This window comes from Dyella sp. 01N448, from assembly GCF_056399225.1.
The window spans coordinates 1-114,993 of the sequence record NZ_JBFTQX010000007.1 but is presented as its reverse complement, the minus strand read 5'-3'; the positions used below and the strand labels follow the sequence as shown (position 1 = coordinate 114,993).

Here is a 114,993-nt window from a genome sequence, read left to right as displayed (position 1 = left end):
CGGAGCAGGAGCAGCCGGGGCCGGAGCGGTCTGGGCAAAGGTCTGGCCGATCATGGCCGTCATCAAAACGACTGCAAGCAACTTCTTCACGAGAACTCCATTCTGGTGGTCATTCGGGCACATCTAAACACAACCTTACCGGAAAATGAACGGGACGATCCTGATTCCCGATCGGTGACGGCCATCAAACTTGTGGCTATGATTGTAAGCTGAGCGCAAGAGTAGTGTTGCTATTTTGTGATCTGATTCACTTGACGGGTAAGGTGTTGCGCCTCCCGTCCAGATAACAAGATCGGCATACGACGCGTTTTTACAGGGGCCTGCCAGAACGACAAAGCTCGCGCTAGCGCGAGGCTTGCGCTTGGGCAGTGGATGCGTATCGGAAGAGTTGGTGTTTGTGTTCAAACGGATTTTGATCGTCTGCGTGGGGAACATCTGCCGTAGTCCTACGGCCGAGTACTTGTTCCGTCATCACCTTTCCACGGCTGGTGCTTCCATCGAGAGCGCCGGCCTGGGCGCGTTGGTGGGCAAGCCGATGGATGCACAGGCCTTGCAGATTCTTGGCGAACACAGCGTGGATGGCGGCGAGCACCGTGCGCGGCAAATCAGCACATCGATGCTGCGCGATGCTGACCTCGTACTGGCCATGGAGCGCGAACACGTCGCCAGCCTGATGCGCATGGCGCCCGAGGCCAGCGGCAAAGTGATGTTGCTGGATCGCTGGGGGCGAGGCGGCGACATTCCTGATCCGTATCGCCAGAGCCGCGAGGCTTTCGAACACGTCTACCAACTGATCGATCGTGCTGTGCAGAGTTGGTTGCCGTATCTGCGTACGTAGTGACGCGTGGAACCGGTAAGAAAGCGCCTTTAAAGCAGTATCGGAGAGTTCCGATATAAGGCCTCGCGAATTTCATCCATCCTAATCTGACCTTCCTGGACTAGCTCAGCATGACCGCAACACAGACCGCCGCGCCGCAAGACGACGAAATCGACCTGCGCGAACTGCTGGGCACGCTGCTTGATCACAAGTGGCTGATCGGTATCGTTACCGGCGTGTTCTTCGTGCTCAGTGTGGGCTATGCCGTGCTTGGCACCCCGATCTACGAGGCCGACGCCCTGGTGCAGGTGGAGCAGAAGGTGCCGGATCTGCCGGGCCTGAGCGCGATCACGCAGACGCTTGGTGCGTCGAGCTCGGAGGCGACCACTGAGATCGCGCTGATCACCTCGCGCTCTGTGATCGGCAAGGCGGTGAACGAGCTCAACCTGCAGATCGAAGTGGCGCCTTACCACTTTCCGATTTTCGGCGGCTGGGTGGCGCGTCACTTCGTACCGGATCAGCCCGCTGACGTGGCCTCGCCACTCATGGGCTTTAGCCGATACGACTGGGGCGGTTCCAAGCTGGACATCTTTCAGTTGAAAGTGCCGGCGTCGCTGGAAGAGAAAAAGCTCGTGCTCATCGCCGGTGAGCACGGTGGTTACACGCTGTATTACAGCGGCGACGTGATGCTGACCGGTCAGGTGGGCAATGTGGCCACCGGCCATGGCTTCACCATGCAGGTGCGCGAGCTGCGCGCCAATCCAGGTACCCATTTCACGGTCGTGCACCACACCGCGCTTGCCGTGGTCAATCAATTGCAGCTGGATATCAATGCCGCGGAGCAGGGTAAGGACTCGGGCATCATCCAGCTCATGTACGACCACGAAGATCCGGAGTTGGCGGGTGAGCTGCTGGACCATGTGAGCCAGGCCTACGTAAAGCAGAACGTCGAGCGCAACTCCGCTGAGGCTGCCAACAGCCTCAAGTTTGTGCGCGAGCAGCTGCCGCGCATCCGACAGGATCTGGACAAGGCGCAGTCCGCGTTGAATGCCTTCCAGACCAAGGCGCACTCGGTCGACATCACGCTGCAGACCAAGGGTTTGCTCGATCAGGTGGTCGCGATTGAAACCAGCATCCAGCAGCTGCGCATGCAGCAGGCGGACATGGAGCGTCGCTTCACCGCCGAGCATCCGGCGTACAAGGCTTTGCTTGAACAGATCGCCCAGCTCCAGGGACAGAAGAACGGCATCGACAAGCAGGTGGGTGGCTTGCCCGACACACAGCAGGAGCTGCTGCGCCTGACCCGCGACGTCGAAGTGCTCAATGCGACCTACACCGGCCTGCTTAACCAGGCGCAGCAGCTCGACATTGCGCGTGCCGGCACCGTGGGCAATGTACGCGTGATCGATCCTGCTGCCGTGGATATCTCCAAGCCGGCCAAGCCGAAGAAGGCGCTCGTTGCCTTGGGTGGCACCTTCCTCGGTGGTTTCCTGGCAGTGGCTTTCGTACTGGTGCGCCAGATGCTGAGCCGCGGCGTGGAAGATCCGTCGGCCATCGAGCAGTTGGGTCTTTCCGTCTATGCGTCGGTACCCAGCAGCGTGGCCGAGAAGCAGAGCTTCCTGCAGGGGCGACGCGGACGCACGGACGGCAAACAGAAATTGCTCGCGGTCAACGCGCCAGCGGACCTGGCCGTGGAAGCGCTGCGCAGCCTGCGTACCAGCTTGCACTTCGCACGCATCGAGGCCAAGAACAACATCCTCATGATCTCCGGCGCCAGCCCGGGGGCCGGTAAGACGTTCATCTCGTCCAATCTGGCTGCCGTGATCGCGAAGGGTGGCCAGCGCGTGCTGCTGATCGACGGTGACATGCGCAAGGGCGCTTTGCATACCGTGATTGGCGGGCGCCCCGACAAGGGCTTGTCTGAATTGATCGCCGGCCAGCTTTCCGTGGAAGACGCCGTGCGGCCGGTGAGCGATGTCGAAGGCCTGCACTTCATCTCGCGCGGCAAGGCGCCGCCGAATCCATCCGAATTGTTGATGCACGCCCGCTTTGCGGACCTGCTCGAGACGCTGAAGCCGAAGTACGACCTGGTGATCATCGATACGCCGCCGATTCTCGCCGTGACCGATGCCGCGATCATGGGACATCACGTGGGCACCAGCTTGCTGGTGATCCGCTTTGGCCTCAATCAGGCGCGCGAGATCGCGCTGGCCAAGCAGCGTTTCGAACAGAACGGCGTGCAGATCAAGGGCGCTGTATTCAACGCCGTGGAACGCAGGAGTACGGGCTACTACTCGTATGGTTACTACGAGTACAGCAGCAGTCCCGCGTAAGCAGGTTGAAGAAAATTCTTGTGGGAAATTGTGACCGGGCCTGCGGGTCCGGGTAGTACGAACAGTCTATTGGTTGCTTGACGTGCGATCAGAGATGATCTCGCGGCTCTTTCACGGGGGGAGTGAATGAGGGGCAATGAAAGCAAGTGGCGCAGCCCGATGGAAGGGTGGTCTTGCGCAGGTGATCCGCAGCAGCACCCAAGGTGGAGCCGCCGCGGAATTACAACGGTCGCAGACAGCTACATGGATGGAGTGCGGTGATGTTAACTATTCCAGGTCTTCCGCAGCTGAAAAGGGCGGAGTCCCATTTCTTTTCAAAATACGCAGCACTTCTGGACATCACGCTGCGAGTGAGCGACGTGTTCGTGATCACTCTGGTGGCGTTGGCAGTTTATCGACTGGAGTTCGGAAATCTTGAGATGGGCCTTCACTACACCTCCGGCTTGATGCGGACGGTGTTGGTTGCGCTTGTCGTCTTTCCTGCCGCGGGTTTGTATCGCAGCTGGCGCGGCGAAAACCAGCTGCAGGAAATCGTGCGCCTGTGGGCTGCATGGTCCGGCGTCATGGTCATTCTGCTGGCCATGGCGTGGGCGCTTAAGACCACTGATGCCTATTCGCGCATCGCAGCCAGTGCATGGTTCGTCGCCACGGGTGTCGTGCTCACCCTCGACCGCGTATTGCTGCGCTGGACGCTGGGCCATATCCGCATGCGAGGCGTCGACTCGCGCCGCGTGCTGTTGATTGGCAGCACGCAGGCGGGGCAGCGCATTGTTGCTGCATCGCGCGGCAGTGCATGGATGGGTCTCGATGTACTTGGCTACATCAGCACGCCGTACGACCAGGTGGATATTGCCGGCGTTCCCGAGCTCGGTGGTCTGCCTGAACTTGCCGCCAAGATCGCCGAGTACACGCCCGACCAGATTTGGATCGCGCTGCCCATGCGGGCGGAGGAGACGATTCAGAAAGTTCTCCAGTTGACGCTGGATACGCCGACGACCGTGCGTCTGGTGCCCGACTTCTTTGGATACGAGCTCATCAACCATCACACGGTGTCTCTCGCGGGCGTGCCCGTCATTACGCTGCGCTCGAGCCGGGTTGAAGGGCATGCAGGTATTTTGAAAGCGATCGAAGATCGGTCTATCGCGTTCCTCCTGTTGGTGCTGTTAAGCCCGCTGATGTTCCTGCTTGCACTGGGCGTAAGAGTGAGTTCTTCCGGTCCAGTCTTCTTCAAGCAAAAACGTCACGGCTTGGGTGGAAAGGAATTCGAGGTATTGAAATTCCGTTCGATGTGGATGCACTCCGAAGACCAGGGTGCAGTGACGCAAGCCAAGCGGAACGATGCGCGCGTAACTCGCTTCGGCCGCTTTCTGCGCTCAAGCAGCCTTGACGAACTTCCGCAGTTGATCAACGTGCTGCGCGGCGACATGTCCATTGTCGGGCCGCGGCCTCACGCGGTTGAGCACAACCATCACTTCAGCGAAAAGCTCCGCGGCTACATGCAGCGGCACGGAATGAAGCCTGGGATTACCGGCCTGGCGCAGATCAAGGGTTTCCGCGGCGAGACGGATACGTTGGACAAAATGGCCAGTCGTGTCGAGTGCGATATCTCGTACATCAAGCATTGGTCACTGTGGCTGGATCTCAAAATCATCCTGTCTACGCCCTATGTGCTCCTGAGGCGCAATAACGCCTTTTGAGCGTGGCATCGATGAGCACGACTCGTTCATCGATGTTGCCTTTGAACCCGCCTGGCATTGCATAGGATTCCAAGTTTCGATCCATCGTCCATTTGCCCCTATTAGTAGCTAAGTACATTCGCAACTGTGAAACGAGAAGTGGCCAGCCCAAACCGAAAAAGATACCCACACAGGTCAAAGTGGGTGGCCTCGCGTACTCTGCTATCAAGACGCGGCGATACGGGCTTGTCTGCAATTGTCGTTCATGGCATCCCCGCGTCTACTAACAGCCGACGCACCGGCTACACGGTCCATGGACGTGTCTTTCTGGGTTGCGTGGACCGCTCTGATGTCTAAACAGCGGTCATTCACTCACAATGTGGCCTGGAACCTCGTCGGGGCCGGCGTTCCGCTAGCCTTCGCCTTTCTTGCCATCCCCACACTTCTGTCTGGCTACGGCAATGCGCGTTTCGGATTCCTCACCATTGTCTGGTCGCTGATCGGCTACTTCAGCATCTTCGACTTTGGCATCGGTCGTGCGCTTACGAAGCTCGTATCGGATCGCCTAGGCACCAGCAGCACTGACGATATTCCCGATGTCACCGCCACAGGGCTGCGCGTGATGCTGATGCTTGGCGTCTTGGCCACGCTCATCATTTTGCTGGCAGCCCCGTGGCTGGTGGGGTTGCTTAAGATTGATGCGTCGCTGCTGGACGAGGCGATCGCCAGCCTGCGTGTTCTCGCCGTAAGCGTTCCGTTCGTCATTTTGTCTGCGGGCCTAATCGGTATCTTGGAGGCGCACGGGCAATTTCAATCAATCAACGTGATCCGCTTGGCGATGGGCCTTTTGAATTTCGCGGCGCCGTTGTTGATGTTGCACTGGTCGAACCAGTTGGTGCCGGCAACCATCTCGTTGGCTATCTCGCGCGTCATTACGACTATCTTGTACTTCTCACGAGTCAGACGACTCGAGTCCATCCACGCCTCTCGTGGCAGTTTCAAGAGGCACCACATCAGGGAACTGCTCGGCTTTGGCGGCTGGATCACTCTGAGCAACCTCATCAGTCCTTTGATGGCGCAAATGGACAAGATCGTGATCGGCGCCGTAGTCGCTCTGGCGCTGTTGCCCTTCTACTCCGTTCCCGCCGATCTGGTGAACCGCTTCAGCTTTGCGCCCATCTCGATGGTCGGGGTTTTCTTTCCCGCTTTCGCTGCAACATGGGCCTCTGGTAATTGCACCGCGATTCCGGACATGTATGCGGGCGCGAGTAAGGCCATGTGTGCCGCGTTGTTTCCAGCGGCGTTGTGCCTGTATGTCTTTGCGCCGGAAGGCTTGTCTCTATGGATGGGGCATGACTTCTCATCCCAATCCGCGCCATTGCTCCGCTGGCTTGCCCTCGGATTGCTTGTCAACAGTATCGCTCGGGTACCACACGCGCTACTCCAAGCTACAGGTAGGCCTTCGACCACGGCCAAGCTCCACATGATCGAGTTGCCAATCTACGCACTCGGACTTTGGCTGCTGCTTTCGCACTTCGGCATCCTTGGTGCGGCGATAGCTTGGACAGGGCGAATGGCTCTCGATTTCTTGCTGCTCGTGTTATGCGCCAATGCAGCTATTCCTGGGTTGGAGCGTCGCTCGGTGCTCGTTGTTGGTGCAGTGGTTGGGGGTGTATGCGTGATTTTGGGCGTGGGCGTGATGGGTTCAATTGTGCCAAGGGCGATTGCATGCGCTGTCATTTCCGCACTGAGCATCTTCTACGCGCTGCAAACCCTTGGCCGGATACGTCGCCATGATTGACGCAGGTAACATCCATGTCGAAGCAGCCGCCACAACGTTGGTGACGGTCACATATGCAGATCGCATGCACTTTCTCCAAGAGCTGCTACAGCGCGCTCTTGATACAGAGGGCATGGCCAATGCACTGGTCGTCAGTAATGCATCGCGCTCGGACCTCTCGTTGTTGGAGAAGAGGTGGGGCTCACGCATCCGAATCGTGCGGCTGACCGAGAACACCGGTTCGGCCAACGGCTACGCCGTCGGCATCCGGGCAGCTCTGGATGCCGGTGCAAGCTATCTCTGGCTCATGGACGACGACAACGCACCCCGACCCGGGGCGCTCCGCGTTCTGCATCTGAGGCTTGAGAAGCTCACCGCAAAGTTCGGGCGAGATCGGGCTGCCGTACTGGGCTTCCGTCCGGATCATCAGGCCGACATTGCTGCAGGTGTGGCCGCGTCAAAGGCCGTTCCTTTGCGCTCAAGTTTCATTGGATTTCACTATCGCCAGATCCCTTTCAAGATCTGGCGTAGGGTGACCCGTAAGCGCATTGGGTCAAAGGCGCCTGTCGAGAATGTAAGCCTGCCCTATGCGCCGTATGGCGGATTGCTCGCGTCGCGTGACCTTTTTGAACGCATCGGTCTGCCAAAGCGGGAACTGGTGCTCTACGCGGACGATACCGAGTACACCCACCGCATTACTTCCGATGGCGGAGTCATCGAAGTAATGACTGGAGCGGAGCTTGAGGACATGGAAGGCTCATGGAACTTGAAGAACCGGTATCCGAATTCCTTCGTCGGCTGGCTCAAGGGCGAGTCGGATTTTCGGGCGTTCTACGCCTTACGGAACCAAGTTTGGTTCGATCAAAACAAGTGGGTCACCTCAGAGTTCGAATATCGGATTAATCAAGTCATCTTTGTTGTCTTGCTGAAGTTTTACGCCATGTGCACGGGAAGGCAGGCGCGCCTGTGTCTTTTGTTGCGCGCCATTAGCGATGGGCAGGCATCGGTGCTCGGTATCAAACCTGGGCTTCCACTGTCATGAACATGATCTTCGCAGGTTTGTACTGCAGCGCCTGGGGTCGATGCGCTGGAATCGCTTCACTGTTGACACATGTGGACAGCTGGGCCACGCGTCAATTGCGCGAACGAATTGGCGATCAACTTGGGTTTATGGACTATTTGGTGACGCCGATCGCCGCATTGAAACCAGAGATCATCAGCTAAAGGCTTCTCTAGAACATGAAAATTCTATTTGTGCACGCACTTGCTGACCCGCATGCCGGTGGCGGGGCCGAAGTGACCCTGTGGACCCTGATGCGTGCAATGACGCGGCTTGGCCATGAGTGTGTGCTGTTGGCAGCTTCGGATAAGGAAGGATTGAAGAGAGAGGTTATCGACGGCGTCACCGTCTACAGCGCCAAGCTTCGGAATGTCTATCTCCCTAAGCACAACAAACAGCGACCAGCGCTGCAGAAGGTTCTCTGGCATGCACTCGATTCTGCCAATCCCTTTATGCAGGGCGTCTTGAAGGGTGTCATTGCAAGAGAGAAGCCTGATGTCGCCTCGGTCCATTGCTTGAATGGATGGTCGGTTCTGGCAATGCGGACGATCAAGCGTTCAGGAGTTCCTATCGTGCAAGTTCTGCATGGATACGAATACATCTGTGTTAAATCTACGATGTACTGTGGCGGAAAGAATTGCGTGTCGCAGTGCCAATCCTGCCACCTCTTTAGAATTCCGCACCGTGGCCTAAGCCGTTATGCGAATGCTGTCGTCGGGGTAAGTCGATTCACCCTTGAGCGCCATCTCACCGAGGGATACTTTCGCGATGTTGCCATCCAGCGTGTGATCAATAACGCTCGTGACCCTCTCAGTTTGGGTGTGCGCGCGACGAAAGCGGTACGTGCGCCGGATGGACCTTTGCGCCTCGGCTATATCGGGCGGCTCGATCCAAGCAAGGGTATTGAGCTGCTCATTGGGGCATTTCTTGAAGCGGGACTGGGCGAAGCGCAGCTGTGGATCGCGGGCAATGGTCAGCACGATTACGAACAATCGCTGCGAGACAAATGGGGGTCCGAACGCGTGAGGTTCCTAGGCAGGGTGGCACAAAGTGAGTTCTATCCGAATGTAGATGCCACGGTTGTTCCTTCTCTTTGGGAAGAGCCGCTTGGTGGCGTTGTTCGAGAAGGCATGGCATTTGGCAAGCCAGTCATAGGCTCGCGGCGTGGTGGTACCTCCGAGATGATTCAGGACGGGGTGAACGGATTTCTCTTTGAGCCGGATAACAAGGACGAACTCGTCGCGGCAATGAAGCGGCTTGCCAATGATCCAGGCCTGAGGGCGCGCATGGGCGACGCAGCTCGTGAATCTGTGCAAGCTTTCCTTGATCCTCTAAGTTGGGCAAACACATACATCGATCTATACACGGAAGTTTCTGGTGCGGTAAAGGCATGAGCCGTTCAAGGATGCAAGCCACCGGGCCGAGCATGTTTGGGAGCGAAGAAAGGTGATCGCCAAATACCCATCGGCACAGCGAAAGATGAATGCTATGGACCTTCATGGTGGGTCCGGGGGTAGTCAGGCCACGTCAACTCGACGCGGCGATATCTTCATCCTCAGCACACTTTTCTTGTTCTTGATATTCGAGGTGCTTCAGGGGCCGCTGCGCTACTACCTATCTGAGATTGGCGGGGTGGTTCTCGCTTATGCCCCCAAGGGCTTAATGGCGCTTGCCTTCTTCTTTCTCCTTATTAGAACCTTGTGGACGTTGCGGCTCGACAAGACTGTGATGGGAACGCTTGCCGGGTTCTCGGTGTGCGCATTGGTCGGGCTCTATTTCACACATGGCATCGGCCAGCCTGTGATGGGCCTTTTTGCGCTGATGCCCATGCTATTTGGCGTCATAGCCGAGCCCGCATTCTCTCGCCTCGGCGAGCGAAGCCTGCGGTATGCCCTTGTGCTCTGGCTATGCGTGGCCGTGGGCGTGGGCTTAAACTTTTTCCATTCGATGCCATGGACCGGGTTCACCTACCAGTTGGGTGATGCTGAGGTGGAGGTGTCCCGCGACTGGAGTTACTTCGGAGTCGAGCGTATCGCAGGCTTCGCTAGAGCCTCTTTCGAAGCTGCCATGCAGTTGCTTTTCCTCGGCCTGGTTTGCTCGATCTTGGTACGCAGCAAGCTCATCGCACTCATAGTTTGGATATCAACGGGAATCCTCATCGCCGTTACGACGACGAAGACGACACTGGGACTGTATTTCTTCCTCACCATGTTGTTGCCGTTAATGGTCCCGCGCGCCGCGCCGAGCATCGTCAAGCGTGTCGTTGGGCCGATAGTGCCTTGGATCATGGCCCTTATTGGGGTCCTGCTACCGGCAAGCACCCTGGTTTCGAAGATCGGCGCGAGTTTTGCCAACCAAGATTCCGGCACCCTTCTTGTTTCGTTTGGGATGCGGCTGGCGCAGATGTGGCCAGACACCTTCACCCTGATTTTCAAGCACGGCAACGCGATCCTTGGGCGTGGGCTCGGGGGGATTGGCTCTGCACAGAAAATCTTCGAGCCCGACCTCTACTCACCCGCCGACAATCTGTATTTGTACCTGTACGCCGTGTTTGGTGTGTTCGCGCTGCTCCTGATTTGGGTGTTCACCCGCGCGGTGAGTCGCCTGAAGTTCACGGGTAATCGCATGAGCACGCTTTTCTGGTTTCTCGGGGTGTCCATTCTGATGGAGGGTTGGACAGTGAGCTGTATCGAAGGCGGTACCACAGCTCTGGCAACCGGCCTCACTGTCGCCTTCAGCATTCGATTGGGCAAAAGTGCATTTGTTCATCGATCAGTGGATGCGTCCCTGCGCAACCTCGAAAGCGTGCCACAGGCATGAACGGAGATCGGTGGTGGGCTCAAGGCTTGTTGGCGCTACTGGTTGCGATAGCGTCGTGCGCGTGCACGGTGTCTGGCGGGGAGGCGCCATCGTTGTTGCCAAGCGACGTGTCGCAATTCATTGTGCCTGCCGGGTCCGCCGTCACACTGGGGTTTCAGGCGGATCCGATCGCGTGCCAGACAAGTCTTGCTTATGTAGTTCAGGACTATGCCGGGGTAGAAGAGGCCTCGGGCAATGCTAAATGCAGGTCCGGCAACACAGTTGAGCTCTCGGTCAAGCTCCATCGCGGATATCACGAGATCCGTTATCCAGCGCTCAACTCAACTTTCGGGGTCATCGCGCTGGACCAGGTGAACGAGCCGGTTGGTGCCTTCTTTGGCATTGACGCTGCTTTCTCATACTTGGAACTGGCTGCCGACAAGCGTGCGCAATTTGTCGGCCAGTTGAAGCGCCTAGGCATCGTGTCGGTGCGCGATCGCATCAGTTGGAATGAATTGCAGCCTGACCAAGAGGCGTGGAATGGCAGTGGACGTCACCAGTTTGACGATCTTCGTAAACTCTACGCCAGACAGGGAATCAAAGTCCTCGATGTATTGCAGGGACTTCCTGTCGATCCACCTGGCTACTTCCCATCCTCTGACGCGTCCGTGTCGATGATTTCGCAGGTCGCTACGCGTTGGGGAGCAGTCTGGAACGGCGTCGAGGTCGCAAACGAGCCTGATCACAATCGCGTGTACGACAAATTGACGGTGTCCGAGCAGGACGTGTATCAGAGACAGTACGCAGACTATGCATCGCTTGCCTCAAGAGGGATCAAGGATGTCGCGCCAACCGTGCCCATCGTTGGCGGAGCGTTTGCGTTCGCATTGTCGGGTGACAAGATGGACTCGTCCAGGTTTGCCGATGGTGTGGCCGCAGCTGGGCTTACGCGCTCAGTGGATGCCATCAGCTTCCACACGTACGTCGATCCGAGGACGCTACACAGGGATATTGGGTCGTATCGCGAATGGCTCCGGCGTTCAGGGGCGCCGGACATGCCGCTTTGGATTACCGAAGCGGGATGGCCTTGGAAGCGAGGACCGGGGCGCCCCCCGCTCGATCAAGACCAGGCATCCGCACTTCAGATAGCCGGCAAGGCGGTCGTTGCGTATGGAATGGGCATCGAACGCTACTACCCATTCGTCTATCCGTACTACGAAGAGAAAGAGAAGAATTTTGGCATGACCGGCAAGGAAAGGACGCCGTTACGCAGCTTGGCTGCTTACGAACAGGCAGCCAAGACGCTTTCGGGCTCGCGTGCCATATCGTCTGTTGGGCATCTATTTGAAGACGGTGTTGGCGCTCTGTTCAAGACGCCGAATGGTGCGGTGCTGGTGATATACCAGAACGCATCCAGAAGTACTCATCCTTGGCTCAGAGTTCCCTTTCCCGTGACGAAATGTGAGGGCATTGACGGGAGAGATCTGAAGGTGGTCGACGACCGCGTCCCCCTTTCTGACGGATTGGTCTACATCTGGATATCCGATGCGGACATATCTAAGGCGAGCGAAATGCTGGAGAGAACAAGGTGAGCGATCTTATTGTTGCCGCTGACCTTCGGTGGCCAAAGGGGACGGGTATCGGCGTGTGCGCGACCGAGTATCTGGCTCGCATGCCAGTCGACATGTCTTCCTGCGCCTTGCAGCTCAGGAGCGGCATTGGCCACCCGGTTTCTCCCTTCGAATTGGGGGCAAGGCTTGCGCTGCATCGGAAAAAACACCACGTGTTCTGGAATCCTGGCTTTGTTCCCCCCGCTTGGTCGCGTGCTCCAAGCGTGGTGACGGTCCATGACCTGACACACCTGCATTTCTATTCGTCGCTGCACGTACGTTATTACAACACCGTGTTCAGGCCAATGTACCGGCGGTGCTCCGCGGTCGTCTGCGTCTCCGAATACACGCGTAGCGAATTTCTTGATTGGTCAGGCATGGATCCCGGCCAGGTACATGTCGTGCACAACGGCGTTTCGTCGCGATTCAATGTCCAGGTGGAGCCGTATCGTCCCGGCTATCCGTACATCCTCTACCCGGGAAATATGCGCAGCTATAAGAACGTAGAGATGCTCCTGCGTGCCTTTACGCAGTCGTCATTGCGCGCGCTCGGATTGAAAGTCGTTCTGACGGGGACTGGGACGCCAGAGGTGCTGGCTACGATCGCAGCCCTAGGGATTGCCGAAGATGTGGTGTTCCTGGGTTTTGTTCCCGACGACCATCTCCCAGGGTTGTATCGCGGCGCGTCATTTACTTCATTTATCTCACTATACGAAGGATTTGGCCTGCCAATCATCGAGTCGATGGCCGTTGGCACGCCGGTACTAACGTCGAACGTTTCGTCCATGCCAGAGATTGCAGGCGACGCGGCTGTCATCGTGCCACCTCGCGATCTTGGCGAAATAGCCAATGCGATGGAGGGGCTCGTGTCGGACTCCGCATTGCGCGTCAATTTGGTGGCCAAGGGGCTTGAGCGAGCTGCAACGTTTTCATGGGACAGGGCGGCCACGCAGGCCTGGGACATAGTTCGTTCCGCTGCCCGTCAACGTTGAGCATTCAAGGCTGGATAGACGACGATGATTGAGAATAAGAATCCCGCCGGTATCGTGCTGATGGCTACGTACAACGGTCGCGCACATGTGATCGATCAGGTCAATTCCGTGCTGTCCCAGCATCACGTGCATCTGAGACTTATTGTTGGCGACGACAACTCGGCAGACAACACGGTCGATCTGCTTAAGCGCCTTGATGCAAGTGATTGCGTACGCATCGTTCAATACCTGGAGCCTTCGGGAGGCGCGGGGCAGAACTTTCTCCGCTTGATTCGAGACGTGGACTTGGCAGATGTGGACTTCGTGGCGTTCAGCGACCAGGACGATGTTTGGGGACCGAATAAACTGTCACGCGCGATTGCGATGCTCGACAGCCAGTGTGCCGATGGCTATTCCTCAGCTGTCACTGCATTCTGGCCAGATGGTCGCGAACTGGTGCTAAGCCAGAACTCGAACCAGACGGATCTCGACTTCTTGTTCGAAGGAGCCGGCCAGGGCTGCACCTTTGTATTGCGTGGTGAATTTGCCAGGCAAGTACAGCGGTTTGCGCTCGAACATCGAGAGTTGCTCGGTTCAATCCATTACCACGACTGGCTGGTTTACGCAGTGTCACGCACGTTGGGAAAGCGCTGGGCGTTCGACCCAGAACCTTCGATGCGCTATCGCCAGCACGACGGCAATGACACCGGCGCGCGAGGTGCATTCGCGGGTGCCAGGAAGCGCATGGCCCTGATCAGCAACGGATGGTATGCGAACCAAGTACGGCAACTGATCGCGGCGGTTTCAGCGTTGGACGATGCGAATGCCGCGATTCCTTCGGATTTTTGCTCCATCTGGAGACGACCGCGAGGGCTTAGGCGTCGCGCGCAATTGGCGCGTGTGCTTTTCAAGCGTGGGCGCCGACGCTCCTCCGACCGTGCCGTACTTGCCGTCGCGGCCCTGTTGGGCTGGCTCTGAAGGATTGATATGAACTGCGCAGTCATTTTCGGTGGGTCGGGGTTCATCGGCTGTTTTTTTGCCGACTACCTCCTGAAGAACCGGTTGTTTGACAAGGTGTACCTCTACGACCTCGTGTCGTACAAGGACAAACCCTTTCCCTATCGCAGCGATCTATTGGCCCAGCATGCTCAGAAACTAGAGTTTGTATGCGGCGACGTTCGCCAGGCAATAGCTTGGAAGCCTGTTGAGACGGTTGGATTCGCCGCCAATTTCGCCGCTGTACACCGTGAACCGGGCCACGAGGATCGGGAGTACTTCGAAACCAACTTGTATGGCGCCGAAAACGTGGCGGCGTGGGCCAACGAAGTCGACTGTACCAATATCGCCTTTACCTCCTCCATTTCGCCTTACGGCATCAGCGAGGATGTGAAAGACGAAACCACGTTGCCGGTGCCGGTGACAGCCTATGGGGCCTCCAAGCTGGCTGCGGAGAAAATCCACCTCGCATGGCAGGCAGCGGACAGTGCGCGGCGCAAATTGGTGATCGCCCGTCCTGGCGTGGTGTTCGGACCTGGCGAAGGTGGCAATGTCACTCGTCTGGTGAAGGCGGTGCGGAAGGGCTACTTCTTCTACATGGCGAACCGCAATACGCGCAAAGCCGGGATTTACGTAAAAGAGCTCTGCAACGCGATCTGGTGGGTTCACCAGCTGCAGTTAGAGCAGGGCAGGGGTGTGCTGCTTTTCAATGGCTCAATGAATCCGGGGCCGTCGATTTCTGAGTATGTCGAAGCAGTCGGAAAAGTGGGCGGTGTCAAAAGGTTCGTAGCGAACGTGCCCTATTTTCTTCTTCTTTCTGCTGCCTATGGCATTGATCTCGTGGCCAGGCCGCTCCGTGTCAGCCATCCCTTCAGCCCCGTGCGCATCCGGAAGCTGGTGCGCTCAAACAACATTCTCCCGAATTTTTTGGTAGGCAATGGTTACCCGTATCTCTACTCGCTGGAGACGGCGATGCAGGACTGGAAACAGGATTGCCCCCAAGAGTGGAGCTAGTGGCCGCGACATCTGCAAACGTCCCAACGGTCGATGGACGATTGCCCTGGCTCAGTGATACATCAAATTAATCGTCACCAACGTCAACACCAGCACAATCGCAGTGAGCGGCAGTCCTACGCGGAGGAAGTCTTTGCCGCGGTAGCCGCCGGGGCCGGCGATCATCATCAGGGCGGGGTGGCCTGAGCTGAGCAGGAAGGTGTTGGAGGAGGAGACGGCGACGATCAGTGCGTAGGCCGATGGGTTGTTGCCGGTGGCTACGGCGACGCTGATGGCGATGGGGACCATCATCACGGTGGCGCCGACGTTGGACATCACTTGCGAGAACAGCAAGGTGAGGATGGCCAGCGACAGTTGCAGGATCCAGTGGTTGGTGTGGCCCAGTTGATGCAGCACTTCTTGGGCAAGCCACGCAGCGGCGCCGGTGGCGTCCATCGACCAGCCCAGCGGAATCAGGCAGGCGGTGACGAAGATGGTCTTCCAGTTGATTGCCTTGTACGCCTCGTCCATGTTCAGCACGCCGGTGAGCAGCATGCCGATGGCGCCGGTCATCATGGCCACGGAAAGGTCGAGGTGGGTGAACAACGCAAGGCACTTGGCGAGCAGGAAGAAGCCGACCGCCTGCCAGATTTTGCCGGGGCGTTGTTCTTCCTTCGGAATGTCGGTGACGATCACCAGGTCGCGGTCTTCGCTGGCCAGCACGAGGTCGCGCCAGCTCGAGTGCAGCACCAGCGTGTCGCCCGCGCGCAGACTCACCGAGCGCACGTCGTCGCGATACACCTGGTCGCCGCGATTCACGGCGAGCACCGAGATGCCGTAACGCTTGCGCAGTCGCAGGTCGCCCACGGTCTGTTTGAGGAAGCGCGAGCTCGGCGGAATCACCGCTTCTGAAATACCCGCACGCGACGGGTTGAACAGCTCGCCCAACTGCCGCATGCGCGGCGAGAGTTTGCACAGCTGGTTGTTGGCAAATTGGTTGAGCTGGTCGCGCGGGCCCAGGACGCCGAGCACCGAGCCCACCCAGATCACGTGATCCGCCGGCGGCGCCATGCGCGCATCGTTGCCGCTCTTGATGGCGAGGATCAGCGGCGCGCCGTACAGCTGCTCGACTTCGCCGATGCTCATGCCCACCAGCGGACTTTCAGCGGTGACGGTGAGCTCCGCTGTTTCGCCAACGATGCCGTAGGTATCGGCAAAGTAACTCTCGGTGCGGCCCGGCGTCACCTTGAGGCGTTCGTCTTCGCGTTCGGGCAGTAGTTTCTTGCCGAAGAAATAAAAGAACGCGACACCGGTCAGCGCCAGCACCAGGCCCACGGGCGTGACGCTGAAAAGACCGAACTTGGGAATCGTGTGGGCGCCCGCAGGCAGGTTTGCGTTCGAGCTCGCCACCAGGTCGTTCAGCACGATCAGCGGCGAGTTGGCGATCAGCGTGGTATTGGTGGCGGTGAGGATGCAGAACGCCATCGGCAGCAGCAGGCGCGAGATCGGCACGCCGGTGCGCGCGGCAAGGCGGCTGGTGACGGGGATCATCAACGCGGCCAGCGCCTGGCTGGGAATCACAGCGCTGAACAGGCTGGTGACCAGGTTGATGACCAGGCCCAAGCGCGATTCCACGCCACGCGCCATGCGCATCACGAAGCTGGCGGTGAGGGTGAGCACGCCGGCGCGGTCCAGGCCCGCACCCATGATCATGATCGCGATGATCGCGATAACGGCGTTGCCGGCGAAGCCGTTGAACACGCGATCGGAAGGGATGAGCCCGGTGAGGCCGATCACGACCACCACCAGCAGGGCCACCATGTCGGCGCGGATCCACTCCAGCACCAACATCAGCATGGTGAAGCCCACCAGCCCCAGCACCAGGATCATTTCAGGGGTGAGGGCGAGTCCCACTAGGGTGCGCCCCCGAATTGGGCGTCCTGATGACGGCTGGATGTGGGCAGTGGGAGCTTCACGCTACGACGACTCGTCCCTGTTTGAGACGTGAGTATAAGCGCGTGGTGAGGTGGGCTGGTGAACCCAGGCTGCAAAGTGGGCGCGATTTTTGGTTTTGGTTGTGGGCTCGTCATCCCGGCGCGGGCGGGTATCTGGTCTTGCTGGTCATTCCTGCGAATGCAGGAATCCAGTGACTTTGCGCTTCGATTGTCGCGTCGAGGCCAGAGTGCCGCCTACGCGGCGGGCGTTTCGATCGGCTGCCGCCGACCGAGTCACTTTTCTTTTGCTGGCCCAAAAGAAAAGTAACCCAAAGAAAATGGCCTGATAACGCCCGCAGCATTGTGTTGGGATAAGCCCGAACGCTCGAGGTGCGTCGTTGTGGGACAACCTCCGAGGGTACACAGGGGGTACCTCAGAGCGCTGCGCAACGCGCCCGAATCGCTGAGGACTTAAAGCGGGGCCTCGCTGCGCATCGGCTTTGGTCTGCTCTCCTTACCTTTGCCGCGTCTGCTTGTCTGTGGGAGCGCACCCTGTGCGCGACAGCCACGCTGGGTGTACCGCTCCGTAGGCTTGTCGCGCACAGGGTGCGCTCCCACAAAATGGCGGACCGAAACGCTGATCCGATACCCATGACCATGCGCAACCGTTGTAAGAGCGCACCTTGTGCGCGACCGCGGCGCTGCGGCGTTCCGCTTCGTCGGCTGGTCGCGCACAGGGTGCGCTCCCACAGGCACTCTTTGGCTCTAGAGGAACGCGCCTCCGGCAGGGGGGGAGGGGTGCAAAGCGCTGCGTTCAGCGCCTGCGATACAACAAATCCCACACCCCATGACCCAGCTTGAGACCACGCCGCTCGAAGTGGGTCTCGATGCGCCACGCGGGCTTTTCAGCGTATTGGCCAGGTCCGAGGTCATTGCGCCAGTCGGGAGCGGCTTCCATCACCTCGAGCATGTGCTCGGCATAAGGCTGCCAGTCGGTCGCCAGGTGCAGCAGGCCGTTGGGGGCCATGCGGGAGGCGAGCAGGGCGACGAAGTCGGGCTGGATGATGCGGCGCTTGTTGTGGCGCTTCTTGTGCCACGGGTCCGGGAACCAGATGCGTGCTTCGGCGAGGGTGCCGGGCGGAATCTCGTTTTCAAGGACTTCCACCGCATCGTGCTTGTACAGGCGCACATTGCTGGCATCGCGAGCGGCCAGTGCATTCATCAGGCGGCCCACGCCAGGGCCGTGCACTTCCACGCCGAGGAAGTCGCGGGCGAGGTCGTGCTCGCTGGCCCAGGCCAGCGCCTCGCCATTGCCGAAGCCGATTTCCAATACCAGCGGTGCGGTGCGGCCGAAGCGAGAGGCAAAGTCCTGCGGCGTGCCGCTGTAATCGATGCCGAAGCGCGCCCAGTGGTCATCGAAGGCGCGTTGCTGCGCCGGCGTCATGCGGCCTTCGCGCAGCACGAAGCTGCGGATGCGGCGCATGAAGGGCGGCTGTTCGGCGTCTTCGTGCTCGCCGTCGTGGTCGTGCAGGTCGCTCATGGTCAGCCGATGGTGCCGTCGATGGGGCTGGATGCCGAGGCGAAGCGCTTGCGCGGGATGCGTCCAGCCTTGAAGGCAGCGCGCCCGGCCTGGATCGCCAGCTTCATCGCATGCGCCATCAGCACCGGATCCTTGGCGCCGGCGATGGCGGTGTTCATCAGCACGCCGTCGCAGCCCAGCTCCATCGCGATGGCGGCGTCCGAGGCAGTACCCACGCCGGCGTCGACGATGATCGGCACCTTGGCGTTCTCGATGATTTCCAGCAGGTTGTAGCGGTTCTGGATGCCAAGGCCCGAGCCAATCGGCGCGGCCAGCGGCATCACCGCCACGCAGCCGATCTCTTCCAGGCGCTTGGCCAGGATCGGGTCGTCGCTGGTGTAGACCATCACGTCGAAGCCGTCGGCCACCAGCACTTCGGCCGCCTTGAGCGTTTCCACCACATCGGGGAAGAGCGTGCGCTGGTCGCCCAGTACTTCCAGTTTCACCAGCTTGTGGCCGTCGAGCAGCTCGCGTGCGAGCTTGCAGGTGCGCACGGCGTCCACTGCGTTGTAGCAGCCGGCGGTATTCGGCAGCAGGGTGAATTCTTCGGGCGGCAGCGCGTCCAGCAGGTTGGGCTGGCCGGCGTCCTGGCCAACGTTCACGCGGCGGATGGCAACGGTGACGATCTCGGCGCCGGCGGCCTGGCTGGCGCGGCGGGTCTCGTCGAAATCCTTGTACTTGCCGGTGCCGGTGAGCAGGCGCGAGCCATAGCTCTTGCCGGCGATGATCAGCGGGTCGGAAGCATCGAGCGTCTTGATATTCATCGTGAGGTCTTCAGTCTGCGGCGACGACTGGGCGTCGCATGAACGCGCATGCCCGGGCGATCAACCGCCGCCGATGGCATGGACGATTTCCACGCGGTCGCCGTCGGCCAGGCTATGGCTGGCGTGCAGGCTGCGCGGGACGATCTCTTGGTTCACTTCCACGGCGACGCGGCGCTGGCCGTAGCCGGCGTCTTCAAGCAATTGGGCGACGGTGGTGGCGGGGGCGCAGTCGCGCGGACTGCCATTGAGCGTGATGTGCATCCGTCCATTGTAGCGGCTGCCGGCCCGAATGCCGCCCTGGCGTGAAGAGGCCCGGCGGTGCCGGGCCTCCAGAGGGCGTCAAAGGGCGTGTCAATTGCGCTGCTGGTCGTCCCGACGCGGAGCCGCCCGGTGCTCCTCATGGTTGGGCTGCGGCTGACGCTGCTCCGGCCGCGCCTGGGGTTGTTGCGGCTGAGGATTGCCGCGGGGCACCTCGTTGCGCTGCTGCATCTCCTGCCGCTGTTGCATTTGCTGGCGTTGCTGCATGGCGTCGCGCTGTTGCATCTGCTGTTGCATCGCCTGGCGCTGCTGGAATTCTTGCTGCTGCATCTGCTGGCGTTGCTGCATCAGGTCGCGTTGCGGCGACTGTTGCTGCATCTGCATTACCTGGCGCTGTTGGACGTCCTGCTGCTGGGTTTGCTGGCGCTGCTCCAATTGCTGCTGTTGCGCGGCCCGTCGCTGCTGCATCTGCTGTTGCTGTATGTCCTGGCGCTGCTGCGCGGTGTTGTCCTGGCGCGCCTGTTGCGGTTGAGCCGGTTCGATGCGCGGCGGCGTGGGCAGGCTGCCCGGGGGCACCTGCTGGCTGCGCATGCGATCGGATTGCGCGCTGGGGATGAAGCTCACGCCCGGACGCGGCTGGTTGTCCCCGCCGCGCTGGATCTGGGCCTGGCCGTTCGGTCGAACAAAACGCGAGGACGGCAGCTCGCCCGGACGCATGGCGCCCGGTTCGTTGTCGCCGCGGGGTTGCGGGCGCGCCATGGGCGCGGCCGGGTTGCCGCGCATCGACGGGTTGGGCTGGCCAGCGGCAACCTCTTGCGAGCGATTGGGCGCACCGGCGCGCATGGCCGGCCCCTGGCCATTGAGGAGTCGCACATTATCCCGCTCGGGAGTCATGCGCGGATTGCCGGCGACGTTGGCCGGGCGACCGCCAAAATTCGCGGCCGGCGGGGTACGAGCCACCACTTCGCGCTGGAATCCGCCAGCCGGCAGGGGGCGTCCGTTGTTGGCGCGCGGCGGCGCAAAGCTGCTGCGTACAGGCGCGATCCCGGCGACGCCGCGCGGAGCGACCTGGGCATCGGCGAACCGCCGCGGATCCATACCCGCCATATGCTGCCGCGCATTGCGCGCCGCCACGAAATCCTGGCCCGACATGGCGCGGAACGCATGCGGCACGTCGCGGTTGATGTAGCGCTCGTTGGGCGCCGCGCGTCCGTCGCGGTAGTAGTTGTAGCGCTCGTTGATGTGGTTGATCACCAGGTTGCGGTTGTTGCGCACATAGATATTGGTGACATTGACGTTGGTGTAGTAGCCACGGCTGGCGCGATACCACGGGTTGTAGACCTCGCCCGGCCCGAGCGGGAACCAGCCCACCGGGCCACCCACGCCGATGGATACGCCGCCACCCACAAAGGCCACCAGCGCCGGCGCGTAGACCGGGCGCACACCCACCGGCCCCGGCACCCAGCCCCAGCGGTTGTGCACATGGGCCCAGCGGCCATAGTGATAGGGCGCGAAACCCCAGGGCGCGGCATCCACCCAGGTCCAGCCCCACGGGCCGACGTAGGACCAGTGGCCATCGCTATAGGGCGACCAATCGGCGCCCACGCTTGCGGGATACCAGACCTGGCCGTAATCGGGATCGCTCTGCCAGTTGCCGTATTGGTTGAGATCCTGCGCGCCCACGATGTCCGGCGACACATTGGGATCGGCGGGCATCGCGGCGTATTGCTGGTTGCGGCTGTCCACCCAGTTGTCGAACTCGTCGCCGCCCTGGATGTCGTTGATCGTCACCACGCTCAGCGAGGAATCGACAAACTCGTACGAGCGGCCCGCGGCCACCATGCGCTGCGCGCCGCCCTCGCCATAGACCGTGGCGTGCCCGGCGAAGTCGGTGACGCGGGTGGACTTGCCATCCTCGCTGATATCGATGCGATAGCTGCCCGGTTGATCGATCACCAGGGCCACGGTGGGCGTATCGATTTCGTAGCTCTGGCCATCGTCGAGCCCCTGCACCGTCACGTTGGCCGTGCCCTGGGTCAGTTCGACCTGGGTGAGCTGGTCGTTGAGGGTGAGAAAGCCGAAGTTGGAGTCGTCCGCGATGCGCAGTGTGCCGCCGTCCAGCTGCAGCTCGGCGCGCCCGCCGTCGCCGGTGGAAAGGCGGTCGCCGGTGGTCAGCGGGCGGTTGAGGCTGGCATCGCCCCAATCCTTTTCGCCAGCAGGGAGCAGACCCACGTCGCCGGTGCGATAGGACAGGCGTGCCACGCGCGACGGCGGATCGCCGGCGCCGTTGTCATCGGGTGGCGCCTGCGTCTGCGCCTGGCTAAGCCCGCTGGCGCAGATCAACAGGGCCGCTGCCATCCATCGCCAGCTTTGCGGCGATGTCAGGAAAGCAGAAAGCACACGCATCGGGTTCTCCGGAGCTGGACGCGATGGTTATCGCGGAATGGTTTCGTCGCCCGCAAGAACGCATGGGATTGCCGGCGCCGACGGCTGCATTATGCGGATGAGCGATCCATCCCTAGCAAGGACTGGCAAGGCCGCGTCAAAAAGTGGTTCAGCCGGCCGCCATGTCCGGTTCACGCCGGGTTGGGATAGCCAAATCCAGGCATACCGGGAAAACTGCGCCGTAAACCCGCGGCCATTGATGCGCAGTCCTCATCCGGGGCGGCGGTTCCCAAGCCCCGCGGAGGCGGGTTACCATCGTCGAACGATGCGGGTGTAGCTCAATGGTAGAGCTGTAGCTTCCCAAGCTACTGACGAGGGTTCGATTCCCTTCACCCGCTCCATAGTTGGTCTCGACCCCGTTGCTCTCGACTCCATTGCTCTGGACCCCACCGAGCTCCCTACACGTAACCCTTGCGGCGTGCGCTGATCATGGCGGATGTGACTACCCTCGGCTGGCGGGAGCGCTTGGCATTGCCGATGCTCGGCATTCCTCTGCTCAAGGCCAAACTCGATACCGGCGCGCGTAGCAGTTCCTTGCACGTGGACTCGCTGGAAAGCTTCGTGCGCGCCGGCGATACGTGGCTGCGTTTTTCCGTCACCGTGGGTGGGCGCCATCGTGTCGCCGTGACCTGCGAAACCCTCGCGCTGGACCGGCGTGCCGTCACCGATACGGGTGGCCGGCGCACGCTGCGCTGGTTTATCCGCACCGACGTGGTGGTGGGCGGTGAGCGCTTTGCCGTCGACATCAATCTGACCGACAGGCGCCATATGCTGTTTCCCATGCTGCTCGGCCGTAGCGCCTTGCACGGGCGATTTGCGGTGGATCCTGCGCTTTCCTACACACAGCCTCGACCGATCCGGGCGGGCACGACGGGTGTTTCATGAAAATTGCCATACTTTCGCGCAACACTCGTCTGTACTCGACGCAGCGCCTGGTCGATGTCGCGCGCGAGCGGGGACACGTCGTGCGCGTGCTCGATCCGCTGCGCTGCTACGTGCGCATCGCGCCGGGCAATATGTCCATCCGCTACAAGGGCAAGGCGATCAAGGGCATTGACGCAGTCATCCCGCGCATCGGCGTCACCAGCACGTTTTATGGCACTGCCGTGCTGCGCCAGCTGGAAATGATGGGCGTGTACACGCCCAATACCTCCGACTCGGTCTTGAGCGCACGCGACAAGCTGCGCTCGCTGCAGATCCTGGCGGCCAAGGGCCTGGACATGCCGGCCACGGTGTTCGGCGACAACCCCGACGACACCGCCGACGTGCTGGCCATGCTGGGCGAGCCGCCGCACGTGATCAAGCTCAATGAAGGCAGCCAGGGCACCGGCGTGGTACTGGCCGAAAAGCGCAGTGCATCGCAGAGCGTCATCGAGGCCTTCCGCGGCCTCTACGCCAACTTCCTCGTGCAGGAGTTCATCGCTGAGGCCAAGGGCACCGACTTGCGTTGCTTCGTGGTGGGCAAGAAGGTGGTCGCGGCCATGCAGCGGGAGGCCAGCCCGGGTGAATTCCGCGCCAATATCCATCGCGGGGCCACCGCCAAGGCCGCCACGCTGAGCGCCGAGGAGCGCCGGATTGCCGTTCGTGCCGCCGCGGCCCTGGGCCTGGGCGTGGCCGGCGTGGACATGCTGCGCTCCAAACGCGGCCCCTTGATCCTGGAAGTGAACGCCTCGCCTGGCCTGGAGGGCATCGAGGCCGCCACTGGCGTGAATGTGGCGGGCGCGATCATCCAGCTCCTGGAAAACGAGTCGGGCGCCGTTGCGGCCCCCATCAAACGGCGCTCGCAACGGGCCGGTTGAGTTCATTTGTGCAGGACTACCACTTTTGGCCTTTGACCCCACGCCGAAAGCCGGCCTAGCATGGGAGTTCCTGCAGGGCGCGTCCCGAGGGGGGATGCCGCAGGGTGGAGGAAATCAATGAAGCGGAAGTACTGGCTGCCGGTCACGGCGGCGATGATGCTCGTGTTGCAGGTGGCGACGGTTCAAGCAAAGGAAACCAAGCCTGACGTCAAGGCCACTACCAAGGACGAATTCGCTGCGGTAGCCGACCATGTTCGTCAGCAGATGGCTCCCGGCGGTCGGTTCGATTCCGTGAAGGCAGGCGACCAGGCGACGGTTGATCGCGACCTCAGCAGCATGGAATCGCTGTACGACAAGTTCGGCACGGTCGACGCCATGGATCAGTCGGCCAAGGTCGATCTGTACAACAAGCAGTCGGAAGTGAACGCGATCCTGACCCGCAACGACGGCAATCGCGAAGTGTGCGAGCAGGTCAAGCCGATGGGCTCGAACATTCCCAAGACGGTGTGCAAGACCCAGCGTCAGATCAACGAAGAGAATGATCAGTCGCAGCGCATGAAGCAGGACATGATGAAGGTCCAGAATCCGCGGGGCGGCAATTAAGCCCATTAACGGCGTTGTGAGTAGCGGTTAACCGCCGTGTAACTGCACGACACCTATAAAGTCCCCACTGCAATTTGTTGGCACTTCCGTAAGGGCTGGTGACAGCAGATTTCGGTATCGGGGCAGTAGCTTGAGCCCAGGCGAGCGACCACGAGTCGAGCGGCCTGGGCTTTTTTCTTGCCCGATGCCCGGCCTCGTTCAGCTTTCTTCCCCGCGAGGCCCCTTTCCCCACCACAAGCTTGTTAAGCTTGTTGCCTCGGCCGGCCTCATGCCGGCTGCGTATGGAGGACGCATGCGCGTACTGGTGATCGAAGACAACAGCGATATCGCCACCAACATCGGCGATTATCTGGAAGACCGCGGCCATGTGGTCGATTTCGCCGGCGATGGCGTCACGGGGCTGCATCTGGCCGTCGTGCACGACTTTGACGTGATCGTGCTCGACCTGACCCTGCCGGGCATGGACGGCCTGGACGTGGCCCGCAAGCTGCGCCACGAGGCCCACAAGCAAACGCCGATCCTGATGCTGACCGCGCGTGATGCGCTGGAGCAGAAGCTCACCGGCTTTGAGTCTGGCGCCGACGACTACATGACCAAGCCGTTCGCCCTGCAGGAACTGGCAGCGCGCCTGGAAGTGCTGGCCCGTCGCGGCAAGGGTCCGCAGAGCCGCGTCCTCAAGGTGGGTGATCTCACCTACAACCTCGACACGCTCACGGTCACCCGTGAAGGCAAGTCGATCCAGCTCAACCCGATCGGGCTGAAGCTGCTGCAAGCCCTGATGGAGGCGAGCCCCTCGGTGGTCACCCGTCAGGACCTGGAGCAGCGCGTGTGGGGCGAAGAACTGCCCGACAGCGATTCGTTGCGCGTGCATATCCATGGCCTGCGTGCGGCCATCGACAAGCCGTTCGACAAGCCGCTGATCCACACGCGTCACGGTATCGGTTATCGAATGGTCGAACCGGATGCAGTCCAGGCGTAAGCTCAGGTTTCGCCTGGTCGTCTCCTTCGCGCTGTTCGGTTTCGGCCTCAGCGCGTTGTTTGCGTTTGCGGCGTTGAATATTCGCAGTCGGGTGGAGGACCAGTTGGTCAACTCCAGCCTGATTGACGATGCGCGCTGGGCGAACCAGCAGGCGCAGCAACACCCTGGCGCACCCGCCGGGTCGCGCCTGCTCACCGGCAGCATGTATAGCGATCGCACGATCTATAAAGCGCCGCTGACATGGCAGAACCTGGACAACGGCGTTCACGACATTTACGAGAACGACCAGGATGGCCAGCGCCATCACTACAAGTTGGCCGTCTATCGCGAGAACGGCATCATAAGCTTCCTGCGTTACGACGTATCGCGGGAAGAGCTGGGCAAGCAGCAACTGCTGTTCAGCGTGATCGCGGCTGTCTTCCTGTTTGGTTTGCTGTCGTTGGTGCTGGGTCTGTGGCTTTCGCGCAAGGTGCTTAAGCCGGTCAGCGAGCTCGCCCGCCGGCTCCGCGATTTCCGCAAGAACGGCAAGGCCGAATTGCTGGCGCCGCATTTCGCCGACGACGAAGTGGGCGAGCTGGCGCTCGCGCTCGACGAATACTCGCAACGACTCACCGCGATGGTGGAGCGCGACCGCGAATTCAACTCCGACGTGAGCCACGAGCTGCGCACGCCGCTGGCAGTCATTTCCAGCACCACCGAACTGCTGCAGGGCTCGCCTGATCTCACCGACAAGTTGCGCGAGCGCCTCAAGCGCATCGAGCGCTCGTCGCGTCAGGCGACCGAACTGATCGAGGCCTTGCTGCTGCTGTCGCGCGCGGAACGTCGCGGCCCCACGCGCGGCGAAACCACCGACGTGTGCAAGGTGGCCTCGGACGTGATCGAAAGCCAGCGTCCGCAAATGCGCGACAAGCCGCTGGAAGTGGAACTGCGAGTCAAGCATTCGGCAAGCATCAATGCGCCGGCATCGGTGCTCGCCGTGGCGCTCACCAACCTGATCGGCAACGCCATCAAGTACACGCTCGAAGGGCGTGTCACGGTGGAGGTGAGCGCCGATCGCATCGAAGTGATCGACACCGGCCCGGGCATCAAGCCCGAAGATGCCGAGCGTCTTTTCCAGCGTGGCGTGCGCGGCGAAGGTGCCGGTGGCAGTGGCGCGGGGCTGGGCCTGGCGATCGTGCGTCGCTTGTGCGACCTGTACGGCTGGGATGTGTCGATGCGTCCGCGTACCGACACCAATGGGGCTGTCGCGAGCATCGTGTTCGGCTGATCGAATGGCGCGAGGTACGCCTCGCTCTTAGCTCGTCGTTCCGGCGCAGGCCGGAATCCAGTGGCGATGCGCTCGAGTTTTCGCTGTCACTTCCAGAGCAGGCCGCCATGATCCGACAACCGGACACCGGCGCCACCGGATTCCGGCCTGCGCCGGAATGACGGCCAGGAGAAGTGCCTTTCAACTGAAGGCGCGCCGCAACGCTGCATTCAACAAAACAAAAGCGGCGCCATCACGGCGCCGCTTCCATGACTGCCGCTCTCAGTCAAAAACTCAAAGCGGCTCCAGCCAACCCCACTGGTCGTTGGTCTTGCCATTGAACAGGCCAAAGAACAGCTCCTGCAGGCGACGCGTCACGCGGCCGGCCTTGCCGCTGCCGATCTGCTTGCCGTCCACCGCGCGGATCGGCGTGATCTCCGCGGCCGTGCCGCACATCAGCAGTTCGTCGCACAAATAGAGGTATTCACGCGGGATGTCGCGCTCGACCACTTCGATGCCGTCCTCGCGGGCCAGCGTCTTGATCGAGTCGCGCGTGATGCCGGCAAGAATGGATGCGCTGGCCGGGGTGGTGTGCAGCACGCCGTCGAACACCAGGAAGAGGTTCTCGCCCGCGCCTTCGCTGAGCAGGCCGGTGGAAGCCATGGCGATGCCTTCACCGAAGCCCAGGCGGCGCGCTTCACGCGCGATCAGCTGGCCGGAAAGGTAATTGCCGCCGGCCTTGGCGCCGGCCGGAATGGTGTTGGGCGCAAAGCGCTGCCAGCTCGATACGCAGGCATCGATGCCGCTTTCCAACGCCTCCGGACCGAGATACGGGCCCATCGGCCAGGCGGCGACGGCCACATCGATGGGCGTTTCCGCCGACAGGCCGAAACCACCCAGGCCGCGGTAAGCCACCGGGCGCAGGTAGGCGGCCGAGAGGCCGTTCTTGCGCACCACGTCGCGGCAAGCTGCAGCGAGCTCGTCCTGCGAGTAGGGCACGACCATGTCGTAGATCTTGGCCGACTGGTAGAGGCGCTTGAGGTGGTCGGTCAGGCGAAAAATCGCCGCGCCGTCCGGCGTGGCATAACTGCGGATGCCTTCGAACACCGACGAGCCGTAGTGCAGCGCATGCGCCATCACGTGCGTGGTGGCGTCCTGCCAGGGCTTGATGGCACCGTTCTGCCAGATCCAATCGGGGTACTGCTGCGCCATGGGGGATCTCCGGGGAAAAATCGCGCCATGATACCGCGGCGGCGGCATGGGCGATTTTGCGCAGCACCAATGCGGGTCAGCCCGAAGCGCGCAACCACAGGCAGCCGGAGCGCTTGACCACCGTGAAGCGGGTCTCGCGTGCCACGCCGCTGGCGTCCCCCGATGCCGTGCGTACGACCAGTTGCTGGTCGCCGCTCGATGAGGGAGGGGGTCGCGTCGCATCGGCGGCGGGCGAGCTCAACAGTGGATCGTCGCTGGGGGGCGGCGGTGAGTCGTCGATTTCCGACGCCGTGCCGATATCGAGCAAGGGACGCTGCATCAGCGAACCGAGCGAGCGGATGTCTGCAACCACGGCATCACGGCCGTAGCCGTTCCAGATCATCAGCCCGGCCAGTCGATTGGGATCGCGCGCAGCGAACGCGTCGATCATGCCCTGGCGCAGCGCGCCTACCGACGTGGCGCAGCTCACCGGCGGCGGCGTGCTGGCGCCGAGGGTCGAGACGTCCTGCGTCACCGGTGCTTTCGTGGCCGCAGGTGGCGTATTCACCGGCGTCGCCTGCAGGGCGGCACACGGCTGATCGGTGAACAGGGGATTGCCGTCCGCGCCGATGCAGCGATGAATGCCGTCCTGCGCCATCGCGCAGAGCGGCAACAGGAACAGCAGTAGCGCGCAGCCGATTCGCTTCATCCATCGAGCTTACGCCCGATGTCGTTGCCTATCCGTGCAGCCGGTCGAGGATCGCAAGCGTGGGACGTGCGCGGTTCAAGGTATAGAAATGCAACGACGGCGCGCCGCCTTCCAGCAACCGGCGACACATTTGCGCCACCACGTCGGCGCCCAGCTCGCGGATCGAAGCGGCATCGTCACCGTGGGCCAGCATGCGCTTGGCGATCCAGCGCGGGATCTCGGCACCGCAGCCATCGGAGAAACGCTTGAGCTGCGAATAATTGGAGATGGGCATGATGCCGGGCACGATCGGCACCTTCACGCCAAGACGCCGCACGTCGTCGACGAAGCGGAAATAGGCATCGGCGTTGAAGAAGTACTGCGTGATCGCGCCATCGGCGCCGGCGTCCACCTTGGCCTTGAAATGGCGAAGGTCGGCCAGTGCATCGTCGGCCTGCGGATGCATTTCCGGGTACGCGGCCACTTCGATATGAAAGTGATCGCCCGAATGCTCGCGGATGAAACGCACCAGTTCGGACGCGTAACGGAAGTCGCCGGGCGTAGCCATGCCCGAGGGCAGGTCGCCGCGCAGTGCGACGATGCGTCGATAACCGGCCGCGCGATAGTCGTCGAGCAGGGCGCCCAGCTCCGCGCGCGTGCCGCCTACGCAGGAAAGGTGCGGCGCCACGCTAAGCCCGTGGGTCGTGTGCAGCCGGTGCACGGTTTCACCGGTGTAGCTCAGCGTTGACCCGCCTGCACCAAACGTCACCGAGACGTACTCGGGCGCACGGGACTTCAGCAGCGCCGCGGACTGGTCGAGCTGCGTGCGCTGTTCGTCGGTCTTGGGCGGGAAGAACTCAAAGCTGATGCTCGACATCGGGATGGTCCCTGCGGTGGCGTTGGGCGAGAGTATATATCTCTTTCTCGCGATATAGAGATGTCTAGACCAGGGCGGGCGTTCAGCCTCGCTGCCGCGCCCGCCTGCGACAAACCGCGGCAGGCGATGACGGCGTCGCCATTGATCCAGATCAATTGGCCACTTCCGCCCGGCCCCCAGACTCCCATCCGTTCAGTTATGCCTAGGAGTGGGCTTCATGGTGGGCGTCGAGGGGAGTTACAACGACAAGGTCATACGGCAGTTTTCCGTGATGACCGTGGTCTGGGGCGTGGTCGGCATGCTGGTGGGCGTCTTCATCGCTGCCCAGCTGTATTGGCCCGCCCTCAATTTCGATATCCCGTGGCTCAGCTACGGCCGACTGCGCCCACTGCATACCAATGCGGTGATTTTTGCGTTCGGCGGTTGCGCGCTGTTCGCCACCAGCCTGTACACCGTGCAGCGCACCTGCCATGTGCGCCTGATCTCCGACAAGCTCGCCGCCTTCGTGTTCTGGGGCTGGCAGCTGGTGATCGTGGCCGCCGCCATCTCGCTGCCGCTGGGCTATACCCAGGGCAAGGAGTACGCCGAACTCGAGTGGCCGATCGCCATCCTGATCACCATCGTGTGGGTGGCGTATGCGGTGTTGTTCTTCGGCACCATCGTCAAGCGCAAGGTGAAGCACATCTACGTCGCCAACTGGTTCTACGGCGCGTACATCATCACCATTGCGTTGTTGCATGTGGTCAACCATCTGGCCATTCCGGCCGGCCCGATGAAGTCGTACTCGGTGTACTCGGGTGCGGTGGATGCGATGGTGCAGTGGTGGTACGGCCATAACGCGGTGGGTTTCTTCCTGACCACCGCCTTCCTCGGCATGATGTATTACTTCGTGCCCAAGCAGGCCGATCGCCCGATCTATTCGTACCGCCTGTCGATCGTGCACTTCTGGGCGCTGATCGCCATCTACATGTGGGCTGGTCCGCATCACCTGCAGTACACCGCATTGCCCGACTGGGCGCAGAACCTGGGCATGGTGTTTTCGCTGGTGCTGCTGGCGCCCTCGTGGGGCGGTGCGATCAACGGCATCCTCACGCTGTCGGGCGTCTGGTACAAGCTGCGCACCGATCCGATCCTGAAGTTCCTCGTCGTCTCGCTCTCGTTCTACATGATGAGCACGTTCGAGGGACCGATGATGTCGATCAAGACGGTCAACTCGCTCAGCCACTACACCGACTGGACCATCGGCCACGTGCATTCGGGTGCGCTGGGCTGGGTCGCGATGATTTCCATCGGCTCCATCTACGCGATGCTGCCGCGCCTGCTGCGCCTGCCCAGGATGTATTCGACCAGGCTGATCGATCTGCACTTCTGGCTGCATACCGTCGGCGTGGTGGTCTACATCACCGCGATGTGGATTGCCGGCGTGACGCAGGGCCTGATGTGGCGCGCCACCGATCCCGACACCGGCACGCTCACTTACGCCTTTGTCGAAGCGCTCAACGCCACCAAGCCGTATTACCTCGTGCGCATCGGCGGCGGCTTGATCGTGCTGTCCGGCATGCTGGTGATGGGCTGGAACGTGTTCAAGACGTTCCGCCTGGCCGCCGCGAGCACCGAGCCGCAACCGCTGCTCGCGCCCGACGCCGCCGACGCCCGTGCCTGAAGGAACAGACATGAGCCAGACACACGCAAAACTCGAAAAGAACATCGGCCTCATGGCCATCCTGGTGGCAGTTGCCGTTTCCTTTGGCGGTCTCGCCGAAATCGTGCCGCTGATGTTCCAGGCCGAAACGATCAAGCCGTTGCCGGGCGTCAAGCCGTATCCCGCGCTGCAGCTGGCGGGCTTCGACGTCTACGTCCGCGAAGGCTGCTACAACTGCCATTCGCAGATGGTGCGCACGCTGCGCTTTGAAACCGAGCGCTACGGACATTATTCGCTGGCCGGCGAATCGGTTTACGACCATCCGTTCCAGTGGGGCAGCAAGCGCACCGGCCCCGATCTGGCGCGCGTCGGATTGCGCGGCTATTCCGACGACTGGCATCGCGCGCATCTGCACAACCCGCGCGACGTCGTGCCCGAGTCCAACATGCCCGGTTATCCGTGGCTGGCGGACAACAAGCTCGATGGCGAGGGAGTGGCCACGCACATGCGTGCGCTGAAACGCATCGGCGATCCGTATAGCGAAGAAGACATCGCAGGCGCGGCCAAGGCCGTCGAAGGCAAGACCGAACTCGATGCGGTGATCGCCTATCTGCAGGCGCTGGGCACGCATGTGTCGCAGGCCGACATGCAGGCTGCCGAAGGAGCGGAGTGAGATGGTTCCTGGACTGATTACCGCCTTCTTGCTGGTGCTCTTTGTCAGCGCCTGCATATGGATCTGGCGGCCGGCCACCAAGCCGGCGATGGATGCCGCCGCGCTGATGCCGCTGGAAGATGACAAGGAGGAAATCGCATGACTTCCGGATGGACCTGGTACGTCATCGCCATCGTGGTGGCCAACCTGATCGGCTGCGTGTGGCTGTTGCGCGGCAATACGCGCCGTAGCCCGAACGATCCCAAGCCTGATGAAACAGGCCATGTATGGGACGGCAACATCACCGAGTACAACAAGCCGCTGCCGCGTTGGTGGATCAACCTGTTCTACATCACCATCGTGTTCGCCGTGGGCTACCTGATCTGGTTCGGCGTCGGCACGTTGCAGGGCCTGGGACATTGGAGCTCGCACAAGGAATGGGCGTTGGAGTCGGCGGCCGAAGACGCACGCCTGGACGACGCCCTGAAGCTCTATGCCGGCCAGTCCATCGACGTACTGGCGAAGAACCCGCAGGCGGTCGCGATGGGGCGCACGATCTTCATCAATCGCTGTGCGGCCTGCCATGGTTCGACCGGCCACGGCGCCACCGGCTTTCCCGATCTGACCGACGACATCTGGCATTGGGGCGGCACACCGCATCGCATCCTGGAGACGATCCAGGAGGGCAGGCAGGCGGTCATGCCCGCCTGGGCGACCACGCTTACCGCGCAAGGCGGCCCGACGGCCGTCGACGACACCATTGCCTATGTGTTGTCCTTGTCCAAGCCGACGCAAGCCAGGGACGAGGCAAGCGAGCGCGGCGAGAAGCTGTTCCAGACGATCTGCGTGGCCTGCCATGGTCCCCAGGGCAAGGGCAACCAAATCGTGGGCGCCCCCGACCTGAGCGACAGCTATTGGCTCTACGGCAGCAGCAAGGCCTCGTTGCACAAAGCGCTGAACGAAGGCCGGCAGGGCGTCATGCCTGCGTGGAAGCCCGTGCTTGGCGATACGCGCACGCGATTGGTCGGTGCTTATGTATGGACGTTGTCGCCCCACAAGGATGCGCCACCCGCGGGTGCGGTGGTCGCCGAATGATCGACAGGAATACCACCGTCACCCACGGACACCAGCCCGCGCCGGTCGCGCAGAGTCTGGGTGCCTTGCTCTGGCCAAGCTTCTTCGTGGCTGGTGTGGTGACGGTGGTGTTCTTTGCCTTCATCGATCCGATCGCCCTGCGCGACATCACCTTTCCCGCGTTGAAGATCGGACGTGAACTCGGCTACACGCTGGGTTTCTTCCTGATCTGGCTGGCGACGGCCTCGTCCAGCCTGTTCACCTGGATCCTGCTGCGCCCGAGTCGTGCGGTGCGATCACTTCCACGTTCGGGTAAGACACCATGAGTCGCCGCATTCCGCTCCAGGTCATCGATGACGGGAGCGATTCGTACTACGTCAGCGAGCGCAAGGTCTATCCGCGCGATGTCTCGGGCCGTTTCAACCGCCTGCGGGTGGCCGCGGTTATCTGGCTGCTGGGCATGTACTACAGCTTTCCCTGGCTGACATGGCAGGGGCGGCAGGCCGTCCTGCTGGACCTGCCGGCGCGAAAATTCCATGTATTTGGATGGCTGTTCCTGCCCCAGGATCTCCTGTTTCTTTCGGTGTTGTTGATCATCGCGGCGCTGGCGCTGTTCTTCTTCACCGCCTTGGCAGGTCGCTTGTTCTGCGGCTACGCCTGCCCGCAGACGGTATGGACCGAAGTGTCGCTGTGGATCGAACGCTGGTGCGAAGGCGATCGCAACAAGCGCATGAAGCTCGATGCGTCGCCATGGACGCGCGAAAGAATCCTGCGGAAGAGCGCGCGCCACGCGCTATGGGCAGTGTTCTCGCTGTGGACCGGTTTTTCCTTCGTGGGTTACTTCAGTCCGATCGGCGAGCTGGCGCGGCGCACGCCTTTGGGATGGGGCGGTTGGGAAGCGTTCTGGATCCTGTTCTATGCATTCGCCACCTGGGGCAATGCCGGCTTCCTCCGGCAGCAGGTCTGCAAGTACATGTGCCCCTACGCGCGCTTCCAGAGTGCGATGTTCGACCGCAACACCTTGCTCATCGCCTATGACCCGATGCGCGGCGAGCCACGCGGTCCGCGCAAGCGTGGTCTTGCCAGTGTGCTGAGCCGGGCGCGCGGGCTGCTCGACACCGTCACGGCCTACGACTATGTGTTCCGCGCCAGTCAGCATCCTTCCGCTGCGGATCATCGCGCGCAGGCCGGTGGCACGATTACGCTCGCGGCGCTGGGCGAACAGGCTGCGCCGTTGCCCAAGTTTTCTTTGGAAGAGCTGGGCGACTGCGTCGATTGCACGATCTGCGTACAGGTGTGTCCGGTCGGCATCGATATCCGCAACGGTCTGCAGTACGAATGCATTGCCTGTGGCGCGTGTATTGATGCCTGCGACGAGGTGATGGGCAAGGTCGGCTATCCGCAGGGCCTGATTCGCTATACCACCCAGAACCAAATCGATGGCAAGCCGGCCAGACTCGTACGCACACGTGTGCTGGCCTATGGCGCATTGCTGCTGGCTCTGATGAGCGGCTGGTTTTATGGCGTCACCCATCGCAGTCCTGTGATGGCTGAAGTGCTGCGCGATCGCAATGCGATGTACAGCGAGGATGCCGACGGCGACATCCAGAATGCTTACACGCTGAAGCTGGTCAACAAGGCGCAAACGCCACACCACTTCGCGATCGACGTGAGTTCGGCTGATCTGCCCGACCTGCGACTGGGCGGTGGCGTGCAAGCCGTGCGTGCCGAGAGCGGCGAGGTGCTTTCGGTGCCGCTGATCGTCACGACGGCGGCGGACATCACCGGCCGCCATGAGGTGACCTTCCACGTGCGCGACCTCGACGCCAACGTCGGTGTCGACGTCAAAAGCAGTTTCTTTGGACCCTTGCCATGAACCAGACACGCAGTACCTGGCGCGAACCGATGGTGTGGATGCTGGTGGGTCTGCCGCTGGCTTCCGTGGCGATCGGCTTCGCCTTGTTGTTTGCGGCCGTGCGTCCCGGTCGCCAAGACATGGAAACCATCACGCAGGCCACGCGAGTCGGAAAGATGCTGGTCTCCGCGCAGGACGAGCCCTCCACGGAAGTCGCCACCAAGGGTCTGGTGCTTCGCTTGAAGGGCGACATGATCGAAGCCGTACCCATGGACGGCGACTTCCCGCGTGGCGGCAAGCTGCGACTGACGCTGCGGGCTGGCGACTCGCAGGTTGCGGAACGCATGGTTGAGCTATCGCCCAGCGAACTGGGCTGGCGCGGCGTCGGTTCGCTGGACGGCGGGCAAGCCTGGGCGGTGGAATTGAGCCCGGACAATGAGGCCTGGTCGCTGCACGGACATTGGACGGCGCAGGCGCGAGCGATACGCCTGACGCCCTGATCGTGGACCGCGCCGTCGACGCCGACCCGTCCGGTCGGGCACTCCTCTGCTACCACTGCGGCGAAACGCTGCCGCTCGCTCCTGTGCAACAGGAGGTCGACGGCGAGCTGCGCGGCTTCTGTTGCCACGGCTGTGGTGCGGCGGCGGAGTGGATTGGCCAATCCGAGCTGGGCGACTACTACCGTCTGCGCAGCGCGGCAGCAACGCGCGTCGAAGAGATGGCCGATCTGGCCAGCTGGGACCGCGACGACCTGCTCGGCGAACACGCGGTGCCCGTGGCCGGCGGCCTTGAAATCACCCTGTTGACCGATGGCATGCGTTGCGCCGCATGCGCGTGGTTGATCGACCAGGCGCTGCGGCGTGAGCCGGGCGTATTCGACTCGAGTGCGAACGCAGTGACCGGGCGCATCCGCATCGGCTGGCATCCAGCGCAGGTTCGACTGTCGCACTTGCTCGGACGTCTGGCGATGCTCGGCTATCGCCCGTATCTGGCCACCGGCGCCGCGCGCGAACGCGAGCGGGTGGCCGAACAGCGCCGATGGCTGATGCGCCTGGGCATCGCCGGTCTTGGCGCGATGCAGACCATGATGTTTTCCGAGGCGCTGTATCTGGATTTCGGCCATCACATGGCCGGGCCAACACGCGACTTCTTTCGCTGGGTCGCCTTGCTGGTCGCCACGCCCGTGGTGTTTTTCTCCGGTTGGCCATTTCTGCAGGGCTGCTGGCGCGAGCTGCGGCAGCGCCATCCGGGCATGGACACCTTGATCGCCAGCTCGACGCTGTTGGCTTACTTCGCCAGCATGGTGGAAACCGCCCGCGGCGGCGCGCAGATCTGGTACGACGCCGCGACGATGTTCGTGTTTCTGTTGCTCACGGCGCGATTGCTGGAGCAGCGCGCGCGCCGCGTCGCCAGTGCGCAGGTGGATGCGCTTGCGCGAGCACGTCCCACCTTGGCGGTGCGCGAGCGCGCTGACGGCAGCAGGGAGTCCGTGCCCGTGGCGTCACTGCAGGTGGGCGATATCGTCTGCGTAGCCGTGGGCGAAGTGGTGCCTGCCGATGGGTGCCTGCTCGGTGCGGAAGCCTCGTTCGAGGAGGCGCTGCTTACCGGTGAGTCGCGGCCGATGACTCGCGCGCAGGGAGCGACGATTTATGCAGGCACCGTATGTCGCGAGATTCCCGCGCGTATCGAAGTGACCCGGATCGGCGCTGCCACGCGTCTGTCGCAACTGGCCCGATTGGTCGAGCAGGCGCAATCGCAACGACCGCGCCTGGCGCGCGTCGCCGATCGCATCGGCAGCGTGTTCGTATCGGTGTTGATCGTGTTGGCGGTGATTGTCTACAGCGTTTGGCGCATCCACGACCCGGCGCGAGCGTTCGAAGTCACGCTGTCGCTGCTGGTGGTCAGTTGCCCATGTGCGCTGTCACTGGCAGTGCCGACCGCGCTGGCGGCAAGCCACGGCGCCTTGGCGCGACTGGGCGTGCTCTCCATCCGCGAGGGAGGCCTGGAACATCTCGCGCGTGCCAGCGACATGGTGTTCGACAAGACGGGCACGCTGACCAGCGTGCAACTTGCGGTGGGCGACGTGCAGACCTTTGTGGATATCTCGTCCGCTGTTGCTCTGCAGATGGCCGCCGCGCTGGAGCGAGATAGTGGCCATCCCATTGGCCAGGCCTTTGCCGGCACCACCACATCGTTGCAGGCGCATGACCTGCGTACGGTCACAGGACATGGGGTTCAAGGCCAAATCGACGGTAACTCGTGGCGACTCGGCCGAGCCTCGTTTGCGGCCTCTCGTGACGACGACGGCCAGCTCTGGCTGGGTGACGGCAAGCGAGCGGTCGCCAGGTTCTGTCTTCAAGAGAGCGTGCGCGCTGGTGCAGCGGAGACCATCGCGGCGCTGCGCATCTTGGGCGTCGAGATCCATCTTGCCAGCGGCGATGCGACCACTGCGGTGCAGCGCCTGATGCGCGAATTGCGGATCGGCCAGGCGCATTCGCGCCAGTCGTCGGAAGACAAGCTGGCACTGGTGCGTGCGCTGCAGGCGAAGGGACGCATCGTGGCGATGGTGGGAGACGGCCTGAACGATGCGCCGGTGCTCGCCGGTGCCGATGTGTCGATCGCCATGGGCGAGGGTGCCTCGCTGGCGCAGCGCGCGGCCGACATGGTGTTGACCTCGCCATCGTTGCTGCGCATTCCCGCTGCCATCGTGCTGGCGCGGCGGACACAGCGCGTCATCCGCCAGAACTTCACCTGGGCCGTGGGTTACAACTTGCTCGCACTGCCTCTGGCGGTCACTGGGCATGTGACGCCTGCCTTGGCCGCACTCGGCATGGCCACATCCTCCTTGGCCGTGACGTTCAATGCGTTGCGTTTGGTGCGGCCAGCGAAGGCGGGTGTGACGCCGTGATCATCCTGCTCATGCTGGTGCCACTGAGTTTGATGCTGCTTGCGTTTGCGATCGGCGCCTTCGTGTGGGCCGTCCGCAAAGGGCAATTCGACGATATGGATACGCCCGCGCTGGATATCCTGCGCGACGATGCGCGCCCTGATGCGCCGCACGCCTCCAGGGGCGCCGATGTCGATTGACGTGCTCGCCGTTTCGGCGGCGTTATTGACCGGCTTGGTGGGCGGTATGCACTGCGCGGCCATGTGCGGCGGCATCGCAACCGGGTTTTCCGTGTGGTCGCCGCGTCATGGACTGCTCGCGTCGCTGCAGTTGAATGCTGGCCGCGTGCTGGGCTATGTGCTGGCGGGCGCGCTGGTCGGCGGGATCGGCGATGGCGTGTTGCGATTGTTCGAGTGGCATGCGCTGGTGATCGCTACGCGCGTGATGATGGGCGTGGTGCTGGTACTGGCGGCGTTGCGTCTGCTGGACCAGCGAGGGCGCTTGCGGTTGCTGGGACGCCCGGGAGTGCAGCTGTGGCGATGGCTGCAGCCTTTGCAGCGGTGCCTGCTTCCCGCGAACACGGCGCAGCGTCGCATCGTTGCGGGCATGTTGTGGGGATGGATGCCGTGTGGCCTCAGCGCGACGATGCTGGCGGGAGCATGGCTGCAGGCGAATGCGTTGAATGGCGGCGTCACCATGGCTGCCTTCGGCCTGGGTACCTGGTTGGTGATGGTGCCGCTCACGTGGTCGGGAGCGCGAGTGGGGCGGTGGTTGCAGCAGACGGGGGCGCGGCGGAGTGTGGCGGCGTTTGTGATGCTGGCTGGTGTGACGACGATGGTGGGGCCGTGGTTGATGCAGGTGCCTTCGTTGCATGGCCTCATGGGGTGGTTGGGGTGTGAGTCGCTTCGTTGAGTCGCGCACAGGGTGCGCTCCCACAGGTTTGTCGCACGCCCAACTGTGGGAGCGCACCCTGTGCGCGACGCCGTTCGCCTCACCGCCCAAAAAAAGGGGCCGCCTTGCGGCGGCCCCTTTTCGATCTACCCGAAGGCAACGATCAATAGCGGTAATGATCCGGCTTGTACGGACCATCCACCGGCACGCCGATGTACGCAGCCTGGTCCGGGGTCAGCTTGGTGAGCTTCACGCCGATCTGCTCCAGGTGCAGGCGAGCCACTTCTTCGTCCAGCTTCTTGGGCAGGCGGTAGACCGTCTTGTCGTAGAAGTCCTTGTTCGCCCACAGGTCGAGCTGGGCCAGCGTCTGGTTGGAGAAGCTGTTGGACATCACGAAGCTCGGGTGGCCATGGGCGCAGCCCAGGTTCACCAGGCGGCCTTCGGCCAGCATGTAGATGCTGTGGTTGGTCTTCTCGAAGGTGTAGCGATCCACCTGCGGCTTGATGGTTTCGCGCGACACACCCTTGGCGGTGTTCAGGCGATCCATCTGGATCTCGTTGTCGAAGTGACCGATGTTGCACACCAGCGCGTTGTTCTTCATCGCCGCCATGTGCTCGAGCGTGATGATGTCCTTGTTGCCGGTGGTGGTGACGTAGATGTCGCCCAGGCCCAGGGTGTCTTCAATGGTGGTGACCTGGAAGCCTTCCATCGCGGCCTGCAGGGCGTTGATCGGGTCGATCTCGGTCACGATCACGCGAGCGCCGAAACCCTTGAGCGAATGGGCGCAACCCTTGCCCACGTCGCCGTAGCCGCACACCACGGCCACCTTGCCGGCGACCATCAGGTCGGTCGCGCGCTTGATGCCGTCGGCCAGCGATTCGCGGCAGCCGTAGAGGTTGTCGAACTTGCTCTTGGTCACCGAGTCGTTGACGTTGATGGCCGGCACCAGCAGCTTGCCGGCTTCGGCGAGCTGATAGAGGCGATGCACGCCGGTGGTGGTCTCTTCGGAGACGCCCTTCCACTCGGCGGCGATCTTCTTGAACCAGCCCGGACGCGCGGCGGCGGTGCGCTTGACCAGGTCCTTGATGACCTGCTCTTCGTGGTTGCCGCTGGGCGTGTTGACCCAGTCGCTGCCGTCTTCCAGTTCCACACCCTTGTGGATGAACAAGGTGGCGTCGCCGCCGTCGTCCACGATCAGCTGCGGGCCGAGCTCACCCGGGTGGGTCAGCATGTCGAGCGTGCACTCCCAGTACTCCTCCAGCGTCTCGCCCTTCCAGGCGAACACCGGCAGGCCACCGGCGGCCAGCGCTGCGGCAACGTCGTCCTGGGTCGAGAAGATGTTGCACGAGGCCCAGCGCACCGAGGCACCCAGCTCACGCAGGGTTTCGGCGAGCACGGCGGTTTCCTTCGTGCAGTGCAGGGAGCCGGACAGGCGCACGCCCTTGAGCGGCTTTTCCTTGGCGTATCGGGCGCGGATCTGCATCAGGCCCGGCATTTCTTCTTCGGCCATGCGGATGCGGCGGCGGCCGAGATCGGCGAGCGACATATCGCGGACCTTGAAGTCCTGCGAGGCGGAATCCTTGGTAACTGCGTTCATTTGGCTTAGCTCCGGGTGTTGCGACTAAACAAGTCGCATCGTTAACCGGGCGCCGTTACAGGAAAAATCCGTCGAGCCTGGCCGGGTTCGTGGAACACGCTTGGGTGTGCACGGAGCCGCGGTCGCAGCGCCCCTCGACGGGACGCATGAGTATAGCGTCCCTCGATGATGGTTTCGTGGCCGGCGCCCCTCCGGTTCAGCCGAACCATGACTGATGGCCTGGTTCCGCTGGCCGCCCAAGGGTTAATGTCGCAGGAGTCATGACACAGGGGACTGCCTCGTATGGATAGGTCGCTGCGCCGTTTCATTCTCGCCGGCTTGCTGCTGGCCGCCTCACCGCTCGTGCTCGCCGATTCGAAGGCCCCAGCGCCCGTCACGGCGCCGGCGTCGGGCTATCTCGCACCGCCCGCACCCTTGCAGGCACTGGTGGATGCGCCGCGCCCGCCACAGCTGTCGATCAGCCCGCATCGCGATCTGCTGGCCCTGACTCAGACGCCACCGCTGCCGGGCATCGATGTGGTGGCGCAGCCGGAACTGAAACTGGCCGGCCTGCGCATCAACCCCCGCACTTATGCGCAGAGCCGCTTCGTGTTCGGCAGCGACCTGTGGCTGATGGACGTGGCCACCGGCAAGGAAATCCGCCTGCAGGGCCTGCCCAAGCCGCTCTCCATCGCGACGTCCGCGTGGTCGCCGGACCAGCGCTATCTGGCCTTCAACCAGGTCAATGCGCGCGAAGGCACCAATGAGTTGTGGGTGGTTGATATCGGCGCGCGCACCGCACGTCGCCTGATCTCGCTGCAGTTGAACACCGTGGCCGGCCGCGGCTACCGCTGGATGCCGGACAGCTCGCAGCTGCTGGTGCAGTTGCAGTCAGAGGGGCAGGGCGCCGCACCGGTCGGCAACAGCATACCGACCGGTCCCGATACGCAGCAGACACAGGCCGGCGGTGGCGTGAAGGCCATCCGCACCTACGAGGACATGCTGCGCAACGAAGACGATGCGAAGCTGTTCGAGTACTACCTGCGCTCGCAGTCCGCGCTGGTGTCGCTGGACGGCAAGGTCACCAAGCTTGGCGAGCCTGCCCTGACGCTTGGACTCGCGCCGTCGCCTGATGGGCACTATTTGTTGCGCGAACGCGTGGAGCGTCCGTTCTCCTACCTCGTTCCCGTAGATAGCTTCCCGCGTCGCATCGAAGTGCTCGATCGCGATGGCAAGCTGGTGAAGGAGATCGCCCATCTGCCGCTGGTGGAAGGCCTGCCCACCGGCAACGACGCCGTGCCCACCGGCGTGCGCGAGATCACCTGGCGCGCCGATGCACCGGCCACCCTGGTGTGGGCCGAGGCACAGGACGGCGGCGATCCGGCACGCAAGACGGACATCCGCGACCTCGTGCAGATGCAGTCGGCGCCGTTCGATCAGGCACCGGTCACGCTCGCGAAACTCGGCAGTCGTTACGGCGGTGCGTACTGGGCCAACGGCGATCTGGCGCTGATCGACGAGTTCTGGTGGAAAACGCGCCGCGTGAAGCAATGGCGAGTATCGCCCGATCACCCGACGCAAGCGCCGGCCCTCGTACGCGAGGGCTCGTCGGAAGATCGTTATCGCGATCCCGGCACGCCCGCGACCATGCTCGACGAGCACGGTCAATCGCGCCTTATCGTCACCGCCGACGGACAAAACATCTACCGCCTCGGCGAAGGCGCCTCGCCCGAAGGCGATCGTCCCTTCATCGACCGCGTGAACCTGCAGTCGGGCAGCAGCACGCGGCTGTTCCAGTCGCAGGCGCCTTACTACGAGGACCCGCAGGTCTTGCTCGATGCGCAGGGCACGCGTGCGCTGATCTCGCGCGAGTCGCCCACTGAGCCCACCAACTACTACGTGCGTGATCTGGCCGCGAACGGCAAGTTGCACGAGCTCACCCATTTTCCCAATCCGCTGCCGCAGTTGAAGGGCGTGAAGAAGGAGCAGATCCGTTACAAGCGCAAGGATGGCGTGGAGCTCACGGCGACCTTGTACCTGCCGCCCAACTACGATCCGAAGAAGGATGGCCCGCGCCCGATGCTGATGTGGGCATATCCGGCCGAGTTCAAATCGGCGGATGCGGCCGGGCAGGTCACCGACTCGCCATACAGGTTCAACCGCATCAGCTACTGGGGCCCGCAGGCTTTCCTCACCATGGGCTATACGGTGCTGGACAACTTCTCGGTGCCCATCGTGGGCGAGGGCAGCAAAGAGCCCAACGACACCTACATCCCGCAGCTTGTCGCCAGCGCCGAAGCCGCTGTTGACGAAGTGGTGCGCCGTGGCGTGGCCGATCGCAATCGCATCGCGGTGGGCGGCCATTCGTACGGCGCGTTCATGACCGCCAACCTGCTCGCGCATACGCGCCTGTTCAAGGCAGGCATCGCGCGCAGCGGCGCGTACAACCGCACGTTGACGCCGTTCGGCTTCCAGTCGGAAGAGCGCAACTACTGGCAGGCGACGGACGTCTACAACACGATGTCGCCATTCAACTATGCGGAGAACATCAAGGACGCGCTGTTGATGATCCACGGCGAACAGGACAACAACTCCGGCACCTTCCCGATCCAGAGCGAGCGCATGTATGCCGCCATCAAGGGATTGGGCGGCACCTCGCGCCTGGTCCTGCTGCCGAACGAGGCGCATGCCTATCGTGCGCGCGAATCGATCATGCAGATGCTGGCGGAGATGAACAGCTGGCTGGACCTGTACGTGAAGCAGGCCAAGCCCGCGGGCAAGGCGATGGCTGCGCCCTGAGTCGTAACGTTTGAACAGGGAGCGGGACGTTGCATTCGTCCCGCTTTCTTGATGTCGCTGAACGATTTTGTGGCAATGCACAAAAGTCCTCCGCTTGGGGTAGTCTTGGACGTCCAGACATCCGCAACGTGGCATCGATGAACCAGCACCGCAGTCCTGAGTTCGCCCCGCACGACGCGCCGCTGCGCGAAGACGTCCGCCGCCTCGGCACCCTGGTCGGCAATATGCTGGCCGAGCAGATCTCGCCGGACTTCCTCGAGGAGGTCGAGCGCATCCGTACCGCGGCCATCGAGCGCCGCGTGGAAGAAGCACCGCTGGATGTGCTGGGCAGCTTGCTTACCGGGCTGGATACCGACAAGGCCGAGTCGCTGGCGCGCGCCTTTGCCACCTATTTCCAGGCGGTGAACATCGCCGAGCGCATCCATCGCATCCGCCGTCGTCGCGACTACCAGCGCGAAGGCGGTGCGCCGCAGCCCGAGTCATTGCTCGATGTGCTGATGCGGCTGAAGGCGCAGGGTGTGGAAGCGGGCGAGCTGATCGAATGGCTGGAACGGTTACAGGTGGAACCAGTTTTCACCGCGCACCCGACTGAAGCCGTGCGTCGCTCTCTGCTGGAAAAAGAGCAGTCCATCGTGCGCGCCCTGGTCGACAATTTCGATCCCACGCGCACGCCGCAGGAACGCAAGGAAGACGACGACCGCATCTTCATGGCCTTGAGCGCCGGTTGGCAGACGGCCGAAGCGTCGTCGGTCAGTCCCACCGTGCAGGACGAGCATCACCACGTCGGCTTCTATCTCGCCAATCCCATCTATCGCATCGTGCCGGCCCTCTACGAATCGTTGGCCGATGCGTTGCAAACCGTCTACGGCGTGGCCGTGCCGATTCCGCGCCTGTTGAGCTTCGCCACCTGGGTCGGCGGCGACATGGACGGCAACCCGAATGTCGGCGCCGCCACCATCGCCAATAGTCTGTCCACCCAGCGCGCGCATGTGCTGGAGCACTACATCGAGGATATCGCCGGCCTCGCGCGCCTGCTGAGCCAGACGGAAGATCGCGTGCACGTGGGCAGCGACCTGGCCAACCGCCTGCTCGACTATCGCACGCGTTTTCCGGAAGCCGCGGCCAAGGTACGCCCGCGCCATGCCGACATGCCGTACCGCAGCCTGCTCACCATCATTGGCGCGCGTCTGCAGGCCACGCTCGAAGACGATCATCCCGAGGGCTACACCTGCGCGGACGAACTGCTGGAAGACCTGCGCCTGATCGCGGTGAGCCTGATCGATCACCACGGGCTGCACGCTGGCGCTTACGCCGTGCGTCGTCTGATCTGGCGTGTACGCACGTTCGGCTTTCATCTCGCTCGCCTGGATGTGCGCCAGGATTCACGCGTGCATGATGATGCGCTGGGGCAACTGTTGAAGGACGAGGACTGGTCCTCGCGTGGTGCGCATGAGCGCGCCGAGCGCCTGCGTCCGTATGCAGGTGGCCAGGATTCGCTACCCAGGAGTGACGACGCCACTGCCACTGCGCTGCGCGATGTGTTCGCCACATTGCGCGAGGCGCGCGGTCGCTACGGTGCGGATTCGCTGGGCTTGTACATCATCAGCATGGCGCGTTCTGCAGCGGACGTGCTGGCGGTGCTGGCACTGGCGCGCTACGGCGGTCTCAGCAAGGAGGGACGCGTACCGCTGGACGTGGCGCCGCTGTTCGAAACAGTGGACGACCTGACCAATGCGCCGGCGACCTTGCGCGCACTGCTGGACGATCCCGTCTATCGCGATCATCTCGCTTCGCGTGGCAATCGCCAGTGGGTGATGCTCGGCTATTCCGACAGCGGCAAGGATGGCGGCACGCTGGCTTCTCGCTGGGGTTTGCAGCGCGCTCAGGTGGAGTTGCTGGACGTGGCGGCTGATGCCGATATTCGCCTGTCGTTCTTCCACGGTCGTGGCGGCTCGGCGAGTCGCGGTGGCTCGCGCATCACCCCCGCCTTGATGTCATCACCGCGCGGTTCGGTGGCCGGCGTGTTGCGCGTGACCGAGCAGGGCGAAGTGATCCACCGCAAATATGGAATACGCGCACTGGCCCTGCGCAATCTCGAGCAGACCGTGGGTGCCGTATTGCGTGCATCGCTGCGCCCGCGCACGCACGAGGCGCGCGAAGACACCTGGCGCGATCGCATGAGCCTGTTGGCAGCGCGTAGCCGCGAGCATTACCGGGCGTTCGTTGATCGCGAGGGCTTCGTCGACTACTTCCGCTCGGCCACGCCGATCGATGTGATCGAGCGCATGACGCTGGGCTCGCGCCCCGCCCGTCGCCGCAGCATGCGCGGCGTGCAGGATCTTCGGGCGATTCCCTGGGTGTTCGCGTGGACGCAGTGCCGCTCGATCCTGCCGGGCTGGTACGGGCTGGGCACCGCACTGGAGTTTGGCGCCGCGCAGTACGGCGAACAGGCGATGTCCGAAATGGCGCACGACTGGCCGTTCTTCGCCAATATGTTGGACGACGTGTCGATGGTGCTGGCCAAGAGCGACCTTGGCATCGCCGAAGCCTTCTCCAAACTCGCCGGCCCGCTGCACGAGCCGTTCTTCGGCATGATCGGCGAGGAATTCGAGCGCACCCGCCACTGGCTGATGCAGCTCAAGCGCAACGACAGCCTGCTGCAGAATGCGCCGCGATTGGCCACCTCAATCGACCTGCGCAATCCCTATGTCGATCCGATGAGTCTGCTGCAGGTGGATTTGCTCAAGCGCTGGCGCGAAGGCGGCGAAAGCGACGATGCGCTGCTCGCTGCGCTGGTGGCTTGCGTCAACGGTGTGTCGCAGGGGTTGCAGAATACGGGTTGAGACTGAGGCAGTCGCGCACAGGGTACGCTCCCACAAAGGAGTGCTCGTTGTGGGAGCGCACCCTGTGCGCGACACACGCAACCTCAAGCGTCCAACTCTGCCCAGCGCGCGTACGCGGTATCCAACTCCGCCTGCAACTTGGACAACGCCTCATTCGCCTTTGTCAGCGCCGCATTATCCTGCCGGAAAAACTCCGGATCGTTCATCGCCTCGCTGCGCGCGGCAATGTCGGCTTCCAACGTTTCAATTTTCTTCGGCAACTGCTCCAGCTCTCGCGCATCCTTGTAGCTGAGTTTGCGCTTTGCCTCTACGACTGGCGTCGCGGCGACTGCGACGGTCTTCTCAAGCGACTTGATCGAAGGCGCCAATGCCGACGGACGCTGGCGCAGCCAGTCGGTGTAACCGCCCACGTATTCGCCGATCTTGCCGTGACCTTCGAGCACCAGCGTGCTCGATACCACGTTGTCGAGAAACTCGCGGTCATGCGACACCAGCAGCAAGGTGCCCTGGTATTGCGTGAGCAACTCTTCCAGCAACTCCAGCGTTTCCACATCCAGGTCGTTGGTGGGTTCGTCCATCACCAGCAGGTTGGACGGCTGCGCGAACAGCTTGGCGAGAAGCAGTCGATTGCGTTCGCCGCCTGACAGTCGCGTGATCGGCGCACGCGCACGTTCCGGCGAAAAGAGGAAATCCTGCAGGTAGCCGATGATGTGCTTGCGCGAGCCATTGAGCTCGATGAATTCGCGCCCTTCGGCCACGTTGTCCAGCGCGTTGAGCTTGTCGTTGAGCTGCACGCGGTGCTGGTCGAAATAGGCGATCTGGATGCCGGTGCCCAGCGTGGCGTGGCCTCGATCGGGCTTGAGTTCGCCAAGCATGATCTTCAGCAACGTGCTCTTGCCGGCGCCGTTGGGGCCGATGATGCCCACGCGGTCACCGCGCATGATGGTGGTGCTCAGGTTTTCGATCAGCACGCGGCCGCCGTAGCTCTGGTGCACGTGCTCCAGGTCGATCACCTTCTTGCCCGAAGCCTGCGCATTGGCCATCGTCATCTTGACGTTGCCGGAGAGTTCGCGACGCTGCGAGCGTTCCACGCGCAACGCCTTCAAGGCGCGCACGCGGCCTTCGTTGCGCGTCCGACGGGCCTTGATGCCCTGGCGGATCCACACTTCTTCCTGCGCGAGCTTCTTGTCGAAGTGGATGTTGGCCTGCGACTCGGCGTGCAGGCGTTCTTCGCGGCGACGCAGGTAGTTGTCGTAATCGCCGGGCCAGTCGGTGAGCTGGCCGCGATCGATCTCGACGATGCGCGTGGCCAGTGCGCGCAGAAAACTACGGTCATGCGTGATGAAGATGATGCTGCCTTCGAACTGGCGCAGGAATGCTTCGAGCCAGCCGATGGCTTCAATGTCGAGATGGTTGGTGGGCTCGTCGAGCAGCAGCACGTCGGGCTTGCGCACCAGCGCCTGCGCAAGCAGCACGCGACGCTTCATGCCGCCCGAGAGCGCTGCGAAATCGGTATCGCCGGGAAGTTCAAGCCGCGTCAACACATCGGTGACGCGTCGGTCGAGATCCCAACCGTGCTGCGCTTCGATCTGCGTCTGCACATCGCCCAGCGCATCCATGTCGCCTTCGGCGAGCAGGTGATGGTAACGGGCGAGCAATCGACCCAGATCGCCAAGGCCTTGCGCGACCACATCGAACACGCTGCCGGCCGTGTCTTGCGGCACCTCCTGCGCCATGCGCGCAACGACGACGCCGTTTTGCACGCGCACTTCGCCATCATCGGCTTTGAGTTCGCCGCTGATGAGTTTCATCAAGGTGGATTTGCCTTCGCCATTACGACCGACGATGCACACGCGCTCGTTCGTCTCGATGGAGAGGTCGACATGTTCGAGCAGGAGGGGGCCGCCGATGCTGAAGTCGACGCGCTGAAGTTGGATTAGGGACATCCGGACATTTTAGGGGATGCGTCGTGTCGATCGTTCGCTTTTGCTGCTCAATCCCGACGCGCGTCTGCCGATAGGGAACGTTAGAGGAGAAAAAGCCGTGGCCGATGAGCGGGGCGGGCGTCTGGCGGAGTAATTGTTTTTTAACGAAAAAAGTTCGCGCCTACACGCAAATAAGCCTTTCGCCATACGCCATTTGCGGGCACACTCCCTTGACGCGTAGACATCGCTTTCACGGTGAAATTTACGTTACGACGGCGCCGATGCGCCGTCGCTGTTTTATCGTCCATGGAAACATGGACTTATGTGATCTAATTCAAGTATTGTCTTGACCCGTGGCGCTGTGTTGCGGTTCAGGGTTTGTAACGCCGGTTGAAGCGGTGGCGAGAGCGAGGAACTGGGGTGGCTATCAAGTCCAACACGCTGGCCAGGGGAGCATCCTGGCGCCAAGGTCTACTGGCCCTGCTGGTAGGCGTCGCCGGCTGTTTCGCGAGCGTGGCTCATGCGGGTTATGCCGCCATCGTCATCAATGAAACCGACGGCCAGGTCATCACTGCGGTGAATGCGGACGAGCCGAACCATCCGGCCTCGCTGGCCAAGATGATGACGATGTACCTCGCCTTCCAGGCGATCCAGAACGGCACGCTCAAGATGGACCAGGAGCTTCCCGTTTCGTCGTGGGCTGCCGCCAAGGCGCCGACCAAGCTCGACCTGCGCAACGGCCAGACCATCACGGTCGAAGACTGCGTGCTCGGCATGATCACCAAGTCGGCCAACGACGCCGCCACCGTGGTCGCTGAAGGTCTGGGTGGTTCCGAAGGTCATTTCGTCGAAATGATGAACGCACAGGCCCAGCTGCTGGGCATGAGCAACACGCGTTTCGCCAACGCCTCGGGCCTGCCCGACCCGGAAGACACCACCACGGCCCGCGACATGAGCAAGCTGGCCATGGCGCTGTACCACGACTTTCCGCAGTACGCGCATTTGTTCTCGACCAAGGACTTCATGTTCCGCGGTCACCTGGTGCGCGGCCACAACAACCTGATGGACAAGTACCCCGGCATGGACGGCCTGAAGACCGGCTTCACCAATGCCTCGGGCTTCAACCTTGCCTCCACCGCCGTCAAGGATGGTCGCCGCCTGTTCTCCGTGGTGATGGGCGGCCGCACCGCCGGCACCCGTGACCGCCTGATGGCGCGCCTGCTCGACGACGGCTTCGAGAACCAGGAAACGCCGGCCGAGCTGGTGGCGCAGGCTGGCGAAGCGCCGGCAGGCCTGGCCAGCGGCAAGGTTCGCCGCGGCAAGGGCGCCGTCGCCGTCAAGGGCACGGCCCTGGCCGACGCCACGCCGGCCTCGCGCCGCCACCATCGCCGCGGTTCGAAGGCGGACACCGTCGCCACCGCGGCGACCTGCTCGAAGAAGAAAAAAGGCGCCACCTGTCCCGCCACCACCGCCCGCAGCACCAAGGTCGCTGCCGCTGCTGGCCAGAAGGTCGCCTCGGCTGGTGGGTCGCCGGACAAGTAAGCGTTGGTCAAACCAGATTGCGATAACGGGCTGCCTGCGGGTGGCCCGTTTTGTTTTGGGGGGATGTGCGGTGTCGGCGATGCCGTCGCGTGGAAAAGATGTCGTCGCAACTCAAAGCCAACATGTTGGCCCCTGGGCTCAGCGCACGTTGATGGAAGACACTCTGAGCGTCGACCCCGCAAACCTGGGAAGAAAAGGACAGGACATGAAGCTCACGCTCAAAGCCTTGGTCTTGGCATCCGTTGTCGCCCTGGCGTCCTCGCTGACTGTGGCTGCGCCACTCGGATCATCGACAGACGCCTCTGCAAAACACGCCATCAATGCCCCGCTGCTTGGCAGCTGGTCATTGGACACCTCACGCATGCCGGTGCCCCCCGAGCAGCGTCCGAAGAGCGTGCGGTTTACGTTTGGCGATGCAGGCAGCAACACCTGGAACATGCGCGTCGATATTGTCTATTGCCCCGGCGAAGAGGTGCATTCCACCAGCACGCCGGTACTCGATGGATCGTCCACGGTCATCACGAACAGTCCCGAGGCGGACACGGGGACGTTCAAGCAGCCGGCGCCCAATGTGCTGGTGATGGCGCTGCAGAAGGAGGGCGTGCTGGTTTCGACGCGTATTTATTCGGCACTGCCCGATGGACATACGATGGTCGAGACAGCGGTTTATCCCGGACAAAGTGGCACGCCCGTCATGAAGACGAACTACTTCACGCGCGTTCGCTAGGCCGACGATTCGAGACAGCGACACCGCATCTTCCAAAAAAACGGGCCGCTTTCGCGGCCCGTTTTCGTGTTGAAGCAAGCGGTGCTTACTTCAGCTTGGCATCGGCGCGCAGCGCTTCGGCCTTATCGGTCTTTTCCCACGAGAACGCGGTGTAGGTCTTGCCGTCCGGACCCTTCACTTCGTACGGGGTGCGGCCGAAGTGACCGTAGCTGGCGGTCTGCTGGTACATCGGGTGCACCAGGTCGAGCATCTTGATGATGCCGTACGGGCGCAGGTCGAAGTGCTTGCGGATCAGCTTCTCGATCTTCTCGTCGGCGATCTTGCCGGTGCCGAAGGTGGTGACCGAGATGGAGGTCGGCTCGGCCACGCCGATGGCGTAGCTCACCTGCACTTCGCAGCGGTCGGCGATGCCGGCAGCCACGATGTTCTTGGCGACATAACGCGCAGCGTAGGCAGCCGAACGGTCAACCTTGGACGGATCCTTGCCCGAGAACGCGCCACCACCGTGACGGGCCCAGCCGCCGTAGGTGTCGACGATGATCTTGCGACCGGTCAGGCCGCAATCGCCCACCGGGCCGCCGATCACGAACTTGCCGGTCGGGTTGATGTGGAACTTGGTGCCCTTGTGCAGCAGCTTGGCCGGCAGCACGGGCTTGAGGATGTGCTCGCGCACGGCCTCGATCAGATCCTTCTGCTTCACGCTCGGATCGTGCTGGGTCGACAGCACCACGGCGTCGATGGCGGTGGCGACACCGTCTTCGTAACGCAGGGTGACCTGGCTCTTGGCGTCCGGACGCAGCCACGGCAGCGGCGAGTTCTTCTTCTTGCGGACCTTGGCCTGCTGCTCGACCAGACGGTGCGAGTAGTAGATCGCAGCCGGCATGTAGTCCTTGGTTTCGTTGGTCGCGTAGCCGAACATCAGGCCCTGGTCGCCAGCGCCCTGTTCTTCCGGCTTCTTGCGGTCCACGCCCTGGTTGATGTCGGGCGACTGCTTGCCGATCAGGTTCAGCACGCCGCAGGTCTCGCCGTCGAAGCCGACGTCCGAGGAGTCATAGCCGATGTCGACGATGACCTTGCGGGTCAGCGCTTCCAGGTCGATCCAGGCGCTGGTGGTGATCTCGCCGGCGACGATCGCCACGCCCGTCTTCACCATCGTTTCGCAGGCCACGCGCGCACGCGGATCCTGCGCGATGATCGCATCGAGGACGGCATCGGAGATCTGGTCGGCGACTTTGTCCGGGTGGCCTTCAGAAACCGACTCGGAGGTGAAGAGGAAGTTGCTCATCGCGGTATATATCCTTCCTTACGGATAGAGAGATGAAAGGGGGTGGCGCATGATACACGGCCTACCCCGGGATTGCAGCCTCAGCTTGCAGCCGGGACATGACGATTTCATGCCGATTCAGCCATTTGGACGGCTTTGCGGCTCATTCCGGGGCACTCCCGGGCATGCCTGGGCCGCCCTGGGGCGGCAGGGCAAGCCCTCAGAATACTCCAAGGATGTCCCAGGCGGTCCCTGGCTGGGTGCAGGCGGGGGCCTGGATGGTTGCCTCAGCGGCGGGGGCTGAATCCGTCGTCGCTCCAGTCCTCGCTGCCCACGCCGTGATGGACGAAGAACAAGCCGTCCGGGTCGTAGCGGCGCTTGGCGGCGGCGAGGCGCGGGTAGTTGGCGCCCCAGAATGAGCGTTGCCAGTCGCGCTCGAAGTAGTTGCTCTCCGAGACGTAGGAGCCGGCGCCCGGCGCGACCTTGAGCAGGGCATCCATCGACAGGTCGATCCGGGCCGCCTCGCGCCGGGCCTTGTCGAGGTCGGGCGTGGCGCCCGGCATGCCGGGGAAGGCCGGCTCGCTCTCGCTGCCGGTGATGGCGAGCGCAAAGGCGTCCATCGCGCCCGGGTTCATGGCGGTGTCGCGCGAACGTGCGATGGCATCCGTGGGGCCGCCGGCCAGGCCCTTGTTGAAGTGCAGCGAATAGCCCCAGTGGCGCGTTGCCTCGAACATGGCGTCGGCGAGCGCATCGAGTTGACGCTCCTCCAGCAGCGACTGCGGCAGCCACCCCGAGCGATAGCCGTGGATGAACTGGCCGACCTGTCCTTCGTCGCCGGCCCATAGCACGTGATCGCGCGGTGCGTCGGGGCGGCTGTCGGACACGATCAATTGCGGCGCGTGCTGGCGGAAGAATTCCGCGTCCCAGAAATGCCGCGCGGGCAGGGCGATGACGTGGGCTTCCTCCTTGAAGCGATACGCCGGGCGCGCCTTGACCCAGGCAAAGAAGGGCGCCCACACCAGCTCCGCCTCCTGCTGACTCAGTCCCTGGAAAACCATCGACAGGTGCAGCATGTTGCCGCCGTGGAACTTCAGTTGCTCACCCCAGTGCGCATTGAACAAGGCATCGCGGTAGAAGCGCATGGTTTGCCCGATCAACGCGCGGAACGCCTGGTCGGAATCGGCTTCGATGGCGCCGAAGACCGCGCCAAAGGTGTCCGGCAAATCGTGCGTGAGCAGGGTCAGCCTGGTCACCACGCCGATGCTGCCGCCGCCACCGCCCTTGATGGCCCAGAACAGTTCCGGCTCGCGGCAGGCGTTGACCACGTGCACCTTGCCGTCCGCCGTGACCACTTCGGCCTCCAACAAATTGCCGCTCGCCGTGCCAAAGCGCTTGGAGAAACTGCCGAAGCCGCCGCTCTGCACCAGGCCTGCCACGCCTACCGTCATGCCGCCGCCGCCTTGCACATAGCGCCCGCCCTGGGTGGTGACCGCCGTGTATGCATCGACCCACATGGCGCCCGCTTCGACTGTCACCGCGGAACGTGGCGCCTGCGTATCGGCACAGCCCTGGGGCACGAACGCGTCATGCAGGGCGATTTGGTTCATGTGGCGCGTCCAGATCAGCAGGGAGTCGGGCGCGTCCGAGGTGCCCTGGTAGCTGTGGCCGCCGCCCTTCACCACCAGTCGCAGGTGATGTTCGCGGGCGAAGTTCACCGCCGCCACGACATCGCTGGTCTGCTCGGCGGCCACGGCGTAAACGCTGGGACGCGAGGTCCAGGCGTCCACCCAGCCGCTGGTCTGGGTCAGCGAGGGCGTGTCGCCGAGGAAATACGGATTCCTGACCTGCTTCAGCGCCTCCTGGCAGGCGGCATTGCCGGCGTCGCAGTGCTCGAACGGCGACTGCAGCCGTTGCAGGCGACCGCCAACGGCGCGCCTGAGCTGCTCCCATTGAGCCTCGCTGGGCCAGCCCGGATCGCCGGGACGTACCCGCGCGCGCAGATGGGTGATGCTCTTGAGCGCCTCGCGCGCCGTGGCGACCGAGGGCGACAGTGCCCAGGGCAGCAAGGGCAGGGCGAGCGCAGCCTTCAGCAGATCGCGACGATGCATGGTGGACTCCGGCGGCATGAGATGTCGTCACTGTGCCCCGGCGAGCATGCAGGACAAGCGTGGAGTGACCAATAGCGCCCTTGCTGGGACAAGTGGCGGGCTGGCGGTGACCGGAGGTGCCCATGGGTCGCCCCGTTCATCTGAGCAAGTTGGACATACCTGTCGAGACATCCATAATCGAACGCTCCCCACCTGATGTAGGAGCGAGCGAATGAAGCGATTGAGCTGGCTGGCGTTCGGCCTGATTTCTCTGCTGGCTTCGGCCATCACGCACGCGGACAGCGCGCCGCCCTCGCACTGGCAGCCGGATATCGCTGCCTTCGTTGCCGCTGATCACGAGCATCCGCCCGCCCCGCATGGCGTGCTGTTCATCGGCAGCTCCTCCATCCAGTTCTGGAAGTCGCTGGGGCAGGATTTTCCCGGCATTCCGGTGATCAACCGCGGCTTTGGCGGTTCGGCGCTGCCCGATTCGACTTATTACGCCGACCGCATCGTGTGGCCCTATAAGCCCAACTTGATCGTGATGTACGCCGGCGACAACGACATCAACGATGGCGCGACGCCCGACCAGGTGCTCGCCTCGTTCCAGCAGTTCGTCGCGCGTGCGCGCGAAGGCGTGCCCGGCGTGCCGATCGTCTATATCTCGATCAAGCCCAGCATCGCGCGCCTCGCGCTTTGGCCGAGCATGAAGGCGGCCAATAACGAAATCCGCGATTGGGCGGCCACCCAGAAGAACGTGCGCTTCGTGGACATCGCCCCGGTGATGCTGGACGCGCAAGGCAAGCCGCGCGCCGAGCTGTTCCGCCCGGATGGCCTGCATATGCTGCCGGCCGGTTATGCCTTGTGGATTGCCACGCTGAAGCCGGTGTTGGCGGCGTATGGCTTCGTGGTGAAACCTGGCGCCTGATTTCCCTCGCTGTGCGCTGCCTGCGCACAGCTTCCTGCGTCCCTGTCGCATGAACCTGCTTTGGTGTTCGGCTAGCCTGCGCCAGCAACCAACAGGGGGAGGCGTCATGGTCGGACGATGGTGGTTTTTGGCAGCGGGATTGCTGTGCGGCACGGTGTGCGCGCAGTCGGTGCAGGCGCCGGCATTGAAGGCGGGCGACAGCTGGGTTTACGTCGATACGGTGGAGTCGGGCCCGCAAGGATGGTCGCGCAAGAATGAAACCGTCACCGTCGAGCGAATCGAAGGCGACAGCGTGCTGGTCGCCAACAAGCAGGACGGCTCCAGCCAGCCAGCCGTCGAGCATCTGGTTGGCCTCGACTGGAGCCGTTCGCGCGATGTGAATGGCAAGCAGCAAGTGGTGAACCGGCCATTGGCGTTCCCGCTCACGCAAGGCAAGAAGTGGCGCGTGGAGTACACCGAAGCCAATCCGAACCGCCAGCACACCAGCGAAACCTTCGGCAGCGAATACACCGTCGTCGGCTGGGAAGACGTGCAGGTACCGGCCGGAGCGTTCAAGGCACTGAAGATCGAGGCGCAGGGCCAGTGGAGCGCCGTCGTGGCGCCTTCCGTCTCCAGTGATGCGCGCGGTCATGTGGATGCGGACGGCGCGGTGAGCGTTTCGCAGAGCCAGGTCACCCATCCGCATACGGCGAGCGGTCGCCTGTACAAGGCGTTCTGGTATGTGCCCGAGCAGAAGCGCTTCGTGAAGTCCGTCGAGGAGTACTACGACAGCAAGGGTGTGCGCTCGTCGCGTTACACCGAGGAGCTGCAGTCGTCGAAGCTCGCCGGGTGATGCGTTCCTCTCAGTAGACCAGCGCCCGCGCCTGTACGAAGGCGAAGAAAAACACCGCGTTCGGATCGTTGCGCACGGCCTGCAATTCGCCGCGCATGCCTTCGACCGTGGCGGGGTCGACCTTGTCGGCAGCCACCAGCTGGTCGGCTGCCGACAACAGCACTTCTTGCCAGAACTCGATCATCTGTTTGCGTTTGCCGGGCTGGCGGTTGTCGAGGTGGAAGCTCTTCACCTCGGTCTGCACGTCGCGATAGCCGCCCGCCAGCAGCAGATTGCCGAGTTTTGCGCCGATGAACGGATCGCCGCCGTTGTCGTACTGGTAGTCGTTGAAGGCCATCCAGTAACGCAGCAGGTGCGGCGAGTACGGATCGAGGAAGAACGACGAGTTGAGCACCTCGGTCACGTAGACCACCGCGCCCGGGCTCAGCACGCGGCGGACTTCGCTGAGCACGCGCGCAGGGCTGGGCATGTGTTCCAGTACCCAGCACAGATAGGCAGCGTCGAAGCTGCGATCCGGGAACGGCAGGTCGGTGGCATCGGCCTGCTGCAGCGTATAGCGCGACGTGCACCATGCCGACTGCGCAAGATTGCGCTCGGCCGCCGCCAACTGCGCCTCGGAGCGATCCACGCCGGTCAGTTCCAGGTGCGGAAAGCGCCGCAGCAGGATTTCCGTCTGCGCGCCCACGCCGCAGCCCACTTCCAGCAGCTGTTTGGCTTCGCTGAAATCGATGCGGCTGAACAGGATATTTTCGAACATGCGCGCCTGGCGCGTCAGCCGCGACTGCTCCTCGGACGAAAAGCCGTGGATATAGGGGAACTCACCGGTGACGATGCTGTTCAAGGCCTATCCCCTCGCTGAGGAGTGCAGGCCGATTACTCTACGCCGGCGCCTGTCGAGAGAAGGTGTCGCGCCGCGGTCAGTGCGACGCGCCCGGCGGCTTCGCCTGAGGATGGGACTGGATGAACGTCAGCGTGTCGACCAGCGTTGGCGCACCATCACGCAGCGGTCGCGACAGTGCAAACAGCAGCGCTTCGTGGCCTACGCCGGGGTAGGTTCGCAACGTGCTGTCGCCGTGCGTGGCCTGGCTGGCGCGGTACAGCGAGATGGCGTTTGACGGTTCCACTTCGTCGTCGTCTGTGCCTTGCAGCAACAGCATGGGCGGCTCCTCGCCGCGCACGTACGACACCGGTTGCCCCCGGCGCTGCTGTTCCGGCGTGCCGCCGAACACACCGAGCATGATGGCGTCGTCCTGCGGCACGGGTACGAAATCGTAGCAACCGGCCAGACCGATGAATCCCGCAAGATCGCCAGGCTTCATGTCGTGCGCCGCCAGCCAGTGCGGATCCGTGGCCAGCAGTGCGGCAATCTGGCCACCGGCGGAGTGGCCCATCACGAAGACATCGTCCGGCGAACCGCCGATCTCCGTTGCGTGCGCGTGCGCCCAGGCGACGGCGCTAGCGGCATCCTGCATGAAGCCCTCGAGGGTCACCTGTGGATATTTGCGGTAGTCGGGAATCACCGTGATCACGCCATGCGCCGCCAGCGCCGTGCCCACGAAGCGGTACCAGGCACGCTCGCCACGTACCCATGTGCCGCCATAGAAAAACACCACGACAGGCGCATGGCTGGCTTGCGCCGGCGCATACACGTCCAAGGCCAAGCCATGCTCGCTGTCGAAGACGATGTCGCTACGCGGCGTGATGGCGCGATGCTGGTCGGTGGCGTTGAGGCCGGCGAACAGGGTCGCCTCGCAGCCACTCAAGAGTACGACGACGACAAGCAGGAGACACTGGCGCAACAGCCAGGTGGACGAGGACCTGTTGGACAGCGGGAGTGTCATGGAGGGCGATGGTGGTGGGACTTGTCCATCATGCCTTGAAGCATCACGCAAAGGCTTGCGGCGAACTCAGGCCGCCAGGCGCGTGCCTTCCTGCAAACCGTCGAAATATTCGCGCGTGAGGCGCAACTGATCCAGCGCGTTTTCTGCCTGGTTCACCACATGGCGAAACGCGGCGTTTTCCGCACGATCCTTCGCGTACCAGCCCAGGTGCTTGCGCGCGATGCGCACGCCCTGCAGTTCGCCGTAGAACGCGTAGAGGTGTTCCAGGTGATGGACGAGGATGTCGCACACCTCGGCGGGCGTGGGCTCCGCCAGGGTTTCACCGGTGCTGAGGTAGTGGCTGATCTCGCGGAAGATCCACGGCCGGCCCTGTGCGCCGCGCCCCACCATCACGGCGTCGGCGCCGGTGACATCGAGCACATGCCTGGCCTGTTGCGGCGTTACCACATCGCCATTGGCGAACACCGGAATGCGCACGCTCGCCTTGACGGCGGCGATGGTCTCGTACTCGGCGTCGCCTTCGTACTTGTCGGCACGCGTGCGGCCATGCACGGCGAGCGCGGCGATGCCGGCGTCCTCGGCGATCTTCGCAATCGTCAGCGCGTTCTTGTTCTGGCGATCCCAACCGGTGCGGATCTTCAGCGTGACCGGTACGTCCACCGCATCGACCACGGCTTTCACGATGCGCGCCACCAGCGGCTCGTCCTGCAGCAGCGCCGAGCCCGACCACACGTTGCAGACCTTTTTGGCCGGGCAGCCCATGTTGATGTCGATGATCTGGGCGCCGTTGTCGGCGTTATAGCGCGCCGCTTCGGCCAGCATCGCCGGATCGTAGCCGGCGATCTGCACGCTCACCGGTTCGGGTTCGCCCTCGTGGTCCATGCGCTGCAGCGACTTGCGCGTACGCCACAGGCGGGGATCGGCATGGGTCATCTCCGAAACGGCCAAGCCCGCGCCCAGCCGTTTGCACAGCAGGCGGAAAGGCTTGTCGGTGACGCCGGCCATGGGCGCGAGCACCACGGGCGGGTCGATACGGTAGGGGCCGATCTGCATCCGCCTATTGTACCCGGCCAGAAAATCCCGCGCTTTTGTGGGAGCGCACCCTGTGCGCGACAGGCGTCCGAGTGCCATCGCAACAACCGGTTATCGCGGGGTGCCCGGGCGCCTGTCGCGCACAGGGTGCGCTCCCACAGATGGAAGGGGTATGGCTCAGTGCGCGAGCTTGGCCGCCAGCGCTTCCGCCGCGGCACGATCATGCTTGTGCTTGAACAGCACCATGAACAACACCGCCACGATCAGCGAGTAGCTGGCGAAGGTGATCCAGATGCCGTGCCAGTCCTTGCTCTGGTCCGGATAGGTGAAGAACGCCTCGATCACCAGGCCGCTGATCGAGCTGCCCAGCACCGCGCCGACGCCATTGGTCATCAGCATGAACAGGCCCTGCGCGCTGGCGCGGATGGACGGGTCGCTCTGGCCTTCCACGAACAACTGGCCGGATATGTTGAAGAAGTCGAACGCCATGCCGTACACGATGCACGACATCACGATCATCCACAGGCCCGAGCCCGGATTGCCATAGGCGAACAGGCCAAAGCGCAGCGTCCACGCCAGCATGCTGATCAGCATCACCGTCTTGATGCCGAAGCGGCGCAGGAAGAAGGGAATGGCCAGGATGAACAGCGTTTCGGAAATCTGCGAGATGGACATGATGATGGCGGGGTAACGCACCGCCACCAGATCCTTGTACGCATCCATCTTGGCGAAGTCGTGCAGGAAGGTATCGCCATAGGCATTGGTCAGCTGCAGGGCCGCGCCCAGCAACATGGAGAAGGTGAAGAACACCGCCATGCGCGCGTCGCGAAACAGCTTGAACGAGGTGAGGCCGAACGTGTCCAGCCACGACTGGTTGTCCCTGCGCTGGAAGCGCGGCGGGCAGGGCGGCAGCGTGAAAGCGTAAAGGCCCAGCAGCAGCGACGCGCCCGAGGCCACGTAGAACTGGCCCGAGGAGGTTTCCAGGTGCAGCAGGCTCACCGTCCACAGCGCGGCAATGAAACCCACCGTGCCCCACACGCGGATCGGCGGGAAATCGCGCACGATGTCCTTGCCGTCGCTCTTGAGCGCGTTGAATGCCACCGCCACGGAGAGCGCGATGGTCGGCATGTAGAACATCATGTTGATCAGCATCACCCAGAACATCAGGCCGGGCGACTGCACCATCGGCACGCAGAACAGCACGCCGGCGCCGCAGATGTGGAAGATGCCGTAGAGCTTGTCCGCATTGATGTACTTGTCAGCGATCACGCCCGCGATGGACGGCATGAACAGCGAGGCGATGCCCATGGTCGAGAAGATCGCGCCGAACTGCGCGCCCGACCACTGCTTGGTCTGGAACCAGTACGCGCCAATGGTAAGCAGCCACGATCCCCACACAAAAAATTGCAGGAAGTTCATGGCGATCAGGCGCAGTCGCAGATTCATCAGCGTATGTCTGTGTGGGTAGTGGTGACGGGTGAGGGGCGGCGCGCCCATCCCTCCAGGGCTGGCGCGAGCCGGACCTGTGTGGACGAGCCGCTGATCCCCTGCAGAGGGCTTGGGACGTCCCAAGGCCGTGCCAAAACGGGCAGACTAGAGGACCACCGCGGTGGCGACAAGCTGCGCCGCCAGGAAGAAACCGGCCCCATTCCCCAAGGAGACGCCCGTGAGCCTGTTCCTGACCATTGCCCTGGTACATCTGGTGGCTTTGCTGAGCCCTGGTCCGGACTTTTTCTTTGTGTCGCAGACCGCAGTGAGCCGGACCCGGCGCCAGGCGATGTTCGGCGTGCTGGGCATTACCCTGGGCGTGGTCGTATGGTCCGCCCTGGCCCTGGCGGGCCTGCAATTGCTGCTGCAGCGGCTGGCCTGGCTGGAGCGCCTGATCTCCATTGCCGGCGGCCTCTACCTGGCCTGGATGGGCATCAAGATGCTGCGCGGCGCGATCAAGGCGCCGGTAGCCGCGAGCGAGCCGCACGCCGTACTGCAGCAGAGTGACTGGACCACCTTGCGCGCGGGACTGCTCACCAACCTCTCCAATCCCAAGGTGGTGATCTATTTCGGCAGCGTGTTCTCCGCGTTTCTCGGCGACCGCGTCGACGCTGCCACGCGCTGGGGTTTGTGGACCCTGGTCGTCGTCGAGACGTTCGTGTGGTTCACCCTGGTGGCAGGCGTGTTCGCCTTGCCGGCCATGCGTCGCGGCTACCTGAGGCTGTCGCGCTGGATCGATGGGTTTGCGGGCGCAGTGTTCGTGGCGTTCGGTTTGCACCTGATCTTTGCGCGCAAAGCGTGACCGAAAACCTGCGCCTCACCTTGTGGGAGCGCACCCTGTGCGCGACCGTCCCCTGTCAGGCTGCCGCTCCGTTGGTTTGTCGCGCACAGGGTGCGCTCCCACAGGGGTGAGACTTCGCCGGAACGCATGGCCAGACCCTTGTGGGAGCGCACCTTGTGCGCGACCGCAGCGTCACCCGTTTCCGCTCAGTGAAGGTTTGTCGCGCACAAGTGCGCTCCTACAGAGGTGATACCGCGTCGATGCAAGTCAGGGCAGCAATTTGCCCGGATTGAGGATGCCCTCGGGATCGAAGGCAGCCTTCACGTTGCGCATAAGCTGCAATGTCGACGGCTCCAGCGCGAGCGGCATGAATTGCTTCTTCACCAGGCCGATCCCGTGCTCGCCTGACAGCGTGCCTTCCAGCGAAATCACCAACGCGAACACCTCGGCAAGACAGGCATGCGCACGTTCGCGCTCCGCCTCGTCCCGTGGCAACAAATTCACGTGCAGATTGCCGTTGCCCGCATGGCCGAAGCTCACGATCAGCACGTCGTGTTTCTTCGCCAGTTGTTTGATGCCATCGACCAGCTCAGGCAGATGGCTCACGGGAACCACTACATCCTCGTTGATCTTGTTGGGCGAAATGGTGCGCTGAGCGGGGGAGAGCGCCTTGCGGGCCGACCACAGCGCCTGCGTTTCCTCGGCGGTTTCGGCCACGCGCAGATCTTCCAGCCCATCGCCGCGGGCGGCGCGGGAGACTGCGTCCACGGCGCTCGGCAAGGTCTCCGGTTCGCCGTCCACTTCAATCATCAGCATCGCGCCGGCCAGCGGCACGGTGTCGCCGCCGTAGTCGCGAGCGAGTTTCAACGCCACGTCGTCGATGAATTCCAGCGCGCAGGGCGTGACCGGTTGGGCCATGATCCGTGCCACCGCGCGAGCCGCTGCCGAGACATCGCGGTAGGTGGCGCGAATGGTGCGCAGCGCCGAGGGCTTGGGCGTGAGCTTGAGCGTGGCTTGGGTGATCAGCGCCAGCGTGCCCTCGGAGCCGATCAGCAGGCGCGTCAGGTCGTAACCCGTCGCACCCTTGCTCGTATAGGTGCCGCAGCGGAAACCTTCACCGGTGCCGGCCACCGCGCGCAAGCCAAGCGTGTTTTCGCGCGGGCTGCCGTATTTCACCGTGCGCGGGCCGGCGGAGTTGCAGGCCAGGTTGCCGCCGATGCTGCACCAGGGCGACGACGAAGGGTCGGGCGGCCAGAAGAACCCGTGCGGCTTCAAGGCCTGTTGCAGGTCACCATTGAGCACGCCCGGCTCGACCACGGCGAGTCGATTGTCCGGGTCGATGCGCAGGATGCGATTCATCCGCTCAAAGCTCACCACCACGCCGCCCTCGATGGGAACCGTTGCACCGGTGGTATTGGTGCCGCGACCTCGCCCGATCACCGGCACGCGATGTTCGCGGCACGCGCGTATCAATGCTTCGGTCTGTTCGTGCGTGGTGGGAAACACCACGGCATCGGGCAATGCGTTGCGCCGCGAATTGTCATAGGCGTAGGCAAGTCGTTCGGCCATGCCGGTGGCCAAGGACTCGCCTGGAAAATGCGCGCGTAGCGTATCGAGCAGGGCATCGGGAAGCTTCATGCCGGCAGTATCCCACTCTCCGCTGCCGGTTGCGCCTGATGCGTCCGTCAATGCGCGGGTTCGGCAAGCTTCGCCGTTGGCTGCGCGGTGGCGGTCGGAAGCAGCGCCTCGATCCGGTCGCGCACATAGGGGTAGAACGGGTTGGAGCTGATGCGCAGCGCTGCATCGAAATTGAGAATCAGCGTGCCTCGTTCGCCACGAGGCGCCTGGGTGCCTAGTCGAATGCCGAAGTTTTCGGACAGGTCGGGCGCGGTTCCGTACAGCGGATCGGTGGGCGGAAAGGGCAGCGCGATATGCGACAGCGAAAAGATCGTGTCCGGGTACGGGATGGACAGCGGCGCCGTGCTGGCCGCGCTCTGGCCGGCTTCCGTCGTGCGTGTCACGGTATGGTCGTCATTCACTGCCGCGTTGGCGATGACCGTGCTGCGATAGGCCTGTGGCCCCGATGGAAGCATGCGATTGATCGCAGTGAGCGCGCTCGGTTTGAGCAATGTGTCGAAGCGTTGATTGCGATTTACATCGAACAATACGACTTCACTGCCATTGGCGGGCACATGCGCGTAGAGCGTATGCATCACGGCCGAAGCACTCACCGTATCGTCCACCACCGATTGGAAACTGAGTATCGGCGGCAAGCGGCCAAGCTGGCGATCGCGTGCCATGCGCAGCATCTGGCTACGGATGGCGTCAGTCAGCAGATAGGACTGACGCGCCGCGTTCACCGGGAACGAGTTGTACTTGAACGGGTTGTACTCGGGCAGCAGATCCAGCCACGCGGCCTTGGCAAAACGCGGCAACAGCGCAGGCAAGCCTGCCAGCCCGGCGAACCGCGCAAAGCTGGTGACCCCGATCATCGGCGAGAGCAGCACGAGCCGCGTCGGCATGGACAGCTCGGTGTGTTCGCACGCATCCAGCGTGTACTTCACCGCGAGCGCGCCCCCGTTGGAATAGCCCACGATATGGATGGGCAGCTTGGGTCCTACGCGGCGCCGCGCTTCGCGCATGGCCAGACGTGTCGCTGCCAGCCACTGGGGCCAGTCCGCCGTGGTCAGTGCTGCCGGCACCGTGCCATGGCCTGGCACGCGCAAGCCGATCGCCACGAAGCCGTGGGCGCGGTATAGCTGGGCGACATCGCGCAGGCTATAGGGTGAATCGCTCAGGCCATGGATAAGCACCACCGCGCCTACCGGCGTGCCGGTGGGCTCCAGCACGTACGAGCGATTCCAGTCGTGCGCGAAATGCCCCGGATACATCGGGGCGCCGTCAAAGTATCGATTCACCACGACACGCTGCGCAGGGTCCAGCTTGTCGGTGACTTCCGCCTTCACTTGGGCGAATGCTTTTTGCTCGGCGGCCAGATAGCCGGCCCAGTCGGTGGCATCGATCTGCGAGGGTGAAAGTTCATCGGGAACGAAGGTCTGCCAGGGCGCGAGCGGGTCGCCTTGCTGTGAATCCCACGCACGGATGGCCAACAGGGAAACGAGGAAGACCAGGATGATGATGGCCGTCCATTTGCCGATACCGATCAGCATGCGAACCATGATGCCCCCGCGCCCTGGCGTCACCGGATGGCGACCGTTGCCAGCAGTGTGCGCCGCCAGATATGTGCAAACCGTCGACGACGGTGCAGCAACCTAGCCGGCCTCGAAGGCGCCGCGCCACCAGCGCATGTCGACACGATCGACCGGCCCGTCATAACCCACCACATCGAACCGGCAGGCCCGATGGGCGTGTTGTGGATGATCGGCCAGCCACAGCTCGGCAGTGCGGATGAGTTTGCCCTGCTTGCTGGCGTTGACCGAGGCCGCCGCGCTGCCGCAGCCGCTGGTGAGGCGATGGCGCACCTCCACGAACACCACGGTGCCGCCATCGAGCATCACCAGGTCCAGCTCGCCGTAGCGCGTGGTGTAGTTGCGCGCCAGCAGCTTGAGGCCGGCGCGCTGCAGTTCGGCGCAGGCGCGTTGTTCGAAAGCGGCGCCGGCAGCGCGCATCGAGGCGTGCGCGTTTTAACGGGTGGTGGACTGCTCGGGCTGAAGCGCCTGCGGCGTGGTGGCGTCGGTCGGCGGCGCCATGGCCGGTGCGCTATCCATCTGCAGGCTGCCATTGAGCGGGCGGGCGAGGCCATCCTGGAACTTGGCCCATACAAGCACGCGACGGACGCGACCGAACTGGTCGGAGGTCAGCTGCCCGCTGGCGCCCGGCAGATAGCTGCCAGGATGGGCGCGCAGCCAGTCGACATAGGGTGCGAGGTTCCAGGCGTCCATGCCGAAGGCAAACAGGCGCGCGGAGGTGCCCCGTGCCGCGGGCAGCTGCCCAGCGATATCGCCGTGATTGGGCAGGCCCGGTTGCACGTCGAACAGCCATGGCGAGTCGCAGAATTCGACGCCTTCGAGGTCACGATTGGCGCTCGCATCATCGACGCCGGCATAGATGTGCGACGTGCCATACGCCTGCAAGTTGATCTTGGCGAGCTTGAGCTGCGGCAGCAACAGGCGCGCCTGCTGCGGACGCATGCTGATGAAGATGCCAGTGTCCTTGTTGGCGCTGGCGTCGCCGCTGTCGGTCGGCATGCCCAGGCCCGAAATGGTCGAGGCAAAGTTGACGCCGCTGCCGGGCAGGTTGCCTACGCCGGCGACCTTGCCTCCGCGCGCTTCGAGTTCCGCCTTGAACGACTTGGACGCGCGTTGCGCGAAGTCGTCGTTGCTGACGATGACGAAGGCATTGACGATGCCGTTGTCGGCCATGTGGTCAGCCGCCTGGGCGCCTTCGGTTTCCGGCAGCAGGCCGAATTCGCTCACGCCGCTGGCGGGCAGGCTCTTGTCGTCAGGATGGTTGAGTGCGAGCAGCGGCACCGGCAGTTGGGGCAGGCCGAACAGCGCCGACACCTCGCCGCGCGTCAGCGGCCCGATGATCAGTTGCGCGCCATCGGCGACGGCTTGCTGGTACGCCTTGATGGCGCCTGCCGACGTGCCTGCGCTGTCGTAGACCTTCACCGGTGGGCGCGGCATGTGGTTGTGCGCGGAATCGGCATAGGCGGCGAAGAAACCTTCGCGGATGGCGGTGCCTGCGGCAGCGAGATTGCCGCTGGTCGGCAACAGCAAGGCGACATGCGCAGGCATCTTGAAGCCTTCGCGCACGTTGGCGCCTTCGCCCGGCATCAGCGTGCCCACTTCCTGTTCCAGCGCGGGCGCGGGATGCGCCACGGCGACGCCAAGCTGGGTCAGCGCTTCGTTGACCCACGGCAGCATGCGGTCGCTGGGCTGCATGGCCGCGGCGCGCTGCTTCAAGGGATCGACGCCCAGCTGGGTGAGCAGGGCGACGACCTGCTTGCGGTTCTGCGCCTGGTCGAGGCCGCTCAATTGGCCGTCCATTTCCACGCGCGTGCGGGCCGCGCCCCAGAGATCGCCGGTCTGCTGCATGGCTTGCGAGCGCAGCTCAAGCAGACGCAGCTGCAGTGCCGGTGGCACGCTGATATTGGGCTGGGTGGTCAATTGCAGTGCGCGCGGCGCGTTGTGCTGCTTCAGCGCCATTTCGGCCTGCAGCAGGTCCAGTCGCGAAGGCTCGTCGCCGCTCAGTCGCTGGCGACGGATTCCATCGAGCAACGGCGCGGCACGATCGAGCTGGCCTTCCTGTCGATAGGCTTCGGCGGCGAGCAGTTGATAGTGGTCGCGGTTGCCGCCGGTCTGGGCGAGCGCCAGATAGGCCTGGGCGGCCTCGTCGAACTTGCCCTGTTGCACGAGCGCGTCGGCTTGCTGGCTGGCGGCGATTTCGGCCGGCGATCGTTGCGCGGCCGGCGGCACGCAGCCGCTCAGTGCCAGTGAAATCAGCAGGGCAACGCCTGCGGCGCGGGTCAAGCGCATGGCCAAATCCCTTCGAGCTTTTTGACGACATGGTCGGCGGATGGGCGATGATAGCCCATTGGGTTGCCGCCCCGATGCATAGGAAACAGCAAGATGTCACAGATTCAGCCAGGTCTGCTATGGGTGGTCGCCACGCCGATTGGTCATCGCGATGACTTTTCCGCGCGTGCCATCGAGACGCTGCAATCGGTGGCGGTGATTGCGGCCGAGGACACCCGGCACAGCCGGCCCTTGCTGATGCACTACAACATCGGCACGCCACTGGTGGCGCTGCATGAGCACAATGAGCGCGAGGTGGTCGATGCCATCGTGCGCCGGCTGCAGGGCGGCGAATCGGTGGCGCTGATCTCCGATGCGGGCACGCCGCTGATCAGCGATCCGGGCTTTCGCCTGGTACGCGCGGCGCGCGCGGCCGGCATTCGTTGCGTGCCGGTGCCGGGTGCATGTGCGGCGATTGCCGGGCTTTCCGTGGCAGGGCTGCCCAGCGATCGTTTCGTGTTCGAGGGATTTCTTCCGCCCAAGGCCGCCGCGCGGCGCACGCGTTTGCAGGAACTTGCGGGAGATAGTCGCACGCTCATCTTCTATGAGTCGTCGCACCGCGTGGCCGAGAGTCTTGCCGACATGCGCGACATCTTTGGTGAGACGAGGGAAGGCGTGCTCGCGCGCGAACTGACCAAGTTGTTCGAGACCGTGATCGGCGAACCGCTGGGCGAACTGGCTGCGCGCGTGGCCAGCGATCCGAACCAGCAGCGCGGCGAGATCGTCATTCTGGTGGCGGGTCGCGGCGAAGAGACCGATGCACGCGAAGCGGAAGGCCGCCGTGTGTTTGCCCTCCTGCGCGAAGAGCTGCCCCCGGCAAAAGCCGCCAAGCTCGCGGCCGCGATTACCGGCGCGCCGCGCAAACTCCTCTACGAAGGCTAGAGCGGCGGCCTGTGTAGGAGCGCACTTGTGCGCGACCGCGGCACATCAGCGCTCCGCGGTCGCGCACAAGTGCGCTCCTACAGAGTTATTTCAGCGCTTCGCGGGTCGTTGAGACCTAAATCCATTAGAATCGCCAGCGGAGTCGGCCGGACAGTCGCGTCGCGCGCAAGCGCATCGAGGAAAGTCCGGGCTCCACAGGGCAGAGTGCCAGGTAACTCCTGGGCAGCGTGAGCTGACGGCCAGTGCAACAGAGAGCAGACCGCCGAACGGCATCTTCGGGTGCGCGTGGTAAGGGTGAAAGGGTGCGGTAAGAGCGCACCGCACGCGGGGCTAACGTCGCGTGGCACGGTAAACCCCACTCGGAGCAAGACTAAATAGGGGAACGATAACGCGGCCCGCGTTGTTCCCGGGTAGGTTGCTGGAGCCTGGCGGTGACGCCAGGCCGAGAGGAATGACTGTCGCGCCGCAAGGCGTACAGAACCCGGCTTACAGGCCGACTCCACCTCCTTCACGACCGGTCGTCACCTCTCTCGCCGTCATCGGCGGGGTGGTGGCGGCCGTGCGGCGGGCCATGAACGGCGATTCATATCCGATCGCCTGAAAAGCCTCGCCAGGCGTGACGGATGGCATGGTTGAAAAGTAAAAAAACCTAACCTTTCAAACACCTTCGAGTGTTTCCTCAGAAAGGGCTGGAATTACTGCCAGATCATTGCCTTTCTCATTGATTCACAAGAAAAATTTCCTTGACAGTCTCAGGGGGCGAGACTATCGTGGGTTCCTGTGTGAAATCGTGGGAATTCGTGGAGTCTATTGGCCGTGTTCCAGGGCGAAACCGCCATCACTGTTGACGACAAAGGCCGGCTGGCCATACCGACCGCGTATCGCGAGTTGGTGGCCGACGCCTGCGCCAATCGTCTGGTGATCACCTACAACCCCTTCGAGTCGGGCTGCCTGTGGCTGTTCCCGTACGCGGAGTGGGAAAAGGTGCGCGACCAGGTCAACGCGCTTCCCAAGGTCAAGTCGGCTCATCGCGACATGCAGATGAAGCTGGTCGGTGCCGCGGCGGTAGTCGAGCCCGATTCGGCTGTACGCATCCTGCTGCCGGCGAGCCAGCGGGCGACTACGGGCATCGAGAAGAAAGCGGTTCTGCTGGGCATGGGCAACAAGTTCGAGCTTTGGAGCGAGCAGGCTCACCTGGCCAAGATCCGCCAGACCATCGGCGAAGACGAGATCACCAACGAGATGGCGGAGCTGCAGCTGTAACCGGCGACGGTGGCAGCGCGGCAGATGGAACGGGACGGGAGCGGGAGTGCGGCGGCATGGCCGAGCAGTTAGTGCACATCCCGGTGATGCTGGGTGAAGCAGTGGAGGGACTCGCCGTGCAGGCTGGCGGGCGTTATCTCGATGGCACCTTTGGACGCGGCGGCCACGCTCGCGCGGTGCTGTCACGCCTGGGTCCCGACGGTCGGCTGATGCTGATGGATCGCGATCCCCAGGCCATCGCCACCGCGCAGGCCGAATTTGCCAGCGATCCGCGCGTGTCGATTCGCCACGCCAATTTTTCCAGCATGGCCGAGTGGGACGAGACCGCCGGCGGCCTCGACGGCATCCTGCTGGACCTTGGCGTGTCTTCGCCGCAGCTCGATGAAGCCGCACGCGGTTTCAGCTTCATGGCCGATGCGCCGCTGGATATGCGCATGGACACGACGCAGGGCGAAAGCGCGGCGGACTTCCTGGCGCACGCGTCTGAGAAAGAACTCGCCGACGTGCTGTGGAACTACGGCGACGAGCGCTTCAGCCGCAAGATCGCCCGCGCCATTGTCGAAGACCGCGTGGAAAACCCGATCACCCGCACTGGCCAATTGGCCTCGCTGATCGAGCGCCTGATCGGCCGCCGCGAGCCGGGCAAGCATCCGGCCACGCGCAGCTTCCAGGCGCTGCGCATCCATGTGAACGGCGAACTGGACGCGCTGGAGCATGGCCTCAACGCGGCGCTCGAGCTGCTCAAGGTCGGTGGTCGCTTGTCCATCATCAGCTTCCACTCGCTGGAAGATCGCGCGGTGAAGCTGTTCATCCGCGACCACTCCGGTCGCGTGCAAGGCAGCCGCCGTGGTCCGCCGGTAGCGGCTGCGCCTGCTCGCCTGGCGGCGGTGGGCAAGGCCCAGTTTCCTTCCGATGCCGAGCTGTCCGTCAATCCGCGCGCCCGGTCGGCGGTGCTGCGCGTGGCGGAGAAGCTCGCATGAAGGTACTCGGCGGCCTCTTCATGTTCATCCTGATCGCGGCGGTGCTTTCCAGCGCCATTGCCGTGGTGTGGACGCGCCATGAGAGCCGCGTGTTGTTCGTCGAGCTGACCCGCCTGCAGAACCAGCGCGACGACCTCAACATCGAATACGGCAAGCTGGAACTGGAGCAGGCCACCTGGGCCGAGCCGCGTCGCGTCGACGACGAGGCCCGCCAGGCGCTGGGCATGCTCAATCCCAAGCCGCAAGACATCCAGCTGGTGCGTCGATGAAGCCGCGCCAGCGCACATCCTCATCCTCTTCGCGCCGCAACGGCGTGGCGCCCAGCGCCCGCCGCCGCATGCTGGTGGTGAGCTGCGTGCTGGCTGCCGCGTCGCTGGGCCTGGTAGCGCGTGCGTTCGACATGCAGGTGGTCCGCAAGGACTTCTATCAGAACCAGGCCGACGCCCGCATCCTGCGCGAAGTACCGATCGCGGTATCGCGCGGCACCATCTTCGATCGCAACGGCGAGCCGCTCGCGGTGTCGACGCCGGTGGTATCCATCTGGGCGAACCCGGCCGAAGTGCTGGACAACGAAGACAAGCTGCCGGCGCTGGCCAAGGCCATCGGCATGGATCCGGATGCGCTCAAGCAGTATCTGGCGCAGCGCTCCGAGCGCGAGTTCGTCTATCTGAAGCGCCAGATGTCGCCGGATGCCGCGCAGGTGGTGCTCGATCTGGCTGTGCCGGGCGTGGATGGTCGGCGCGAGTTCCGCCGCTTCTATCCGTCCGGTCCGGTGACAGCGCACGTGCTGGGTTTCACCAATATCGACGATCACGGCCAGGAAGGCCTCGAGCTGGCGTTCGACGACTGGCTGGCCGGCAAGGAAGGTCGCAAGCGCGTCATTCGCGATCGCCAGGGTCATGTGGTGGAGGATCTGGACCTGGTGCGCGCGCCGCAGCCGGGTCGCGACATCACGCTCAGCATCGACCGTCGCATCCAGTTCCTCGCCTATAACGAATTGAAGAACACCATCGAGCAGTCGGATGCCGACTCCGGTTCCATGGTGATCATCGACGTGCGCAACGGCGAAGTGCTGGCCATGGTGAACTGGCCGACCTACAACCCGAATGCCTTGCGCGGCAGCAACGCATCCAGCCGCCGCAATCGCGCGATGACCGACGTGGTGGAACCGGGCTCCACCATCAAGCCGTTCGTGATGGCCGCTGCGCTCTCCAGCGGCAAGTACACGCCGACCGGTCCGATGATCGACACCGGCAACGGCCACTTCTATTACATCTCGCACGACATCCGCGACACGCACGCCTATGGCTTGTTGTCGCCCACCGGCATCCTGGCCAAGTCCAGCAACATCGGCGCCGCCAAGGTATCGATGACGCTCGACACCATGCTGATGTACGACACCTATCGTGCCTTCGGCTTCGGCAACAGCACCAACAGCGGCTTTCCGGGCGAAGCCTCGGGCTATCTCAAGCCGGGCAAGAGCTGGGGCATGCTGGAGAAGGCGATTCTTGCCTACGGCTACGGCCTCAACGTGACGCCGCTGCAGCTGGCCAACGGCTACGCCACCATCGCCGACAACGGCGTGATGCATCTGCCCACCTTCGTGAAGGGCTCGGACAACGACGCCAAGCAGATCATCGATCAGAAGATCGCCAACGAGCTGGTGCAGATGATGGTGTCGGTGACGCAGCCGGGCGGCACCGCGGCGCCGTATGCGTGGATTCCCAACTACGGCGTGGCCGGCAAGACCGGCACGGCGCACAAGGCGAGCGCCGGCGGCTACTCCAAGAACAACTACAGCGCCGCCTTCGCCGGCATCGTGCCGGCGTCCAATCCGCGCATGGCGGCGGTGGTGGTGATCGATAACCCCAAGAAGGGCAGCTACTACGGCGCGCTGGTCTCCGGCCCCGTCTTCGCCAAAGTCATGGACGGCGCCTTGCGCCTCATGGATGTGCCCCCAGACAACATCGGCCGCTGGTATGTCGGCGGGCCGTTGCAAGGACAGAACGGTTTGACCGGCAACAAACAGCCCACGGTTGAAACAGTGGACGACGCACCGATCGAGGGAGCCACGCCATGAGCGCCCGCCTCGATCAGCTGCTCCAAGGCATCGCCGAGACCCCTGGTGTCGGCGATATCGTCGTTTCAGGACTCACGCTGGATTCGCGCCAGGTGCGTCCGGGCGATGCGTTCTTCGCGCTGCGCGGCACGCGCGAGCATGGCATCTCGTTTGCGCGCGGCGCAGCAGAGCGCGGTGCCCGTGTCGTTTTGGCCGAAGCGCCCCCGGCGCATGTCGAAGGACTGGACGTGCCGGTGCTGTGGGTCGATGGCCTGCACGGCAAGGTCGGCGAGATCGCTTCGCGCTTCTTCGGCCGTCCGTCCGAAGCGCTGCGCGTGATCGGCGTCACCGGCACCAATGGCAAGACCTCCACCGTGCAGCTGCTGGCACAGGCGCTGGAATTTCTGGGTCATCGCGCCGCCACCATCGGCACGCTGGGCGCGGGTCTGCACGGCCGCATCAACGAGGGTGAGCGCACCACGCCGGATGCGATCAACGTCCAGGGCTTGCTTGCTTCGTTCCGTGATGACGGCGCGACGCACGTGGCGATGGAAGTGTCTTCGCATGCGCTGGAGCAGGGCCGCGTGGCCGCGGTGGCGTTCGACGTCGCCGCGTTCACCAATCTCACCCGCGACCATCTCGATTACCACGGCAGCATGGAAGCCTATGGCGAAGCCAAGGCCAAGCTGTTCGCGTGGCCCTCGCTGCAGGCGGCGGCGATCAATATCGACGACGCGTTTGGCCGCACGCTCGCCCAGCGCTTGCCGCAGGGCGTGCAGGCGCTGCGCCTGAGCGCGGAAAATCACGCCGACGCCGACGTGCGCGCGGTGAACATCGTCACCTCGGCGGAAGGCCTGGCTTTCGACGTGCAGACGCCGTGGGGCTCGCATGCCGTGCGCAGCCGGCTGCTCGGCCGCTTCAATGTCGCCAACCTGCTCGCCGTGATCGCCTGCCTGGGCGCGCTCGGCGAATCGTTCGAACGCATGGTCGAAGCAGTGGAATCGCTGGAACCGATCAACGGCCGCATGAACCGCCTGGGCGGCGTTTCGCAGCTGCCGCTGGTGGTGGTTGACTACGCCCACACGCCGGATGCACTGGAGCAGGCGCTCAGCGCATTGCGCGCGCACTGCGAAGGCCAGCTGATCTGCGTGTTCGGCTGCGGCGGCGAGCGCGATGCGGGCAAGCGTCCGCAGATGGGCGCCATCGCCGAGCGCCTGGCCGACCGCATCATCGTGACCGACGACAACCCGCGCGGCGAAGACGGCGACGACATCGTGGCGCAGATCGTGGCGGGGCTGCGCAAGCCCGACCTGGCCACGGTGCAGCGCGACCGCGCGCAGGCGATCCAGTTGGCCTTGGCTTCGGCGCAGGCCGGCGACGTGGTGCTGATCGCCGGCAAGGGTCACGAAACCTATCAGGAAGGCGCGCACGGCAAGCGCCCGTTCGACGACTTGGCCGTTGCACGCCAGGCGCTGGAGGTGCGCGCATGATGCGTCTGAGCGCCATCGCCCTGTGGGCCCGCGGCCACCTTATCGGTGCCGATGTGGACGTCATGCGGGTGACCATCGATACGCGCAAGGTGCAGGCCGGTGATCTGTTCGTCGCCATCAAGGGCGAGCGCGTCGACGGCCATGATTTTCTGGCCGATGCCATGGCTCGCGGCGCTGCCGCTGCGCTGGTGACGCGCAAGGTCGACTCGCCGCTGCCTCAGGTGGTGGTGGACGACACCGCGCTGGCGCTGGGCGATCTGGCCAGTGCGATGCGCGCGCAGAGCAATGTGCGCGTCATCGGCATCACGGGCTCCAATGGCAAGACCACGGTGAAGACGCTGACGGCGTCGATTCTGTCGCGCCATGGCCGCACTCATGTCAACGCCGGCAACTACAACAACGAGCTCGGCCTGCCGCTGACCTTGCTGGCGATGCCGCAGGACACCGAGTTCGCCGTGCTGGAGATGGGCGCCGGCAAGCCGGGCGACATCGCTTATCTGGCTGCCATCGCGCGGCCCGACATCAGCCTCGTCAACACCATTGCGCCGGCGCATCTTGAGCGCATGGGCAGCGTGGAAGGCGTGGCCGAAACCAAGGGCGCGCTGTATCAGGCTTTGCCGGTCGACGGCGTGGCGATCATCAATGCGGACGATGCGTTCGCCAGCTTCTTCGCAGGCCTGGCCGGGTCACGTCGCCAGCTGCGCTTTGGTCTCGCGCACAAGGCGGACATCGGCGCGGACATCGTGGACCAGCGTGTGGATGGCTCGCATTTTGTGCTGAGCACGCCGGTGGGCGACGCAGATGTACACCTGCCGCTGGCAGGTCGTCACAACATTGCCAATGCATTGGCGGCGGCTTCCATCGCGCTCGCTCTCGACGTGCCGCTCGACACCATCGTGGAAGGTCTCGAGCAGGTGCCCGGCGTTGCCGGCCGCCTGCATCTGGAGCGCATGCCGGCAGGCTGGACGCTAATCGACGACAGCTACAACGCCAATCCCGGCTCGGTCGGCGCTGCCATCGATACGCTGGCGCTGGCCGACGGCGAGCGCTGGCTGGTACTGGGCGACATGGCAGAGCTCGGCGACAACGCTGTGGCGCTGCACTCCGGCATCGGCGAGCGCGCACGTCAGCAGGGCATCGATCGCATGTTCGCAGTGGGCCCGCTGAGCGCAGCGGCGATCAAGGCCTTCGGCGAGCGCGGCGAACACTACGCCGACAAGGCGGCGCTGACCGCCGCACTCAAACAACAACTGCACGGCGGCGTCACCTGCCTTATCAAGGGCTCGCGCTCCGCCGGCATGGATCAAGTCGTAGCCGCACTGCGCGGCAGTAAGGGAAATGGGGAGGGCGCATCCGATGCTGCTTGAACTCGCAGACTGGATGGCCAGGCACTTCACTGCCCTGCACCTGTTCCAGTACATCACGTTCCGCACGATCATGGCCGCGCTCACCGCGCTGTCCATGTCGCTGCTGTTTGGCCCCACGCTGATCCAGAAGCTCGCCGATCTCAAGGCCGGGCAGGTGGTGCGCAAGGATGGCCCGCAGACGCATCTGTCCAAGGCCGGCACGCCGACCATGGGCGGCGTGATGATCCTGCTCGCGGTCACGCTTTCCACGCTGTTGTGGACGGATCTGCACAACCGCTACGTATGGCTGGTGCTGGCGGTGCTGCTGTGCTTCGGCGTGATCGGTTTCTACGACGACTACAAGAAGCTGGTGCTGAAGGACAGCCGCGGCCTGGCCTCGCGCTGGAAGTACTTCTGGCAGTCGGTGTTCGGTCTTGCTGCCGCGCTATTCCTTTACTACACGGCGCCTCATGCGACGAGCGGCGCTCCGGTCGCCGAGACCGCGCTATATGTGCCGCTCTTCAAACAGGTCGCGCTGCCGCTGGGCATCCTGTTCGTGGTGGTCGCCTACTTCATGATCGTGGGCTTCTCCAATGCGGTGAACCTCACCGACGGCCTCGACGGCCTCGCCATCATGCCGACCGTGCTGGTGTCGGGTGCGCTGGGCGTGTTCGCCTATCTCGCCGGCAACCGCGTGTTCTCCGAATACCTGGGCATTCCCTCGATTCCCGGTGCGGGCGAGCTGGCGATCTTCTGCGGCGCGCTGTCCGGCGCGGGCTTGGGCTTCCTGTGGTTCAACACCTATCCCGCACAGGTGTTCATGGGCGACGTGGGTGCGCTCGCCATCGGTGCGGCGCTAGCCGCCATCGCCGTCATCGTGCGCCAGGAAATCGTGCTGCTGGTGATGGGCGGCGTGTTCGTGATGGAAACCGCCTCGGTGATGATCCAGGTGGCCAGCTTCAAGATGACCGGCAAGCGCGTATTCCGCATGGCGCCGATCCATCACCATTTCGAACTCAAGGGCTGGCCCGAGCCCCGCGTGATCGTGCGTTTCTGGATCATCAGCGTCGTGCTGGTGCTGATCGGCCTCGCCACGTTGAAGGTGCGCTGAGATGATCTTCGACGCCACCCAAGCCAAACGACGACAGGGACCCCGCGGCAGCTTCGACATGCTGCTGGTGATCGCGCTCGTCGGTCTGGCCTGTGTCGGTGTCGTGATGGTCACGTCCAGTTCCATTGCAGTGGCCGACAGCCAGCACATGGGTGCGTTCTATTTCCTCAAGCGCCACCTGCTGTTCCTGACTCTGGGAGTCGCGCTGGCAGCCTTTGCCATGCGCACCGAACTGAAGCTGCTGGAAAAGCATGCGTGGATGATGTTTGGCGGCGCGGTCCTGCTGCTGGCCCTGGTGTTCGTGCCGGGCATCGGCATGCGGCTCAATGGCGCACACCGCTGGCTCAACTTCCGCATCACCACGTTCCAGCCGGTGGAAGCGGTCAAGCTGATCCTGGTGGTGTACGTCGCCAGCTATCTCGTGCGCCACCGCGAAAGTGTGGAAACCAGCTTCTGGGGGCTGTTCAAGCCGATCATGGTGGCGGGCCTGTTCGTGGTAATGCTGCTGGTGCAGCCGGACTTCGGCTCCGCCACGCTGATGATCGCGGTCACCATCGGCATGATCTGGATGGGCGGTGCCAATCCGGTCTACCTCGGCGGCATGGGCCTGCCGGTGGTGGCGTTGCTGTGGTTCGTGGCCAAGTTCGAGCCGTACCGCATGCGCCGCCTGACCTCGTTCGTCGACCCGTGGGCCGATCCGTTCAACGACGGCTTCCAGCTCACCCAGTCGCTGATGGCGATTGGTCGCGGCGAGTGGACGGGCGTCGGCCTGGGCTCCAGCGTGCTGAAGCTGTCCTATCTGCCCGAAGCGCATACCGACTTCATCTTTGCCGTGATCTCCGAAGAGTTCGGCCTGGCCGGCATCTTGTTCGTGATGATGCTGTTTGGTGTTGCCGTGGGCCGCGGCCTGTACCTGGGCGCCAAGGGTATGGAGATCGGCCAGCGCTTCGCCGGCTACGTGGCCTGCGGCATCTCGATGATGATCGGCCTGCAGGCGATGGTGTCCATCGGCGTGAACCTGGGTGCCTTGCCGACCAAGGGCCTCACCCTGCCACTGATCAGCTACGGCGGTTCGTCCATCGTGCTGACCTGCGCGATGGCGGGTGTGCTGTTGCGCACGACTTATGAAATCAATCGCGCGATCGATGCGCGACAGATGGCTACGCGCATGCCGGCCAACGCCGTGCCCGATGCGAACGCCGCTGCCGCAGCACCTGGGCGCGAGGCGGTGACCGCATGAGCGCAATCAAGCCCGTGCTGATCATGGCCGGCGGTACCGGCGGTCATATCTTCCCCGGCCTGGCCGTGGCCGAAGCGCTGCGTGCGCAAGGCGTGCCGGTGGTATGGCTTGGCGCCGAAGGGGGCATGGAAACCAAAGTGGTGCCGGCGCACGGCATCGAGCTGGTGACCGTGCCGGTGGGCGGCCTGCGCGGCAAAGGTCTCAAGACGCGCCTGATGGCGCCGCTGATGTTGGCGCGCGCGCTGCTCTCGTCGTTGTCTGCCTTGCGCCGGATCAAGCCGCGCAGCGTGCTGTCGATGGGCGGTTACGTGGCCGGACCCGGCGGCGTTGCGGCTCGTCTCACCCGTCGCCCTTTGCTGGTGCACGAACAGAACCGTGTCGCCGGTTTCACCAATCGCAAGCTGGCCGCCCACGCGCAGCGCGTGCTCGCCGGCTTCAGCGACACCTTGCCGAACGCCGAGTGGGTCGGTAACCCGGTGCGCGCTTCCATCGCCAGCCTGCCGTCGCCGCGCGAGCGCATGGCTAGTCGCACGGGTCGACCGCGCCTGCTGGTGCTCGGCGGCAGCCTCGGCGCACGCGCGCTCAACATCGCGCTGCCGCAGGCGCTGGCGCTGATGTCACCGACGCAACGCCCGGAAGTGCTGCACCAGTGCGGCAACCGCGGCATCGATGAAGCACGTGCGGCCTATGCGAAAGCCGGCGTCGAGGCGCATATCGTGCCCTTCATCGAAGACATGGCCGGCACCTATGCATGGGCGGATCTCGCCGTGTGCCGTGCCGGTGCACTGACTTTGGCCGAGCTCACCGCTGCCGGACTCGGCGCGGTGCTCGTGCCGTTCCCTTATGCGGTGGACGACCACCAGACCCGCAATGCGGAGGCGCTGGTCGCCGCGCATGCGGCCGAGTTGATGCAGGAGAAGGACCTGGACGTACAGCAGTTGGCGCAGCGCCTGGAAGCGTTGCTGGATGATCGTGAGCGCATGATCGCGATGGGTGAGGCCGCACGCACGCTGGCCAAGCCCGATGCCGCGGACGTGATCGCCCGTGCCTGCATGGAGGTGGCCGCATGACGCCGCGTCGCCTGCTAGCGCACGAAGATCTGATGACCACCTTCCGCCGCGTGCACTTCATCGGCATCGGCGGCGTGGGCATGAGCGGCATCGCCGAAGTGCTGCACAACCTCGGCTATGCCGTGTCCGGTTCCGACCGCTCCAACTCGCCGACCGCGCAGCGCCTCTCCAGCCTGGGCATCGTGGTGCACGTGGGTCACGCGGCCGAGCACATCGGCGACGCCGACGTGGTCGTCACCTCCAGCGCCATCAAGGCCGACAACCCGGAACTGCAGGCCGCGCGTGCCGCGCGCATTCCGGTGGTGCCGCGCGCCGAGATGCTGGGTGAGCTGATGCGCTTCCGCCGTGGCATCGCCATCGCCGGCACGCACGGCAAGACCACCACCACCAGCCTCGCCGCCAGCGTGCTGGCCGAAGCGAACTACGACCCGACCTTCGTGATCGGCGGCCAGCTCAATGCCGCCGGCGCCAATGCGCGCCTGGGCACCGGCCAGTACATCGTGGCCGAAGCCGATGAATCGGATGGTTCGTTCCTGATGCTCTCGCCGGTGATCGCCGCGATCACCAATATCGACGCCGATCATCTGGAGAACTACAACAACGACTTCGCGCAGGTGAAGAAGGCGTTCGATGATTTCCTGCACCGCCTGCCGTTCTACGGCCTGGCTGTGTTGTGCGTCGACGATCCGGAAGTCGCCGCGCTGGCCAGGTCGACCACGCGCCGCGTGATGACCTACGGCATCGACACCCAGGATGCCGACGTGCGGGCGAGCAACCTCGCGCAGCACGGCTTCGAAATGCATTTCGACCTGTGGCTGCCGGGCCGCAACGAGGCGCTGCACGTCAAGTTGAACCTGCCGGGCCGCCACAACGTACTCAATGCGCTGGCCGCCGCCACCATCGGCTGGCAGCTGGGCGTGGAAGCCGAAGCGATCGCGCGTGCACTGGAAGCGTTCCAGGGCGTGGGTCGCCGCTTCCATCGCCGCGGTGAGATCGCGCTGGATCAAGGCAACGTGCTGCTAGTGGACGACTATGGCCACCATCCGCGCGAACTGGCAGCGGTGTTCGCCGCTGCACGCGGCGGCTGGCCGGATCGTCGCCTGGTGGTCGGCTTCCAGCCGCACCGCTACAGCCGCACGCGCGATCTGCTCGATGACTTCGCCAACGTGCTCGCTGAAGCCGACGTGCTCGTGCTGACGGAAATCTACGCGGCCGGCGAAGCGCCGATCGCGGGCGCCGATGGCCGTGCCCTGGCTCGTGCCGTGCGCGCACGCGGCAAGGTCGACCCGGTGCTGATCGATCATCCGCGCGATTTCAAGGAAACGCTGCCTGCGCTGCTGCGCGACGGCGATCTGTTGCTGCTGCTCGGCGCCGGCGATATCGGCGCGGCGGCTGTTGAGCTGGCCAACGCCGGCCATTTGAGGACCCACAAGTGAGCAAGACGATTACCGACCCCGCACAGTTTGGCCGCGTCGCCGTTGTCATGGGTGGCAGCTCGGCCGAGCGCGAGGTCTCGCTGGATTCCGGTCGCAACGTGCTCGCGGCGCTGCAGGCGCGCGGCGTCGATGCGCATGCCATCGACGGCATTCCGGCCCTGCTCGATGCCGTACGTGCCGGTCACTTCGCCCGCGTGTTCAATATTCTCCACGGCGGTGGCGGCGAGAACGGCGAGCTGCAGGGCGCGCTGCAGTCGCTGCGTGTGCCATTCACTGGTTCGGGCGTGCTGGGTTCCGCGCTGTCGCTGGACAAGATCCGCGCCAAGCTGGTGTGGCAGGCGATCGGTCTGCCCACGCCGAAGTTCAAGGCGCTGCCGCGCGGTGCCGATGTGCATGCCGCTGCGCGCGAGATTGGTTTCCCGTTGATCGTGAAGCCCGCCTGGGAAGGTTCCAGCGTCGGCGTGACGCGCGTGTTCGACGAAAGCGGCCTCGATGCCGCCGTCGAGCTGGCGCAGAAGTATCCCGGCGACATGTTGATGGAAACGCTGATCGAAGGTGGCGAGTACACCGTCGGCGTCCTCGATCGCCAGGTGCTGGCCACCATCAACATCGTGCCCAAGGGCGAGTACTACGACTACAACGCCAAGTACATCGCGGAAGACACCCAGTACATCTGCCCGGGTCTGCGCGGCGACGACGAGCGCGAGATGCAGGAGCTGGCGCTGCGCGCGTTCGATGCGCTGGCCTGCTCGGGCTGGGGCCGCGTCGACGTGATGCGCGACAAGCAGGGTCGCAACTGGCTGCTGGAAGTGAACACCGCGCCGGGCATGACCTCGCATTCGCTGGTGCCCAAGGCGGCCGCGGTCGCCGGCATCGACTACCAGACGCTGTGCTGGCGCGTGCTGGAAACGAGCTTCCGGGAGGGCGTGTGAGGGGAACCGTCCGCCTCGTTGCCTGGGTTTTGGCCATCGCGCTCGTGGCGCTGCCGATCGTCGGCGTGCTGCGCGGATGGTTTGCGGCCAATCGTTGGCCGGTGACCCAGTTGATGGTGCAAGCCGAGTTCAAGCATGTCACCGAGGACTCGCTCCGTTCGGTGGTCATGCCGCGCCTCGGCAAAGGGTTCTTCGCGCTCGATCTCGATGGCGTGCAGAAAGCCGTGGCCGCGCTGCCGTGGGTGGAGTCGGTGGAGGCGCGCAAGCGCTGGCCCGACACGTTGATCCTGCGCATCTACGAGCGCCAGCCGTTTGCGCGCTGGAACGAGAAGCAGCTGATCAGCCGCCAGGGCCTGGTGTTCGACGTGCCGGACGTGTCGGCCAACAGCGATCTGCCGGACCTGCGCGGCCCGGATGCGCGGCTGGCCGAAGTGGTGAGCTTTTACGCGGAAACGCAGAAAGCCTTCGCCAATACCAAATTGAAAATCACCGGCGTCTCGCTCACCGAGCGTGGCAGCTGGAGTCTTACCACGAGCAGCGGTGCACAGATCGTCATCGGCGATCGCGAGCAGGCGGGCCGTCGCCTGCGCCGTTTCCTCGATGTCTACCCACAACTGATGGCGGGCCACTCCGAGGGCTTCGCCTATGCCGATCTTCGATACACCAATGGATTTGCCGTTCGATGGCCGCCCCAGGCGAACACCGTGAACGCTGGAGGCTCACCCCGCACATGAAGACCAAGAACGACAAGCAGCTAGTCGTCGGCCTCGACATCGGCACCTCGAAAGTGGTGGCGATCGTGGGCGAGTACGAGCCTGGCGAACCGATCGAAGTGATCGGCATCGGCACGCACGTGTCGCGCGGCATGAAGCGCGGCTCGGTGGTGGATATCGAATCGACCGTGCACTCCATCCAGCGCGCGGTGGAAGAGGCCGAGCTGATGGCGGGCTGCGATATCCGCTCGGTCTACGCCTCGATCTCCGGCAGCCACCTGGAAACCAAGAACTCCCACGGCACCGCGCCGATCCGCGATCGCGAAGTGACCCCGGGCGACCTGGAGCAAGTGCTCGAAGCCGCCAGCGCCGTGGCGATCCCGGCGGACCGCAAGGTCCTCTATAAGGAGTCGCAGGAATATCGCATCGACGGCCAGGATGGCATCCGCTCGCCGGTCGGCATGAGCGGCGTGCGCCTGGAAGCGAGCGTGCACTTGGTCACCGGCGCCGCCGCGGCGGTGCAGAACATCAGCAAGTGCATCCAGCGCTGCGGTCTCACCGTCGACGAGCTGGTGCCTTCGGCGGTCGCCAGCGCCAAGTCGGTGTTGACGGATGACGAGCGCGAGCTGGGTGTGTGCCTGGTCGATATCGGCGCCGGCACCACCGACATCGCCATCTATACGCAGGGCGCGATCCGCTACACCAAGTCGCTGCCGGTGGGCGGCGACCAGGTGACCAACGACATCGCCTATGGCGTGCATACGCCGACTGCGCATGCCGAAGAGATCAAGATCAAATACGCCTGCGCGCTGGCGCAGCTGGCGCATGCCGAGGAAACCATTCAGGTGCCGAGCGTGGGCGATCGCCCGCCGCGCCGTCTCGCGCGTCAGTCGCTGGCCCAGTCGGTGCAGGCGCGCTACGAGGAAATCTTCGAGATGGTGCAGGACGAGCTGCGCCGCTCCGGCTACGAAAGCCTGGTGGCGGCCGGCGTGGTGCTCACCGGCGGCGCGTCGCGCATGGAAGGTGCGCTCGAGCTGGCCGAAGAGATCTTCCACAAGATGGTGCGCATCGGCGTGCCGCAGCACGTGAGCGGCCTGGGCGAGGTCGTCGCCAATCCGCTGCATTCCACCGGCGTGGGCCTGCTGTTGCATGGCTCGCGCTCGGGCGGCATGCGCGTCAGCGGACCTAGCGGCGGCAGCGTGGGTGGCCTGGTGGACAAGTTGCGCGGCTGGATTACCAAGAATTTTTGATTTGGGCAGGGCATGAGGCCTGGCCTAGGACGAATGGATGTTCGTCCGCCACCGCGGGGCGACAGGAATGTCAGCACCCGCGGTTACAACGACAACGATGCTCTACGGAGGACGGGAAATGTTTGAACTCATCGAAAAACTCGCACCCAATGCAGTAATCAAGGTCATCGGCGTGGGCGGCGGCGGCGGAAATGCCGTGGCACACATGCTTAATGCAAACATCGAAGGCGTCGAGTTCGTCGTCGCCAATACCGATTCGCAGGCCATGAAGAGCTGCGGCTCGCGTACGCACCTGCAGCTGGGCGCCAATGTCACCAAGGGACTGGGTGCCGGCGCCAATCCGGAAGTGGGCCGCCAGGCCGCACTGGAAGACCGCGAGCGCATCGAGGAAATGCTCGAAGGCGCGGACATGGTGTTCATTACCGCCGGCATGGGCGGTGGTACCGGCACGGGCGCCGCCCCGGTCGTGGCCCAGCTCGCCAAGGAAAAGGGCATCCTCACCGTCGCGGTGGTTACCAAGCCGTTCCCGTTCGAAGGTCGCCGCCGCATGCAGGTCGCCGCCAAGGGCATCGAGGACCTGTCGCAGCACGTCGACTCGCTGATCACCGTGCCGAACGAGAAGCTGCTGTCGGTGCTCGGTCGCGAAGTGACGCTGCTTAATGCGTTCAAGGCCGCCAACGACGTGCTGCTGGGCGCCGTGCAGGGCATCGCCGACCTGATCACCGCCCCGGGCCTGATCAACGTCGACTTTGCCGACGTGCGCACGGTGATGTCCGAGATGGGCATGGCGATGATGGGTTCGGGCACCGCCCGTGGCGACGACCGCGCCCAGGCTGCCGCCGAGGCCGCCATCAACAACCCGCTGCTGGAAGACGTCAATCTCAACGGCGCCTGCGGCATCCTGGTCAACGTCACGGCCGGTCCCAACCTGACCATGCGCGAATTTGACGAGATCGGTCGCATCATCCATGACTTCGCCAGCGAAGACGCCACCGTGGTGATGGGCACCTCGCTCGATGCGGAAATGCAGGACGACGTGCGCGTCACGGTCGTGGCCACCGGCCTCAACCGCGCCACCGCCGCCCGTCAGCCGCAGCGCCCGGTGATTGCCCAGCAGGTGGAGATGCGCCAGCGTCCGCGTCCTGTCGTGCTGCGTACCGGCACCGGCAACGAAGTGGTCGACTACGCCCAGCCGGAGGTCACCACCACCAGCCGCGTCGAGACCGGTGGCCCGGCCAAGAGCGCCGACCCCAGCTTCGATTACCTGGACATTCCGGCGTTCCTGCGTCGTCAGGCGGACTGAACAAGCTGACTGGGCAAATAATTTGAAGAAAAATTGAACAAATCGCCGGTTTCACTTGTCAGTAACGAATCGCGCATGGGATCCGCCTCGGCGGAACCCTTGCCCGAGTCCGCTTTTCCGCCCTTCGGGGCGGGAGGTGGCTTGACTGACGGCGTTCCGGTGCTCGTTCTTGAGTAGTAGGGCCATGCCTCACGGATGAGCATGACCGGCCAGGATGGATTCCTGGCCTGGTCCGACGCCCCGAAACCGGATCCCGTCCCGGTTCGGGGCGTTGCGCTTCAGTTAAGTCATTGAAAGTACTTGGATAAGTGCTGCGCACCCCACGAACGGAAATCGTTCGTGAATGAAAGGAGCATGAAAGGGTGAACAGTGTGTGTGGCGCGGATCGCCTTTTCACAGGTTAAGACTGTGTTAGCATCCGTTCCCTAAATTGGCTGCTGCCCCTTACAGGTACCAAAAAAATGATCAAGCAGCGTACGCTCAAGAACATCATTCGCGCCACCGGCGTCGGTCTGCATACCGGCGACAAGGTGTATATGACGCTTCGCCCCGCTGCCCCCAATACGGGCATCGTGTTCCGCCGTACCGATCTCAATCCGCCGGTCGAAATTTACGCACGCCCCGACAACGTCGGCGACACGCGTCTTTCGACCACGCTCGTCAATGGCGAAGTCCGTGTTTCGACGGTGGAGCATCTGCTCTCGGCGATGGCCGGCCTCGGTATCGACAACGCCTATGTCGACCTGTCCGCTCCGGAAGTGCCGATCATGGACGGCAGCGCCGGTCCCTTCGTGTTCCTGCTGCAGTCGGCCGGCATCGAAGAACAGAACGTCGCCAAGCGCTTTATCCGCATCAAGAAGCCGATCAAGGTGCAGGACGGCGACAAGTGGGCGAGCTTTGAGCCGTTCGAAGGCTTCAAGGTCGGTTTCTCGATCGAGTTCAACCACCCGATCATCAGCAAGCGCACCTCGCGCGCCGAAATCGATTTCTCCACCACCTCTTTCGTGAAGGAAGTGAGCCGCGCTCGCACCTTCGGTTTCATGCGTGACATCGAAATGCTGCGCGAACACAACCTCGCGCTCGGCGGCTCGATGGACAACGCCGTGGTGCTCGACGACTACCGCGTGCTCAACGAAGACGGCCTCCGTTACGAGGACGAGTTCGTCAAGCACAAGATCCTCGACGCGATCGGCGATCTCTACCTGCTCGGCCACAGCCTGGTCGGCGCCTACTACGCCCACAAGTCGGGCCACGAGCTCAACAACAAGCTCCTGCGCACCCTGATGGCCGACGCCACGGCCTGGGAAGAGGTCAGCTTCGCGGACGATCCGGCCACCTCGCCGATCTCCTACGCCCACCCGGCACAGGCGATCTGATCGCCTCGCGATCGGCTAAGTCCTCGACAAACCTGAACAAACTGAACGGCCGCGTCCCAGGGACGCGGCCGTTCGTTTTGTGATATACCTCGCGCCTTCTATTGGCAGCTGTTCACGTACTGATGACATCAGGGTCTATCGGGTCCGTGGGGGCGTGGTATAAACCCATGAGCACCGACCCCAGGGCCGGTGCCTGGGAAGTGCGTCAATGGAGTAGCAAGCCGGAACCCGGCGTCAGGGGGTTTCGTCGGATCGGGAATCAGAAACTTCGGCGATGGACGCCAACTCGAGGAACAGTTCCCGCAATTCGGGGTCTGTGGTTGAGGCTGCGGCGGCTCTCAAGTGAGAGGCCGCAGCTGGCGAAAGCGGTTTTGACCGATCCGGCACGATTTCTGTCGGTGGTTGGGGGGCCACTTTCACGGTGACTGAACTGGCGTACGTGCCTACGGCACGTGCGGTCGAGAGGATTTGCGCCTGGAGCAGGCGCAGCCTGGCGGCCAGAGCCGGCGAGGGAGCCAGAAAAACGAGGCGTCCGTCTTTCAGGTTGGCGAAGCGAACCTGTTCGCGGAGTGGTGACGGTAACGTCTGGCGCAGTGCACGATCCAAGGCATCAAGCTCACGGGCTTTGCGGGCCAGTGAGGCAATCGGGCCGTAATCGGTAATGGCTTTGAGGCCGGAACCGGAGCGGCGATAAGGCTTTGAGTCATCGCGCTGCATGGATGCCGACATCTTCTGACGTAGAACAATATGCAAATCATACTTGTGTCCCGCACCAAAAAGGTGCCGAAAACCTGGAACCTCGCCGATCGACGCCTTCGCTGGCGCCTGTTTGCGGTGGCCGCCGCTGGCGTACTCGCCTGTGCGGGTCTGGGTGGCGCCGTGGCCATGGCGGTGGCCAGTCCGCATGACCGGGCGCTGGCGGAAATTCGCCGCCTTCGGCAACAGGTGCAACAGCAGAACGCGCAGCTGGGCGGAGTACGCAAGGACGCTCAGCGCGATATCGACGCGCTGGCGGTCAAGCTGGGCCAGTTGCAGGCGCAGTCCACCCGTTTGAACGCTCTGGGCGAGCGCCTGACCCAGGTCGGCAAGCTGGACGATGGCGAATTCAATTTCGACGAGCAGCCGGCGGTCGGCGGTGTGGAAGACAGCGCGGACAGCGGTTACTCATTGCCGCAGAACCTGGACATCAGCATCAACCAGCTGGCCAGTCAGTTCGACAGCCAGCAGGCGCAGCTTTCGGCCCTGCAGAGTCTGCTGCTGGACGCAAAGATCGAGTCCAATCTCAAGCCCACCGGGATGCCGGTCGAAGGCTATATCTCCTCTTATTTCGGTGGTCGCCCGGACCCGTTCAGCGGTCATAGCGCCTACCACACGGGTCTGGACATCTCGGCGCCCAAGGGCACGCCGGTCCACGCGGTGGCCGAGGGCATGGTCACCTACGCCGGCGAGCGCACGGGTTACGGTGAGGTCATCGAGATCGACCACGGCAATGGCTACATGACCCGCTACGCCCACAACAGCAGGCTGGAGGTCAGCCCGGGCCAGCGCGTCCACGTTGGCGACGTGGTCTCCGAGGCCGGTTCCACCGGTCGTTCCACCGGTTCCCATGTGCATTTCGAGGTCTGGTACAAGGGCCGCGTGGTCAATCCGCTGGCCTTTGTGAAGAACCATCGCTGAGCGCGCCCATAAGGGTGGCTGAGGCCGCCCTTGAAAGCTTTCTGGCGTGCCGCCACTCCATGAGCGGGACGATGATCGGGGGAGTCTGCGGCGTACCCGCAAGGGAATGCTGTGTCTCGGTGCCGGCCGAAGCCTGTAGTGACGCGCCGTTTGGGATAGCCCGCCGACCCTAGTATCATCAATCCTTTCGTCCTGCCTGGATTTGCCCGGCAGGCCGTTCATGAATCTTAGATCCGGAAGATCGATGCTCAATCGTGCCCTGACGAGCCTTTTTGGCAGCCGCAACGAACGTGTGCTGCGCCAGCTCTCCAAAAATGTTGCGCGCATCAATGCGTTGGAACCCGAGTTCGAGAAGCTGAGCGACGAGGCGCTGCGCGCCAAGACGGACGAGTTCAAGCAGCGCGTCGCCGGCGGCGAGGCGCTGGACAAGCTGCTGCCGGAAGCCTTTGCCGTTGTGCGTGAGGGCGCCAAGCGCGTGCTCGGCATGCGCCATTACGACGTGCAGCTGATCGGCGGCATGGTGCTGCATTCGGGTCGGATCGCCGAAATGCGCACGGGCGAGGGCAAGACCCTGGTTGGTACGCTGCCGGTCTACCTCAATGCCCTCGAAGGCAAGGGCGTGCACGTCGTCACCGTGAACGACTACCTGGCTCGCCGCGACTCGGCGCAGATGGGCAAGCTGTATGGCTTCCTCGGCCTGAGCACCGGCGTGGTGTGGCCGGGCATGGACCACTCCGACAAGCACGTGGCCTACTCGGCCGACATCACCTACGGCACCAACAACGAATTCGGTTTCGACTACCTGCGCGACAACATGGCGCTCAGCAAGGACCAGCGCTACCAGCGCGGCCTGCACTACGCCATCGTCGACGAAGTGGACTCCATCCTGATCGATGAAGCGCGCACGCCGCTGATCATTTCCGGCCCGGCCGAAGATTCCCCGCAGCTGTACCTGGCGGTGAACAAGATCGTGCCGAAGATGATCCGCCAGGAGAAGGAAGACACCGCCGGCGATTATTTCGTCGACGAAAAGCAGAAGCAGGTGCATCTGTCCGAAGAGGGCATGTCGCACGCTGACGAACTGCTGCGCCAGGCCGGCGTGATCGACGCGGACAGCGGTCTGTACGATTCGAAGAACCTGGCCGTCGTGCATCACTTGAATGCCGCGTTGCGCGCCAATGCGATCTATCACCGCGACGTTGACTACATCGTGCGCGATGGCGAAGTGATCATCGTCGATGAGTTCACTGGCCGTACGCTGGCGGGCCGTCGCTGGTCCGATGGCCTGCATCAGGCGGTGGAAGCGAAGGAAGGCGTACCGATCCAGCGCGAGAACCAGACGCTCGCCACGATCACCTTCCAGAACCTGTTCCGCATGTACAAGAAGCTGGCCGGCATGACCGGTACGGCCGATACGGAAGCCTACGAATTCCAGCAGATCTACGGCCTGGAAGTGGTGGTGATCCCCACCCACAAGCCGATGATCCGCCAGGACAACGCCGACATGGTTTTCCTTGGCCAGCAGGCCAAGTACCGCGCGGTGATCGAGGACATCAAGGACTGCCACAAGCGCGGGCAGCCTGTGCTGGTGGGTACGACTTCGATCGAAGTGTCCGAGTTGCTGTCGGACCTGCTGCGCAAGGAAAAGATCGCGCACGAGGTGCTCAACGCCAAGCAGCATGAGCGCGAAGCGCACATCGTGGCGCAGGCCGGTGCGCCCGGTTCCGTCACCATCGCCACCAACATGGCCGGTCGCGGTACCGACATCGTGCTGGGCGGCAGCCTGGAAGCGGCGCTTGCGCTGCTGCCGGAAGACGCCAGCGACGCCGACCGCACCAAGGCCAAGGCCGAGTGGAAGAAGCTGCACGAGAAGGTGCTGGCTGCCGGCGGCCTGCACATCGTGGGTACCGAGCGTCACGAATCGCGTCGTATCGACAACCAGTTGCGCGGTCGTTCGGGCCGTCAGGGCGATCCGGGTTCTTCGCGCTTCTACCTGTCGCTGGAAGACAACCTGCTGCGCATCTTCGCGGGCGACTGGGTCGGTCGCTGGATGCGCATGTTCGGCATGAAGGAAGAAGACGCGCTGGAAGACCGCATGGTCAGCCGCCAGATCGAAAAGGCGCAGCGCAAGGTCGAGCAGCACAACTTCGACATCCGCAAGCACCTGCTGGAGTTCGACGACGTCGCCAACGACCAGCGCAAGGTGATCTACGCCCAGCGCGACGAACTGCTGGTGGTGGACGATGTGTCCGACACGATCGCCGACATCCGCGACGATGTGGTGACCGAACTGGTGCGTCGCCACGTGCCGGCCGACAGCATCGACGAGCAGTGGGATATCGCAGGTCTGGATCGCGAGCTGGAAAGCGAGTTCGGCCTGTCGATCGATCTGAAGGCCTGGATCGATCAGCAGCATGAGATCGACGACAAGATGATCCTGGAGCACGTGCGCCAGGCGGTGGAGCAGCTGTTCAAGGCCAAGGAACAGCAGACCGGCGTGGAGACCATGCGCCAGCTTGAAAAGCACATCATGCTGAGCGTCGTGGACAACGCCTGGAAGGAACACCTGGCGAGCATGGATTACCTGCGTCAGGGCATCTATCTGCGCGGTTACGCGCAGAAGCAGCCCAAGCAGGAGTTCAAGCGCGAATCGTTCGAGCTGTTCTCCAGCATGCTCGACCGCATCAAGGCCGAAGTGGTGCAGATGCTGGCGCGCGTGCGCGTGCGCAGCGAGGAAGAAGTCGCCGCGATGGAAGCCGAGCAGCAGCGCCTGGCCGACCGCCTGCAGCGCCAGATGCTGGCGAGCGGTGGTGGTGCGCCGGTGGGTGCGCTGGGCATGGATGCCGAGGCGGTGGCCGCCGGCAGCATGGCCGCGCCGGCCCGTACGTCCGATCAGGACGGGCCGCGCGTCGGCCGCAATGATCCTTGCCCCTGCGGCTCTGGCAAGAAGTACAAGCATTGCCACGGTCAGCTCAGCTAATAAACAAAAACCCCGCGAAAGCGGGGTTTTTTTTGCTCAGGATTGTCTTGCTTGTCTGTGGGAGCGCACCCTGTGCGCGACAGCCAACGGAGCAATGAACATCACGACGCCGCAGTCGCGCACAGGGTGCGCTTCCGCATGGCTCAATCCCCGTCAGGAACCTTCTTTCGATAAGGCTCGGCATTGACCGTGATGTATTGCGGTTCTTCGGTGTCCAGGCGCATCGCCGTGAGCTGTCCGCCCCAAACGCAACCCGTATCGATCGCGTAGATGCCGATGCCCGCGAAACGGCCCAGCGCCGACCAGTGGCCGCAGACGATGCGCGTCTCGCGCCGGCGCATGCCGGGCACTTCGAACCACGGATACATGCCGGGCTTTTGCGTGCCGGGAATACCCTTGCTCTCGAAGTCGATGCGGCCCTGGATGTCGCAGTAACGCATGCGCGTGAGCGTATTGATCGATGCGCGCATGCGTTCGACGCCTTGCAGGCGGCTGTTCCACGCCGCGGGGCGATTGCCGAACAGATTCTTCAGCAGGCGCGGATGGCGCGGGCCACCCAGTTCGCGCTCGATCTCCTGTGCCGAGCGCTGGGCCTGGCGCAGAGTCCACATGGGCGCCAGGCCCGCATGCACCATCGTCCAGTTGAGCTGCTCATCGTGATGCAGCAGTTTCTGCGAGCGCAGCCATTCCAGCAGCACGGGCGCGTCGTCGGCAAACAGCACTTCGCGCAGTTCCGGATTCACCTTGGACTGCGCTTCGGGGCGTCGCTGGCCGATCGCCAGCAGGCTGAGATCGTGGTTGCCGAGTGTGACGACCGATTGCTCGCGCAGGCTGTGGATCAGCCGCAACGTCTGCAGCGACTGTCCGCCGCGATTGACCAGGTCGCCGCAAAACCACAGCTTGTCCACCGAGGGATCGAAGCGGATCTTGTCGAGCAGGCGTACAAGTTCGGGATGACAGCCCTGCACGTCACCGATTGCGTACGTAGCCATCAGTGCAGGGTACGTGGAATCGACAGGGTGAACGGCGGGATCGCCGCTTCGAAGTGGGTGCCGTCATCGGCCAGCATTTGATAGCTGCCCTGCATGATGCCCACCGAGGTCTCCAGTACCGCGCCCGAGGTGTATTCGTATTCGTCGCCGGGACGAATCCACGGCTGCTCGCCCACCACACCTTCACCCGTGACTTCTTCGACCTTGCCATTGGCGTCGGTGATGACCCAGTGACGCGTCAACAGGCGCGCGGCGATATCGCCAGCGTTGTGCAGGGTGATCGTGTAGGCGAAAACGTAGCGGTTGTCGCCGGGACGAGATTGGTCGGGGACAAAGCGGGGTTCGACCTGCACGTCGATCGTGTAGGAAGATCTTTCATTCATGGCCCGATTGTACGGGTTGTCGGGGCGCATGGGTAAAGCTGCAGGCCACTCGATGGCATCGGGGGCCATCGAGCGACGGATCGCGCATCAACCGTGCGGAACACGGGCGAGTCGGACGTAGTCCTGGGGTGAAAGTGTTTCGGCGCGGGCCTTGGGGTCCACGTCGGCGGCCATGATGGCGCTGGAGTCCATCACGTTCTTCAGGGCATTGTTCAGCGTTTTGCGGCGCTGCGCGAAAGCGGCCTTCACAATGGCATGAATGCGCTCGGGATCGGCATCGGGCAACTGATCGGGACCCAGCGGCACCAGTCGCACCACGGCCGAGTCCACCTTCGGCGGCGGCCGGAAGGCGCCCGGCGGCACCACGAACAGCGGCTCGACGCGGCAGACCAGCTGCAACATCACGGACAGACGTCCATAGACTTTGCTGCCCGGCTCCGCGGCCATGCGATCCACCACTTCCTTCTGCAGCATGAAGTGCATGTCCTGGATCGCGGCGGCGTGCTCCACGCAATGGAACAGGATCGGGCTGGAGATGTAATACGGCAGGTTGCCGGCAACGCGCAGGCGCTCCACGCCGTGGCGATGGGCCAGCGCGGTGAAGTCCACTTTCAGCACGTCTGAATGGATGATGCTGAGCTCACCCACGCTGGCGGCACGCGCCTGCAGGCCGGGGATCAGATCCGTATCCAGCTCGATCGCGGTGAGCTTGCCGGCCGCCGCGAGCAGCGGCAGCGTGAGCGCGCCCTCACCGGGGCCGATCTCCACCACGAAATCATCCGCACGCGGCGAGATGGCGCTGACGATGCGCTCGATATAGCGCTTCTCGTGCAGGAAGTGCTGGCCGAAACTTTTCTTGGGGCGGGCGTTCATGCTTGTCCTTGCGCGATGTCGCGGCGTCGTGCCACGAGCTCAAGCGCCATCTTTGTTGCTGCAATAAGGCTGGCCGGATCCGCGCGACCGGTGCCGGCCAGATCAAGCGCCGTGCCATGGTCGACGGAGGTGCGGATAAAAGGCAGGCCAAGCGTGAGGTTCACCGTGCGGTCGAACGCTTCGCTCTTGAGCACCGGCAGCGCCTGGTCGTGATACATCGCCAGCACCGCGTCGTAACGCTCGCGCAGCGCCGGCACAAAGGCGGTATCGGCGGGCAGCGGGCCCAGCAGCTGCATGCCTTCGGCGCGCAGCGACTCGAGCGTGGGGATGATGGTGTCCAGTTCCTCGCGACCGAGGTGACCGCCTTCGCCCGCATGCGGATTGAGGCCAAGTACGGCGATGCGCGGCTCGGCCAGACCGAATTTATCGCGCAGCTCGCGATGCACGATGCGCAGCACGCGCACCAGCGCCTCACTGGTGATCGCTGCGGGCACCGCCGACAGCGGCAGATGCGTGGTGGCCAGCGACACGCGCAGCTCCGGGCTGGCGAGCATCATCACCACCTCGGCGCCCGCGCGTTCGGCGAAGAATTCGGTGTGGCCGCTGAAGGGTATGCCGGCTTCGTTGATCGAGGCCTTCTGGAGCGGCGCGGTGACGATGGCGGCGTAGCGACCCTGCAGGCAGCCATCGGCCGCCTCGGCCAGGGTGGCGAGCACGTGCTGCGCATTGGCAGGATCGGGCGTGCCCGGTGTCTCGGTGGCGCCGAGCGCGATGTGGTGGACGCGCAATTGGCCGGGCTGGCGCTCGACGATGTCGCTGCCGTCGTCGTCGATCAGCTCGACCGTTTGCCCGCAGCGCCGGGCTGCGCGTTCAAGCAGGCCGCGATCGGTCACCGCAACGAAATTGGCCGCCAGCGGAGTGGCGGCCAATCGGATGACAAGCTCGGGACCGATCCCCGCTGGCTCACCTGCGGTGATGGCCAGTCGGGGCAGGGTCTGGGTCTTCAATGCGACCTCAGGACGACTTTTCGGGCTGCGGCGCGTTGGGGTCACGCAGCTCGGGCACCAGGATGTTCACATAGGCGCCGGAACGCATGTCGCGCAGGTAGTCCTCATAGGCCTGCTCGGCCTTGCGGTTGCCGATGGCCTGGCGTGCCTGGTTGCGCGACAACTCATCGGTACGGTCGCTCTGACGGGTGCCCAGGCGCTCAAGGATGTGCCAGCCCGCTTCGCTCTGGAACGGCGGGGACACCTGATTGTCCTTTAGCTCGCCCAGATGCTGGGCAATGGTCGAGCCCCAGTCGTTCTGCATGAACCAGCCCATGTCGCCGCCATTGTTGGCGGTGGTGTCGTCCTTGGAGTTTTCCTTCGCCAGCTTGGCGAAGTCTTCATGCTTGTTGACCAGGCGGCTGTAGATGTCCTCGGCCTTCTGGTGAGCCTGTTCGGCGGTCAGCAGTTCGCTGGGACGGATCAGGATCTGGCGGGCGTGGTATTCCTGCACCACCTGGCGGCTCGGCGCACGCTGCTCAATGAGCTTGAGAATGTGGAAGCCGGTAGGGCCGCGCATGGCCGGCGAGACATCGCCCGCCTTCATGTTGCCGACCGCATCGGCAAAAGCCGGCGGGATCTCGTCCATGCGGCGAAAGCCCAGGTCGCCGCCGTCGAGCGCGTCCTGTGCGTCGGAATAGCGGATGGCTGCAGCGTGGAAATCCATGCCGCCCTTGATGGCTTCGACGGCCTGGTTGGCCTTGTCCTGAGCTGCCTTGATGTCGGCGGCGGTGGCGCCGGCCGGCAGGCTCACCTGGATGTGAGCCAGGTGGACCTCACCCGCCTTGTAGGACGGACTGGCCAGCATGTTGTTGATTTCGCTGTCGGTAATGCTCACCTGGTCGCGCACCACGCTGTCATGCAGGCGCTGGGCGACGAGCTGGTCGGACAGCTGGCGACGGAAGGCGGCAAAGCTGTTGCCGTCCGCTTCCACGGCGGCGCGCAGCTGCTCCGGCGTCATTTTGTTCTGCTGCGCCACGGCGTTCACGGCCTGGTCGACGTCCGCATCGGAGACGCGGATGCCCTGGTCGTCGGCGCGCTGCACCTGCAGCTTCATCAGGATCAGACGGTCAAGCACCTGGCGGCGCAGCACGTCGATCGGCGGCAACTGGCCGGGATTGCTGGCGTACTGCTGCTGGACCGAACGGACGGCCTCGTTCAGCTCGCTCTGCAGGATCACACCCTCGTCCACCACCGCCACGATACGGTCGAGCGGCTGCTTGCCCTGGCCTGCGGCCTGGGGCAGCAGCTGGGCATGGGCGGGCAGGGCGGTCGCGGTGGCGACCGCGAGCAGGAACAACGCGAGAGGCTGCTTCATCAGTACGGGGCCTTCGATCGCCGTGGGCGATAGGGGAAGTTATTGATAACCAAGAATACCATTGCGGATGGCGTTTTCCGACTGGCCGGTGAAGCCGCCCATGCCCTTGAACTCCACCTCGAACATGATCGCCGTGTTGGCCGAGCCAAGCGTGGTGGTGTAGTCGTAGGTATTCACGTAATGGCGGCCGACCAGGCGCAGGGCCACGCAGCAGCTGTCGTACTCCACGCCGGCCAGGGCCTCCACGGTCTTCTTGTCGAGCACCGAGTAGGTCCAGTGGCCGATCAGGCGCCAGCGGTCGGAGACGGGATAGACAATCGAAGCGTCGTATTGTTCCAGCAGGGGCAGTTCCGTGCCGGGGGTGCGACGGTAGCGGTAGGAGAAATTGAGGATGCCGTCGGTCTTGATGCGCTTTTGCAGCGTGATGGCGCCCAGGTCCGTGAGATCCAGATTCGGGTTCCACTGGTACTGCGACATCAACTTCCAGTCGTCATTGAGCTGGGTGGTGAGGTCGATGATGTAGTCGGAGCCGGACCAGTTGGTGGGTGCCGGAGCCGTGTTGTTGGTGGTGGGGATCTGCACCCGCTGCTGGGTGAAATAGCGGATCTGGCCGAAGCTCGCCGACAGGCGCTCCACGCCGTTGTCGTCCAGCAGGCGCGAGGTCAACATGGCGCTGAGATTGTTCGCGTTCTCCTGGCGGTCGGCGCCGGAGAAGGTGTTGGGCGTGAACAGCTCCCAGGTGTCGAACGACATCAGGTTGGTGTCGAACAACGGCAGGTTGTTCTGGTTGCGATACGGCACGTAGAGGTAATACAGGCGCGGCTCAAGCGTCTGCGTGTAGCCGGTGCCGAACAGCGACGTGCTGCGATCGAACACCAGGCCGCTGTCCACGCTCACGATGGGCAGTGAGCGGCTTGGCGAGTTGCTGGTGAACGGCGACGTCGTGCCGGAACTGAGTAGACCGTAATAACCGTATTGCTGCGTGTTGCCGGTGAGGTCGTAGCCCGTGTAGCGATATGCGACCCTGGGCTTTACGAACCAGGCTGCACCGCGGAAATCGGCCTGAATGTACGGATAGAGATCCAGGCGGTTGCCCTCGACGGAGTCTTCCTTGCGGAAGGCGACCGCTTCGGTATTGGCGCCCACGTCCAGCCAGCGGTTGATCGGGTAGTCGACGTTGAAGGTCGCGCGCGGCCAGCGCTTGTACTGCACTGACGTGTCCGGCAGCGAGTAGTCGGCATTCTGGTAGTAGTCCGCGCCGAAGCTGGCGTTCCAGAACGCTGCGCCCCACTTGCCCGCGCCGTTGATATACGTCGACGAAGTCAGCTGGCTGGTCGTGGTCGTATAGAAGTCGTTGCCGAAGTCGCGCAGATAGTTGCGGTCCGAGGCCAGGTTGATGCCTGCGTTGAGCGACCACGGTCCGTACAGATGGGTGGAGTCGTAAAGCTTCAGCAACCAGCGATCGGTGCCCTTGGTGTTTTCCGTGCTGTCGGGATCGTTCGCGCCGTTGTCATGCGGCAGGAACTCCAGGTTCACCTGGCCCGTGCTGCCCGGTACGAGATAGCGAAACTCGCTCGCCAGCATCACGCCGCGATCGGTGTAGATGCGCGGGTCGAGCGTGGCGTCGTAGTTCGGCGCGAGGTTCAGGTAATACGGCGCGCTGATCATGAAACCCGAGCGGCTGGAGTTGCCGACGGTCGGGGTCAGGAAGCCGCTCTTGCGATCATCGTTGATCGGGAAGGTGAACGTGGGCAGCCAGAAGAACGGCACGTTGTACAAGTACATGGTGGCGTCGTGCGCCACGCCTTCGCCGGTTTCCTTGTCCATGCGGATGTCCTTCGCATGGATTTCCCACACGTGGTTGCCCACGTCGCAGGTGGAATAGGTGGCGTTGAAATAACGGCTGCGCTGGTCGTCCAGCATCTGGCCCTGGGTGGCCACGCCGTTGCCGCGATTGGTCAGCATCTGGTAGCTGACGTTGTCCGCGATCGACGTGCTCGCATCCTGGTTGCCGCGCATATGGTCGGACGACACCAGCTGGCCAACTTCTTGATAGCGCACGTTGCCGCGCGCGTCGTAGTCGGTGGTGTCGTCGCTGTAGTCGGCGACGTCGGCCTGCATGCGCTGGTCGGCGCGGTCCATTTTCACGTCGCCTTCCAGGTGATAGACGCTCTGGTTGGAGCTGTCCACGCGCTGGGCGGCGACATAGGTATTGGAGGTCTCGCGGACCGAGCTGTCCTTGCTCATGGTCGGGTCGTAGAACGACAGCATCGCGTTGGGGCGACACATGTTGTAGTTCAGCGGCCGCGTCGGGCAGCGGAACGCGCCCAGCGGGCAGTTCGACGTCGCCGGCGGCGCTACGCTCGGCGTGGTGGGGGCGCTGGGCTGGCTGGGTGCGGGTTGCGCTTCGGCTGCCGACTGGGCCTCAACCGGGCCACCGAACAAGGCAAGGGCAGCGGCGACCGCCAGCAGGCGGCGAGGGGGCAGGTGGCGCGGAGGCAGCTTGGGCGTCACGATGGCAGTCTGTCGGCTGTGAGGCTCGTAAAACTAGCAGAAAGGCCTCGTGGACGGCAGTTGGATAGCGCACGCCGGGAGAAGGATTCAGCATGAGCGAGCAGAAAACGGGCAAGAGCGACGACCAATGGCGTGCCGAGTTGACGCCGCAGCAATATGCGGTGTGCCGGTGTTCCGCCACCGAGCCGCCCTTCAGCGGCAAGTGGTACCGGCACAAGATCGCAGGCACCTACGTCTGCGTCGCCTGCCAGGCGCCCTTGTTCGCGTCGGAGGCCAAATACGATTCGGGTTCCGGCTGGCCCAGTTTTTTCCAGCCACTGACGCGCAAGGCCATCAGCCTCATGCAGGACGACAAGCACGGCATGCGCCGCACCGAGGTGCGCTGTGCTGCCTGCGAGTCGCATCTGGGGCACGTCTTTCCGGACGGCCCCAAGCCGACCGGCTTGCGCTATTGCATCAATTCGGTGGCGCTGGATTTCAGCCCGTCCGGCGCCTGATGGCCAGGGCTCAGGCGTCGAGCAGCTCGCCCACGTGGGCGGCCACGCTGGTGGACAGGGCGAGCAGGTTGTAGCCACCCTCCAGGGTCGACACCACGCGACCCTGCGCGTGCGCGCGGGCCACGTCGACCAGGCGCTGGGTGATCCAGGCGTAGTCCTCGCTGCCGAGGCGCAGGTCGGCCAGCGGATCGTTGCGATGGGCGTCGAAGCCCGCCGACACCAGCAGCAGCTGCGGCTTGAACGCGTGCAGCTTGGGAATCAGCACGCCCTCCCACAGCTCGCGGAATTCATAGGAGCCATCACCAGGAGAAAGTGGTGCGTTGACGATGTTGCCCACGCCGTGTTCGTCGGCGCGGCCGGTTTCCGGATAGAGCGGCATCTGATGGCTGGAGATGAACATCACGCGTGGCTCGCGGGCGAAGATGTCCTGCGTGCCGTTGCCGTGGTGCACGTCGAAGTCGGCGATGGCGACCCGCTTGAGCCCGTGCGTGGCGATGGCATGGGCCGCGCCGACGGCGATGTTGTTGAACAGGCAGAAACCCATCGCGCGATCGGGCGTGGCGTGGTGGCCCGGTGGGCGCACTGCGCAAAACGCCATGCCACCCTCGGCTCCCAGCACCGCATCCACCGCTGCGACCACGGCGCCGGCCGCCCGCAGGGCGGCTTCGGCCGAGCCGGGCGACATCAGGGTGTCTTCGTCGAGGCGCACCGTGCCTTGCTCGGGCGTGATCGCGAGGATGCGGTCGACATGCTCCGGTGTGTGCACCCGCAGCAACTGCTCGCGCGTGGCGCGCGGCGCTTCCACTCTATCGAGTGCCGCAAAGCGGTCCTGATCCAGCGCCTGCAGCACCGAGCGCAGGCGCGAGGGCGACTCAGGCTGGGCCGGACCGGGATCGTGCTGCAGGCAGCTGGCGTGGGTGTAGAGCCGCAGCATCGAGGGTCACGCCTGGGGCTTGCGGCGGCGCTCGTGCTGCCACAGCACTTCGCCGTGGCCACTGGCACGGGCCAGCACGCGCGAGAGCACAAACAGCAGGTCGGACAGGCGATTGAGGTAGCGCTGCGCTTGCGGGCGGACTTCTTCCACGCGACCCAGCGCAATCACCTCGCGCTCGGCGCGTCGGCACACCGTGCGTGCCAGATGGCAGCAGGACGCGGCCATGCCGCCGCCCGGCAGGATGAAATCCTTCAGCGGCGGCAGCGGATCGTTGAAGCGATCGAGTACTTGCTCGAGCTGGTCGATATCGGCGTCATGGACCATCGCCATGCCCGGGATGCAAAGCTCGCCGCCCAGGTCGAACAGGTCGTGTTGCACCTGGGTCAGCGTTTCGCGCACATCCTCGCCCACGCCATCGCAGGCCAGCACCATGCCGATCGTGCTGTTGAGCTCATCGACCGTGCCGTAGGCACCAACGCGCAATGAATCCTTGGCGACGCGCGAACCGTCGCCCAGACCGGTGCTGCCGTCGTCGCCCGTGCGCGTGTAGATCTTCGAAAGACGGTTACCCATCGTGGCTTGCCTATGGAGATCAGTGCGACAGCTTGGACGAATCAGCGTGACCGAGCATGCGCGACAGCTGCACCACCAGGCCATGCACCACCAGACCCAGCGCCACATAAAGCACCGTGGTCTCGAGGAAGAAGCCGTACCAGTCGACCATGTTCTCGAACCATGCGGCGAAGCTGCGCGGCTGCGGCACGGTGCTGCTCAGCCAGTAGTAGCTGCCGTTGGAGATGACGTAGCAGGCGAGCCAGCTGCCCAGCAGGGCGGCCACGGTGAAGCCGAGGCTGCGCGCGTTGAGGCCCAGCTTCTGGCCGGCCAGCCAGCTGCCGCCCAGCCACAGGCTGGCGTATGCCGGGACCAGGGCCCAGTAAGCCGCCGAGACGCAGTAGTGATCCCAGAAACTGATGCCCTGGTTGCTGATGACCAGGTAGTCGACCAGCACGGCCTCGGCCAGCAACAGGGGCAACGCCCAGCGCACTGAGCCGCGCAGCCAGAAGCCGGCCAGGAAGAAGATGCCCCACGAGGCATCCCACACATCGTGATGGAACAGCGAAAGGTGAATACGGGTCGCGGCCATCACCACGGCCAAGGCCAGGAAGATGCCTAGGCGCTGGGTCTGCGTCTTAGCCATGAGCTGCTCCAAAAAGGTCGCGTCGAATGCAAGCGGCAAGTCTATCGCAATTGGGCAGAGTCAGGCCCGGGGTCCAGCGGCTCGCTGTCGTCTGGCCTTCCACACGTCATAGTTCAGAGCATCCCCGGCGCGTATCATGCGACGCCATGACGAACTCATCCTCCCAGCCTGCTGCCACGCGGCCGGTGCTCATCGTCGGCGGCGGACTGGTCGGCGCCAGCCTGGCCATCGCCCTGGACGCGGCCGGCATTGATGCCGTGATGGTCGAGGCGGCGGCGCCGCGCATCGGCGATCAGCCCAGCTACGACGAACGCAACCTCGCCCTGGCGCGCGCCACCGTGAACGGCCTCACTGCCATTGGCGTGTGGAAACACGCGGCGGCCCAGGCCACGCCGATCCATCACATCCACGTCACGCGGGCCGGCGAGTTCGGCAGCGTGCAGATGGATGCGGCGCGGCAGGGCGTGGATGCCCTGGGCTGGACGCTGCCTGCGCGCGAACTGGGCGCGGCACTGCTGCGGCGGCTGGACGAATGCACGCGCTTGCGCCGCCTGGCGCCCGCGCGGGTGGAGTCGCTGGAGCCGGTGGCCGATGGTTGGCGCGCGCGCATCCAGACCAGGGACGAGGTCGTCGAGATCGAGACGCCGCTGCTGGTCGGCGCCGATGGCACCGCCTCGTTCGTGCGCGAACGGTTGGGCATCGAGGCGGAGCGCCATGATTATCGCCAGACCTTGTTTGTCTGCACGGTGACGCCGGAGCGCGACCACGCGCAGCGTGCCTACGAACGCTTTGCCGACCACGGACCGATCGCCCTGCTGCCGCTCGCCAATCGTCGTTGCGGACTCGTGCTCACCGTGCCGCAAGCCGAAGCCAAGGCCGTCGAGGCGATGGATGACGAGGCCTTTATCGCGCTGGCGCAAGAGCGCTTCGGTTGGCGGCTGGGGCGGCTGAGCCGTCCGGGCAAGCGCCACCCTTATGCGATCCAGCGGGTGGCGGCGCGTTCGCTGGTCTCCACGAGGGCGGTGCTGGTGGGCAATGCCGCGCAAACGGTGCATCCGATTGGCGCGCAAGGTTTCAACCTGGGATTGCGCGATGCACTGACCTTGGCCGAAATGTTGACCGATGCGCCCGATCCGGGTTCCGACGATTTGTTGGCGAACTATGCTGCCCGGCGCGCGCCTGATCGCGACGGCACCATGGCGATGAGCCATGGACTGGTGCAACTGGCCTGCCTGCCGCAACCCTTGCTGGCGCCGTTGCGTTCCTTGGCCATGCTGGCGTTCGATCGCCTGCCGCCGTTGCAGCGTTTGCTGGCGCGGCGTGGCATGGGTTTCCGCGGCGAGCCGCCCAAGGCCGTGCTGGAGCGTCTGCCATGAGCGTGACATCGATCGCCCGCAGCGAATCGCGTCGTCGCGGTCCTGCGCTTGACGTGGCCGTGGTGGGTGGCGGCATGGTGGGCGCGGCGACGGCATTGGCGCTGGCGCGTGCCGGCTTTGCCACCGCACTGATCGAGGCCCGCGCGCCGGCACCGTGGTCGGTGCAAGACGAAGTGGATTTGCGCGTCGTGGGATTGGCGCCATCGTCGATCACCTTGCTTGAGGACCTGGGCGTCTGGACGTCCATCCGCGCGTCGCGCGCGAGTCCTTATGCGCAGATGCACGTATGGGATGCCGCGAGCGGTGCGGCCATCCACTTCGATGCCGCGCAACAGGACCGCGACCTGCTTGGTTACATCGTCGAGAACAATCTCGTGCAATGGCAGCTCTGGCAGGCGCTGGAGTCCGCCGGCGTGCGTCGCCTGTGCCCCGCACAAGTCAGTGGCTACGAGGTGCTCGAGGATCGCGTGCAGCTGAGCCTGCAGGGAGCGGAGGTGGAGACGATTTCCGCACGTCTGCTGGTTGCCGCCGATGGCGCTGCCTCACCGTTGCGCGCGATGGCGGGCATCGAAACCCATGGGCGGGACTATGCGCAGCGTGGCGTGGTGGCGCATGTCACGACGGAGCGCGCGCACGAAGGCACCGCCTGGCAACGCTTTCTCGATACCGGACCGCTGGCCTTGCTGCCGCTGGCGGACGGTCGCAGCTCGATTGTGTGGTCGCTACCCGAAGCAGAAGCGCTGCGTGTACTGGCGCTCGACGATCAGGCGTTCTTCGACGCGCTCGGCGTGGCCAGCGATTTCAGGCTCGGACGCATCACCGGCGCCACCGCACGTGCGGCGTTTCCCTTGCGCCTGCAGCTGGCCGAGACCTATCAGGCCGAGCGCTTCGTGCTGCTCGGTGATGCCGCCCATGCGGTGCATCCCCTGGCGGGGCAGGGCGTGAATCTGGGTCTGCGCGATGTGGTCGAGCTGCGCAACACGCTCGTCGCCGCGCGCGATGCCGGCAGCGATATTGCCGCTCCTCACGTGCTGCGCCGCTATGCGCGTCGCCGCCGCAGCGCCGACACGATGGACGCCCTGGGCTTCGATGCGCTGGCGCGCATCTATGCGTGGCAGGCCTCGCCGCTGGTGGCCGCGCGTGGTCTGGGCGTGCGCATCATCGACAAGTTGTCACCGATCAAACGCAGACTCGCGGAACACGCCGCCGGCCTGTAGACCGTTCGAAACCCCGCAACCAGGAGTGGACGTCATGCGCATTGCCCGTCTTTGCAGTTTGCTGTTGCTGTCAGGAGCCGCGTTCGCCGCGCAGGCGAAGATGGTGGAAAAGCCGGTCGAATGGACGCAGGACGGCACCACCTTCCATAGCGTGCTGGTGTATGACGATGCCGTCGCCACCAAGCGTCCCGGCCTGGTGATGGTGCCCAACTGGTATGGCGTGAACGATGGCGCCATCAAGAAGGCCGAAGGCATTGCGGGCAAGGATTACGTGATCCTGGTCACCGACATGTACGGCGAAAAGATCCGCCCGACCAACGACGACCAGGCCAAGGCCGCGACCAAGCCGCTGTATACCGACCGCGCGCTGATGCGCAAACGCATCGACCTGGCGCTGGAGCAATTGAAGGCGCAGGGCAAGAGCGCGCCGATCGACGTCAGCAAGCTGGCCGCCATCGGCTTCTGCTTCGGCGGCTCCGCCGTGCTTGACCTGGCTCGCAGCGGCGCCGACGTGGCCGCGGTGGTGTCGTTCCACGGCGGCCTGCAGACCGATGACCCGTCGCTGGCCAAGAACATCAAGGCGCGCGTGCTGGTGATGAATGGTGCCGACGACAAGGGCACCATGCCCGACGCCGACAAGTTCATGGACGAAATGCGCGGCAGCAAGGCCGACTGGCAGTTCGTGGTGCTGGGCAATGCGGTGCATTGCTTCACTGAAACCGATCAGCACAGCGCCGGGTGCGCTTATGACGAGCGCACGGCGCAGCGTAGCTATCGTTTGATGCGCGATTGGCTGCATGGGGCGTTCACGGCTACCCCTTGAAGCGCCTGGACGAGGCGCGCATGACGCGCCTCGTCGCCCGCCGCTCAGTCGAGTTCGCGCCAGTGCAGACAGGCGCGGATGCATGAAAAAAGCAACATCAGCGCGATGACGGTAAAGCACGACATCATGAGGTAACTCGTCCAGAAGAAGGCTGGATCGAACGTCATGGAGACGTAGCGATCACTGTCGTAATGCCTGCGGCCGCTGATATCAGTGAATTGCGTGCCTTGGCAGCGCTTCATGAGGCATCGGATGGCGCCAGACGAGAGCACCCGGTAAGAAATCCAGCTCAGCGGGCCGAGCATCGTGGTCGCCACGAGCATGCCCATCAGCACGCCGCTGCGGAACCCGGGGAACGGTTTCTTCCTTTTCGCGTATCCACGCGATTCATTGACGAGCGCGATGACGACGGTGATGACGGCAATGGCGATCATCTGCCACGGCGCCAGCGCGTCGCCGTTCAGCGCTATGCGGTAGGGATGAAACGCGTCCACCATCCACTGTGGGTCGGGCTTGGGCATCATGTCGTCCTTGAACACGCGGGGAGTTCAAGAACGAGTATGGCTTGGGGTGTCGCCTCAGGAAAGGCCCGCCCGGCGCCGTCGATCGGTGAAGTGGGAGTCGCGGGCCGTGCGCGAAAAATCAGAAGCTGCGTTGCACCGAATAATCTGCCAGCGTCGCCATGGCGTCGCGCCACGGCGAATCGGGCAGGGCGCGCAGTGCATCGCGTGCGGCGTCGGCGTGCATCACGGCGCGTTCGTGGGTGCGTTCGAGCGCACCGGAATCGCGGATGGCGGCGATGATGCGGTCGAGCGAATCGAGGCCGCCATGTTCGATGGCGTGGCGCAGCGACTGCTTCTGTTCGGCATCGGCGCGCTGCAGCGCATAGATCAGCGGCAGCGTCGGCTTGCCTTCGGCCAGATCGTCGCCGATGTTCTTGCCCAGGGTGCCGGCGTCCGAGGTGTAGTCGAGCAGGTCGTCGGCGATCTGGAAGGCGTAGCCCAGCTGCATGCCGTAGCGGCGCAGGGCGGTGCACTGCTCCACCGGCAGCCCGCCGAGCAGGCCACCCAGCTCGGTGGCGGCGGCGAACAACACGGCCGTCTTGCGTTCGATCACATTGAGGTAGGCAGCTTCATCGACGTCGGCGTTGCCGATGTTGAGAAGCTGCAGCACCTCGCCTTCGGCGATGGTGTTGGTGGTGTCGGCCAGGATGCGCATGATGCGCATGTCATCGAGTTCGACCATCATCTGGAACGAGCGCGAGTAGAGGAAGTCGCCCACCAGCACGCTGGCCGCGTTGCCCCACAGGGCGTTGGCAGTCTTACGGCCGCGGCGCAGGTCCGATTCGTCCACCACGTCATCGTGCAGCAGGGTGGAGGTATGGATGAACTCGATGACTGCGGCCAGCTTGATGTGATGCTCGCCGTGGTAGCCGGCAGCGTTGGCCGCCAGCACGTGCAGCATCGGGCGCAGACGCTTGCCGCCGCCGGCAATGATGTGGTCGGCGATCTGGTTGATCAGCACCACGTCCGACGACAGGCGTTGGCGGATCAGGGAGTCGACCCGGTGCATGTCTGCAGCGGCGAGCCCTCGAACGGCGGCAAAGTCGGCAGAGCGGCGGGTGTCGGCTTGGGTCGTGGTCATGAGGCAGTCATAGCGTCGTATCACGGGATTATAGAGAGAGTTGGGCGCAAGAAACCGCCGCGACACGGCACCACGGTTGGTTTTTTGGGGTCAAACGTATAATCGGTGACTCATGCGACCCTTTTAAGAAGCCCCGGTGAGCAAACTCTCCCCACTTGAACGACGCAGCGCGCTGACCCTGGCCTGTGTGATCAGCCTGCGCTTGTTTGGCCTGTTCCTGATCATGCCGGTGTTTTCGCTGTACGCGCAGCAGATGCCGGACGCCACGCCGTGGCTGATCGGGCTGGCGCTGGGCGTGTATGGCCTGGGGCAGGTCCTGCTGCAGATACCGCTGGGCCTGTTGTCGGATCGCATCGGCCGCAAGCCGGCGATCACCCTGGGCTTGCTGGTATTTGCCGGCGGCGGCCTGGTGGCGGCCATGTCGCACGGGCTGCTGGGCATCGTGATCGGACGTGCCCTGCAGGGCATGGGCGCGGTGGCGGGTGCGGGCACGGCCCTGGCCGCCGACCTGACGCGCCATGAAAACCGCAGCAAGGTCATGGGCATCATCGGCGTATCCATCGGCGTGGCGTTTCTGCTGGCGCTGATTCTCGGTCCGCCGCTGGAAGCCGTGGCCGGCCTCTCCGGCCTGTTCGCGGCCACTTCCATCCTGGCCCTGGCGGCGCTCGTGCTGCTGTGGCTGATCGTGCCCACCCCGGAGCGGGCGTCCGCGCCGGCAGCAGCCAGCTGGGCCAGTGTTTTGTCGATGTTGCGTGATGGCCGCATGCTGGTGCTCAACGGGTCGGTGTTCTTTCTGCACATGTTGTTGACGGCCAGCTTCGTGGGCTTGCCGCTGCTGTTGGCCAACCGACTGCATTTGCCGGTGAATCGTCATTGGGAGCTTTATCTGCCGGTGATGGTGATCGCGGCCTTTGTGCTGGGCGCCTGCCTGCATCGCATGCGCGATCTCGCGCAAAGCCTGAACCTGGTGGCTGTATGTGTCGTCGCGACCGGGTTGGGGTTGCTGGGATTTGGCCTGTCCGGCGATCACGTGGCGGTGTTGGGGGTGGCGGCGGCGGTGTTCTTCTCCGCCTTCAATCTGCAGGAAGCGGCGCTGCCCAGCCTGGTCTCGCAATTGGCGCCCGGCTCGATGCGCGGTGCGGCGATGGGCGCGTATTCGACCAGCCAGTTCCTGGGCGCCTTCGTCGGTGGCGCGGTCGGCGGCATCGCGCTGGGCCGGCTCGGCACCGATGGCGTATTTCTTTGCGCGGCGGCGCTCACCCTGGTCTGGCTGCCGCTGGTGCTGCTCGGTGCCCGTCATATCGAGGCAGGCCGGGCAGGTCTGGATGCGGCCCCTGCTGCCGGCGGCGCGTAACTCGGCCACGGATGCTCAGAGATGCGGCGGCGTTCCTTGGCATCGGATCGCCCGGCAGTGTATGACGTCGGGCTGATGTGACGGGGCGGCCGAGCTCGCCGTCGTCGCGCGATCTGTCCATCGACGAGGCCGCCCATGTCTGCACGCCCATCCCGCCTATCGCGTCTTTACGCTGTCACGGCCCTCGCCGCGATGACGAGCTTTTACGTAGGCCACGCCACGGCCCAGGAGATCAGCCGCGGCGATCGCTACTCGGGCAACACCTGGGCCTCGCGTTCGCCGGTGATCGCGCAACACGGGATGGCCGCGACCGAGCAGCCCCTCGCCTCGCAGGTCGCCATCGATATCCTCAAGAAGGGCGGCAGCGCGGTGGATGCGGCGATTGCCGCCAATGCCGCGCTTGGCCTGATGGAGCCGGTGCTCAACGGCATCGGCGGTGACTGCTTCGTGATCGTGTGGGATCCGAAAACGCGCAAACTCTATGGCTATAACGGCTCCGGCCCGTCGGCCAAGGGGCGCGACCTGGCCAGGATGCAGGCCGAGGTGAAGGCAGCGTATGCCAAGGCCGGCATGCCGGCGAAGGATCACATTCCTTCAGTGGGTTCGCTGCCTATCACGGTGCCCGGTACGGTGGATGCGTGGTTTGCGCTGCACGAGAAGTTCGGCAAGCTGCCCATCGCCGAGGATCTGGCGCCCACCATCGCCTACGCGAAGGACGGTTTTCCGATCACCCAGCTGGTGGCCAAGTACTGGAAGGGCAACTTCGCCGCGTTCGAGCGCGAGAAGGGCTTGATCGAAGAATTGGACAACGCCCGCCACACCTATCTCATCGACGGACATACGCCAGCCGAAGGCGAGGTGTTTCGCAATCCCGATCTCGCGCGCACGCTCAGCATGATTGCCGAAGGCGGTCGCGATGCGTTCTACAAGGGCGCCATTGCCCACACCATGGATGCCTATTTCAAGCGCATTGGCGGCGACCTGCGTTACGACGATTTTGCGGGCTACCACGGCGAGTGGGTGACGCCGCAGTCGGTGAACTATCGCGGTGTCGACGTCTACGAACTGCCGCCGAACGGGCAGGGTTTCGCGGCGCTGGAAATGCTGCAGATACTCAAGGGTTTCGACCTGCGCAAGATGGGCGTGGGCAGCGCCGATGCCATCACCGCCATGCTGGAAGCCAAGCGCCTGGCCTATGAAGATCTCGCCAAGTTCTACGCCGATCCGAACTTCGTCAAGGTGCCGATGAAGGGCCTGATTTCCGAAGCCTATGGGGAGCAGCGGCGCAAGGAGATCCATCTGGATCACGCCAACCCGTCGATCGGTCCTGGCGATCCGCGCCTGTTCAATGGCGACACCACGTATTTCGCCACCGCGGACAAGGACGGCATGATGGTGTCGATCATCCAGTCCAACTATCGCGGCATGGGCTCGGGCCTGGTGGCCGACGGGCTGGGCTTCATGTTCCAGGATCGCGGCGAGCTGTATTCGCTCAAGCCCAAGGCCGCCAACGTGTACGCCGCGGGCAAGCGGCCTTTCCACACCATCATCCCCGGCTTTGCCATGAAGAATGGCGAGCCGTGGCTGGCCTTCGGCGTGATGGGCGGCGACATGCAGCCCCAGGCCCATGTGCAGGTGCTGACCAATATCATCGATTTCGGCATGAACGTGCAGGACGCCGGTGATGCCGCGCGCTGGCGCCACTACGGCAACGCCGAACCCACCGGCGAGCCCTCGCTGGGCATCGGCAAGGTGGAGATGGAATCGGGTTTTGACGCTGGCGTGAAGGCCGAATTGACACGACGCGGCTATATGATCGAAGCGGGTACGGGCAATTTCGGCGGCTACGAGGCCATCATGTTCGACCCGAAGCAGCGGGTGTACTGGGGTGCCACCGAAATGCGCAAGGATGGCGAGGTCGTCGGCTACTGAGGCTGAGATCGGGTCAGCCTGTTCAGACGAAAAATCGATTGTTTTTACGAGCGCCGGCCCCAATGATGGAGGGGCCGCAAGATGTCATCGGTCGAGGTTTGCCATGGCCCACCACATCATCGAGCTGATCGCCCAATACGGGCTGCTGCTGGTATTCGTCAACGTGCTCATCGAGCAGGCGGGCGTGCCGTTGCCGGCCGTGCCGACCATGATCGTGGCGGGCGCTTTGGCGTCGACCGAGCGTCTGCCGCTGACCGGTGTGGTCGCCGTGGCGGTGCTGGCCTGCCTGCTGGCCGACTACGCCTGGTATGCCGCAGGCCGCTATTTCGGTGGCGGCGTGATGCGCACGCTGTGCCGGATCTCGCTGTCGCCCGACTCCTGCGTGAAGCAATCGGAACTGCGCTTCCAGCGCTGGCGCGGCGGCGTATTGCTGCTCGCCAAGTTCGTGCCGGGTCTCTCCACCGTGGCGCCCCCACTGGTCGGTGCGATGGGTCTGCGGACGGCACCGTTCGTGTTTTTCGATGGCCTGGGGTCGCTGCTCTGGGTGGGTGTGGCGGTGAGCCTGGGCTATGTGTTCTCGACTCAGATCGATGAGCTGCTGGTCACGCTGGCCAATGCCGGCAGCGTGGCGCTGATGCTGATCGGCAGCCTGCTGGTGCTCTACATCATCATGAAATGGTGGCAGCGCCACCGCCTGATCCGCGCCTTGCGCATGGCGCGCATCACCGTGCAGGAACTCAACGACGAACTCAACAAGGGCCGCAATCCGGCCATCGTGGACGTGCGTTCGGAAGCGGCGCGCATGCTCGATTCACGCATCATCCCCGGCGCCTTGCTGGCCGATGTGAACAGCGTCGACATCATCGTCAACGCCGTGCCGCTCGATGCGGAGCTGGTGATCTACTGCACCTGCCCGAATGAGGCCTCGGCTGCGCTGGTGGCCAAGGCGCTGATGTCGCGCGGGTACAAGCGGGTGCGCCCGTTGCTGGGCGGGCTGGATGCCTGGGATGAGGCTGGCTATCCGGTCAATCGCGCGCCGGCGGCGAATGACGGCGACGTGATTTCCCACGCTGTCTGAGCCTGCCCCTGTAGGAGCGCACCCTGTGCGCGACCGCCGACCATAGGGCGGCCTGTTCGGCCGCGTTCGCGCACAGGGTGCGCTCCCACAGGGGAAACGGCGCCCGAGACGCGCCCGGGCAAATTTTTACGGTTTCTATACGCGGCCGGGTGAATTCGCTACCCCTTTCTTATGCGCTGCTTCCGACAATTTGCACCGTTAACTAAGACGGTGAGTCGGACTTCAATGGACGCCCTTTATCTGCTTTTTTCGATCGTGCTGTTTGCGGCGGCGCTCGGCTTTCTGCTGATCTGCGATCGCCTCGGTCGCCGTCCCTGATCGCCTGTCGTCGCCACGGGCGACGACGTTGCTGGCGCGCGCTTTTCCTGCGGGAGATCCACCTATGAACGCTTTCTACCTCGTGGCTGCCGTGATCGCGGTGGCCTTGACGGGCTACCTGTGCGTGGCTCTGCTCAAGCCGGAGTGGTTCGAATGACCACCTTCGATTTCTTCCAGGTTGTGCTTTTCCTGGCCGTGCTGCTTGTGCTGATCAAGCCGGTCGGCGCATACATGGCCCTGGCGTTTGCCGATACGCCCAACGGCGTCAATCGCGTGGGCGGCAAGTTGGAGCGTCTGCTCTACCGCCTCGCCGGCGTGCGCAGCGATGAGCAGATGGGCTGGCGCCGTTACGCCATCGCCATGCTGGTGTTCAACATGCTCGGCCTGTTTGCGGTCTATGCACTGCAGCGCACGCAGCAGTGGTTGCCGCTCAATCCGCAGCATTTCGATGCGCTGTCGCCGGACCTGGCGATGAATACCGCGATCAGCTTCGCCAGCAATACCAACTGGCAGGCCTACGGCGGCGAAAGCGCCATGAGCTACCTGACCCAGATGCTGGGCCTGGCGGTGCAGAACTTCCTCTCCGCAGCGACCGGCATTGCGGTGTTGCTGGCGGTGGTTCGTGGCTTCACGCGTCGCAGCGCCAACAGCGTGGGCAACTTCTGGGTCGACATGACCCGCACCACGCTTTACGTCTTGGTGCCGTTCTCGCTGGTCGTCGCACTGCTGCTGTCCTCGCAGGGTGTGGTGCAGAACTTCAAGTCCTACGTGGATGTGCCGCTGGTGCAGAACACGACGGCCGTGGAAACGGTGAAGGATGCCGCCGGCAATACGGTGAAGGATGCGGCCGGCAAGGACATGACCAAGTCGACCACGGTCACCACGCAGACCTTGCCGATGGGACCGGCTGCCTCGCAGATCGCGATCAAGCAGTTGGGCACCAATGGCGGCGGTTTCTTCAATGCGAACTCCGCGCATCCGTATGAGAACCCGACGCCTTTCAGCAACTTCATCGAGATGCTGGCGATCTTTCTGATTCCGGGCGGTCTTTGCTACACCTTCGGCAGCATGGTGGGTGACCGCCGCCAGGGCTGGGCGATCCTCGCCACCATGCTGCTTATTTTTATCCCGCTCTGCTTTGGCGCCATCGCCGCCGAACAGGCCGGCAATCCTGCGCTGCACGGCCTGGCCGTGGATCAGCAAGCCTCCGCGCTGCAGGCGGGCGGCAATATGGAAGGCAAGGAAACGCGCTTCGGCATCGCCGCCAGCGGTTTGTTCGCCACCATTACCACGGCAGCCTCTTGCGGCGCTGTCAATGCCATGCACGACTCGCTCACCCCGCTGGGCGGCCTGGTGCCGATGTGGCTGATGCAGCTGGGTGAAGTGATCTTCGGCGGTGTGGGCTCGGGTCTCTACGGCATGCTCGCGTTCGCCGTCGTCGCGGTGTTCATTGCCGGACTCATGGTAGGTCGCACGCCGGAATACCTCGGCAAGAAGATCGAAGCGCACGAAATGAAGATGGCCAGTCTCGCCGTGCTGGTGCCTTGCGCCCTGGTGGTGATCTGCACGGCCATTGCGGTGATGACGCCAGCTGGCGTGGCCGGTGTGTCCAATCCGGGTGCGCACGGTTTCAGCGAAGTGCTGTACGCCGTGTCGTCGGCAGCGAACAACAACGGCAGTGCGTTCGGTGGACTTTCCGCCAACACACCGTTCTGGAATGTGCTGCTGGGCGTGTGCATGTATCTGTCGCGCTTCCTGCTCGCCATCGCCATGCTCGCCATGGCCGGCTCGCTCGCCGCCAAGCGCCACGTACCGCCCTCGGCGGGCACGTTGCCCACGCATACGCCGCTGTTCGTCACCTTGCTTGCCTGCGTCGTGGTGGTGGTGGGCGCGCTCACCTTCCTGCCTGCGCTTGCGCTTGGTCCGATCGCCGAATTCCTGATGTCGGTGCGCTGATCAGCGCCCGAAGGAAGCAAATCCATGACAACGACTCATACCCCTGTCCACGGCGTTCGCAGCTTCGATCGCGACCTGATCCTCAAGGCGATCGCCGATTCGTTCCGCAAGCTCTCGCCGAAGCAGCAGTTCCGCAACCCGGTGATGTTCGTGGTGTTCGTGTGCAGCGTGTTGACCACTTTGCTGTGGGTGCAGGCGCTGACCGGCCACGGCGAAGCGCCGACCGGTTTCATCTTCTGGGTGACCATCTGGTTGTGGTTCACGCTGTTGTTCGCGAATTTCGCCGAGGCCTTGGCCGAAGGTCGCGGCAAGGCGCAGGCCGCTGCGCTGCGTGGCTCGCGCAAGGACGTGGTGGCCAAGCGCCTGTCGGCGCCTTACAAGGACGCGCCGATCACCTATACGCCGTCGACCGAATTGCGCGTGGGTCACCACGTGCTGGTGGAAGCGGGTGAACAGATGCCGGGCGATGGCGAAGTGGTGGTCGGCGCGGCAAGCGTTGATGAGAGCGCCATCACGGGCGAATCCGCGCCGGTGATCCGCGAGTCCGGCGGCGATCGCAGCGCCGTCACCGGTGGTACGCGAGTGCTGTCCGACTGGCTGGTGGTGCGCATCACCAGCAACCCGGGCGAGAGCTTTCTGGACCGCATGATCGCGATGGTGGAGGGCGCCTCGCGTCGCAAGACGCCGAACGAGATCGCGCTTACCATCCTGCTGGCCAAGTTCACACTGATCTTCCTGCTCGCCTGCGCCACGCTGCTGCCGTATTCGATCTACAGCGTGCAGGCGGCCGGCGCGGGCAACCCCATCACGCTGACCGTGCTGGTGGCGCTGCTGGTGTGCCTGATTCCGACCACGATTGGTGCACTGCTGTCGGCGATCGGCATCGCAGGCATGGATCGCATGATCCGCGCCAACGTGATCGCCACCTCGGGTCGTGCGGTGGAAGCGGCCGGCGATGTGGATGTGCTGCTGCTCGACAAGACCGGCACGATCACGTTGGGCAATCGCCAGGCCGTGGCTTTTCTGCCGGCGCCGGGCGTCGATGAACATACCCTCGCCGACGCTGCGCAACTGGCCTCGCTGGCCGACGAAACGCCGGAAGGCCGCAGCGTCGTGGTATTGGCGAAGGAACGCTTCGGCATCCGCGAGCGCCAGTTGGAAGAAGGTCACGCCGAGTTCGTGCCATTCACTGCGCAGACCCGCATGAGCGGCGTCAATCTCGGCAATCGCCAGATCCGCAAGGGCGCGCTGGATGCGGTGGAACGCTACCTGGAATCCAACGGCAGCCACTTGCCGCCGCTGGTCAAGCGCATGGCCGAGGACATCGCCCGCCGCGGCGCCACGCCCCTGATCGTCACCGAAGCCGCCACGGCGCTGGGCGTGATCGAGCTGAAGGACATCGTGAAGGGCGGCATCCGCGAGCGCTTCGCCGAGATGCGTCGCATGGGCATCAAGACGATCATGATCACCGGCGACAATCCGTTGACTGCCGCCGCGATTGCTGCGGAAGCAGGTGTCGATGACTTCCTCGCCGAAGCCACGCCGGAAGCCAAGCTCAAGCTGATCCGCAAGATCCAGGCCGAGAACCGCCTGGTGGCGATGTGCGGCGATGGCACCAACGACGCGCCGGCGCTGGCCCAGGCTGACGTGGCGGTGGCGATGAACACCGGTACGCAAGCGGCCAAAGAAGCCGGCAACATGGTCGATCTCGACTCCAATCCCACCAAGTTGATCGAAGTGGTGGAGATCGGCAAGCAGATGCTGATCACGCGCGGCTCGCTCACCACCTTCTCGATCGCCAACGACGTGGCCAAGTATTTCGCCATCATCCCAGCGGCTTTTGCGACGACTTACCCGGCGCTCAACACGCTCAACGTGATGAAGCTCGCCACGCCGCAGAGCGCGATTCTCTCGGCGGTGATCTTCAACGCGCTGATCATCATCTTTCTCATTCCGTTGGCGCTGAAGGGCGTGAAATACCGTGCGTTGGGCGCCGGTGCGCTGCTGCGTCGCAACCTGCTGGTCTACGGCCTTGGCGGCATCGTCGTGCCGTTCCTTGGCATCAAAGTGATCGACATGTTGCTCGTGCTCTGCGGTCTTGCCTAAGCCCCCTCATTACTGACGCACTACTGGAATCTACGGAGTCTTTGCCATGCAAGTACTCAAGCTTTCTGTTTCGCTGCCCGACGACACCCACCCAGACATGGAGCTTCGTCTCTCATCAGACGACTCCGCCTGCGACGTGGTGATCGCATTGCCGGTGCAGGGTCGCCCGCGCGTTCAAACGCGCGACACCCAGGCGCCGAACAGCGAACAGGACGAATACGTGCTCGGCGGTTACGCCGGCATTTGACGTGAGGCCGCGGCACAGCGGCCCACCCCTCTCTACCCACAGAAAAGGACGGCTCGCCCCGAGCCGGTTTCAGGAACACCCATGATGTCCAAGAAGCTTCTTTCGTTTGCACTGTTGATGGCTCTCGCCCCCGCGGGCGAAGCTGCTGCTGCGGTGGCGCCGGTCGCCGGCACCGACGTGACGCCGGCGGCAGGTCTCGATGACGGCTCGGCCGGTGCGCCGGCGGCTTCCGGCGACGACTGCTCGCAGGGTTTCTTCTCCCGTCTCGGCGCGGCCTATCGCGCCGATGCGCAGCCGGCCGATCCCAATGCGCCCGCCGCACCGCGCCGCGCGATGGACGCACCGCTCGATTCACCGCCGTTTCCCAACAGCGAGTGGCAGCTCGGTGGCGTGCCCGCCCCGATCGGCGTGCCGGTGGCTTACGGCCAGTACCCGCTGCAGAAAGCGCTCTCGTGCACCAAGGTCGGTAATTGGATGAAGCGCAACCGCATCGAGATCAACGGCTGGATCAACCCGTCGGCCAATGCAAGCTCGTCCAGCTTCACGAACTATCCGCTGTCCTACGCAACGCGCCCCAATCGCGTGGAATTCGACCAGCTGGTGTTCAACATCACCCGCGTCGAAGACACCGTGCAGACCGATCACCTGGATTGGGGTTTCAACATCTCCACCCTGTACGGCTACGACTATCACTACACGATCACCAAGGGCGTGTTCAGCAATCAGTTGCTGAACCATCCCAATTCGAATGGTCCGCTGCCGGGCAAGGTCTATGGCATCGATCCGATGCTGTTCTACTACGACCTGTACATTCCTTCGGTGGCAGAGGGCATGGTGGTTCGCGTGGGCCGCTGGTTGTCGCTGCCGGATATCGAAGCCCAGTTCTCGCCGCAGAACTATCTGGTTACCCATTCGATCCTGTACACGGTCGACCCCTATACCCAGACCGGCGTGATGACCACCACCAAGCTCAATAGCCAGTGGACGGTGCAGCTTGGCGTCAATGCCAGCAACGACGTTGCACCTTGGAATCATTCGGCGCGCCCGTCGCTTCAGGCTTGCGTGCGCTGGGTGTCGAAAGACAACAATGACATGCTCTACCCCTGCGTGAACAACTGGAACACCTCGGACTACAACTACAACAACGTGCAGATGTACGTGATGACCTGGGGCCACCGCTTCAGCCAGAGCGTGCACATGCAGACCGAGGCTTACTACATGTACGGCCGCAACGTTCCGGGCTTCGGGCCGGATGGCGAGCCGGGCGTGGTGGCGTCGTCGCCGTATCCGGGCAAGGCGGGCGAGTACGGCGTGGTGAACTACCTCAACTTCGAGTTGAACTCGAGCAACATGATTTCGTTCCGCAACGAGTTCTACAACGACCAGAAGGGCCAGCGCACCGGCTACGCCACCAAGTACAGCAGCCACACGCTGGGCCTGACGCACTGGGTGTCCTCGGACCTGGAGATCCGTCCGGAGATCCGTTACGAGCACTCCTACGACGTGAATGCGTACAACGCCGGCAAGAAGAACTACCAGGCGATCGCGCTGGTTGACGCGATCCTCCACTACTAAGGTGAAACCCATGGCTAAGCTGATTCGCAGCGCCATCGTGATGCTGCTCCTGATGACCGTGATCACCGGCGTGGCCTACCCGCTGGTGGTCACCGGTGTCGCCCAGGTGCTGTTCCCGTCGCAGGCGAACGGCAGCCTGATCGACAGGGAAGGCAAGCCGATCGGCTCCACGCTGATCGGCCAGTCGTTCGACGACCCCAAGTATTTCTGGGGTCGTCCTTCGGCGACCTCGCCGCAACCCAATAATGGGCTGTCGTCGTCGGGCTCGAACCTCGGGCCGACGAATCCGGCGTTGACGGATGCCGTGAAGCAGCGCATTGAAGCGCTGCGTGCCGCGGATCCTTCGAACACTGCAGCGGTGCCGGTGGATCTGGTGACCGCGTCGGGCAGTGGTCTTGATCCGGAGATTTCGCCCGCGGCGGCGGCTTACCAGGTGGCGCGGGTGGCGAAGGTGCGCGGGTTGAGCGAGTCGCAGGTGAGGGCAATGGTGATCATGGCGACGACGGGGAGGCAGTTTGGGATGTTGGGTGAGGCGCGGGTCAATGTGCTTAAGTTGAATTTGGCATTGGATGGGCGGTGAGTCATCACTTCTCCCTCTCCCCACCGGGGAGAGGGCTGGGGTGAGGGGCGGGTGCTCGCGGGAACGTTTCATCTTTGCCGTCGTCCTGGCGCAGGACGGGATCCAGAGTCTCGGTTTCTGGTTGTCGCGTTACCGCCAGCGTGCCGCCTACGACGCAAAGCTAGTCCCTGTGGGACGCGGCGGGCGTTTCGAACGGCTGCCGCCGCTCGAGTCACTTTTCTTTTGCTGGCCCACGCACGCGCAGGAGCGCGTGCGAACGGCGAAGCCGGCCCGAAGGGCGGAGGGCAGGATGCCCGGAGTAAAAGAAAAGTAACCCAAAGAAA

Annotated in this window: 98 protein-coding genes, 1 tRNA gene, 1 other RNA gene and 1 riboswitch (1 of these 101 only partly in view); of the genes, 67 read left to right on the top strand and 33 right to left on the bottom strand. The window is 63.8% G+C overall.

The window, feature by feature from the left end; all coding sequences use genetic code 11:
* A protein-coding gene (locus AC1DKY_RS14450) for a hypothetical protein (protein WP_441604464.1) crosses the window boundary here: on the bottom strand, nt 1-90 show its 5' end (the start). 240 nt of this gene lie to the left of the window's left edge; the window shows 90 of its 330 coding nt (coding positions 1-90); the start codon lies at nt 88-90; its stop codon lies beyond the left edge, outside the window.
* 307 nt (nt 91-397) lie between these two features.
* Here AC1DKY_RS14450 and AC1DKY_RS14445 point away from each other — a divergent pair, with 307 nt between their 5' ends.
* The 12 genes from AC1DKY_RS14445 to AC1DKY_RS14390 all read left to right on the top strand — a co-directional run bounded on the left by AC1DKY_RS14445 (nt 398) and on the right by AC1DKY_RS14390 (nt 15,056).
* Nucleotides 398-838, top strand: a complete 441-nt coding sequence (locus tag AC1DKY_RS14445; protein WP_441604463.1) for a low molecular weight protein-tyrosine-phosphatase — start codon at nt 398-400, stop codon at nt 836-838.
* A 110-nt stretch (nt 839-948) separates the two neighbouring features.
* Nucleotides 949-3,150 (top strand): polysaccharide biosynthesis tyrosine autokinase, encoded by a 2,202-nt coding sequence (locus AC1DKY_RS14440; protein ID WP_441604462.1) that lies wholly within the window; start codon nt 949-951, stop codon nt 3,148-3,150.
* Between the two features lie 260 nt (nt 3,151-3,410).
* Entirely contained in the window at nt 3,411-4,847 is a 1,437-nt protein-coding gene (locus AC1DKY_RS14435) for an undecaprenyl-phosphate glucose phosphotransferase (protein WP_441604461.1), read from the top strand.
* 328 nt (nt 4,848-5,175) lie between these two features.
* Nucleotides 5,176-6,627, top strand: a complete 1,452-nt coding sequence (locus tag AC1DKY_RS14430; RefSeq protein ID WP_441604460.1) for a flippase — start codon at nt 5,176-5,178, stop codon at nt 6,625-6,627.
* Nucleotides 6,620-7,648: a glycosyltransferase gene (locus AC1DKY_RS14425; RefSeq protein WP_441604459.1), complete on the top strand. Its 1,029-nt coding sequence runs from the start codon at nt 6,620-6,622 to the stop codon at nt 7,646-7,648. Before AC1DKY_RS14430 ends, AC1DKY_RS14425 begins: the two co-directional genes overlap by 8 nt.
* Nucleotides 7,645-7,830: a hypothetical protein gene (locus tag AC1DKY_RS14420; protein WP_441604458.1), complete on the top strand. Its 186-nt coding sequence runs from the start codon at nt 7,645-7,647 to the stop codon at nt 7,828-7,830. The genes AC1DKY_RS14425 and AC1DKY_RS14420 overlap by 4 nt, the downstream gene beginning before the upstream one ends.
* Nucleotides 7,831-7,845: 15 nt before the next feature.
* The gene (locus AC1DKY_RS14415; protein WP_441604457.1) at nt 7,846-9,060 is read left to right on the top strand and encodes a glycosyltransferase family 4 protein; all 1,215 of its coding nucleotides are present in this window, start codon (nt 7,846-7,848) and stop codon (nt 9,058-9,060) included.
* A gap of 52 nt (nt 9,061-9,112) precedes the next feature.
* Nucleotides 9,113-10,486 (top strand): hypothetical protein, encoded by a 1,374-nt coding sequence (locus tag AC1DKY_RS14410; RefSeq protein WP_441604456.1) that lies wholly within the window; start codon nt 9,113-9,115, stop codon nt 10,484-10,486.
* Nucleotides 10,487-10,593: 107 nt separating this feature from the next.
* The gene (locus AC1DKY_RS14405) at nt 10,594-12,057 is read left to right on the top strand and encodes a hypothetical protein (RefSeq protein WP_441604455.1); all 1,464 of its coding nucleotides are present in this window, start codon (nt 10,594-10,596) and stop codon (nt 12,055-12,057) included.
* The gene (locus AC1DKY_RS14400; RefSeq protein WP_441604454.1) at nt 12,054-13,067 is read left to right on the top strand and encodes a glycosyltransferase family 4 protein; all 1,014 of its coding nucleotides are present in this window, start codon (nt 12,054-12,056) and stop codon (nt 13,065-13,067) included. The genes AC1DKY_RS14405 and AC1DKY_RS14400 overlap by 4 nt, the downstream gene beginning before the upstream one ends.
* 24 nt (nt 13,068-13,091) lie before the next feature.
* Nucleotides 13,092-14,024: a glycosyltransferase gene (locus AC1DKY_RS14395; protein WP_441604453.1), complete on the top strand. Its 933-nt coding sequence runs from the start codon at nt 13,092-13,094 to the stop codon at nt 14,022-14,024.
* 9 nt (nt 14,025-14,033) lie between these two features.
* A complete protein-coding gene (locus tag AC1DKY_RS14390; RefSeq protein WP_441604452.1) occupies nt 14,034-15,056 on the top strand; it encodes an NAD-dependent epimerase/dehydratase family protein in 1,023 nt (340 codons plus the stop codon).
* Between the two features lie 51 nt (nt 15,057-15,107).
* Here the strand turns inward: AC1DKY_RS14390 and AC1DKY_RS14385 are convergent, their stop codons facing one another.
* The 5 genes from AC1DKY_RS14385 to AC1DKY_RS14365 form a co-directional block, all read right to left on the bottom strand.
* Nucleotides 15,108-16,925: an SLC13 family permease gene (locus tag AC1DKY_RS14385; protein ID WP_441604517.1), complete on the bottom strand. Its 1,818-nt coding sequence runs from the start codon at nt 16,923-16,925 to the stop codon at nt 15,108-15,110.
* A gap of 858 nt (nt 16,926-17,783) precedes the next feature.
* Nucleotides 17,784-18,509 carry a tRNA (guanosine(46)-N7)-methyltransferase TrmB gene (gene trmB, locus AC1DKY_RS14380; RefSeq protein WP_441604451.1) on the bottom strand — a complete coding sequence of 242 codons (726 nt, stop codon included), beginning with the start codon at nt 18,507-18,509 and terminating at the stop codon, nt 17,784-17,786.
* Nucleotides 18,510-18,511: 2 nt separating this feature from the next.
* Complete coding sequence (locus AC1DKY_RS14375; protein WP_441604450.1) at nt 18,512-19,312, bottom strand: thiazole synthase; 801 nt, start codon at nt 19,310-19,312, stop codon at nt 18,512-18,514.
* 60 nt (nt 19,313-19,372) lie between these two features.
* Nucleotides 19,373-19,573 carry a sulfur carrier protein ThiS gene (gene thiS, locus AC1DKY_RS14370; RefSeq protein ID WP_121882580.1) on the bottom strand — a complete coding sequence of 67 codons (201 nt, stop codon included), beginning with the start codon at nt 19,571-19,573 and terminating at the stop codon, nt 19,373-19,375.
* Nucleotides 19,574-19,663: 90 nt separating this feature from the next.
* Nucleotides 19,664-21,976 (bottom strand): DUF6600 domain-containing protein, encoded by a 2,313-nt coding sequence (locus AC1DKY_RS14365; protein WP_441604449.1) that lies wholly within the window; start codon nt 21,974-21,976, stop codon nt 19,664-19,666.
* Between the two features lie 306 nt (nt 21,977-22,282).
* On the opposite strand from AC1DKY_RS14365, the gene AC1DKY_RS14360 reads away from it, so the two are divergent.
* The 6 genes from AC1DKY_RS14360 to AC1DKY_RS14335 all read left to right on the top strand — a co-directional run bounded on the left by AC1DKY_RS14360 (nt 22,283) and on the right by AC1DKY_RS14335 (nt 26,663).
* Nucleotides 22,283-22,356: transfer RNA gene (locus AC1DKY_RS14360), tRNA-Gly, on the top strand.
* Between the two features lie 88 nt (nt 22,357-22,444).
* A complete protein-coding gene (locus AC1DKY_RS14355) occupies nt 22,445-22,900 on the top strand; it encodes an ATP-dependent zinc protease family protein (protein WP_441604448.1) in 456 nt (151 codons plus the stop codon).
* Nucleotides 22,897-23,814 (top strand): 30S ribosomal protein S6--L-glutamate ligase, encoded by a 918-nt coding sequence (rimK, locus tag AC1DKY_RS14350; RefSeq protein WP_441604447.1) that lies wholly within the window; start codon nt 22,897-22,899, stop codon nt 23,812-23,814. Before AC1DKY_RS14355 ends, rimK begins: the two co-directional genes overlap by 4 nt.
* Before the next feature lie 117 nt (nt 23,815-23,931).
* Entirely contained in the window at nt 23,932-24,417 is a 486-nt protein-coding gene (locus AC1DKY_RS14345; RefSeq protein ID WP_441604446.1) for a hypothetical protein, read from the top strand.
* Nucleotides 24,418-24,709: 292 nt separating this feature from the next.
* Nucleotides 24,710-25,396, top strand: a complete 687-nt coding sequence (locus AC1DKY_RS14340) for a response regulator transcription factor (RefSeq protein ID WP_046972192.1) — start codon at nt 24,710-24,712, stop codon at nt 25,394-25,396.
* A complete protein-coding gene (locus AC1DKY_RS14335) occupies nt 25,380-26,663 on the top strand; it encodes a sensor histidine kinase (RefSeq protein ID WP_441604445.1) in 1,284 nt (427 codons plus the stop codon). The genes AC1DKY_RS14340 and AC1DKY_RS14335 overlap by 17 nt, the downstream gene beginning before the upstream one ends.
* A gap of 273 nt (nt 26,664-26,936) precedes the next feature.
* Here AC1DKY_RS14335 and AC1DKY_RS14330 read toward each other — a convergent pair whose 3' ends face one another.
* From AC1DKY_RS14330 to metF, 3 genes are all read right to left on the bottom strand, one after another.
* The gene (locus AC1DKY_RS14330; RefSeq protein WP_441604444.1) at nt 26,937-27,854 is read right to left on the bottom strand and encodes a branched-chain amino acid transaminase; all 918 of its coding nucleotides are present in this window, start codon (nt 27,852-27,854) and stop codon (nt 26,937-26,939) included.
* 76 nt (nt 27,855-27,930) lie between these two features.
* Nucleotides 27,931-28,542, bottom strand: a complete 612-nt coding sequence (locus tag AC1DKY_RS14325; RefSeq protein WP_441604443.1) for a DUF4124 domain-containing protein — start codon at nt 28,540-28,542, stop codon at nt 27,931-27,933.
* A gap of 28 nt (nt 28,543-28,570) precedes the next feature.
* Nucleotides 28,571-29,398, bottom strand: coding sequence for a methylenetetrahydrofolate reductase [NAD(P)H] (gene metF / locus AC1DKY_RS14320; RefSeq protein ID WP_441604442.1), 828 nt, complete (start codon nt 29,396-29,398; stop codon nt 28,571-28,573).
* A 217-nt stretch (nt 29,399-29,615) separates the two neighbouring features.
* On the opposite strand from metF, the gene ccoN reads away from it, so the two are divergent.
* The 10 genes from ccoN to AC1DKY_RS14270 are packed head-to-tail and all read left to right on the top strand — an operon-like array spanning nt 29,616 to nt 38,420.
* Nucleotides 29,616-31,061: a cytochrome-c oxidase, cbb3-type subunit I gene (gene ccoN, locus AC1DKY_RS14315; protein WP_441604441.1), complete on the top strand. Its 1,446-nt coding sequence runs from the start codon at nt 29,616-29,618 to the stop codon at nt 31,059-31,061.
* 10 nt (nt 31,062-31,071) lie between these two features.
* Nucleotides 31,072-31,713 (top strand): cytochrome-c oxidase, cbb3-type subunit II, encoded by a 642-nt coding sequence (gene ccoO, locus AC1DKY_RS14310; RefSeq protein ID WP_441604440.1) that lies wholly within the window; start codon nt 31,072-31,074, stop codon nt 31,711-31,713.
* Between the two features lies 1 nt (nt 31,714).
* Nucleotides 31,715-31,855, top strand: coding sequence for a cbb3-type cytochrome oxidase subunit 3 (locus AC1DKY_RS14305; RefSeq protein ID WP_441604439.1), 141 nt, complete (start codon nt 31,715-31,717; stop codon nt 31,853-31,855).
* Nucleotides 31,852-32,787, top strand: a complete 936-nt coding sequence (gene ccoP / locus AC1DKY_RS14300) for a cytochrome-c oxidase, cbb3-type subunit III (protein ID WP_441604438.1) — start codon at nt 31,852-31,854, stop codon at nt 32,785-32,787. The genes AC1DKY_RS14305 and ccoP overlap by 4 nt, the downstream gene beginning before the upstream one ends.
* On the top strand, nt 32,784-33,092 hold the full coding sequence (locus tag AC1DKY_RS14295) for a hypothetical protein (RefSeq protein WP_441604437.1): 309 nt from the start codon (nt 32,784-32,786) through the stop codon (nt 33,090-33,092). Before ccoP ends, AC1DKY_RS14295 begins: the two co-directional genes overlap by 4 nt.
* Nucleotides 33,089-34,642, top strand: coding sequence for a 4Fe-4S dicluster domain-containing protein (locus AC1DKY_RS14290; RefSeq protein WP_441604436.1), 1,554 nt, complete (start codon nt 33,089-33,091; stop codon nt 34,640-34,642). Before AC1DKY_RS14295 ends, AC1DKY_RS14290 begins: the two co-directional genes overlap by 4 nt.
* Entirely contained in the window at nt 34,639-35,121 is a 483-nt protein-coding gene (locus AC1DKY_RS14285; RefSeq protein WP_441604435.1) for a hypothetical protein, read from the top strand. Before AC1DKY_RS14290 ends, AC1DKY_RS14285 begins: the two co-directional genes overlap by 4 nt.
* A 2-nt stretch (nt 35,122-35,123) precedes the next feature.
* Entirely contained in the window at nt 35,124-37,529 is a 2,406-nt protein-coding gene (locus AC1DKY_RS14280; RefSeq protein ID WP_441604434.1) for a heavy metal translocating P-type ATPase, read from the top strand.
* Entirely contained in the window at nt 37,526-37,708 is a 183-nt protein-coding gene (gene ccoS, locus AC1DKY_RS14275) for a cbb3-type cytochrome oxidase assembly protein CcoS (protein WP_441604433.1), read from the top strand. The genes AC1DKY_RS14280 and ccoS overlap by 4 nt, the downstream gene beginning before the upstream one ends.
* The gene (locus AC1DKY_RS14270; protein WP_441604432.1) at nt 37,698-38,420 is read left to right on the top strand and encodes a sulfite exporter TauE/SafE family protein; all 723 of its coding nucleotides are present in this window, start codon (nt 37,698-37,700) and stop codon (nt 38,418-38,420) included. Before ccoS ends, AC1DKY_RS14270 begins: the two co-directional genes overlap by 11 nt.
* 142 nt (nt 38,421-38,562) lie before the next feature.
* Here AC1DKY_RS14270 and ahcY read toward each other — a convergent pair whose 3' ends face one another.
* Nucleotides 38,563-39,996, bottom strand: a complete 1,434-nt coding sequence (ahcY, locus tag AC1DKY_RS14265; protein WP_441604431.1) for an adenosylhomocysteinase — start codon at nt 39,994-39,996, stop codon at nt 38,563-38,565.
* Nucleotides 39,997-40,036: 40 nt separating this feature from the next.
* Nucleotides 40,037-40,138: riboswitch (S-adenosyl-L-homocysteine riboswitch) on the bottom strand.
* Between the two features lie 140 nt (nt 40,139-40,278).
* Between ahcY and AC1DKY_RS14260 the strand changes: the two genes are divergently transcribed.
* Both AC1DKY_RS14260 and ppc read left to right on the top strand, forming a co-directional pair.
* The gene (locus tag AC1DKY_RS14260) at nt 40,279-42,774 is read left to right on the top strand and encodes a S9 family peptidase (RefSeq protein ID WP_441604430.1); all 2,496 of its coding nucleotides are present in this window, start codon (nt 40,279-40,281) and stop codon (nt 42,772-42,774) included.
* Nucleotides 42,775-42,911: 137 nt separating this feature from the next.
* Nucleotides 42,912-45,617 (top strand): phosphoenolpyruvate carboxylase, encoded by a 2,706-nt coding sequence (ppc, locus tag AC1DKY_RS14255; protein WP_441604429.1) that lies wholly within the window; start codon nt 42,912-42,914, stop codon nt 45,615-45,617.
* 83 nt (nt 45,618-45,700) lie between these two features.
* Here the strand turns inward: ppc and AC1DKY_RS14250 are convergent, their stop codons facing one another.
* Nucleotides 45,701-47,563, bottom strand: a complete 1,863-nt coding sequence (locus AC1DKY_RS14250; RefSeq protein ID WP_441604428.1) for an ATP-binding cassette domain-containing protein — start codon at nt 47,561-47,563, stop codon at nt 45,701-45,703.
* 399 nt (nt 47,564-47,962) lie between these two features.
* Between AC1DKY_RS14250 and AC1DKY_RS14245 the strand changes: the two genes are divergently transcribed.
* Together AC1DKY_RS14245 and AC1DKY_RS14240 are read left to right on the top strand one after the other, a co-directional pair.
* Nucleotides 47,963-49,084 carry a D-alanyl-D-alanine carboxypeptidase family protein gene (locus AC1DKY_RS14245; protein ID WP_441604427.1) on the top strand — a complete coding sequence of 374 codons (1,122 nt, stop codon included), beginning with the start codon at nt 47,963-47,965 and terminating at the stop codon, nt 49,082-49,084.
* A gap of 79 nt (nt 49,085-49,163) precedes the next feature.
* Complete coding sequence (locus AC1DKY_RS14240) at nt 49,164-49,811, top strand: hypothetical protein (protein WP_441604516.1); 648 nt, start codon at nt 49,164-49,166, stop codon at nt 49,809-49,811.
* Nucleotides 49,812-49,896: 85 nt separating this feature from the next.
* Here the strand turns inward: AC1DKY_RS14240 and metK are convergent, their stop codons facing one another.
* Together metK and AC1DKY_RS14230 are read right to left on the bottom strand one after the other, a co-directional pair.
* Nucleotides 49,897-51,096 (bottom strand): methionine adenosyltransferase, encoded by a 1,200-nt coding sequence (metK, locus tag AC1DKY_RS14235; RefSeq protein WP_121882559.1) that lies wholly within the window; start codon nt 51,094-51,096, stop codon nt 49,897-49,899.
* A gap of 266 nt (nt 51,097-51,362) precedes the next feature.
* A complete protein-coding gene (locus AC1DKY_RS14230; protein WP_441604426.1) occupies nt 51,363-53,183 on the bottom strand; it encodes an FAD-dependent oxidoreductase in 1,821 nt (606 codons plus the stop codon).
* A 211-nt stretch (nt 53,184-53,394) separates the two neighbouring features.
* Between AC1DKY_RS14230 and AC1DKY_RS14225 the strand changes: the two genes are divergently transcribed.
* Together AC1DKY_RS14225 and AC1DKY_RS14220 are read left to right on the top strand one after the other, a co-directional pair.
* Nucleotides 53,395-54,090: an SGNH/GDSL hydrolase family protein gene (locus tag AC1DKY_RS14225; RefSeq protein WP_441604425.1), complete on the top strand. Its 696-nt coding sequence runs from the start codon at nt 53,395-53,397 to the stop codon at nt 54,088-54,090.
* A gap of 106 nt (nt 54,091-54,196) precedes the next feature.
* Nucleotides 54,197-54,922, top strand: a complete 726-nt coding sequence (locus AC1DKY_RS14220; RefSeq protein ID WP_441604424.1) for a hypothetical protein — start codon at nt 54,197-54,199, stop codon at nt 54,920-54,922.
* A gap of 10 nt (nt 54,923-54,932) precedes the next feature.
* Here the strand turns inward: AC1DKY_RS14220 and AC1DKY_RS14215 are convergent, their stop codons facing one another.
* The 4 genes from AC1DKY_RS14215 to AC1DKY_RS14200 form a co-directional block, all read right to left on the bottom strand.
* A complete protein-coding gene (locus tag AC1DKY_RS14215; protein ID WP_441604515.1) occupies nt 54,933-55,754 on the bottom strand; it encodes a class I SAM-dependent methyltransferase in 822 nt (273 codons plus the stop codon).
* 85 nt (nt 55,755-55,839) lie between these two features.
* Entirely contained in the window at nt 55,840-56,763 is a 924-nt protein-coding gene (locus tag AC1DKY_RS14210; RefSeq protein WP_441604423.1) for an alpha/beta hydrolase, read from the bottom strand.
* Between the two features lie 66 nt (nt 56,764-56,829).
* Nucleotides 56,830-57,816 (bottom strand): tRNA dihydrouridine synthase DusB, encoded by a 987-nt coding sequence (gene dusB / locus AC1DKY_RS14205; protein ID WP_441604422.1) that lies wholly within the window; start codon nt 57,814-57,816, stop codon nt 56,830-56,832.
* A gap of 156 nt (nt 57,817-57,972) precedes the next feature.
* Nucleotides 57,973-59,241, bottom strand: a complete 1,269-nt coding sequence (locus AC1DKY_RS14200; RefSeq protein ID WP_441604421.1) for a nucleoside permease — start codon at nt 59,239-59,241, stop codon at nt 57,973-57,975.
* A gap of 220 nt (nt 59,242-59,461) precedes the next feature.
* Between AC1DKY_RS14200 and rhtC the strand changes: the two genes are divergently transcribed.
* Complete coding sequence (gene rhtC, locus AC1DKY_RS14195; RefSeq protein WP_441604420.1) at nt 59,462-60,085, top strand: threonine export protein RhtC; 624 nt, start codon at nt 59,462-59,464, stop codon at nt 60,083-60,085.
* A 246-nt stretch (nt 60,086-60,331) separates the two neighbouring features.
* Here the strand turns inward: rhtC and AC1DKY_RS14190 are convergent, their stop codons facing one another.
* The 4 genes from AC1DKY_RS14190 to AC1DKY_RS14175 form a co-directional block, all read right to left on the bottom strand.
* Complete coding sequence (locus tag AC1DKY_RS14190) at nt 60,332-61,702, bottom strand: FAD-binding oxidoreductase (protein WP_441604419.1); 1,371 nt, start codon at nt 61,700-61,702, stop codon at nt 60,332-60,334.
* A gap of 47 nt (nt 61,703-61,749) precedes the next feature.
* Nucleotides 61,750-63,243 (bottom strand): alpha/beta hydrolase, encoded by a 1,494-nt coding sequence (locus tag AC1DKY_RS14185; protein WP_441604418.1) that lies wholly within the window; start codon nt 63,241-63,243, stop codon nt 61,750-61,752.
* 93 nt (nt 63,244-63,336) lie between these two features.
* Nucleotides 63,337-63,693: a YraN family protein gene (locus AC1DKY_RS14180; protein WP_441604417.1), complete on the bottom strand. Its 357-nt coding sequence runs from the start codon at nt 63,691-63,693 to the stop codon at nt 63,337-63,339.
* A 15-nt stretch (nt 63,694-63,708) separates the two neighbouring features.
* Entirely contained in the window at nt 63,709-65,562 is a 1,854-nt protein-coding gene (locus AC1DKY_RS14175; protein ID WP_441604416.1) for a penicillin-binding protein activator, read from the bottom strand.
* A gap of 93 nt (nt 65,563-65,655) precedes the next feature.
* Between AC1DKY_RS14175 and rsmI the strand changes: the two genes are divergently transcribed.
* From rsmI to lpxC, 17 genes are all read left to right on the top strand, one after another.
* A complete protein-coding gene (gene rsmI, locus AC1DKY_RS14170) occupies nt 65,656-66,483 on the top strand; it encodes a 16S rRNA (cytidine(1402)-2'-O)-methyltransferase (protein WP_441604415.1) in 828 nt (275 codons plus the stop codon).
* A gap of 138 nt (nt 66,484-66,621) precedes the next feature.
* An RNA gene (rnpB, locus tag AC1DKY_RS14165) (RNase P RNA component class A) lies at nt 66,622-66,988 on the top strand.
* 311 nt (nt 66,989-67,299) lie between these two features.
* On the top strand, nt 67,300-67,746 hold the full coding sequence (gene mraZ / locus AC1DKY_RS14160) for a division/cell wall cluster transcriptional repressor MraZ (RefSeq protein ID WP_441604414.1): 447 nt from the start codon (nt 67,300-67,302) through the stop codon (nt 67,744-67,746).
* A 56-nt stretch (nt 67,747-67,802) separates the two neighbouring features.
* A complete protein-coding gene (gene rsmH, locus AC1DKY_RS14155; RefSeq protein ID WP_441604413.1) occupies nt 67,803-68,726 on the top strand; it encodes a 16S rRNA (cytosine(1402)-N(4))-methyltransferase RsmH in 924 nt (307 codons plus the stop codon).
* Nucleotides 68,723-68,995, top strand: a complete 273-nt coding sequence (gene ftsL / locus AC1DKY_RS14150) for a cell division protein FtsL (RefSeq protein WP_441604412.1) — start codon at nt 68,723-68,725, stop codon at nt 68,993-68,995. The genes rsmH and ftsL overlap by 4 nt, the downstream gene beginning before the upstream one ends.
* Nucleotides 68,992-70,806 carry a peptidoglycan D,D-transpeptidase FtsI family protein gene (locus AC1DKY_RS14145; RefSeq protein WP_441604411.1) on the top strand — a complete coding sequence of 605 codons (1,815 nt, stop codon included), beginning with the start codon at nt 68,992-68,994 and terminating at the stop codon, nt 70,804-70,806. The genes ftsL and AC1DKY_RS14145 overlap by 4 nt, the downstream gene beginning before the upstream one ends.
* A complete protein-coding gene (locus AC1DKY_RS14140; RefSeq protein WP_441604410.1) occupies nt 70,803-72,275 on the top strand; it encodes a UDP-N-acetylmuramoyl-L-alanyl-D-glutamate--2,6-diaminopimelate ligase in 1,473 nt (490 codons plus the stop codon). Before AC1DKY_RS14145 ends, AC1DKY_RS14140 begins: the two co-directional genes overlap by 4 nt.
* The gene (locus tag AC1DKY_RS14135) at nt 72,272-73,642 is read left to right on the top strand and encodes a UDP-N-acetylmuramoyl-tripeptide--D-alanyl-D-alanine ligase (RefSeq protein WP_441604409.1); all 1,371 of its coding nucleotides are present in this window, start codon (nt 72,272-72,274) and stop codon (nt 73,640-73,642) included. The genes AC1DKY_RS14140 and AC1DKY_RS14135 overlap by 4 nt, the downstream gene beginning before the upstream one ends.
* Entirely contained in the window at nt 73,632-74,732 is a 1,101-nt protein-coding gene (gene mraY / locus AC1DKY_RS14130) for a phospho-N-acetylmuramoyl-pentapeptide-transferase (protein WP_441604408.1), read from the top strand. The genes AC1DKY_RS14135 and mraY overlap by 11 nt, the downstream gene beginning before the upstream one ends.
* Before the next feature lies 1 nt (nt 74,733).
* The gene (gene ftsW, locus AC1DKY_RS14125) at nt 74,734-75,972 is read left to right on the top strand and encodes a putative lipid II flippase FtsW (RefSeq protein WP_441604407.1); all 1,239 of its coding nucleotides are present in this window, start codon (nt 74,734-74,736) and stop codon (nt 75,970-75,972) included.
* Nucleotides 75,969-77,042, top strand: a complete 1,074-nt coding sequence (gene murG, locus AC1DKY_RS14120) for an undecaprenyldiphospho-muramoylpentapeptide beta-N-acetylglucosaminyltransferase (protein WP_441604406.1) — start codon at nt 75,969-75,971, stop codon at nt 77,040-77,042. The genes ftsW and murG overlap by 4 nt, the downstream gene beginning before the upstream one ends.
* Nucleotides 77,039-78,478: a UDP-N-acetylmuramate--L-alanine ligase gene (gene murC, locus AC1DKY_RS14115; protein WP_441604405.1), complete on the top strand. Its 1,440-nt coding sequence runs from the start codon at nt 77,039-77,041 to the stop codon at nt 78,476-78,478. Before murG ends, murC begins: the two co-directional genes overlap by 4 nt.
* The gene (locus tag AC1DKY_RS14110) at nt 78,475-79,410 is read left to right on the top strand and encodes a D-alanine--D-alanine ligase (protein WP_441604404.1); all 936 of its coding nucleotides are present in this window, start codon (nt 78,475-78,477) and stop codon (nt 79,408-79,410) included. The genes murC and AC1DKY_RS14110 overlap by 4 nt, the downstream gene beginning before the upstream one ends.
* Complete coding sequence (locus AC1DKY_RS14105) at nt 79,407-80,144, top strand: cell division protein FtsQ/DivIB (protein ID WP_441604403.1); 738 nt, start codon at nt 79,407-79,409, stop codon at nt 80,142-80,144. The genes AC1DKY_RS14110 and AC1DKY_RS14105 overlap by 4 nt, the downstream gene beginning before the upstream one ends.
* Nucleotides 80,141-81,373 carry a cell division protein FtsA gene (gene ftsA / locus AC1DKY_RS14100; protein ID WP_121882535.1) on the top strand — a complete coding sequence of 411 codons (1,233 nt, stop codon included), beginning with the start codon at nt 80,141-80,143 and terminating at the stop codon, nt 81,371-81,373. Before AC1DKY_RS14105 ends, ftsA begins: the two co-directional genes overlap by 4 nt.
* Before the next feature lie 118 nt (nt 81,374-81,491).
* The gene (ftsZ, locus tag AC1DKY_RS14095; protein ID WP_441604402.1) at nt 81,492-82,676 is read left to right on the top strand and encodes a cell division protein FtsZ; all 1,185 of its coding nucleotides are present in this window, start codon (nt 81,492-81,494) and stop codon (nt 82,674-82,676) included.
* Between the two features lie 461 nt (nt 82,677-83,137).
* Nucleotides 83,138-84,052, top strand: coding sequence for a UDP-3-O-acyl-N-acetylglucosamine deacetylase (gene lpxC, locus AC1DKY_RS14090; protein ID WP_046972236.1), 915 nt, complete (start codon nt 83,138-83,140; stop codon nt 84,050-84,052).
* A 234-nt stretch (nt 84,053-84,286) separates the two neighbouring features.
* Here lpxC and AC1DKY_RS14085 read toward each other — a convergent pair whose 3' ends face one another.
* Complete coding sequence (locus tag AC1DKY_RS14085; RefSeq protein ID WP_441604401.1) at nt 84,287-84,769, bottom strand: DciA family protein; 483 nt, start codon at nt 84,767-84,769, stop codon at nt 84,287-84,289.
* Between the two features lie 30 nt (nt 84,770-84,799).
* Here AC1DKY_RS14085 and AC1DKY_RS14080 point away from each other — a divergent pair, with 30 nt between their 5' ends.
* Together AC1DKY_RS14080 and secA are read left to right on the top strand one after the other, a co-directional pair.
* Entirely contained in the window at nt 84,800-85,729 is a 930-nt protein-coding gene (locus AC1DKY_RS14080) for a M23 family metallopeptidase (protein WP_441604400.1), read from the top strand.
* Between the two features lie 244 nt (nt 85,730-85,973).
* Nucleotides 85,974-88,709 carry a preprotein translocase subunit SecA gene (gene secA / locus AC1DKY_RS14075; protein WP_441604399.1) on the top strand — a complete coding sequence of 912 codons (2,736 nt, stop codon included), beginning with the start codon at nt 85,974-85,976 and terminating at the stop codon, nt 88,707-88,709.
* Nucleotides 88,710-88,852: 143 nt separating this feature from the next.
* Here secA and AC1DKY_RS14070 read toward each other — a convergent pair whose 3' ends face one another.
* From AC1DKY_RS14070 to AC1DKY_RS14045, 6 genes are all read right to left on the bottom strand, one after another.
* Nucleotides 88,853-89,701, bottom strand: coding sequence for a symmetrical bis(5'-nucleosyl)-tetraphosphatase (locus AC1DKY_RS14070; RefSeq protein WP_441604398.1), 849 nt, complete (start codon nt 89,699-89,701; stop codon nt 88,853-88,855).
* Nucleotides 89,701-90,084, bottom strand: a complete 384-nt coding sequence (apaG, locus tag AC1DKY_RS14065; RefSeq protein WP_046972288.1) for a Co2+/Mg2+ efflux protein ApaG — start codon at nt 90,082-90,084, stop codon at nt 89,701-89,703. Before apaG ends, AC1DKY_RS14070 begins: the two co-directional genes overlap by 1 nt.
* Before the next feature lie 87 nt (nt 90,085-90,171).
* Complete coding sequence (gene rsmA / locus AC1DKY_RS14060) at nt 90,172-90,957, bottom strand: 16S rRNA (adenine(1518)-N(6)/adenine(1519)-N(6))-dimethyltransferase RsmA (RefSeq protein WP_441604397.1); 786 nt, start codon at nt 90,955-90,957, stop codon at nt 90,172-90,174.
* Nucleotides 90,954-91,964, bottom strand: coding sequence for a 4-hydroxythreonine-4-phosphate dehydrogenase PdxA (pdxA, locus tag AC1DKY_RS14055; RefSeq protein ID WP_441604396.1), 1,011 nt, complete (start codon nt 91,962-91,964; stop codon nt 90,954-90,956). The genes rsmA and pdxA overlap by 4 nt, the downstream gene beginning before the upstream one ends.
* Nucleotides 91,965-91,971: 7 nt before the next feature.
* Nucleotides 91,972-93,321, bottom strand: coding sequence for a peptidylprolyl isomerase (locus AC1DKY_RS14050; protein WP_441604395.1), 1,350 nt, complete (start codon nt 93,319-93,321; stop codon nt 91,972-91,974).
* Nucleotides 93,322-93,360: 39 nt separating this feature from the next.
* Entirely contained in the window at nt 93,361-95,835 is a 2,475-nt protein-coding gene (locus AC1DKY_RS14045; protein WP_441604394.1) for an LPS-assembly protein LptD, read from the bottom strand.
* A gap of 92 nt (nt 95,836-95,927) precedes the next feature.
* On the opposite strand from AC1DKY_RS14045, the gene msrB reads away from it, so the two are divergent.
* On the top strand, nt 95,928-96,332 hold the full coding sequence (gene msrB, locus AC1DKY_RS14040) for a peptide-methionine (R)-S-oxide reductase MsrB (protein WP_441604393.1): 405 nt from the start codon (nt 95,928-95,930) through the stop codon (nt 96,330-96,332).
* A gap of 10 nt (nt 96,333-96,342) precedes the next feature.
* Here msrB and AC1DKY_RS14035 read toward each other — a convergent pair whose 3' ends face one another.
* The 3 genes from AC1DKY_RS14035 to AC1DKY_RS14025 are packed head-to-tail and all read right to left on the bottom strand — an operon-like array spanning nt 96,343 to nt 98,464.
* Entirely contained in the window at nt 96,343-97,266 is a 924-nt protein-coding gene (locus AC1DKY_RS14035; RefSeq protein WP_441604392.1) for a histone deacetylase family protein, read from the bottom strand.
* Between the two features lie 6 nt (nt 97,267-97,272).
* Nucleotides 97,273-97,839: a cob(I)yrinic acid a,c-diamide adenosyltransferase gene (locus tag AC1DKY_RS14030; protein ID WP_441604391.1), complete on the bottom strand. Its 567-nt coding sequence runs from the start codon at nt 97,837-97,839 to the stop codon at nt 97,273-97,275.
* A gap of 19 nt (nt 97,840-97,858) precedes the next feature.
* Nucleotides 97,859-98,464 carry a hypothetical protein gene (locus AC1DKY_RS14025; RefSeq protein WP_441604390.1) on the bottom strand — a complete coding sequence of 202 codons (606 nt, stop codon included), beginning with the start codon at nt 98,462-98,464 and terminating at the stop codon, nt 97,859-97,861.
* 146 nt (nt 98,465-98,610) lie between these two features.
* Between AC1DKY_RS14025 and ubiH the strand changes: the two genes are divergently transcribed.
* Genes ubiH through AC1DKY_RS14010 form a run of 3 tightly spaced genes read left to right on the top strand, consistent with a single transcriptional unit; the run spans nt 98,611 to nt 101,880 of the window.
* On the top strand, nt 98,611-99,840 hold the full coding sequence (ubiH, locus tag AC1DKY_RS14020) for a 2-octaprenyl-6-methoxyphenyl hydroxylase (RefSeq protein WP_441604389.1): 1,230 nt from the start codon (nt 98,611-98,613) through the stop codon (nt 99,838-99,840).
* Complete coding sequence (locus AC1DKY_RS14015) at nt 99,837-101,057, top strand: FAD-dependent oxidoreductase (protein ID WP_441604388.1); 1,221 nt, start codon at nt 99,837-99,839, stop codon at nt 101,055-101,057. The genes ubiH and AC1DKY_RS14015 overlap by 4 nt, the downstream gene beginning before the upstream one ends.
* Nucleotides 101,058-101,091: 34 nt before the next feature.
* The gene (locus AC1DKY_RS14010) at nt 101,092-101,880 is read left to right on the top strand and encodes a dienelactone hydrolase family protein (protein WP_441604387.1); all 789 of its coding nucleotides are present in this window, start codon (nt 101,092-101,094) and stop codon (nt 101,878-101,880) included.
* A 44-nt stretch (nt 101,881-101,924) separates the two neighbouring features.
* Here AC1DKY_RS14010 and AC1DKY_RS14005 read toward each other — a convergent pair whose 3' ends face one another.
* Both AC1DKY_RS14005 and AC1DKY_RS14000 read right to left on the bottom strand, forming a co-directional pair.
* Complete coding sequence (locus tag AC1DKY_RS14005) at nt 101,925-102,419, bottom strand: hypothetical protein (RefSeq protein ID WP_441604386.1); 495 nt, start codon at nt 102,417-102,419, stop codon at nt 101,925-101,927.
* Nucleotides 102,420-102,522: 103 nt separating this feature from the next.
* Nucleotides 102,523-103,524: a polyprenyl synthetase family protein gene (locus tag AC1DKY_RS14000; protein WP_441604385.1), complete on the bottom strand. Its 1,002-nt coding sequence runs from the start codon at nt 103,522-103,524 to the stop codon at nt 102,523-102,525.
* Between the two features lie 136 nt (nt 103,525-103,660).
* On the opposite strand from AC1DKY_RS14000, the gene AC1DKY_RS13995 reads away from it, so the two are divergent.
* The 9 genes from AC1DKY_RS13995 (at nt 103,661) to kdpC (ending at nt 114,670) form a co-directional block, all read left to right on the top strand.
* Nucleotides 103,661-104,878: an MFS transporter gene (locus AC1DKY_RS13995; protein ID WP_441604384.1), complete on the top strand. Its 1,218-nt coding sequence runs from the start codon at nt 103,661-103,663 to the stop codon at nt 104,876-104,878.
* A gap of 192 nt (nt 104,879-105,070) precedes the next feature.
* On the top strand, nt 105,071-106,810 hold the full coding sequence (locus tag AC1DKY_RS13990) for a gamma-glutamyltransferase family protein (RefSeq protein WP_441604514.1): 1,740 nt from the start codon (nt 105,071-105,073) through the stop codon (nt 106,808-106,810).
* A gap of 103 nt (nt 106,811-106,913) precedes the next feature.
* The gene (locus AC1DKY_RS13985) at nt 106,914-107,888 is read left to right on the top strand and encodes a VTT domain-containing protein (RefSeq protein ID WP_441604383.1); all 975 of its coding nucleotides are present in this window, start codon (nt 106,914-106,916) and stop codon (nt 107,886-107,888) included.
* A 382-nt stretch (nt 107,889-108,270) separates the two neighbouring features.
* Nucleotides 108,271-108,363: a K(+)-transporting ATPase subunit F gene (gene kdpF / locus AC1DKY_RS13980; protein WP_121882515.1), complete on the top strand. Its 93-nt coding sequence runs from the start codon at nt 108,271-108,273 to the stop codon at nt 108,361-108,363.
* Entirely contained in the window at nt 108,360-110,162 is a 1,803-nt protein-coding gene (kdpA, locus tag AC1DKY_RS13975; protein WP_441604382.1) for a potassium-transporting ATPase subunit KdpA, read from the top strand. Before kdpF ends, kdpA begins: the two co-directional genes overlap by 4 nt.
* Before the next feature lie 24 nt (nt 110,163-110,186).
* The gene (kdpB, locus tag AC1DKY_RS13970; protein ID WP_441604381.1) at nt 110,187-112,268 is read left to right on the top strand and encodes a potassium-transporting ATPase subunit KdpB; all 2,082 of its coding nucleotides are present in this window, start codon (nt 110,187-110,189) and stop codon (nt 112,266-112,268) included.
* A gap of 46 nt (nt 112,269-112,314) precedes the next feature.
* A complete protein-coding gene (locus AC1DKY_RS13965; RefSeq protein WP_441604380.1) occupies nt 112,315-112,515 on the top strand; it encodes a hypothetical protein in 201 nt (66 codons plus the stop codon).
* Between the two features lie 84 nt (nt 112,516-112,599).
* A complete protein-coding gene (locus AC1DKY_RS13960; protein ID WP_441604379.1) occupies nt 112,600-114,090 on the top strand; it encodes an outer membrane beta-barrel protein in 1,491 nt (496 codons plus the stop codon).
* Between the two features lie 10 nt (nt 114,091-114,100).
* Nucleotides 114,101-114,670 carry a potassium-transporting ATPase subunit KdpC gene (gene kdpC, locus AC1DKY_RS13955; protein WP_441604378.1) on the top strand — a complete coding sequence of 190 codons (570 nt, stop codon included), beginning with the start codon at nt 114,101-114,103 and terminating at the stop codon, nt 114,668-114,670.
* Nucleotides 114,671-114,993 lie beyond the last annotated feature (323 nt).

Excerpts from the sequence above, each read along its gene's own strand:
- AC1DKY_RS14030 (WP_441604391.1), bottom strand. The coding sequence starts at position 97,839 with ATGGGTAACCGTCTTTCGAAGATCTACACGCGCACGGGCGACGACGGC.
- rsmA (WP_441604397.1), bottom strand. The coding sequence starts at position 90,957 with ATGAACGCCCGCCCCAAGAAAAGTTTCGGCCAGCACTTCCTGCACGAG.
- ppc (WP_441604429.1), top strand. The coding sequence starts at position 42,912 with ATGAACCAGCACCGCAGTCCTGAGTTCGCCCCGCACGACGCGCCGCTG.
- AC1DKY_RS14435 (WP_441604461.1), top strand. The coding sequence starts at position 3,411 with ATGTTAACTATTCCAGGTCTTCCGCAGCTGAAAAGGGCGGAGTCCCAT.
- thiS (WP_121882580.1), bottom strand. The coding sequence starts at position 19,573 with ATGCACATCACGCTCAATGGCAGTCCGCGCGACTGCGCCCCCGCCACC.
- AC1DKY_RS14330 (WP_441604444.1), bottom strand. The coding sequence starts at position 27,854 with ATGGCGCAGCAGTACCCCGATTGGATCTGGCAGAACGGTGCCATCAAG.
- ftsW (WP_441604407.1), top strand. The coding sequence starts at position 74,734 with ATGATCTTCGACGCCACCCAAGCCAAACGACGACAGGGACCCCGCGGC.
- AC1DKY_RS13990 (WP_441604514.1), top strand. The coding sequence starts at position 105,071 with ATGACGAGCTTTTACGTAGGCCACGCCACGGCCCAGGAGATCAGCCGC.
- lpxC (WP_046972236.1), top strand. The coding sequence starts at position 83,138 with ATGATCAAGCAGCGTACGCTCAAGAACATCATTCGCGCCACCGGCGTC.
- AC1DKY_RS14180 (WP_441604417.1), bottom strand. The coding sequence starts at position 63,693 with ATGCGCGCTGCCGGCGCCGCTTTCGAACAACGCGCCTGCGCCGAACTG.
- msrB (WP_441604393.1), top strand. The coding sequence starts at position 95,928 with ATGAGCGAGCAGAAAACGGGCAAGAGCGACGACCAATGGCGTGCCGAG.
- AC1DKY_RS14290 (WP_441604436.1), top strand. The coding sequence starts at position 33,089 with ATGAGTCGCCGCATTCCGCTCCAGGTCATCGATGACGGGAGCGATTCG.
- AC1DKY_RS14250 (WP_441604428.1), bottom strand. The coding sequence starts at position 47,563 with ATGTCCCTAATCCAACTTCAGCGCGTCGACTTCAGCATCGGCGGCCCC.
- AC1DKY_RS13985 (WP_441604383.1), top strand. The coding sequence starts at position 106,914 with ATGGCCCACCACATCATCGAGCTGATCGCCCAATACGGGCTGCTGCTG.
- secA (WP_441604399.1), top strand. The coding sequence starts at position 85,974 with ATGCTCAATCGTGCCCTGACGAGCCTTTTTGGCAGCCGCAACGAACGT.
- AC1DKY_RS14175 (WP_441604416.1), bottom strand. The coding sequence starts at position 65,562 with ATGCGCTTGACCCGCGCCGCAGGCGTTGCCCTGCTGATTTCACTGGCA.
- AC1DKY_RS14210 (WP_441604423.1), bottom strand. The coding sequence starts at position 56,763 with ATGACACTCCCGCTGTCCAACAGGTCCTCGTCCACCTGGCTGTTGCGC.
- AC1DKY_RS14415 (WP_441604457.1), top strand. The coding sequence starts at position 7,846 with ATGAAAATTCTATTTGTGCACGCACTTGCTGACCCGCATGCCGGTGGC.
- rsmH (WP_441604413.1), top strand. The coding sequence starts at position 67,803 with ATGGCCGAGCAGTTAGTGCACATCCCGGTGATGCTGGGTGAAGCAGTG.
- AC1DKY_RS14285 (WP_441604435.1), top strand. The coding sequence starts at position 34,639 with ATGAACCAGACACGCAGTACCTGGCGCGAACCGATGGTGTGGATGCTG.
- ftsL (WP_441604412.1), top strand. The coding sequence starts at position 68,723 with ATGAAGGTACTCGGCGGCCTCTTCATGTTCATCCTGATCGCGGCGGTG.
- AC1DKY_RS14070 (WP_441604398.1), bottom strand. The coding sequence starts at position 89,701 with ATGGCTACGTACGCAATCGGTGACGTGCAGGGCTGTCATCCCGAACTT.
- ftsZ (WP_441604402.1), top strand. The coding sequence starts at position 81,492 with ATGTTTGAACTCATCGAAAAACTCGCACCCAATGCAGTAATCAAGGTC.
- AC1DKY_RS14375 (WP_441604450.1), bottom strand. The coding sequence starts at position 19,312 with ATGAATATCAAGACGCTCGATGCTTCCGACCCGCTGATCATCGCCGGC.
- metF (WP_441604442.1), bottom strand. The coding sequence starts at position 29,398 with ATGTCGAGCATCAGCTTTGAGTTCTTCCCGCCCAAGACCGACGAACAG.
- AC1DKY_RS14225 (WP_441604425.1), top strand. The coding sequence starts at position 53,395 with ATGAAGCGATTGAGCTGGCTGGCGTTCGGCCTGATTTCTCTGCTGGCT.
- AC1DKY_RS14425 (WP_441604459.1), top strand. The coding sequence starts at position 6,620 with ATGATTGACGCAGGTAACATCCATGTCGAAGCAGCCGCCACAACGTTG.
- AC1DKY_RS14050 (WP_441604395.1), bottom strand. The coding sequence starts at position 93,321 with ATGAAGCAGCCTCTCGCGTTGTTCCTGCTCGCGGTCGCCACCGCGACC.
- AC1DKY_RS14420 (WP_441604458.1), top strand. The coding sequence starts at position 7,645 with ATGAACATGATCTTCGCAGGTTTGTACTGCAGCGCCTGGGGTCGATGC.
- AC1DKY_RS14440 (WP_441604462.1), top strand. The coding sequence starts at position 949 with ATGACCGCAACACAGACCGCCGCGCCGCAAGACGACGAAATCGACCTG.
- murC (WP_441604405.1), top strand. The coding sequence starts at position 77,039 with ATGACGCCGCGTCGCCTGCTAGCGCACGAAGATCTGATGACCACCTTC.
- AC1DKY_RS14345 (WP_441604446.1), top strand. The coding sequence starts at position 23,932 with ATGAAGCGGAAGTACTGGCTGCCGGTCACGGCGGCGATGATGCTCGTG.
- AC1DKY_RS14355 (WP_441604448.1), top strand. The coding sequence starts at position 22,445 with ATGGCGGATGTGACTACCCTCGGCTGGCGGGAGCGCTTGGCATTGCCG.
- AC1DKY_RS14385 (WP_441604517.1), bottom strand. The coding sequence starts at position 16,925 with ATGATCCTGGTGCTGGGGCTGGTGGGCTTCACCATGCTGATGTTGGTG.
- kdpC (WP_441604378.1), top strand. The coding sequence starts at position 114,101 with ATGGCTAAGCTGATTCGCAGCGCCATCGTGATGCTGCTCCTGATGACC.
- AC1DKY_RS14010 (WP_441604387.1), top strand. The coding sequence starts at position 101,092 with ATGCGCATTGCCCGTCTTTGCAGTTTGCTGTTGCTGTCAGGAGCCGCG.
- rimK (WP_441604447.1), top strand. The coding sequence starts at position 22,897 with ATGAAAATTGCCATACTTTCGCGCAACACTCGTCTGTACTCGACGCAG.
- kdpF (WP_121882515.1), top strand. The coding sequence starts at position 108,271 with ATGAACGCTTTCTACCTCGTGGCTGCCGTGATCGCGGTGGCCTTGACG.
- ccoO (WP_441604440.1), top strand. The coding sequence starts at position 31,072 with ATGAGCCAGACACACGCAAAACTCGAAAAGAACATCGGCCTCATGGCC.
- AC1DKY_RS14140 (WP_441604410.1), top strand. The coding sequence starts at position 70,803 with ATGAGCGCCCGCCTCGATCAGCTGCTCCAAGGCATCGCCGAGACCCCT.
- metK (WP_121882559.1), bottom strand. The coding sequence starts at position 51,096 with ATGAGCAACTTCCTCTTCACCTCCGAGTCGGTTTCTGAAGGCCACCCG.
- AC1DKY_RS14270 (WP_441604432.1), top strand. The coding sequence starts at position 37,698 with ATGTCGATTGACGTGCTCGCCGTTTCGGCGGCGTTATTGACCGGCTTG.
- mraY (WP_441604408.1), top strand. The coding sequence starts at position 73,632 with ATGCTGCTTGAACTCGCAGACTGGATGGCCAGGCACTTCACTGCCCTG.
- AC1DKY_RS14295 (WP_441604437.1), top strand. The coding sequence starts at position 32,784 with ATGATCGACAGGAATACCACCGTCACCCACGGACACCAGCCCGCGCCG.
- AC1DKY_RS14325 (WP_441604443.1), bottom strand. The coding sequence starts at position 28,542 with ATGAAGCGAATCGGCTGCGCGCTACTGCTGTTCCTGTTGCCGCTCTGC.
- trmB (WP_441604451.1), bottom strand. The coding sequence starts at position 18,509 with ATGAGCGACCTGCACGACCACGACGGCGAGCACGAAGACGCCGAACAG.
- AC1DKY_RS14145 (WP_441604411.1), top strand. The coding sequence starts at position 68,992 with ATGAAGCCGCGCCAGCGCACATCCTCATCCTCTTCGCGCCGCAACGGC.
- ccoP (WP_441604438.1), top strand. The coding sequence starts at position 31,852 with ATGACTTCCGGATGGACCTGGTACGTCATCGCCATCGTGGTGGCCAAC.
- AC1DKY_RS14240 (WP_441604516.1), top strand. The coding sequence starts at position 49,164 with ATGCCGTCGCGTGGAAAAGATGTCGTCGCAACTCAAAGCCAACATGTT.
- AC1DKY_RS14430 (WP_441604460.1), top strand. The coding sequence starts at position 5,176 with ATGTCTAAACAGCGGTCATTCACTCACAATGTGGCCTGGAACCTCGTC.
- AC1DKY_RS14135 (WP_441604409.1), top strand. The coding sequence starts at position 72,272 with ATGATGCGTCTGAGCGCCATCGCCCTGTGGGCCCGCGGCCACCTTATC.
- AC1DKY_RS14390 (WP_441604452.1), top strand. The coding sequence starts at position 14,034 with ATGAACTGCGCAGTCATTTTCGGTGGGTCGGGGTTCATCGGCTGTTTT.
- AC1DKY_RS13965 (WP_441604380.1), top strand. The coding sequence starts at position 112,315 with ATGCAAGTACTCAAGCTTTCTGTTTCGCTGCCCGACGACACCCACCCA.
- AC1DKY_RS14220 (WP_441604424.1), top strand. The coding sequence starts at position 54,197 with ATGGTCGGACGATGGTGGTTTTTGGCAGCGGGATTGCTGTGCGGCACG.
- AC1DKY_RS14035 (WP_441604392.1), bottom strand. The coding sequence starts at position 97,266 with ATGCTGCGGCTCTACACCCACGCCAGCTGCCTGCAGCACGATCCCGGT.
- AC1DKY_RS14200 (WP_441604421.1), bottom strand. The coding sequence starts at position 59,241 with ATGAATCTGCGACTGCGCCTGATCGCCATGAACTTCCTGCAATTTTTT.
- AC1DKY_RS14340 (WP_046972192.1), top strand. The coding sequence starts at position 24,710 with ATGCGCGTACTGGTGATCGAAGACAACAGCGATATCGCCACCAACATC.
- AC1DKY_RS14185 (WP_441604418.1), bottom strand. The coding sequence starts at position 63,243 with ATGGTTCGCATGCTGATCGGTATCGGCAAATGGACGGCCATCATCATC.
- AC1DKY_RS14190 (WP_441604419.1), bottom strand. The coding sequence starts at position 61,702 with ATGAAGCTTCCCGATGCCCTGCTCGATACGCTACGCGCGCATTTTCCA.
- ahcY (WP_441604431.1), bottom strand. The coding sequence starts at position 39,996 with ATGAACGCAGTTACCAAGGATTCCGCCTCGCAGGACTTCAAGGTCCGC.
- AC1DKY_RS14335 (WP_441604445.1), top strand. The coding sequence starts at position 25,380 with ATGCAGTCCAGGCGTAAGCTCAGGTTTCGCCTGGTCGTCTCCTTCGCG.
- AC1DKY_RS14260 (WP_441604430.1), top strand. The coding sequence starts at position 40,279 with ATGGATAGGTCGCTGCGCCGTTTCATTCTCGCCGGCTTGCTGCTGGCC.
- AC1DKY_RS14085 (WP_441604401.1), bottom strand. The coding sequence starts at position 84,769 with ATGCAGCGCGATGACTCAAAGCCTTATCGCCGCTCCGGTTCCGGCCTC.
- AC1DKY_RS14365 (WP_441604449.1), bottom strand. The coding sequence starts at position 21,976 with ATGCGTGTGCTTTCTGCTTTCCTGACATCGCCGCAAAGCTGGCGATGG.
- AC1DKY_RS14230 (WP_441604426.1), bottom strand. The coding sequence starts at position 53,183 with ATGCATCGTCGCGATCTGCTGAAGGCTGCGCTCGCCCTGCCCTTGCTG.
- AC1DKY_RS14305 (WP_441604439.1), top strand. The coding sequence starts at position 31,715 with ATGGTTCCTGGACTGATTACCGCCTTCTTGCTGGTGCTCTTTGTCAGC.
- AC1DKY_RS13960 (WP_441604379.1), top strand. The coding sequence starts at position 112,600 with ATGTCCAAGAAGCTTCTTTCGTTTGCACTGTTGATGGCTCTCGCCCCC.
- kdpA (WP_441604382.1), top strand. The coding sequence starts at position 108,360 with ATGACCACCTTCGATTTCTTCCAGGTTGTGCTTTTCCTGGCCGTGCTG.
- ftsA (WP_121882535.1), top strand. The coding sequence starts at position 80,141 with ATGAAGACCAAGAACGACAAGCAGCTAGTCGTCGGCCTCGACATCGGC.
- AC1DKY_RS14015 (WP_441604388.1), top strand. The coding sequence starts at position 99,837 with ATGAGCGTGACATCGATCGCCCGCAGCGAATCGCGTCGTCGCGGTCCT.
- apaG (WP_046972288.1), bottom strand. The coding sequence starts at position 90,084 with ATGAATGAAAGATCTTCCTACACGATCGACGTGCAGGTCGAACCCCGC.
- AC1DKY_RS14000 (WP_441604385.1), bottom strand. The coding sequence starts at position 103,524 with ATGACCACGACCCAAGCCGACACCCGCCGCTCTGCCGACTTTGCCGCC.
- rsmI (WP_441604415.1), top strand. The coding sequence starts at position 65,656 with ATGTCACAGATTCAGCCAGGTCTGCTATGGGTGGTCGCCACGCCGATT.
- ubiH (WP_441604389.1), top strand. The coding sequence starts at position 98,611 with ATGACGAACTCATCCTCCCAGCCTGCTGCCACGCGGCCGGTGCTCATC.
- dusB (WP_441604422.1), bottom strand. The coding sequence starts at position 57,816 with ATGCAGATCGGCCCCTACCGTATCGACCCGCCCGTGGTGCTCGCGCCC.
- AC1DKY_RS14025 (WP_441604390.1), bottom strand. The coding sequence starts at position 98,464 with ATGGCTAAGACGCAGACCCAGCGCCTAGGCATCTTCCTGGCCTTGGCC.
- AC1DKY_RS14395 (WP_441604453.1), top strand. The coding sequence starts at position 13,092 with ATGATTGAGAATAAGAATCCCGCCGGTATCGTGCTGATGGCTACGTAC.
- murG (WP_441604406.1), top strand. The coding sequence starts at position 75,969 with ATGAGCGCAATCAAGCCCGTGCTGATCATGGCCGGCGGTACCGGCGGT.
- kdpB (WP_441604381.1), top strand. The coding sequence starts at position 110,187 with ATGACAACGACTCATACCCCTGTCCACGGCGTTCGCAGCTTCGATCGC.
- AC1DKY_RS14080 (WP_441604400.1), top strand. The coding sequence starts at position 84,800 with ATGCAAATCATACTTGTGTCCCGCACCAAAAAGGTGCCGAAAACCTGG.
- ccoN (WP_441604441.1), top strand. The coding sequence starts at position 29,616 with ATGGTGGGCGTCGAGGGGAGTTACAACGACAAGGTCATACGGCAGTTT.